This is a genomic window from Acinetobacter sp. Ac8 (assembly GCF_055392545.1).
This window is the reverse complement of sequence record NZ_AP043689.1, coordinates 2,014,354-2,129,696: the sequence shown is the minus strand read 5'-3', so window position 1 is coordinate 2,129,696 and position 115,343 is coordinate 2,014,354. Positions and strand designations below refer to the sequence as shown.

The 115,343-nt window shown below is 37.2% G+C and carries 101 protein-coding genes and 1 tRNA gene (2 of these 102 only partly in view); 47 read left to right on the top strand and 55 right to left on the bottom strand.

Going from position 1 to position 115,343, the window contains the following annotated elements:
- The 3 genes from ACZ5QH_RS09885 to ACZ5QH_RS09875 all read right to left on the bottom strand — a co-directional run.
- Positions 1-79, bottom strand: the 5' end (the start) of a protein-coding gene (locus ACZ5QH_RS09885) for a peptidyl-tRNA hydrolase (RefSeq protein ID WP_004821198.1). Its footprint begins 257 nt before the window's first position; 79 of the gene's 336 nt are visible here — the first part of the coding sequence; its start codon is at positions 77-79; the stop codon falls past the left edge of the window.
- 2 nt (positions 80-81) lie between these two features.
- A complete protein-coding gene (locus tag ACZ5QH_RS09880; protein ID WP_303576190.1) occupies positions 82-804 on the bottom strand; it encodes a pseudouridine synthase in 723 nt (240 codons plus the stop codon).
- Between the two features lie 107 nt (positions 805-911).
- Complete coding sequence (locus tag ACZ5QH_RS09875; protein WP_303576191.1) at positions 912-1,820, bottom strand: NAD(P)/FAD-dependent oxidoreductase; 909 nt, start codon at positions 1,818-1,820, stop codon at positions 912-914.
- A gap of 102 nt (positions 1,821-1,922) precedes the next feature.
- Between ACZ5QH_RS09875 and ACZ5QH_RS09870 the strand changes: the two genes are divergently transcribed.
- The 3 genes from ACZ5QH_RS09870 to ACZ5QH_RS09860 all read left to right on the top strand — a co-directional run bounded on the left by ACZ5QH_RS09870 (position 1,923) and on the right by ACZ5QH_RS09860 (position 4,462).
- Positions 1,923-2,381, top strand: coding sequence for an RrF2 family transcriptional regulator (locus tag ACZ5QH_RS09870; protein ID WP_004720880.1), 459 nt, complete (start codon positions 1,923-1,925; stop codon positions 2,379-2,381).
- Positions 2,382-2,489: 108 nt separating this feature from the next.
- Entirely contained in the window at positions 2,490-2,948 is a 459-nt protein-coding gene (locus tag ACZ5QH_RS09865; protein WP_034610182.1) for a DUF441 domain-containing protein, read from the top strand.
- A 602-nt stretch (positions 2,949-3,550) separates the two neighbouring features.
- A complete protein-coding gene (locus ACZ5QH_RS09860) occupies positions 3,551-4,462 on the top strand; it encodes an alpha/beta fold hydrolase (protein WP_303576192.1) in 912 nt (303 codons plus the stop codon).
- Positions 4,463-4,665: 203 nt separating this feature from the next.
- Here ACZ5QH_RS09860 and ACZ5QH_RS09855 read toward each other — a convergent pair whose 3' ends face one another.
- The 4 genes from ACZ5QH_RS09855 to ACZ5QH_RS09840 form a co-directional block, all read right to left on the bottom strand.
- The gene (locus ACZ5QH_RS09855; RefSeq protein ID WP_004720885.1) at positions 4,666-5,679 is read right to left on the bottom strand and encodes a sensor domain-containing diguanylate cyclase; all 1,014 of its coding nucleotides are present in this window, start codon (positions 5,677-5,679) and stop codon (positions 4,666-4,668) included.
- A 459-nt stretch (positions 5,680-6,138) separates the two neighbouring features.
- Positions 6,139-7,359 carry a sodium/glutamate symporter gene (gltS, locus tag ACZ5QH_RS09850; RefSeq protein WP_004720888.1) on the bottom strand — a complete coding sequence of 407 codons (1,221 nt, stop codon included), beginning with the start codon at positions 7,357-7,359 and terminating at the stop codon, positions 6,139-6,141.
- 302 nt (positions 7,360-7,661) lie between these two features.
- Complete coding sequence (locus ACZ5QH_RS09845) at positions 7,662-8,261, bottom strand: hypothetical protein (protein WP_303576193.1); 600 nt, start codon at positions 8,259-8,261, stop codon at positions 7,662-7,664.
- Positions 8,262-8,269: 8 nt separating this feature from the next.
- Positions 8,270-9,253 (bottom strand): ion transporter, encoded by a 984-nt coding sequence (locus ACZ5QH_RS09840; protein ID WP_004821177.1) that lies wholly within the window; start codon positions 9,251-9,253, stop codon positions 8,270-8,272.
- A 793-nt stretch (positions 9,254-10,046) separates the two neighbouring features.
- Between ACZ5QH_RS09840 and ACZ5QH_RS09835 the strand changes: the two genes are divergently transcribed.
- Both ACZ5QH_RS09835 and mqo read left to right on the top strand, forming a co-directional pair.
- A complete protein-coding gene (locus ACZ5QH_RS09835; protein ID WP_004720894.1) occupies positions 10,047-10,532 on the top strand; it encodes an Lrp/AsnC family transcriptional regulator in 486 nt (161 codons plus the stop codon).
- Positions 10,533-10,852: 320 nt separating this feature from the next.
- Positions 10,853-12,499: a malate dehydrogenase (quinone) gene (gene mqo, locus ACZ5QH_RS09830; protein WP_004720897.1), complete on the top strand. Its 1,647-nt coding sequence runs from the start codon at positions 10,853-10,855 to the stop codon at positions 12,497-12,499.
- 354 nt (positions 12,500-12,853) lie between these two features.
- On the opposite strand, the gene ACZ5QH_RS09825 is transcribed toward mqo, so the two are convergent.
- A complete protein-coding gene (locus ACZ5QH_RS09825; RefSeq protein ID WP_004821175.1) occupies positions 12,854-13,186 on the bottom strand; it encodes a helix-turn-helix domain-containing protein in 333 nt (110 codons plus the stop codon).
- Positions 13,187-13,314: 128 nt separating this feature from the next.
- On the opposite strand from ACZ5QH_RS09825, the gene ACZ5QH_RS09820 reads away from it, so the two are divergent.
- Positions 13,315-13,743, top strand: coding sequence for a hypothetical protein (locus tag ACZ5QH_RS09820; protein WP_303576194.1), 429 nt, complete (start codon positions 13,315-13,317; stop codon positions 13,741-13,743).
- Positions 13,744-14,393: 650 nt separating this feature from the next.
- Here ACZ5QH_RS09820 and ACZ5QH_RS09815 read toward each other — a convergent pair.
- From ACZ5QH_RS09815 to ACZ5QH_RS09795, 5 genes are all read right to left on the bottom strand, one after another.
- Positions 14,394-17,033, bottom strand: a complete 2,640-nt coding sequence (locus ACZ5QH_RS09815; RefSeq protein ID WP_004720906.1) for a bifunctional aconitate hydratase 2/2-methylisocitrate dehydratase — start codon at positions 17,031-17,033, stop codon at positions 14,394-14,396.
- A 383-nt stretch (positions 17,034-17,416) separates the two neighbouring features.
- Entirely contained in the window at positions 17,417-17,686 is a 270-nt protein-coding gene (locus ACZ5QH_RS09810; RefSeq protein WP_004720907.1) for a hypothetical protein, read from the bottom strand.
- Between the two features lie 176 nt (positions 17,687-17,862).
- The gene (locus ACZ5QH_RS09805; protein ID WP_270382230.1) at positions 17,863-18,540 is read right to left on the bottom strand and encodes a tetratricopeptide repeat protein; all 678 of its coding nucleotides are present in this window, start codon (positions 18,538-18,540) and stop codon (positions 17,863-17,865) included.
- 65 nt (positions 18,541-18,605) lie between these two features.
- Positions 18,606-18,980 (bottom strand): hypothetical protein, encoded by a 375-nt coding sequence (locus ACZ5QH_RS09800; RefSeq protein ID WP_004821171.1) that lies wholly within the window; start codon positions 18,978-18,980, stop codon positions 18,606-18,608.
- A gap of 71 nt (positions 18,981-19,051) precedes the next feature.
- On the bottom strand, positions 19,052-19,816 hold the full coding sequence (locus ACZ5QH_RS09795) for a glutathione S-transferase family protein (RefSeq protein WP_004821170.1): 765 nt from the start codon (positions 19,814-19,816) through the stop codon (positions 19,052-19,054).
- A gap of 397 nt (positions 19,817-20,213) precedes the next feature.
- On the opposite strand from ACZ5QH_RS09795, the gene ACZ5QH_RS09790 reads away from it, so the two are divergent.
- The 8 genes from ACZ5QH_RS09790 to ychF all read left to right on the top strand — a co-directional run bounded on the left by ACZ5QH_RS09790 (position 20,214) and on the right by ychF (position 29,069).
- Positions 20,214-21,419, top strand: coding sequence for an SfnB family sulfur acquisition oxidoreductase (locus tag ACZ5QH_RS09790; protein WP_303576195.1), 1,206 nt, complete (start codon positions 20,214-20,216; stop codon positions 21,417-21,419).
- Between the two features lie 36 nt (positions 21,420-21,455).
- Entirely contained in the window at positions 21,456-22,688 is a 1,233-nt protein-coding gene (locus ACZ5QH_RS09785) for an SfnB family sulfur acquisition oxidoreductase (protein WP_303576196.1), read from the top strand.
- Positions 22,688-24,121, top strand: coding sequence for an LLM class flavin-dependent oxidoreductase (locus ACZ5QH_RS09780; protein WP_244015850.1), 1,434 nt, complete (start codon positions 22,688-22,690; stop codon positions 24,119-24,121). Before ACZ5QH_RS09785 ends, ACZ5QH_RS09780 begins: the two co-directional genes overlap by 1 nt.
- Positions 24,122-24,176: 55 nt before the next feature.
- Positions 24,177-25,058 carry a MetQ/NlpA family ABC transporter substrate-binding protein gene (locus ACZ5QH_RS09775; RefSeq protein WP_303576197.1) on the top strand — a complete coding sequence of 294 codons (882 nt, stop codon included), beginning with the start codon at positions 24,177-24,179 and terminating at the stop codon, positions 25,056-25,058.
- Between the two features lie 10 nt (positions 25,059-25,068).
- Positions 25,069-25,905, top strand: coding sequence for a MetQ/NlpA family ABC transporter substrate-binding protein (locus ACZ5QH_RS09770; protein ID WP_303576198.1), 837 nt, complete (start codon positions 25,069-25,071; stop codon positions 25,903-25,905).
- 11 nt (positions 25,906-25,916) lie between these two features.
- Complete coding sequence (locus ACZ5QH_RS09765) at positions 25,917-26,987, top strand: methionine ABC transporter ATP-binding protein (protein ID WP_303576199.1); 1,071 nt, start codon at positions 25,917-25,919, stop codon at positions 26,985-26,987.
- Positions 26,968-27,627 (top strand): methionine ABC transporter permease, encoded by a 660-nt coding sequence (locus ACZ5QH_RS09760; RefSeq protein WP_034610152.1) that lies wholly within the window; start codon positions 26,968-26,970, stop codon positions 27,625-27,627. The genes ACZ5QH_RS09765 and ACZ5QH_RS09760 overlap by 20 nt, the downstream gene beginning before the upstream one ends.
- A 350-nt stretch (positions 27,628-27,977) precedes the next feature.
- Positions 27,978-29,069, top strand: a complete 1,092-nt coding sequence (ychF, locus tag ACZ5QH_RS09755; protein WP_004720929.1) for a redox-regulated ATPase YchF — start codon at positions 27,978-27,980, stop codon at positions 29,067-29,069.
- Between the two features lie 491 nt (positions 29,070-29,560).
- On the opposite strand, the gene ACZ5QH_RS09750 is transcribed toward ychF, so the two are convergent.
- The 4 genes from ACZ5QH_RS09750 to ACZ5QH_RS09735 are packed head-to-tail and all read right to left on the bottom strand — an operon-like array spanning position 29,561 to position 36,065.
- On the bottom strand, positions 29,561-30,022 hold the full coding sequence (locus tag ACZ5QH_RS09750) for a hypothetical protein (protein WP_303576200.1): 462 nt from the start codon (positions 30,020-30,022) through the stop codon (positions 29,561-29,563).
- Positions 30,009-32,159 (bottom strand): M23 family metallopeptidase, encoded by a 2,151-nt coding sequence (locus tag ACZ5QH_RS09745; RefSeq protein WP_303576201.1) that lies wholly within the window; start codon positions 32,157-32,159, stop codon positions 30,009-30,011. Before ACZ5QH_RS09745 ends, ACZ5QH_RS09750 begins: the two co-directional genes overlap by 14 nt.
- Before the next feature lie 10 nt (positions 32,160-32,169).
- Entirely contained in the window at positions 32,170-34,752 is a 2,583-nt protein-coding gene (locus tag ACZ5QH_RS09740) for a type VI secretion system Vgr family protein (protein WP_303576202.1), read from the bottom strand.
- A 53-nt stretch (positions 34,753-34,805) separates the two neighbouring features.
- Positions 34,806-36,065, bottom strand: coding sequence for a hypothetical protein (locus ACZ5QH_RS09735; protein ID WP_303576203.1), 1,260 nt, complete (start codon positions 36,063-36,065; stop codon positions 34,806-34,808).
- Positions 36,066-36,463: 398 nt separating this feature from the next.
- On the opposite strand from ACZ5QH_RS09735, the gene ACZ5QH_RS09730 reads away from it, so the two are divergent.
- Positions 36,464-37,075, top strand: a complete 612-nt coding sequence (locus ACZ5QH_RS09730) for a superoxide dismutase (RefSeq protein WP_275059535.1) — start codon at positions 36,464-36,466, stop codon at positions 37,073-37,075.
- A 222-nt stretch (positions 37,076-37,297) separates the two neighbouring features.
- On the opposite strand, the gene ACZ5QH_RS09725 is transcribed toward ACZ5QH_RS09730, so the two are convergent.
- Positions 37,298-37,840 (bottom strand): Mpo1 family 2-hydroxy fatty acid dioxygenase, encoded by a 543-nt coding sequence (locus ACZ5QH_RS09725; protein ID WP_303576204.1) that lies wholly within the window; start codon positions 37,838-37,840, stop codon positions 37,298-37,300.
- A gap of 333 nt (positions 37,841-38,173) precedes the next feature.
- Between ACZ5QH_RS09725 and ACZ5QH_RS09720 the strand changes: the two genes are divergently transcribed.
- Complete coding sequence (locus ACZ5QH_RS09720) at positions 38,174-38,875, top strand: Crp/Fnr family transcriptional regulator (protein WP_303576205.1); 702 nt, start codon at positions 38,174-38,176, stop codon at positions 38,873-38,875.
- Positions 38,876-39,043: 168 nt separating this feature from the next.
- Entirely contained in the window at positions 39,044-39,451 is a 408-nt protein-coding gene (locus ACZ5QH_RS09715; protein WP_303576206.1) for a hypothetical protein, read from the top strand.
- A 343-nt stretch (positions 39,452-39,794) separates the two neighbouring features.
- On the opposite strand, the gene ACZ5QH_RS09710 is transcribed toward ACZ5QH_RS09715, so the two are convergent.
- Entirely contained in the window at positions 39,795-40,277 is a 483-nt protein-coding gene (locus ACZ5QH_RS09710) for a hypothetical protein (protein ID WP_004720940.1), read from the bottom strand.
- 102 nt (positions 40,278-40,379) lie between these two features.
- Between ACZ5QH_RS09710 and ACZ5QH_RS09705 the strand changes: the two genes are divergently transcribed.
- The 6 genes from ACZ5QH_RS09705 (at position 40,380) to dapC (ending at position 47,410) form a co-directional block, all read left to right on the top strand.
- Positions 40,380-41,117 (top strand): AzlC family ABC transporter permease, encoded by a 738-nt coding sequence (locus ACZ5QH_RS09705; RefSeq protein ID WP_004720941.1) that lies wholly within the window; start codon positions 40,380-40,382, stop codon positions 41,115-41,117.
- Position 41,118: 1 nt separating this feature from the next.
- Complete coding sequence (gene ygaH, locus ACZ5QH_RS09700; RefSeq protein ID WP_004821146.1) at positions 41,119-41,454, top strand: L-valine transporter subunit YgaH; 336 nt, start codon at positions 41,119-41,121, stop codon at positions 41,452-41,454.
- Positions 41,455-41,622: 168 nt separating this feature from the next.
- Complete coding sequence (locus tag ACZ5QH_RS09695; RefSeq protein WP_303576207.1) at positions 41,623-42,120, top strand: metal-dependent hydrolase; 498 nt, start codon at positions 41,623-41,625, stop codon at positions 42,118-42,120.
- A 190-nt stretch (positions 42,121-42,310) separates the two neighbouring features.
- Complete coding sequence (purT, locus tag ACZ5QH_RS09690; protein ID WP_004720948.1) at positions 42,311-43,519, top strand: formate-dependent phosphoribosylglycinamide formyltransferase; 1,209 nt, start codon at positions 42,311-42,313, stop codon at positions 43,517-43,519.
- 26 nt (positions 43,520-43,545) lie between these two features.
- A complete protein-coding gene (glnD, locus tag ACZ5QH_RS09685) occupies positions 43,546-46,212 on the top strand; it encodes a [protein-PII] uridylyltransferase (protein WP_056510738.1) in 2,667 nt (888 codons plus the stop codon).
- A 28-nt stretch (positions 46,213-46,240) separates the two neighbouring features.
- The gene (gene dapC / locus ACZ5QH_RS09680) at positions 46,241-47,410 is read left to right on the top strand and encodes a succinyldiaminopimelate transaminase (RefSeq protein WP_303576208.1); all 1,170 of its coding nucleotides are present in this window, start codon (positions 46,241-46,243) and stop codon (positions 47,408-47,410) included.
- Positions 47,411-47,461: 51 nt separating this feature from the next.
- Here the strand turns inward: dapC and ACZ5QH_RS09675 are convergent, their stop codons facing one another.
- Positions 47,462-49,684 (bottom strand): TonB-dependent receptor, encoded by a 2,223-nt coding sequence (locus ACZ5QH_RS09675; protein WP_303576209.1) that lies wholly within the window; start codon positions 49,682-49,684, stop codon positions 47,462-47,464.
- Positions 49,685-50,097: 413 nt separating this feature from the next.
- On the opposite strand from ACZ5QH_RS09675, the gene ACZ5QH_RS09670 reads away from it, so the two are divergent.
- Together ACZ5QH_RS09670 and ACZ5QH_RS09665 are read left to right on the top strand one after the other, a co-directional pair.
- Positions 50,098-51,291, top strand: coding sequence for an efflux RND transporter periplasmic adaptor subunit (locus tag ACZ5QH_RS09670; protein WP_303576210.1), 1,194 nt, complete (start codon positions 50,098-50,100; stop codon positions 51,289-51,291).
- Between the two features lies 1 nt (position 51,292).
- Positions 51,293-54,463, top strand: coding sequence for an efflux RND transporter permease subunit (locus tag ACZ5QH_RS09665; RefSeq protein WP_303576211.1), 3,171 nt, complete (start codon positions 51,293-51,295; stop codon positions 54,461-54,463).
- A gap of 245 nt (positions 54,464-54,708) precedes the next feature.
- On the opposite strand, the gene ACZ5QH_RS09660 is transcribed toward ACZ5QH_RS09665, so the two are convergent.
- The 4 genes from ACZ5QH_RS09660 to msrB all read right to left on the bottom strand — a co-directional run bounded on the left by ACZ5QH_RS09660 (position 54,709) and on the right by msrB (position 57,182).
- Complete coding sequence (locus tag ACZ5QH_RS09660; protein WP_239045758.1) at positions 54,709-55,329, bottom strand: LysE family translocator; 621 nt, start codon at positions 55,327-55,329, stop codon at positions 54,709-54,711.
- A gap of 73 nt (positions 55,330-55,402) precedes the next feature.
- Positions 55,403-56,248, bottom strand: coding sequence for a helix-turn-helix transcriptional regulator (locus tag ACZ5QH_RS09655; RefSeq protein ID WP_004821129.1), 846 nt, complete (start codon positions 56,246-56,248; stop codon positions 55,403-55,405).
- 35 nt (positions 56,249-56,283) lie between these two features.
- A complete protein-coding gene (locus ACZ5QH_RS09650) occupies positions 56,284-56,766 on the bottom strand; it encodes a glutathione peroxidase (protein ID WP_303576212.1) in 483 nt (160 codons plus the stop codon).
- Positions 56,763-57,182 (bottom strand): peptide-methionine (R)-S-oxide reductase MsrB, encoded by a 420-nt coding sequence (gene msrB, locus ACZ5QH_RS09645; protein WP_004720961.1) that lies wholly within the window; start codon positions 57,180-57,182, stop codon positions 56,763-56,765. Before msrB ends, ACZ5QH_RS09650 begins: the two co-directional genes overlap by 4 nt.
- Before the next feature lie 151 nt (positions 57,183-57,333).
- Between msrB and ACZ5QH_RS09640 the strand changes: the two genes are divergently transcribed.
- Both ACZ5QH_RS09640 and ACZ5QH_RS09635 read left to right on the top strand, forming a co-directional pair.
- Positions 57,334-58,569, top strand: a complete 1,236-nt coding sequence (locus ACZ5QH_RS09640) for a pyridoxal phosphate-dependent aminotransferase (protein ID WP_004720962.1) — start codon at positions 57,334-57,336, stop codon at positions 58,567-58,569.
- Between the two features lie 308 nt (positions 58,570-58,877).
- Positions 58,878-59,936, top strand: a complete 1,059-nt coding sequence (locus ACZ5QH_RS09635; protein WP_004720964.1) for a type II asparaginase — start codon at positions 58,878-58,880, stop codon at positions 59,934-59,936.
- 127 nt (positions 59,937-60,063) lie between these two features.
- Here ACZ5QH_RS09635 and ACZ5QH_RS09630 read toward each other — a convergent pair whose 3' ends face one another.
- A complete protein-coding gene (locus ACZ5QH_RS09630; protein WP_303576213.1) occupies positions 60,064-61,410 on the bottom strand; it encodes an esterase-like activity of phytase family protein in 1,347 nt (448 codons plus the stop codon).
- 110 nt (positions 61,411-61,520) lie between these two features.
- Between ACZ5QH_RS09630 and ACZ5QH_RS09625 the strand changes: the two genes are divergently transcribed.
- Positions 61,521-62,060, top strand: a complete 540-nt coding sequence (locus ACZ5QH_RS09625; protein WP_270382198.1) for a hypothetical protein — start codon at positions 61,521-61,523, stop codon at positions 62,058-62,060.
- Positions 62,061-62,128: 68 nt separating this feature from the next.
- Here ACZ5QH_RS09625 and tsaD read toward each other — a convergent pair whose 3' ends face one another.
- Positions 62,129-63,145 carry a tRNA (adenosine(37)-N6)-threonylcarbamoyltransferase complex transferase subunit TsaD gene (gene tsaD, locus ACZ5QH_RS09620; RefSeq protein ID WP_239045761.1) on the bottom strand — a complete coding sequence of 339 codons (1,017 nt, stop codon included), beginning with the start codon at positions 63,143-63,145 and terminating at the stop codon, positions 62,129-62,131.
- Between the two features lie 145 nt (positions 63,146-63,290).
- Between tsaD and rpsU the strand changes: the two genes are divergently transcribed.
- Positions 63,291-63,506 (top strand): 30S ribosomal protein S21, encoded by a 216-nt coding sequence (gene rpsU / locus ACZ5QH_RS09615; RefSeq protein WP_001136722.1) that lies wholly within the window; start codon positions 63,291-63,293, stop codon positions 63,504-63,506.
- A 38-nt stretch (positions 63,507-63,544) separates the two neighbouring features.
- Entirely contained in the window at positions 63,545-63,991 is a 447-nt protein-coding gene (locus tag ACZ5QH_RS09610) for a GatB/YqeY domain-containing protein (protein ID WP_004720970.1), read from the top strand.
- A gap of 124 nt (positions 63,992-64,115) precedes the next feature.
- Here the strand turns inward: ACZ5QH_RS09610 and ACZ5QH_RS09605 are convergent, their stop codons facing one another.
- The 6 genes from ACZ5QH_RS09605 to ACZ5QH_RS09580 form a co-directional block, all read right to left on the bottom strand.
- The gene (locus ACZ5QH_RS09605; RefSeq protein ID WP_303576214.1) at positions 64,116-64,676 is read right to left on the bottom strand and encodes a GNAT family N-acetyltransferase; all 561 of its coding nucleotides are present in this window, start codon (positions 64,674-64,676) and stop codon (positions 64,116-64,118) included.
- Positions 64,677-64,714: 38 nt separating this feature from the next.
- Positions 64,715-65,074 carry a hypothetical protein gene (locus ACZ5QH_RS09600; RefSeq protein ID WP_004821117.1) on the bottom strand — a complete coding sequence of 120 codons (360 nt, stop codon included), beginning with the start codon at positions 65,072-65,074 and terminating at the stop codon, positions 64,715-64,717.
- Between the two features lie 150 nt (positions 65,075-65,224).
- The gene (locus tag ACZ5QH_RS09595) at positions 65,225-66,622 is read right to left on the bottom strand and encodes a M48 family metalloprotease (protein ID WP_303576235.1); all 1,398 of its coding nucleotides are present in this window, start codon (positions 66,620-66,622) and stop codon (positions 65,225-65,227) included.
- Positions 66,623-66,794: 172 nt separating this feature from the next.
- On the bottom strand, positions 66,795-67,760 hold the full coding sequence (locus ACZ5QH_RS09590) for a 2-hydroxyacid dehydrogenase (protein ID WP_303576215.1): 966 nt from the start codon (positions 67,758-67,760) through the stop codon (positions 66,795-66,797).
- A 34-nt stretch (positions 67,761-67,794) separates the two neighbouring features.
- Complete coding sequence (locus tag ACZ5QH_RS09585) at positions 67,795-68,502, bottom strand: hypothetical protein (RefSeq protein WP_303576216.1); 708 nt, start codon at positions 68,500-68,502, stop codon at positions 67,795-67,797.
- Positions 68,503-68,654: 152 nt separating this feature from the next.
- Positions 68,655-68,867, bottom strand: a complete 213-nt coding sequence (locus tag ACZ5QH_RS09580) for a hypothetical protein (RefSeq protein ID WP_004821110.1) — start codon at positions 68,865-68,867, stop codon at positions 68,655-68,657.
- Positions 68,868-69,579: 712 nt separating this feature from the next.
- On the opposite strand from ACZ5QH_RS09580, the gene ACZ5QH_RS09575 reads away from it, so the two are divergent.
- Positions 69,580-71,208: a long-chain-fatty-acid--CoA ligase gene (locus ACZ5QH_RS09575; protein WP_303576217.1), complete on the top strand. Its 1,629-nt coding sequence runs from the start codon at positions 69,580-69,582 to the stop codon at positions 71,206-71,208.
- A gap of 352 nt (positions 71,209-71,560) precedes the next feature.
- On the opposite strand, the gene ACZ5QH_RS09570 is transcribed toward ACZ5QH_RS09575, so the two are convergent.
- Both ACZ5QH_RS09570 and ACZ5QH_RS09565 read right to left on the bottom strand, forming a co-directional pair.
- Positions 71,561-76,102, bottom strand: a complete 4,542-nt coding sequence (locus ACZ5QH_RS09570) for a translocation/assembly module TamB domain-containing protein (protein WP_303576218.1) — start codon at positions 76,100-76,102, stop codon at positions 71,561-71,563.
- A 35-nt stretch (positions 76,103-76,137) separates the two neighbouring features.
- Positions 76,138-78,882, bottom strand: coding sequence for an autotransporter assembly complex protein TamA (locus ACZ5QH_RS09565; RefSeq protein WP_303576219.1), 2,745 nt, complete (start codon positions 78,880-78,882; stop codon positions 76,138-76,140).
- A gap of 175 nt (positions 78,883-79,057) precedes the next feature.
- Between ACZ5QH_RS09565 and ACZ5QH_RS09560 the strand changes: the two genes are divergently transcribed.
- Both ACZ5QH_RS09560 and coq7 read left to right on the top strand, forming a co-directional pair.
- Positions 79,058-80,377 carry an MFS transporter gene (locus tag ACZ5QH_RS09560; RefSeq protein ID WP_303576220.1) on the top strand — a complete coding sequence of 440 codons (1,320 nt, stop codon included), beginning with the start codon at positions 79,058-79,060 and terminating at the stop codon, positions 80,375-80,377.
- Between the two features lies 1 nt (position 80,378).
- Positions 80,379-81,014, top strand: a complete 636-nt coding sequence (gene coq7 / locus ACZ5QH_RS09555; protein ID WP_004720993.1) for a 2-polyprenyl-3-methyl-6-methoxy-1,4-benzoquinone monooxygenase — start codon at positions 80,379-80,381, stop codon at positions 81,012-81,014.
- Between the two features lie 122 nt (positions 81,015-81,136).
- Here the strand turns inward: coq7 and ACZ5QH_RS09550 are convergent, their stop codons facing one another.
- The 5 genes from ACZ5QH_RS09550 to ACZ5QH_RS09530 form a co-directional block, all read right to left on the bottom strand.
- A complete protein-coding gene (locus ACZ5QH_RS09550; protein ID WP_004720995.1) occupies positions 81,137-81,661 on the bottom strand; it encodes a hypothetical protein in 525 nt (174 codons plus the stop codon).
- A gap of 27 nt (positions 81,662-81,688) precedes the next feature.
- Positions 81,689-82,120 (bottom strand): 2-amino-4-hydroxy-6-hydroxymethyldihydropteridine diphosphokinase, encoded by a 432-nt coding sequence (locus tag ACZ5QH_RS09545; protein WP_016539512.1) that lies wholly within the window; start codon positions 82,118-82,120, stop codon positions 81,689-81,691.
- Positions 82,077-82,457 (bottom strand): dihydroneopterin aldolase, encoded by a 381-nt coding sequence (folB, locus tag ACZ5QH_RS09540; protein ID WP_004720998.1) that lies wholly within the window; start codon positions 82,455-82,457, stop codon positions 82,077-82,079. Before folB ends, ACZ5QH_RS09545 begins: the two co-directional genes overlap by 44 nt.
- 107 nt (positions 82,458-82,564) lie before the next feature.
- Positions 82,565-83,863 carry an ABC1 kinase family protein gene (locus ACZ5QH_RS09535; protein ID WP_004821095.1) on the bottom strand — a complete coding sequence of 433 codons (1,299 nt, stop codon included), beginning with the start codon at positions 83,861-83,863 and terminating at the stop codon, positions 82,565-82,567.
- A gap of 39 nt (positions 83,864-83,902) precedes the next feature.
- Complete coding sequence (locus ACZ5QH_RS09530; RefSeq protein WP_303576221.1) at positions 83,903-84,685, bottom strand: HesA/MoeB/ThiF family protein; 783 nt, start codon at positions 84,683-84,685, stop codon at positions 83,903-83,905.
- Between the two features lie 299 nt (positions 84,686-84,984).
- On the opposite strand from ACZ5QH_RS09530, the gene ACZ5QH_RS09525 reads away from it, so the two are divergent.
- Complete coding sequence (locus tag ACZ5QH_RS09525; protein ID WP_004721004.1) at positions 84,985-85,458, top strand: Lrp/AsnC family transcriptional regulator; 474 nt, start codon at positions 84,985-84,987, stop codon at positions 85,456-85,458.
- Between the two features lie 164 nt (positions 85,459-85,622).
- A complete protein-coding gene (locus ACZ5QH_RS09520; RefSeq protein WP_303576222.1) occupies positions 85,623-86,096 on the top strand; it encodes a GrpB family protein in 474 nt (157 codons plus the stop codon).
- A 246-nt stretch (positions 86,097-86,342) separates the two neighbouring features.
- On the opposite strand, the gene ACZ5QH_RS09515 is transcribed toward ACZ5QH_RS09520, so the two are convergent.
- The 4 genes from ACZ5QH_RS09515 to ACZ5QH_RS09500 form a co-directional block, all read right to left on the bottom strand.
- The gene (locus ACZ5QH_RS09515) at positions 86,343-87,797 is read right to left on the bottom strand and encodes a hypothetical protein (protein ID WP_034612843.1); all 1,455 of its coding nucleotides are present in this window, start codon (positions 87,795-87,797) and stop codon (positions 86,343-86,345) included.
- A gap of 569 nt (positions 87,798-88,366) precedes the next feature.
- Positions 88,367-88,576: a hypothetical protein gene (locus ACZ5QH_RS09510; RefSeq protein WP_303576223.1), complete on the bottom strand. Its 210-nt coding sequence runs from the start codon at positions 88,574-88,576 to the stop codon at positions 88,367-88,369.
- A 190-nt stretch (positions 88,577-88,766) separates the two neighbouring features.
- Entirely contained in the window at positions 88,767-89,516 is a 750-nt protein-coding gene (locus tag ACZ5QH_RS09505; protein ID WP_004821088.1) for a YebC/PmpR family DNA-binding transcriptional regulator, read from the bottom strand.
- Positions 89,517-89,622: 106 nt separating this feature from the next.
- Positions 89,623-90,186 carry a 1-acyl-sn-glycerol-3-phosphate acyltransferase gene (locus ACZ5QH_RS09500; protein ID WP_303576224.1) on the bottom strand — a complete coding sequence of 188 codons (564 nt, stop codon included), beginning with the start codon at positions 90,184-90,186 and terminating at the stop codon, positions 89,623-89,625.
- 694 nt (positions 90,187-90,880) lie between these two features.
- Here ACZ5QH_RS09500 and ACZ5QH_RS09495 point away from each other — a divergent pair.
- From ACZ5QH_RS09495 to ACZ5QH_RS09485, 3 genes are all read left to right on the top strand, one after another.
- Positions 90,881-91,309: an MAPEG family protein gene (locus ACZ5QH_RS09495; protein WP_303576225.1), complete on the top strand. Its 429-nt coding sequence runs from the start codon at positions 90,881-90,883 to the stop codon at positions 91,307-91,309.
- A 466-nt stretch (positions 91,310-91,775) separates the two neighbouring features.
- Positions 91,776-92,882, top strand: coding sequence for an OmpW/AlkL family protein (locus tag ACZ5QH_RS09490; RefSeq protein WP_004821080.1), 1,107 nt, complete (start codon positions 91,776-91,778; stop codon positions 92,880-92,882).
- A gap of 211 nt (positions 92,883-93,093) precedes the next feature.
- Positions 93,094-93,327: a DUF2171 domain-containing protein gene (locus ACZ5QH_RS09485; protein ID WP_004721027.1), complete on the top strand. Its 234-nt coding sequence runs from the start codon at positions 93,094-93,096 to the stop codon at positions 93,325-93,327.
- Positions 93,328-93,754: 427 nt separating this feature from the next.
- Here the strand turns inward: ACZ5QH_RS09485 and ACZ5QH_RS09480 are convergent, their stop codons facing one another.
- Complete coding sequence (locus tag ACZ5QH_RS09480; RefSeq protein ID WP_303576226.1) at positions 93,755-93,925, bottom strand: hypothetical protein; 171 nt, start codon at positions 93,923-93,925, stop codon at positions 93,755-93,757.
- Between the two features lie 311 nt (positions 93,926-94,236).
- On the opposite strand from ACZ5QH_RS09480, the gene ACZ5QH_RS09475 reads away from it, so the two are divergent.
- From ACZ5QH_RS09475 to ACZ5QH_RS09465, 3 genes are all read left to right on the top strand, one after another.
- Complete coding sequence (locus ACZ5QH_RS09475; protein ID WP_167468940.1) at positions 94,237-94,383, top strand: hypothetical protein; 147 nt, start codon at positions 94,237-94,239, stop codon at positions 94,381-94,383.
- Between the two features lie 590 nt (positions 94,384-94,973).
- A tRNA-Ile gene (locus ACZ5QH_RS09470) sits at positions 94,974-95,050 on the top strand.
- Positions 95,051-95,348: 298 nt separating this feature from the next.
- Positions 95,349-95,621 carry a putative quinol monooxygenase gene (locus tag ACZ5QH_RS09465; protein WP_239045773.1) on the top strand — a complete coding sequence of 91 codons (273 nt, stop codon included), beginning with the start codon at positions 95,349-95,351 and terminating at the stop codon, positions 95,619-95,621.
- 46 nt (positions 95,622-95,667) lie between these two features.
- On the opposite strand, the gene ACZ5QH_RS09460 is transcribed toward ACZ5QH_RS09465, so the two are convergent.
- On the bottom strand, positions 95,668-96,207 hold the full coding sequence (locus ACZ5QH_RS09460; protein WP_151802038.1) for a type 1 glutamine amidotransferase domain-containing protein: 540 nt from the start codon (positions 96,205-96,207) through the stop codon (positions 95,668-95,670).
- A gap of 278 nt (positions 96,208-96,485) precedes the next feature.
- Between ACZ5QH_RS09460 and dctA the strand changes: the two genes are divergently transcribed.
- On the top strand, positions 96,486-97,769 hold the full coding sequence (gene dctA / locus ACZ5QH_RS09455) for a C4-dicarboxylate transporter DctA (protein WP_303578117.1): 1,284 nt from the start codon (positions 96,486-96,488) through the stop codon (positions 97,767-97,769).
- A 261-nt stretch (positions 97,770-98,030) separates the two neighbouring features.
- Here dctA and ACZ5QH_RS09450 read toward each other — a convergent pair whose 3' ends face one another.
- Positions 98,031-99,275: an MFS transporter gene (locus tag ACZ5QH_RS09450; protein WP_303578116.1), complete on the bottom strand. Its 1,245-nt coding sequence runs from the start codon at positions 99,273-99,275 to the stop codon at positions 98,031-98,033.
- A gap of 101 nt (positions 99,276-99,376) precedes the next feature.
- Here ACZ5QH_RS09450 and ACZ5QH_RS09445 point away from each other — a divergent pair, with 101 nt between their 5' ends.
- From ACZ5QH_RS09445 to ACZ5QH_RS09435, 3 genes are all read left to right on the top strand, one after another.
- On the top strand, positions 99,377-99,970 hold the full coding sequence (locus ACZ5QH_RS09445; protein WP_270387341.1) for a TetR/AcrR family transcriptional regulator: 594 nt from the start codon (positions 99,377-99,379) through the stop codon (positions 99,968-99,970).
- A 200-nt stretch (positions 99,971-100,170) separates the two neighbouring features.
- Positions 100,171-100,686 (top strand): GNAT family N-acetyltransferase, encoded by a 516-nt coding sequence (locus tag ACZ5QH_RS09440; protein ID WP_303578115.1) that lies wholly within the window; start codon positions 100,171-100,173, stop codon positions 100,684-100,686.
- A gap of 152 nt (positions 100,687-100,838) precedes the next feature.
- Positions 100,839-101,648, top strand: coding sequence for a siderophore-interacting protein (locus ACZ5QH_RS09435; RefSeq protein WP_244015763.1), 810 nt, complete (start codon positions 100,839-100,841; stop codon positions 101,646-101,648).
- A 127-nt stretch (positions 101,649-101,775) separates the two neighbouring features.
- Here the strand turns inward: ACZ5QH_RS09435 and ACZ5QH_RS09430 are convergent, their stop codons facing one another.
- The 5 genes from ACZ5QH_RS09430 to ACZ5QH_RS09410 form a co-directional block, all read right to left on the bottom strand.
- Complete coding sequence (locus ACZ5QH_RS09430) at positions 101,776-102,963, bottom strand: glycosyltransferase (RefSeq protein WP_303578114.1); 1,188 nt, start codon at positions 102,961-102,963, stop codon at positions 101,776-101,778.
- 101 nt (positions 102,964-103,064) lie between these two features.
- The gene (locus tag ACZ5QH_RS09425) at positions 103,065-107,024 is read right to left on the bottom strand and encodes an autotransporter outer membrane beta-barrel domain-containing protein (protein WP_464016797.1); all 3,960 of its coding nucleotides are present in this window, start codon (positions 107,022-107,024) and stop codon (positions 103,065-103,067) included.
- Between the two features lie 490 nt (positions 107,025-107,514).
- Complete coding sequence (locus tag ACZ5QH_RS09420; RefSeq protein ID WP_270385629.1) at positions 107,515-108,294, bottom strand: TIGR03915 family putative DNA repair protein; 780 nt, start codon at positions 108,292-108,294, stop codon at positions 107,515-107,517.
- A complete protein-coding gene (locus ACZ5QH_RS09415) occupies positions 108,295-109,554 on the bottom strand; it encodes a putative DNA modification/repair radical SAM protein (protein WP_151957965.1) in 1,260 nt (419 codons plus the stop codon).
- A gap of 201 nt (positions 109,555-109,755) precedes the next feature.
- Positions 109,756-110,178, bottom strand: a complete 423-nt coding sequence (locus ACZ5QH_RS09410) for a PACE efflux transporter (RefSeq protein ID WP_303577069.1) — start codon at positions 110,176-110,178, stop codon at positions 109,756-109,758.
- 93 nt (positions 110,179-110,271) lie between these two features.
- Between ACZ5QH_RS09410 and ACZ5QH_RS09405 the strand changes: the two genes are divergently transcribed.
- Positions 110,272-111,195 (top strand): LysR family transcriptional regulator, encoded by a 924-nt coding sequence (locus ACZ5QH_RS09405; protein ID WP_303577068.1) that lies wholly within the window; start codon positions 110,272-110,274, stop codon positions 111,193-111,195.
- Positions 111,196-111,334: 139 nt separating this feature from the next.
- The gene (gene trmB, locus ACZ5QH_RS09400) at positions 111,335-112,051 is read left to right on the top strand and encodes a tRNA (guanosine(46)-N7)-methyltransferase TrmB (RefSeq protein WP_004821023.1); all 717 of its coding nucleotides are present in this window, start codon (positions 111,335-111,337) and stop codon (positions 112,049-112,051) included.
- Between the two features lie 126 nt (positions 112,052-112,177).
- On the opposite strand, the gene ACZ5QH_RS09395 is transcribed toward trmB, so the two are convergent.
- The 4 genes from ACZ5QH_RS09395 to ACZ5QH_RS09380 form a co-directional block, all read right to left on the bottom strand.
- The gene (locus ACZ5QH_RS09395) at positions 112,178-113,440 is read right to left on the bottom strand and encodes a carbohydrate porin (protein WP_303577067.1); all 1,263 of its coding nucleotides are present in this window, start codon (positions 113,438-113,440) and stop codon (positions 112,178-112,180) included.
- Between the two features lie 267 nt (positions 113,441-113,707).
- Positions 113,708-114,415 (bottom strand): YoaK family protein, encoded by a 708-nt coding sequence (locus tag ACZ5QH_RS09390; protein ID WP_275059538.1) that lies wholly within the window; start codon positions 114,413-114,415, stop codon positions 113,708-113,710.
- 48 nt (positions 114,416-114,463) lie between these two features.
- Complete coding sequence (locus ACZ5QH_RS09385) at positions 114,464-115,141, bottom strand: YoaK family protein (protein ID WP_034612880.1); 678 nt, start codon at positions 115,139-115,141, stop codon at positions 114,464-114,466.
- Between the two features lie 38 nt (positions 115,142-115,179).
- Positions 115,180-115,343: the 3' portion of a DUF1427 family protein gene (locus ACZ5QH_RS09380; RefSeq protein WP_081407371.1), read on the bottom strand. It continues 1 nt past the right edge of the window; only the last 164 of its 165 coding nucleotides appear in the window; the start codon is cut by the window's right edge — 2 of its three bases fall inside, at positions 115,342-115,343; it ends in the stop codon at positions 115,180-115,182.

The window sequence follows — 115,343 nt, the reverse complement described above, 5'->3', positions numbered from 1 at the left end:
AGACTGCATGCGCAACAAGGGTTGGAACCATAAAGTCTGGCATTTCATCTAAAACAGCAATATAGAGCTTTAAAGCCATGATCAAATCACTATTTGTTCATTTTGACTATTTCTAGCAGCATTCACCTGATCTTCTGTCAAATAGACCCACACACCTTCAACTAAGTCTTTGAGTGCTAATTGCCCGACTTGTGCACGATGCAAGCTTTCAACCTTATTCCCCACAGCAGCCAACATCCGTTTGACTTGATGATAAACACCTTGGTGTACAGTCATTTGTAATGCATATTCAGCCAAGCGCTGTACATCTGTTGCTGCAAAGATACCCTTTTCATTGCGTAATTCTACGCCCTGTTCAAGTTGTTGAATCTGATCATCTGTAATCGGATCTGCTGTTTGTATTTGATAAACTTTAGCCACATGCTTTTTAGGATGAGTCAATGCTTGTAAAAACTGCCCATCATCCGTCAGTAGCAATAAACCTGTCGTGTCCTGATCTAAACGACCAACAGTTTGTAAACCTCGGTTCATAAGGACATCATCGAATAAATCAAAAACACTAAAATGGTGTGTTGATTGATGGGAACATTCGTAGTCCTGCGGTTTATTTAAGGCAATATAGACTTTTTCACGGTATTGAAATGTTTCGGTATACACTGAAAATACTAGATTTTGGGTATCAAGTTTAAATTTGGGGTCGGTAACAACCTCGTTTTGGATTTGAATTGCACCATTTTTAACAAGTTGTTGGCAATGCTTACGTGAACCAAAGCCTTGTGATTGCAACATTTTTTCCAAGAACATAAATCAATACCTTAAAAATTCACGATACATTTTAAAGTATCGTAACTTGAAACCCAAACAACATTCAGGCTTTTTTAGCCTTAATGATTAATCAATAGATGCTTTTATCAGGTATTAAAGATAAATGACTTATGTACAGCAACACCCGCCAGTGCTCCATCTGCGACTGAGAAAGCAACTGAACCACCTGAACGGGTAATATCACCACAAGCATATATCCCTTTAAGATTGGTTTCTTTCATGGCTGTGGTTTGAATGGCTTCGCTATATTCATTTATATCAAGCACTATCCCCAGTTTTTTAATCCAAGGGGCGTTGATGCACATAAAAGTAGAGACGAATAATCCATCTAATTGAACCTGCTCACCATCTTCAAAAACTAAATCACAATGATTGTGTATTTTGACAATTTTGCGTGTATCCAATTTCACATTTCGTTGTTTAAGCTGCCCAAGTGTGATGGGATCTAATTCAGCTTGTGAAATTACATCATTTAAAAATAAAGTGGTATTGCCCCAGTCGGGTAACATCAATGCCATATGGATCGAATGTAGACCTGAACATAACATTCCAAGTGTTCCAAGATTTAACTCATAGCCATCACAGTATGGACAATGAAAAATGCTTTTCCCCCACCGTTCTGCTAAACCATCGATTTCAGGTAAATCATCTTGAACACCTGTAGCAATAATTATTTTTTTGCCTTGAATGGTTGCAAACTTGTCATCGGTTTGGTCTATTTGAATCTCATATTGCTGCCCTACAGCGCTCACATCGGTGACGGATGCGTTAATACATGACAAAGTTTGGTATTTATCTAACTGTAATTTTGCATCACGAATAATTGCTGCTGGCGTATTGCCATCTTGGGTTAAGAAATTATGCGAATGTTCAGCAAAACGATTACGACGCATGCCTGCATCAATCATTAACACTTTTTTTCTAGCACGAAGCAATGGTAATGCTGCTGATAAACCTGCATAACTCCCACCAATAATTACGACGTCATAGTTCATTTTCAATACCAATAAGTAACTTTTAAAGTTACTATATTGAGTTATTTTTCTAATTGCAACTTTTAATGTTACAATTAACAAAAGAGTGTTGACTAAAAAACTATGCGTAAAGACAGTAAGCTTTCTCGGATGTTGCATGTGCTATTACATATGGCCCGTGAAAAAAAACCGTTCACCTCTGAACAAATTTCAATCATGTTAGACACCAATCCTGTCGTAGTACGTCGTACCATGTCTGGTTTAAAAAAAGCAGGCTTTGTGCATGCAGACAAAGGCCCCGGTGGGGGCTGGACCTTAGTACAAGCTTTAGAGGAAATATCTTTATTTGATATTTATCAGGCTGTTGGAGAACCTACTATTTTTGCCATTGGCAATGAACAAGAAACACCCAACTGTCTGGTTGAATTGGTGGTGAATAAAGCTTTAAACCAAGCCATGCAAGAGGCACAAAACATTTTAATACAACAGCTTAAATCAACAAATCTGTCTAAACTTGCGCAAGACTTTGAGTATGAATGGAATTTATTGGGTGCTGAAACTGAAAAATTTATTGTCCACTAAATCCACACTCGACTGAATTTAAATGTGAATCATTGCCAGACAAGGCAAATTCACATACCGCTTTTTAGTATAATGAATGGATATATTAATTTTTAATGCTGAATATTGATGAGTCTTTCTAGTCTAGACCTAAATTTAATTGTGCTCCTTGTTTTATTGGCCTGCGGCATTTTTAGTCACAATACTGCGGTCACCATTGCAGCTGGCGTTTTGATCATCTTTAGAATCACACCTTTAAGTGAATTTTTCCCATTACTACAAACCCACGGTTTAGAAGTCGGCATTATTATTTTAACTATTGGCGTGCTTACTCCAATTGCCAGTGGCAAAATCCCCGGTGATGTCATCTTAAAATCATTTATGCACTGGAAATCATTAACAGCCATTGCGATCGGTTTATTGGTTGCATGGTTAGGTGGTCGTGGCGTTTCCTTAATGAGCAGCCAACCCAATGTTGTTGCAGGCTTATTGATTGGAACAGTCGCTGGAGTTGCACTGCTCAGAGGTGTTCCTGTGGGTCCCTTGATTGCTGCAGGAATCCTATCTTTACTGATTGGAAAAACTTAAGGTATTTTAAAATCACCAATTATGTATCTAAAAATCATGTACTCGCTGTATTTTATCAATGGACTTACTTTCGCCAGTAATTCTATTGATAAAGGGTAAATTTAGAATTTTTCACACTTCATTGATCATCCTTCCACTGCTTTAATAAGATTAATTTTTTAAAATCTACTCATTATATTAGGACTCTTGCATAAGTCTTTTTTAAAACCAAAGCTCAGCGTAAAATCCCCCTCATTCTAGCCTTCTCTCAAAGGGAAAAAGAACGTTCAATCCCCATACAACTCACTTTTCATGATCTTTTTTGACTTTTAAAAGATCTTTATTCATCAGATAAATAACAATTTGTTATCATAAAATAAGTGAACAAATCATCGTATTTAAAATAGAAACTCAAGATATTTTAATCAAACAATTACAAGTCATCGCTACACTTGTTTTTTCTTAGACCATTCATCAGGTTTATCATCTGGTATAGATAAGCTAATATATAAGCTTGTATAAAAATACTTTTTAAAAATCAGAATCAATACAGAAACATTTTTAGATTCGTTCACCTTACCATTTTTTGATTTGCTCAAATAAAATGAGGAACCATATTGGACATGAAGAATAATGCAAATTCGATAGAAATACAGTCTTCTACGCTGCAATCAGCAAATTATCAGACGCAAATGCAAAGCAACATTGTCGATCATAATGGAAATACTTTATTTAGTATCGTTTATCCAAATCCAGACAAAGAGACACTAATTTTATTGCATGGAGGACCCGGTTTTCCAAGTGATCTCTCTGCCGTTGCCGATCTTTTAAAAGATCATTTCCAAGTGGTCACATTTCATCAAAGAGGAACCCAAAAATCTCCTTGTCTTGATAAAGACTATTCTATGCAGGCTTATTTAAGCGATATAGAAACTGTTCGAGAGTTCTATAAAATCAATAAGTTTCATTTATGGGGCCACTCTTGGGGTGGACTTTATGCACAAATCTATGCTGAAAAACATCCCGAAAACTTACTCAGTCTTTTTTTATGTAGCCCAGGTTCAGGTACCAATACGCAATGGAAACAAACTGAGAAAGAAGTCATGCAACTCAACAAGTCCAAAACAAGTGCTTGGGCATGGACAAAAATGGGATTAAATAGCCTTTTAGGCGCACTTGGAAGCGATGAAGCTTATAAACGTCTCTTTAAACAAGTCATGAAAAACTATAATGAAGGATTTATTGCAACAGATCATCCAGATCTCACTGATGATTTTGATTTACTGAAAGCAGAGCCGATCAATAAAACCAGACCTGAAATCATCAAGTATCCGCTGTTAACTGGATTAGAAAAACCAGATTTTAAAATTACCATTGTCTATGGAGATCAGGACATTTATACAACAAGTAAAAACTTTGTGATCAATCGATACCCTACAGCACATTTATTTACACTTTCAAACTCAGGGCATATTCCTTGGTTACATCATCCAGAGGCTTATAACAATATAGTGATGAGTCATTATCAGCGCTAATATGTATAGCTCAAACCTGATCTAACAGTTACCGATATTTGATTGAGACTGTCAGGTTAAATTTGAGCTATATTCAATTCATAAAATTAATAAATGCGCGTACATAATGATTGCAGATACTTTCAATACATATGCGCCATATCAATGATATTAAAGAAATCTAAACTTCACTAAAATTTATTTCTTATTAAAGATCTTAAATCTCAAGTATTTAGATTAATCATTTTTCTAGAACGTTTATGTTCATACATTTTAAGGTCTGCAAATTCAATCAACTTATTGAGTTCAATACCATCTTCAGGAAATAAAGCCAGACCTACACTTGCACCCATGGTTAATTTGACATTTTCAAATACAAACGGTAATCCACACGCCTCAACAATACGATTCATGACTTTTTTTGCCAGCTCTTGATCGCCAAGACTACTTAATATCACTGCAAACTCATCACCACCTAAACGCGCAACCAAATCATCGTGTCGGGTAATATTGACGATACGTTTACCTATTTCTTTTAATGCCTCATCACCTAAACGATGTCCATATTGATCATTGATTGGTTTCAAACCATCCATATCAATGATCAAGATTCCAAGTAACTTTTGTGTTCGTTTAGCTTGTTCAACACCTTGTCTTAAACAATCGAGGAACAAGGCACGGTTGGCAAGTCCTGTTAACTGATCCTGTGTCGCAAGCTTATAGAGTTCTTGAGCACCAAACTTACTGGCATGATACATTGCTGCAGCAATCAGCTCAGACATGAGTGTAAGTAAATTGATATCACTTTCTTTAAAAGCATTTACCCGTTCTGAATAAATTTTTAATACACCAATCGGTTCATCACAATGAATTAGCGGTACAACAGCCATAGAACGCAGTCCAACCCGTCTACATGCTTCACGATCTACACGCTCATCAGTTTCACTGTCTTTACAATATAAAGTCGTATTCTGCGCGATACAAAGCCCTGAAAGGCTAGAACCCATCTTTAAGCGTAGACCTAGAAATTGATTTGCACCATTTGAAACGGCACGATAGACCATATCACCTTCTTCAGCGAGCTCTACAATTGCACCTTTTGCATGGGTAATCAATTGAACTTGCTCTGCCACTAAGGTCATGACAGCATTGATATCTAAGCCTAATTTTGCAATTGCTGTCTGTGTTTGAATCACAGACAGTAATTGTTTTGAGGTTGGTTGTTTCGTTTTAGACATACATCATCCTAGACGAGTGTGATCCAATTTAAGTATATACGCTCAAACTCTACACTGATGAAATAAATGCAAGTGTCTAGCGCTGACTTAATTTCAAAGCTTGAACACGTAAAATATATCAAGCACAGAGTTTGTGGCTTACATATTATGATGATTCATATTTAAAGTATATTACTGTGTTCATTAAATTTTTGAGTAAAACTTCAATCCGTTACATCCTTTAAGCGTTGATCTCGCTCAAATATTCAATTCCTCATCTAAGTGTTTTTGAAAGTTTAAAGTCACTAACAGAAAACCTTAGTCTAAATCACGATTTATTGCAGCCATATGAATTGTATAAAACAGTGTGAGATTCAAAAGAATAATGATCAAACTGATTTAAATACAAAAAAAACAGCCACTTTTTGTGGCTGTTTCCCAAATGCCTAAGTCATCACATCGCTTTTTCTAACAGAACATTTAAAAGAACTTTGTAATGGTTTGAATGACCACAGCATTCACAATATCAACAAAAAATGCGCCAGTTAGAGGAATAATTAAAAATGCTTTATGCGAAGGCCCATAAGTATTGGTTACAGCTTGAATATTGGCAATCGCAGTTGGTGTTGCACCTAAATTTACCCCACACTGACCTGCACACAATACTGCTGCATCATAATTTTTACCCATAACTCGGAAAGTGACAAAAAATAGATATAAAGCTAGAAAAACCGTCTGAACGATCAGAATGATCACCAATGGACCAGCTAAATCAGCAAGTAACCACAATTGCAAAGACATCAAGGCGATAGCTAAAAATAAAGCCAAAGAGGCATTACCAAATACATCGATACAACGGTCAAACAGTTCAATTTTAAATACATATTCCAGTGTATTCCGTAAAAACACCCCACAACCCAATGCCCATACAAAGGTCGGTAACTCAAACCATTGTCCTTTAGCAACACCTGTCATGAAATTAGCAAAGACGATACACAGTGCAAACATTCCTATGGTTTTAACCGCATCATCAGCGGTAATCAAACGGGTCTTTTCTGGATATTCAAATGGTGCTGTTTCAGCAGATGGAGGAGCTTGCATACGCGCTGCAGATGGTGCTATTTCTTCAGCCAATTGATAACGACGAATCAGAAATTTTGCAACTGGACCACCCATCATTCCACCAATGACCAGACCAAATGTTGCACTCGCCATTCCTAAGACAATCGCACCTTTGATACCATAATTTTCTTCAAAAATACTGCCCCATGCTCCAGCTGTACCATGCCCACCAGTTAAAGTAACAGATCCTGCAATCAAGCCAATCAAAGGATTTAAATCGAGTGCGGTTGCCAAACTTATCCCAACAGCATTTTGCAGTAGCACATAAATCACTACGCAGACCATAAAAAGAAGCAGCGACTTGCCACCTTCTTTTAACTTAAGCAGACTTGCACTCAGTCCAACAGAAGTAAAAAACATCAACATAAAACTTTGTTGAATATTGGCATTAAAATTTACGGTTAAATTAAATTGCTTAAAAAGCACAAAAGTTACAGCAGCAGCAATTAACCCACCTACTACAGGTTCAGGAATATTATATTGCTTCAATATACTGATCTTATTTACAAGAAAATAACCAATAAAAAGAACGGCCACAGCAATTGCAATCGTGCCAAAAATATCAACATTAATGTTCATTGTTAACCATTCAAAACTTTTATGGCGTTATTAATACTTAAATTTACTCAATAATTCATTAAAAAATATGTAAAAAATAAATTTAAAACTCTTATTCGGCTATTCGTTGGTCAAAATATTTAGAAGAATTTTCATCATTATATAGATTGAATTTATCGTTGTTATTGTGAAGCACTCAGCGCAAATAAAGCGAGCATTGATTCGTCTCAGCCAATTTAAGAATGGATAGTGCTATGCAGATGATGACTACGGATCCAAGATAATTCACTACTTATATTTTTATAAATGACGGTCACTCATCTTCATTTTAGGGTCAATTCATTATTAAAAAAATTTTCACGCTGAATCAATTGACTCCATTCACGATAGCTGTACAACTTCAAATTTTCGACTTTATTACCTGTTAACAAATAACGCCCATCCCATGACAATACTTCGCGACAATCATCAGGTCGAATTTCCGAAAATTTCGGTAATTGAAATAAATGCTGTTCTAAAATCATTCCTAATTCTAATAGCTCTTTGAGAGTTTTCACATTTTTGGGAATCATTGAAAACAAAGGACACAAAGTTAAAATCTCTGCTACGATTTCGATTGGTTCTTCATACAAATCATCTAGACACCAGTTTCCATCCAAAGTTCTCCAGATATAGATATTCCAATGTCCTATACCAATACTTAATGTTTCAGGATCGGCATCAGGTTCTTGATAATACACTTGATATTTTAAAGATGCTGTAGACACGATATTCATTTGAGGAAGTTTTAAATATGAATAATTTTGAAAAACTTCCTCAAAAAATGATTGCAATCGGTTTTGTAAAATATCTAGACCTAAACTTTCAGAAAAAATACTCACGAATTTAGCTTTCTGCTGTTCTGAAAGATTAAGTTGATTCATCTAAATACTCACTCAGGTAACTTATATCCGCAATTTGGACAGAAACAATACTTGTTTTTTTCTCTTTCCAATTCCTGTTCTTTACGTTCACGAATCAGTTGTAAAACAATATCTCGCGTCTGTTCAGCAGATAAGCCAACATCTCTACGAATATCATCAATCTTGTCTTCATCATGAATGATGTCAATTTCACAGCTTTCTAACAGATCTCGAAACTTTAACTCCAGTTGTTGCTTTCTTAATTCCAATTCATTGGCTAAACCATTTGCCAAGATACCAGCGGGTAAAGCGGCCAATCCAACACCGAGTATGGTAATCAAAGCACCAAGGAAGCGTCCAAGTGGGGTAATTGGCGTTACATCACCATAACCCACAGTAGTGAGCGTCACCACCGCCCACCACATAGATGCAGGGATTGAGCTAAAGACATCGGGTTGCGCACGACCTTCGACAACATAAATGCCTGCTGCCGCCATCACGATCATAATCACCAAAATAAAAATCACGGCTTGAAATGAACCCTTTTCACGTTCTATAACGCGCAGTAGAATCTGTAATGAAATAAAATATCGGGTAAGTTTTAATAAACGCAGTAAGCGCAGAATCCGCAAAAATCTCAAATCAATATGTACAAAGAAGTTGATATATGCTGGTAAAATCGCCAGTAAATCGATAATCGCAGCACCACTGGTCACATATTTCCAGCGTACTCTCCACTCAGAATCAAACGGTTCTTTTTCTGCAACACTCCAAAAACGTAAAATATATTCAACTGTAAAGACAATGATTGAAAAATCCTCAAATGCATCGAAGTAAAGCTGATAGGCTTTATAAACATCATTGATTGACTCTAAAAGTACCGCGACAACATTACCAATGATTAGAAAAATCAAAGAGAAATTGATCGCACGACTAAACCACGTTTCATAATCTTCATTATGCAAATTGTCATATACAAATTTTCGGAGTGTGTACCAAGCTGTGAATCGCATGCATTATTCTTTATTTTAAAGATAAATCATCTTAATACTTCTCGATTTAATTGCACATCTTCAGCTGCTTGAGTTTACAATTTTGTTGATTATTTTGACTGTTAAAGCATCGAACTCAAAGTATAAATATATCTTATTCATTGCATAATTTTTTGTTATACAATGGGGTCTGTTGATAATTCGTCTATGTTTGCGACTACGTGTGTTTTTTAGGCGATACTAGGCACGAAATACGAAATTTAGTCATTCTAAATGAGTAGTTCGTAACGACGTAGCGGCAAAAAACACGCTAGTCCCCCGCTGCGCCTTGCGCTGCAAACAAAGCAGTGCTTTGTTCTTGCTCAGGGTTGTGGCTAAAATTATCTCAGCCTACGTTATGAAACTCGAAAATAGTCTCGCTATTCTCTTCGTTTCATGCCTTGTCTGCTCAATTTTAACCTACAACGCAAGCCATTTATGAAATGTCTACAGACCCTAAATAAGATTACAATGTCTTATTGAATCATATGCAATTTGTGAAGGCGCGCTTGAATTTTATCGTTTTAAAGCTATTTTTATAATTTTTTTAAAGCGTAGAATAAGGTCGCGGACAGTATCGTTAAAGGCACCCTTTCCTCTAAAGATACTATCCGCTAAATCAAAGCCAGTCTCCCAAATGTCTTTGATTTGATAAGTTTATTCTAGCGTTCTACTGAATAGAATGTTTCCCGTATTTAATATAAATCTCCAGTATTTTCGGAATGATTTTTCATATATTCCATTATTCTCGAAAATATTTTCTGTGGTAAAGCTCATGAATGAAAGTCAGTACACTTTAGATAGGATTGATCGCAAAATTTTATCGGCACTTCGAAAAGATGGTCGTTTAACGGTCGCTCAGCTCTCTGAACTGGTTGGACTCTCCTCTTCGCCATGTTGGACACGTGTTAAACGTCTAGAATCTTTAAATGTCATTGAAGGCTATACTGCCACCATTAATGCCAAAGCCATCGGGATTAATGAACTATTTTTTATTGAGATCACCTTAGAACGTCATGATGACGAAATTTTAGAGCAATTTAGTGATGCACTCAGTCAAATGCCTGAAGTTGTAGAAGCGCACTTGGTAACAGGCGATTATGATTATTTGGTCAAAGTTGCGGTGAAAAATGCTGAACATTATGAGCGCTTTTTACGTAAAAATTTATATTCAATGAAAGGTATTCGTCATACCCGCTCTATTTTTGCTTTACGTCCTTTAAAGCTTGAAAATAAATCAGACCTCATGATGATTGAATAAGCAAAAAAAACTTGAGAAGAGTTTTCATATTTAGGCTGGAAAACTCTTCTATTTAGTATATTTTTTAGCCACTTCAAAGTTACAAAAAGCTTAACACCTACAAAAAATAGTACTTTAGTCTAAGACTTTTTTGAATATTTATTACACAAATATACTAATCAAATTTTAATCTGGTTGTTTTTTGTACACATCTTTACAAATTTAAAAACAAATTATTTCATATATTTAAATCATTTACGAAAAAAATCATTACACAAACTAACATTTATGTAACTTTTCTACATTACAATATTATTAAAACTTGATGAAACAGGAAATATATGAAGAGATTTTTTAAATACCTACTGATTGTCATCGGGGTTATTTTTGTTATTGGATTGATCTTTTTATTCAGACCAATTGCTTCTAAAAAAGTCAACACAACAGCAGATGAACCAGTTGTAGATGTGGTACTTGTTGGTGGCGGTATTATGAGTGCAACCTTGGGGACTTACCTCAATGAAGTTGAACCAGACTGGACCATCAATATGTATGAACGTTTGGATCAGGTAGGTCAAGAAAGTTCTGCGGGATTCAACAACGCAGGAACGGGACACTCTGGCTTTATGGAAATGAACTATACCCCTGAGAAAGACGGTAAAGTTGATATTAAAAAAGCCATTGATACTGCTTCACAATTTGAAGTAAGTAAACAATTCTGGGCTTATCAGGTCAAAAATGGCGTGCTGGGTCAACCAAACAGCTTTATTAATCCTGTACCACATATTGCCTTTGTTTGGGGCGATAGCGTGAACTACATGAAAAAACGTTATGAAGCGATGAGCCAAAGCCCAATGTTCGAAGGATTAAAATATACTGAAAATCCTGCTGAAATTAAGCAATGGGCGCCTCTAGTTATGCAAGGCCGTGATGCAAATCAAAAAGTTGCTGCAACACGTATGGACGTAGGTTCTGATGTAAATTATGGTTCAATTACGACTCAATTAATTGATCATTTGAAAAAACAGCCTAAATTCAAACTTGAAACTTCATCTGAAGTAACAGGCATTAGTCAAAATGCAGACAAAACTTGGACTGTATCGTTTAAAAATCTAAAAACCAACACAACCAGCCATGTTAAAACTCGTCATGTGTTTATTGGTGCAGGTGGTGCTGCGATTAGATTATTGCAAATGACAGGTCTGGAAGAGACTAAGCAATATGCTGGCTTCCCGATCGGTGGTATTTTCTTGATGACAGACAATCCAGCTGTTACATCACAACATACTGCAAAAGTCTATGGTAAGCCTGAATTAGGTGCACCTCCAATGTCAGTACCACACATTGATACTCGTTACGTTGATGGTAAAAAGTATGTATTGTTTGGTCCATTCGCAACCTATTCAAACAAGTTCCTAAAAAATGGTTCTCAGTTTGATTTGATTGATGCGACCAACAAAAACAATGTGATTCCAATGGCAACCATTGGTATGGAAAATCTGGACTTGGTGAAATATTTAGTCAGCCAAGTGGCAATGTCTAAGCAAGATCAGTTCAATGAATTGAAAAAGTATTATCCAGATGCAAAAATCGAAGACTGGACTTTAAGCCAAGCTGGCCAACGTGTTCAAATCATCAAAAAAGCACCGGGTAAACCTGCAACACTTCAATTCGGTACAGAGATCTTCACCTCTAAAGATGGTTCAATCACTGGCCTTCTTGGTGCTTCACCAGGTGCATCAACCTCTCCATACATTATGTTGAGCTTGATGGAAAAAGCATTCCCTGAGCAAGTGAAAGGTAAATGGAATCCAAAATTGCATGAGATTGTGAAGTCTTATCAACAGGATTTAAATACCAACCCTGCTCTGCTTGATCAAGTGCGTACATATACCAGCTCGACTTTAGGTTTAAACTATACACCTACTCGTAAAGCTGCAAATGATGCGACAGCCGCTGCTGCACCTGCTGTAGCAAATGCACATTAATTTTCTTGTGTAAAAAAGATGAGCTACGGCTCATCTTTTTTATGGCTGAATATCTCATTTTGTGTTTTAATACAACCAGTATGAGATGAGCCTTATATAAGTATAGAGTGATCTATACGACTAGCCCCTGAATAAGGGGCTTTTTATTGTCTGATCATTTGATCAATAAGTTAAATGAGTATTATTATTTTAAAACGCAGTTAGTATATAAAAGTGATAAATTTCAAAGACACATACCGGGTTGATTTCAATTATATCAAGTTAGATTAAATTGCTTAAAATCATTATGCATAATGAAATAACTATAGAAGCTGAAGATCAATCGTATAATATTAATAAATATGAGATATAGAATTAGGACTTATTTTTAATCAAGCTATATATAAGCTGTTTTAAATTATCTTGAATATCTTTAGGCAGTTGTATAAATAGTGCATCTATGGGCATCTGATCCCAGTTCTCAGCAATGTTTTCATCATCATCTAAGCTTTCTGCCAATAAAAACAATTGCGCTACAGTGCAATTAAAAGCCTCAGCAAGGTACTGGAGTATTGCAGGACTGTACCCTTGATTGCCATTCTCAAGATTGGAAATATTACTTTTTGAAGTATTGGAAAAATCGGCTAATTGCTGCTGAGTCCAGCCTTTCCGTTTTCTCAAATAACGTATTGCATGACCTATATTCATTCTTTGATATTAGCTTAACAAAGTATCTTAGACGTATTGCAATGCAATATATTCTGCACCATAAGTATTGTTTTACAAAACAATAGTTTTGCAATACAATACCCATTGATTCACTAAAACTTAAAAAAATGATGCCTTATTCTAATATTATTCAAAATTTATCTGCAGATTTAGCAAGTTCATTTGCCTTGATTCAAAGTATGCTTAAAAACTATTTTATCGATTTAAATATTTTAGTGGTTGATAAAGATGAGTTTGACTACTTCTGTATGGCATTATTATTTACCATGTGTTCAAAAAATATAAGCAATGATGATCAAGAACTCATTCTATCTGGTTTTAAATACTCAGAATATGCAAAAATAAAAGTTAATTATTATATTGAGTATTTTAATTTAGACTCATCTTGTCTTATCGATGATTTAAATATCACTCCATTAACAAATACATTATTTGATTCTGTAAACACTGATTTTGATCCATCGAGCATCAATCATTATGTCGTTATTTTAGATTTTAAGAATATGATGACTGATGTTATAAAAATGTATAGTTAACAATTTTTTATTTTTATCAAAAAATATCTGTACTAAATTCCTAAATGAGCAATATACAATTGCCCATTTGAATCAATGACTTGTTTAATGCATCCTTTCAGTTGGTCAAACTGGTCGTCGACCACATTATATTTCTGAAATATTAATTTTTCTTGCCCTTCATCAAATTTATAAGTATATCCTTTACTAAATTTTAGAAATTTCGGAGATAGTTTTATAACATTTACAATACTGCTGATTATGTTATATGCGACTAAGGCCCCTTCAGAATCAATAATCGTTATACCATAGTAATTTAAACCAGTATGTCTAATCTTTTTAGATGGATTATAAGTTGGTATCTGTTGTAAAAAAACATAATTAGATCATCATGTATAGATACATCATAAGGTACTTGATTAACCAGTTGCATATGATCTTCATATGCATATGTTTCTTTATTTAAGACAACAAAATCATGTACTTGAGCCGTTTCTCACCAGTTTATATAAAATTGATGCAATTCCTTTACCCTATTATATAAACCATTCGAATATCATTTTAGCCATTATATTTAAGTAAATAGCACATATAAGCTTTTTTATACATAAAACTAAGGGCTGAATAATCAGCCCTTAGTTTTAACTCAATTTAATCTATTTTTCAATAAATTAGCTTAATTGAGCAGCAGCAATTTTCTTAGTATCGATGTCTTTAGCAGCATCTGTATACTCGCCCATCTTGTCGAAGTTCAAGTATTGATAGATGTCAGCAGACATGCTGTCGATTTGAGCAGCATATTGTTGATACTCTTCTGGAGAAGGTAATTTACCAAGTACCGCAGCAACAGATGCAAGCTCAGCAGAAGCTAAGTAAACATTTGCGCCTTGACCTAAACGGTTCGGGAAGTTACGTGTAGAAGTCGATACACAAGTTGTGTTCGGAGCTACACGTGCTTGGTTACCCATACATAATGAACAACCTGGCATTTCAGTACGCGCGCCAGCTTTACCATAAATGTTATAGAAACCTTCTTCCATCAATTGATGCTCGTCCATACGTGTTGGTGGAGCCAACCATAAACGAGTAGACAATGAACCACCTGGTACTTTATCAAGTAATTTACCAGCTGCACGGAAGTGACCAATGTTCGTCATACAAGAACCAACGAACACTTCATCGATTTTAACGCCTTGAACGTCAGAAAGAAGTTTAGCGTCATCTGGATCATTCGGGCAGCAAAGAACTGGTTCTTTAATGTCAGCAAGATCAATTTCATACACTTTAGTGTATTCAGCATCAGCATCAGCTTGAAGAAGTGATGGATTCGCTAACCATTTTTCCATGTTCTCAACACGGCGAGCCATAGTACGTGCATCGCCATAACCTTGAGAAATCATCCACTTCAACATTGTGATGTTAGAGTTCAAGTATTCAGCAACTTTCGTTTCAGAAAGTGTGATTGAACAACCAGCAGCAGAACGTTCAGCAGAAGCATCAGAAAGTTCGAATGCTTGCTCTACAGTTAAGTCAGTTTCCATTTCTGTTAAGTCGATTTCTAAGATACGACCAGAGAAAATGTTTTTCTTACCTTTTTTCTCTACAGTTAAGTCACCCGCTTGAATCGCGTAGTAAGGAATTGCATGTACAAGGTCACGTAGCGTGATACCAGGCTGCATTTTACCTTTGAACTTAACAAGTACAGACTCAGGCATATCCAACGGCATAACACCAGTTGCAGCAGCAAACGCGACAAGACCAGAACCCGCTGGGAATGAAATACCGATTGGGAAACGTGTATGTGAATCACCACCAGTACCAACTGTATCTGGAAGAAGCATACGGTTTAACCAAGAGTGAATAATACCGTCACCTGGACGTAATGAAACACCACCACGGTTCATGATGAAATCAGGAAGCGTATGTTGCATTTGAACGTCAACTGGTTTTGGATATGCAGCTGTGTGACAGAAAGATTGCATCACAAGATCAGCAGAGAAACCTAAGCAAGCTAAGTCTTTCAATTCATCACGAGTCATCGGACCAGTCGTATCTTGCGAACCAACAGTCGTCATTTTCGGTTCACAGTAAGTACCTGGACGAACGCCTTGACCTTCTGGAAGACCACAAGCACGACCAACCATTTTCTGAGCTTGAGTAAAGCCTTTACCAGTGTTTTCAGGTTGAACTGGAACACGGAATAAAGTAGATGCTGGAAGACCTAAAGCTTCACGCGCTTTAGTTGTCAAACCACGACCAACGATTAAGTTGATACGACCACCCGCACGAACTTCGTCAAGAAGAACAGGCGTTTTCAACTCAGATTCAGCGATTTGCTCGCCTGCTTTAAAAGCAGTGACTTTTGCTGCAGCATGATCAATTTTAAGAACGATTTCATCGCCCATGTTCATGTTAGCAACATCAATCTCTACAGGTAATGCACCAGCATCTTCCATTGTGTTGAAGAAAATTGGAGCGATTTTAGAACCTAAGCAGTAACCACCGTCTTTTTTGTTCGGGATGTGAGCAATGTCATCACCAAAGAACCAAAGCACTGAGTTAGTCGCAGATTTACGAGAAGAACCCGTACCAACAACGTCACCAACATAAGCAACTTGGTTGCCTTTTGCGATGAGTTCTTTGATTTGGTTTAATGGACCAACTTCACCAGGAACTTCTGGGTTGATACCATCACGTACGTTTTTAAGCATTGCATTTGCATGCAATGGGATATCTGGGCGGCTCCAAGCATCTTGTGCAGGAGACAAATCATCAGTATTTGTTTCGCCAGTTACTTTGAAAACAGTAAGTTTGATTTCTTCTGGAACATCTTTACGGCTAGTAAACCATTCAGCATCAGCCCAAGATTGCATAACGGCTTGTGCATTTGCATTACCCGCTTTGGCTTTTTCAGCAACGTCATGGAACGCATCAAATACAAGAAGCGTTTTTTTCAATGCTTCAGCAGCTAAGCTTGAAAGTGCAGCATCATCAAGTAATTCAACCAAAGGTGCTACGTTATAACCACCAAGCATAGTACCTAGTAAGTAAACCGCACGCTCTTTAGAAACCAATGGAGAAGTCGCTTCACCTTTAGCTACAGCAGTCAAGAAAGCAGCTTTTACATATGCAGCTTGGTCAACACCTGCTGGAACACGGTTTTCAAGCAAATCTACTAAAAATGCTTCTTCACCCGCTGGTGGATTTTTTAGTAATTCAACCAAGTCAGCAGTTTGAGCATCGTCAAGTGGCTTCGGTGGGACTCCGAGTGCGGCACGTTCTGCAACGTGTTGGCGGTAAGCTTCTAGCACGGTGTAATTCCTCTTTTTAAAAATTTACCTGTGAATTCCTGCTTATTAAAGCTTCACAGGCAATATGGACTGTCAAATTTTACTAAAAATCAAGCCAAAAGTTAATGCAATGAGCGTATTAATTCGTGATGACCATTATTTTATAAATAAATACTCATCACTTTTCGCTTCATTTAACTACAGATCTACACAGTACGCTTTCATCAGACGTTTATGTAAATTATTTCTCAAATTAATTTGAAAAAGCTCTAAAAATATTATCTTTGTAAACATGAACTTCACTTTAATAAGATTGAAGTTATGTTTACCTTGCCTTTAGACTGTTTCAGCCATAAAAAAAGCAACATATGTTGCCTTTTTTTTAGAACAAAGTACATTCCACCTTAGTGGACTGTCGTACTGTCTACATACTTTTGGAATTCTGTACGACAACCTTCAAATTTCATTTGCACTTCATCTTCATGAAACATTGAATGTTCAGTACACGCAAATGAAATTTTCACTTGATATAACTTTGCTCGTTCATCAATGACTTCTTGAAAAAAAACTTGATCACCTAAACTCAACACATAGTGACTTCCGCTAATCACAGCGACACCATTGTCATCTTCTAAGAGCAAATCTGCATTATGTAAATAAGCAACTACTTCCATTGTCTCACTCCTATGCTACTTTTTATTTTCTATTTCTATAATGTATATATGCTTTTCAATTTTTATGCTAATCATTTTTTGTGACGAGGTTTGACGATTACTTATATTTTTTCGATAACTCAACATAAAAAAGACCATGTTAGGGTGATCTTTATGCAAAAATACACCTAAACGATTTAAAGGGATGGACACTCAAAAGTGTGCATGTCTTGACCATTCACGATTCGGATTTCTAATTTACACAAATCGTATTCTTTCATTGTCTGCTGATCAGGTATATAGCCTGCTTGTTGTGCTTTAAGCATGACCTCGAGTGCTTTATTTTGATCTTGTGCTACACCTTTTCCTCGATAGTAAGCATTAGCCAAAAATAAATTTGCACTCAAATATCCACCTGCTTCTGCTTTTAAAAAATAATCAAACGCTTTTTGGGGATCTTTCTTTACATTGTCACCTTTGGAATAGATCAAACCAAGAAGCATTGCTGCATGTACATTACCGTATTCATTGGATGTTTCAAGTAAGCGGATTCCCTTAAAAACATCTTTTTTTATACCGTCGCCGTGATAATACATCGATCCTTTCGTATATATAGCTAAAGGATAATTTTGCTTAAAGGCTTGCTTAAGATACTGCATTGCTTTTGCTTTATCTTCATCTTGGTAAAGCATAAACAGCTGATATTGCGCCTTAGCTTCTCCATTTTCTGCTTGAGCAGTCAGTAATTCAATATTTAGCTTTAATTGTTGTTGAGTTTGATTACTTAAAACTCTAGTTGCTTTAGCATTGCTCAATACTGAAACAGCCAAAAATAATAATAAATAAGTTTTTGAAAAAAATTGTATTTTAGACATGATCAAACTCCATGTTCATTTACTATAATTATTACAAGGAATTTTTTTGTTAAAAAAACCGCCCCTTAGAACGGTTTATAATCTGGCATTTTTTTCGGATCATGCGGTGTATTTAGGCATTGTTCAAATGCTTCGTTCTTAAACTTTGCTTGAACTGCATCTTTATCCGCTTTTAGCTCTGCATCTGATAATGCATAGACTTTCTCTAAATACTCAAGTACAAAGCCCTTAGTCGTTGGATCAGTGACTTTATTCGCATACTCAATTGCTTCTTTCTTGGTAATCCCATTTTGACGATCTAAAGTAATAGAACGTGCAGCATTACCAATACTGGTACAGTAACCTTTCCAAATTTCTTCAGGAGTTGCAGGCTTTTTCTCAGTACAACCCGCCATCAATAAAACAGTGCTTATCGCACCTAAAATTACGAACTTCTGCATTAAAAAATCTCCAATTCCACACTATGATACTTAATTTTTCAGTAAATTGGAGAGTTTCTTGCTTTGAAATCTTACATTCCTCGCCAATCTACACGTGCATTGCGCTCAGTGGCGTAAATTCTTTTCACGTATTGCCCTAAAGGCAGTTCTAACAAATGTTGGCTAAATTCGGTAAATTCTTGAGAAATATTCTCTGCATATTCCTTTTCCCACGGTGTCGCAGGTAATTCTAATAACGGTGCAAGGATTGAACATACCGAGATATCTGCCAAACCAAGGCGATCACCAACAAAATAACGGCAACCGTTATCAATCAAAATCTTATTTAAACTGTCGATAGTCAGCTCTAAATTGTATTTAGATTCTTCGACTTTTTCTTTGTCCAATTGATAACTTTTTGAAACCATAGTTTTTAGAATAGGCTTTGAAATTTTTTCAAATTGACGTAAATAGCCTTTTTCACCAATCATAATTTCTAGCGGTTCATCGCCTTCTGCTAAAGCATGTGCCAATCCCCAACGACGTACATGAATACCTAACTCATTGGCAATCAAATCAATTTCTAAGGTTTTTTCGCGAAGCGTGTGATCTGTACGAAGCAGTCGATGTTCAGGATAAACGTCATCTAGATATAATGCGATTTGAGTCGATCCCGCAATAAAGCGTTCTCCATCTTTTAAAATAGGCAACTTGTTTTGCCCTGTTTTAAGTTGTGCAAATGCACGATGGACACCTGGGATTAAATTCTGCGCAACAAAATCCAATTCTTTATGATCAAGCAACCAACGGGCTTTTTCACAGTAATGCGAGAGTGGGAATTGGTACAACGTACGCATGTAATCTCCAAATTATTTTTTTTAATTAAAAGCTTAGACAAATCTAAAAGTTAAGATTAATCCTGAGTAATCTTGTGTACTTTAGACATTCATCGCTTGAATTACAATGTACTTTTTACTTCAATCGCTCGTCATATGACCCAATGCTTATTCTATGGTTATATCAGTTTCTTTATTCTTTATTCGTGATAGGAATAACAAAGCTGCTTCAGACTAAGAGCTCGACCAGAGGAATTCATAACAAGTTATAAATTTCAATTATTTAACATATATTCAATATTAAAAAACTTTGCGATTTTTATCCTAACAATATTTTTAGATAAGTTAAGCACAATAGTTCGTTTAATTTTTACCGCAATATTGCTTAGCGTTTTGGTATCTATTGAAAGGTGCCAATATGTCTAGTTTGAATTCTTCTACCTCAGCCTTTGTGATCCAAAACGATCAACAAGCAATAAATGCAGCTTACCAAGTTGCTGATTTTGCTTTGGTAGAACGAAATATACGTGATCAACAACGAATTTTACCAGTTGATGTCATACAAGAATTAAGTCTCAAAGGATTAGGCGGAATTCGTATTGCCAAAAAATATGGTGGCGCTCAAGTTTCAAATAAAACCCTTGCGCATGTTTTCTGTATTTTATCCAAAGCAGATGCCAGTGTTGGACAGATTCCACAAAATCAATTTGGCCTGTTAAATGCCATTGAGCATATCGCCAATGAACAGCAAAAACAGTTTATTTATACTGAAATTTTAAAGGGTAAACGGCTTTCTAATGGTGGCCCAGAACGCAATACCAAAGATACACGAACCATTGAAACACGTTTAGAACAGATCAATGGTCAATACCTTTTAAATGGTGAGAAGTTTTATTCAACGGGTTCATATTTTGCCGATTGGTTGGCGATACGTGCAATTCACCCAAATGGTCATATTGTTTTAACAATTATTGATGCAAAAGCTGACGGTGTTGAAATTGTTGATGATTGGGATGGCTTTGGACAACGTACAACGGCAAGTGGCACAGTGCGTTTAAAGAATGTTGTGGTTCACCCAGATCTTATTATGGATGAAAAACCACTTGCCGATGCGTCAAAATATCGTGGTGCGTACTCACAACTGATTCAGGTTGCGATTGATGTGGGTATTGCAGAAGCAGCCTTTGCAGATACTTTATCTGCAATCCATAAAGCGCGCCCAATCATTGATGCCAATGTGGATAAAGCCAGTTTTGAAGCGTATACCCTACAAGAAGTCGGTAAGCTCAATATCTTACTCGATGCATCGATTTTATTGCTGGATGAAGCCGCAGAATATTTAGATCAGTTAGATTCACAAGACATCGTCAGTCCTGAACAAGCCAGTAAAGCCTCCATTATCGTTGCTGAGGCAAAAGTGTATGCCAATGATGCAGCACTACTTATTTCTGAAAAATTACTTGAATTGGGTGGTAGTCGTTCAAGCCTAGAAACTCATAATCTCGATCAACACTGGCGTAATGCTCGTGTGCATACCTTACATGACCCTGTGCGTTGGAAACTTCATGCCATTGGAAACTATTACTTAAATGGTACGCAAAATCAGCGCCATGCGTGGATTTAAAGTTAAACGACTTTGTTACTCATCAGGGAAATATATATGACAACTTATCAAGATATCAATAAAACATTGGATGTACACAATCATCCCTTTGCACAAGCACATATTATTCAAAATGATCAAGAAGCTTTAGAAATCGCGCAACAGTTGAGTCAGCAATTTAAAGAGAATGCGATACTCCGTGATGCTGAAAGAATTTTACCTTTTGATGAGGTTGAAGCTTTTAGTCAATCTGGGTTATGGGCGATCACAGTACCGCGGCAATATGGTGGTGCAGAAGTATCTACCCATACTGTTGCTAAAATAATTGCATTATTCAGTGGCGTAGATGGCTCTATTGGTCAAATCCCACAAAACCATTTTTATGCACTGGAAGTATTACGTAATACAGGCACCGAGCAGCAAAAGAAAAAACTCTATAGTGAAGTACTTCAAGGCGCTCGTTTTGGTAATGCGCTCGCTGAATTTAAGACCAAGACTGCTGCACAAAAGCATACCCAAATTAGTCAAACTGAACATGGTTATGTGGTCAATGGGGAAAAGTTCTATTGCACGGGCAGTCTATTTGCCCATCGTATTCCGACATTAGTCCGTGATGCTGAAGAACGTGAATATTTAGCTTTTATTTCTGCCGATGCACAAGGCTTACAACGTATCAATGATTGGTCAGGCTTTGGACAAAAAACCACAGGCAGTGGCACCGTTAAATTCAATCAAGTTTTTGTTGAATCTGAATACGTCATTCGTTTTGACACCGCATTTTCTGAACCCACCCTCGTTGGGCCATTTGCACAAATTATGCATGCTGCGATTGAAACAGGTATTGCACGTGCAGCTTTTGAAGAAACAATAGAACGGGTTAAAAAAGCACGCGCATGGATTGATGCCAATGTAGAACGTGCAGACCAAGATCCGCTGACCATTTATGAATTAGGCCGTGTTGCTGCGGATGTAAGAGCAAGTGAGGTTTTATTAAAACAAGCTGCTCAATCTATTGATGCAGCAAAACCACAACCTACAGTTGAAAATATTGCCAAAGCCTCCCTAGATGTAGCTAAAGTCCGTGCACACAGCACAGAAACAGCATTAAAAGCATCTTCAAAATTGATTGAGTTGGCTGGAAGTCGTGGTAGTCAACGTGCCGATGGTTTAGATCGACATTGGCGCAATGTACGGGTACATACACTGCATGATGCATCACGCTGGAAATATTATTTTATTGGAAACTATGTATTAAACAACATCCTTCCACCACGCAGAGGGACATTGTAATGACAAATACATCTCAACATACAGCACCTAAGAAGCAAATCTTACTCAATGCTTTTGATATGAACAGTGTCGGCCATATCAATCACGGCTTATGGACCCATCCACGTGATGAATCTCATCGTTTTAATGAGCTCAATTACTGGACTGATCTCGCTAAGACCTTGGAGCAAGGTCTATTTGATGGGTTGTTTATCGCAGACATTACCGGTGTTTATGATGTTTATCAGAATGGTATAGATTTAACCTTAAAAGAGTCCATTCAACTGCCGAGTCATGACCCATCTACCTTGATTTCAGCAATGGCAGCGGTAACCCAAAATCTAGGTTTTGGCGTGACCGTAAACTTAAGTTATGAAACACCGTACCAATTCGCACGGCGCTTCGCGAGTTTAGATCATCTGACACAAGGTCGGATTGGCTGGAATATTGTGACGGGTTATTTGGACAGTGCTGAACGCTTGATTGGGCAAAAAGGTCTAAAAGATCATGACTTACGTTATGAACAAGCTGAAGAATTTTTAGAGCTTTGCTATAAATTTTGGGAAGGTTCTTGGGAAAATGATGCAGTACAAAAAGATAAGCAAAAGCGTATTTTTACTGACCCGAAAAAAGTTCATCAAATTAACCATCAAGGGCGCTTTTATCAAAGCCAAGGTGTTTTCCAAGTCTCACCTTCACCACAGCGTACCCCTGTGCTCTTTCAAGCTGGCGCTTCACCACGCGGTTTAGCATTCTCCACACGTCATGCAGAATGTGTCTTTATTGGGGGGGACCAACCTGCAAAGATCAAACAACAAGTGGATAAGATTCGAGAATTGGCTGTACAGCAAGGCCGTAATCCAGAAGATATTAAAATCTTTGTGGGAATCACAGTGGTTACAGCTGAAACAGATGAGTTAGCTCAAGAGAAATTAGCTGAATATGCTCGCTATGCAAGTCCAGAAGCAGGTTTAGCACATTTCTCAAGTTCAGTCGGTATCGACTTATCCAAATATGCTGATGATGAAGCAATTCCATATCAACAAACCAACAGTATTGCTTCTGTCAATAATAAATTTAAAGAGAACCAGATCACACCTAACGATCTTAAAGCACAGCATCAACTCGGTGGTCGTTATCCACTGATTGTTGGAAGTGGTGAAACAATTGCTGAAAAATTAATTCAGTTGATTGATGAAACAGGTATTGATGGTTTCAACCTAACTCGTACTGTTGCGCCTGAATCACATCATGACTTTATTCGTTTTGTGATTCCTGAGCTGCAACAACGTGGCAGATTTAAAACCAAATATGAAAATGGTTCTTTACGCAACAAAATCTTTAAACAGGGCGATCATTTAACCCAACAACACCCTGCTGCTGATTTTCGATGTCAAAACTCAAATCATAACAACAGCATCGAAACGGCAGATCAGCAAAAGCAAACTGCCTAAATAACCTAATCAGCAAACATGATGAATTGAATAATTTCACTTTAAGGGGTGTCACATGACTCAAATAAACTCACCTGCAAATGGTAAGCCATCCAAAAAATCAGGCTCCAAGAATAAATTTATTTTGCTTGGCGTGATCATTATTGCCGTGATTGCAGGACTTTTTTATTGGAACCAACATAAAAAAGCCGGTTCAGAAGAAATCACCATTGGTATTAGCCCACCCTTTGCCAAGCCTTTACAAGTTGCAGCAGAGGAAGCCAAGAAACAAGGGATTCATATTAAACTGGTGGAATTTTCAGATTGGAACACACCGAATATCACACTGAATCATGGTGATATTGATGCAAACTATTTCCAACACCAACCATTTTTAAGCAATGCGTTAAAAGAAACTGATTTTAAACTGAAACCGATTGCCACAGGTGTTGCAACTCATGTGGGTTTGTATTCTAAAAAATATGATTCTTTAGCAGCTGTACCTGAAAATGCACGTGTGGTGATTCCAAATGACCCAGTCAACCAAGGTCGCGCACTGTTGCTTTTACAACAGGCAAAACTCATCACCTTGAAAGATCCAAATAACCACTTATCAAACTTACAAGACATTAGCTCAAATCCTAAAAACTTTAAATTTATTGAAGTTGAAGGACCTCAAACTGCGCGTGCTGTAGATGATGCTGATTTAGTATTTAGCTACCCGCTTTATTTACGTCTTGCAAAAACCATTGATCCAAACAAAGCATTATTACTCGATGATAATACCAATACACGTTATGCGATCTTGTTTGTTGTAAAAGATGACTATGAGCAAAAGCACCCAGAAAAAGCCAAACAGTTAAAAGAGTTTGTAAAAATTTACCAAACTTCAGACAAGGTCAAACAGGCTTTAAATGATGATATTGGTGAAAATTTATGGTTCCCAGGTTGGAAATAAGGAATAACTCATGTCCCAAGTTTCCAAGCTCAAAAAAAAGAACCTGCTGATTGGTCTTGCTGTTGTCATCGTATTATTAGGACTTTTTGCCTATCGTTATGTACAAAATCAACAAAAGGATAATGTACTCACGATTGGCATTAGCCCACCTTATGCCGAATTACTACAAACGGTTGCCAAAGAAGTAGAGAAAGATGGTATCCATGTCAAACTGGTCGAATTTTCAGATTGGCAAGCTCCCAATGTTGCGGTACAAAACCGTGACATTGACGCTAACTTTTTCCAACAAAGTGTATTTTTAAGGAATGCTATTAAGCAAACCAATTACGATTTGCATGCTTTTGGTACAGGTAGCGGCAGCCATGTCGGTTTATATTCAAAACAATATAAATCCTTAGCCGCCTTACCTCAAAATGCTCGTGTTGTCATCCCGAGTGACCCCGTTAACTCTGCGCGTGCTTTGATCCTGCTACACCGTGCAGGGCTAATTCAAATCAAAGACATCAACAATGAACTTTCCACACTTCAAGATATTGTTTCAAACCCAAAACAGTTGAAGTTTATAGAAGTTGAAGGTCCACAAACAGCTTTAGCTTATGATGATGCAGATCTGATTTTTGGTTTTCCGCATTACTTAAATATGGCAAAAAAAGCCGATCCGCATAGTGCCCTGTTTTTAGATCCCGTTGATAAAAAGTACGCCATTCTTTTTGTGACACGTACTGATTATCAAGACAAAAATCAAAAGTTAGAGAAATTTATTCAAGCTTTCCAAAACTCACAGCAAGTTCGAGATATTTTAGATAAAGATTTCGGCAAAGATATGTGGTTTGCAGGCTGGAAATAAGGAGAATAGAAATGGTGAGTTTCGGTTCGCATGTTGATTTTTCAGTCCCTCATATCAAAATTCGTGATTTGAATAAATACTATGATGGGCAAGATCAACAGATCCATGCATTAAAAAATATCAACTTAGATATCCCTCAAGGCAAGATTTTCGGCATCATCGGTAAAAGTGGCGCAGGTAAATCTTCCTTGATCCGAACCTTAAATGGTTTAGAAGGTATTTCTGAGGGTAGTATTCATATTCATCAACAGAATTTGGCTGAACTCAGTCATGCTGAGTTGATTCAAACACGTCAAAGAATCGGGATGATTTTTCAGCATTTTAATTTAATGTCTGCCAAAACAGTTTGGGACAATGTGGCTTTGCCCTTAAAAATTGCCCATGTCGATAAAGCTGAAATTGAAACACGTGTCAACGATGTTTTAGAACTGGTCGGATTGGGAAATAAAGCGCATAACTACCCTTCACAGCTGTCTGGTGGTCAAAAGCAACGTGTTGGTATTGCTCGTGCGCTGGTGCATCATCCAGAAATATTATTGTGTGATGAAGCAACGTCTGCACTTGATCCTGAAAGTACCTCAGTGGTTTTATCCTTGCTGAAAAAAATCAATCGAGAATTGGGGATTACCATTGTTTTAATTACCCATGAGATGCAAGTGATTCGCGAAATTTGCGATCAAGTGGTGGTGATTGAACATGGTGAAATCGTAGAGTCAGGACAAGTCTGGTCCGTGTTTTCACAGCCTCAGCAGAAAATCACACAAGAATTGTTAAACCTAGAGCAACTCGATTTGCCCTTTCCAGTGCATACAGAGTTGCAACAAGATTCAACCCATAGCATTTTAAAACTACGTTATGAAACCGATCCGAAAAACTCACCTGATTTAGTGGAACTTTTTCAGGTTTTTGATAAATCGGTACATTTATATCAAAGTCATATCGACAATATCCAAAACCATTTGATTGGAACGCTGATTGTCGGTACTGAACAAACCCATTTAGACCTGCATAATTTACAAGAAAGGTTAAAACATCAAATTGCGCAAATAGAGGTACTTGGCTATGCAAGACCAACTCATTGATTTATTGCTGACAGGAACCATAGATACCTTACTGATGGTTGGCGTATCTGCCTTTGTTGCTTTTTTGATTGGCTTACCTTTGGCGGTAATTTTGGTCAATACATCTGAACAAGGCATTTATCCATCTAAAAAGATCAATCATGCATTGGGGACGGTGATTAATATTACTCGATCTGTTCCCTTTTTGATTTTAATGGTGGCGCTGATTCCTTTAACCCGATGGATTGTCGGAACCAGTTACGGAGTCTGGGCAGCTGTTGTTCCCTTAACTTTAGCCGCGACCCCTTTCTTTGCCCGTATTGCAGAAGTTAGCTTACGTGAAGTTGATCAAGGTCTAATTGAAGCAGCACAAGCGATGGGCTGTAACCGTAAGCAAATCGTTTGGCATGTACTTTTACCTGAAGCCCTTCCCGGTATTGTGGCTGGTTTTACAGTCACAATTGTCACCATGATTAACTCCTCTGCAATTGCGGGTGCAATTGGTGCTGGTGGCTTAGGTGATATTGCTTACCGTTATGGTTATCAACGTTTTGATATGCAAATGATGTTTGCTGTGATTGTGGTCTTGGTGGCTTTGGTCATGATCGTTCAGGCATTTGGTGACAGTTTGGCAAGCCAATTGGATAAACGGAAAATTTAAGTTTTTCCAATTAACGTCATTTGCATCAATATAAATAAAATAAATTCCACTTTTGCCTTGTTGAATTATACAAGGCTCATCCATCTGTAGGGCGACATGGATGTCGTCGTTAGACGAAGGATAGTAACTTTACTTAATTTGATCCACTTATAAAAATCATATTAAAACTATTGTCACTCCCCTAGAATGCTCATTTTGTTCAATAAAAGTGCTGATCTCAGGTAAATATGTAGCACTTGATATATTCGAGATGATCTGATTTTAAAACTTATAGGTCGCAGACCTGACTTTGTCATGGCTTTCATGTAAAATCATCCGCAATTTTTATATAACACTTTGTGAGTTATTTCATGGGTTTTAATTGCGGTATTGTCGGCTTGCCGAACGTTGGTAAATCTACACTTTTCAATGCATTGACTAAAGCTGCTATTGCTGCGGAAAACTTCCCATTCTGTACCATTGAACCAAATACAGGCATCGTACCTGTACCTGATCCACGTTTAGACAAATTAACAGCCATTGTTAAACCACAACGTGTTATTCCAACTACGATGGAATTTGTAGATATTGCAGGTTTAGTTGCGGGTGCATCTAAAGGCGAAGGTTTGGGTAACCAATTCCTTGCAAACATCCGTGAAACTGATGCAATTGCACACGTTGTACGTTGTTTTGAAGATGAAAACGTAATTCATGTAAATGGTAAAATTGATCCATTAGATGATATTGCAACGATTAATACTGAACTTGCACTTGCTGACTTGGAAACTGTAACTAAAGCAGTTACCCGTTTGGCAAAATCAGCTAAAAGCGGTGATAAAGAAGCGCTTGCAACAAAAGCAGTTTTAGAAAAAATTCTACCTTTACTTGATGAAGGCAAGCCAGCTCGTGCAGCTGATTTAGATGATGATGAACGTAAACTTGTGCGTGGTTTTGGTTTAATGACATTAAAACCGACCATGTATATTGCAAACGTTGCAGAAGATGGTTTTGAAAACAACCCACATCTTGAAGCTGTGAAAAAGTTAGCTGCTGAGGAAAATGCAATCGTTGTTCCGCTTTGTAACCAAATCGAAGCTGAAATTTCATTGTTGGATGATGAAGATCGTGCTGAATTCCTTGAAGCATTAGGCATGGAAGAACCAGGTCTAAATGTGGTAATTCGTGCAGGTTATAGCTTACTAGGCTTACAAACTTACTTTACAGCAGGTGTTCAAGAAGTTCGTGCTTGGACTGTAAAAGTGGGAGCAACTGCACCTCAAGCTGCTGGTGTAATCCACACTGACTTTGAAAAAGGCTTTATTCGTGCAGAATGTATTGCATATGATGATTTCATCCAATACAACGGTGAAAACGGCGCTAAAGAAGCAGGAAAATGGCGTTTAGAAGGTAAAACTTACATCGTTCAAGATGGTGATGTCTTGCACTTCCGTTTTAACGTATAAGCAGATCTCATGCTTTGATGAGACAGGTTGAAGACTTCTTCAACCTGTTTTTTTATTTATCCATCTTTTAATCACACCATATAATTATCACTTCAAAAAGTTCATTAGCCCATTTAATTTTTCTTTGTAACTATCAATATTAAAGTAGTCAGCGATTTTTAGGCTAAATATTATTAGCTTTCATAATGAATAAACATGTTTTGTTGTTTTGAAGATAAAGGCATTCTCCCTTTTTGCACAATGACATCAATATCGCCTTCACCAAATTTAATATTGACTCCCATGTATTCTGCAAAGATTACAATTTTATCTAAAGCCTAGGCAGTTCAGCCCTTTTCAGAAAAAATTGCAAATTTCTGTGATTCTAAGTCAGGCTGAACCATTAACCAATTGGTTATTTTATAGCGCATTATTGCTGATGATGTCATTAGGGATTAAATGTATTTATGCAACAAAGCCCTGTATAAACATAACATTGTGAATAAAAGCCATTAATTATAGATATCATCACATTTAATTTCTTTTATTTTTTTACTATTAAATTCTGCTTTACATTTTACCAGCTTATAGTATCCATTCGCACTCAATTTATACTCTAGTATTTTTTTTGGATTTCCCAGAGATTTAGTAATTATTATATTTGGTAATTTTGCATTTTTTTCATTAAAATTTATAGTGAAAGACATAGGTGCATCTAATATTTCACAATACAGACCGTTTTTTCTTTCTATAATAAAATGTTCAGGTGAATTGTTTGCTGTTTTGTCTTTAATAAATATTAAATTTGAATTTTTAGTATTTTTTACTAAAATGTTTTCATCTTCTTTAAAGCTCTCTCCAAATCTTTGCATTAAATATGCATCAATATTTTTAAAGCATTTATTATCAATACCACCTGCATTTGTATAAGTATTAAATACTATAAAAAATAATAAAAATCTAAATAAAGTCATAATTTACTTTCCCAATTTTGATCAATTTTACTGAAATATTTAAAGGCCAACGCTGAAGTTCTGCTCCCATAGCCGGATATTTATAATTTTCTTCCCCAGTTTTTAGCTCATCATCTAATAATATATTTTGTAAATATTTAGCATATTCTTGCCTTTCTTTATATCCATTACCACCACCATTCAATAACCAACAATTAAATCCAATAGAAATCTCATCATAATGACAATCTGCAACCCGATTCATATTAGAAGTACCTCGAAATGATTTTGAAACCCAAAAATATCCACTAGCTTCAGATGCATGGTTAAAGTCAGTTTCTATAATATTAGGGTCAAATCTAGGAAACCATTTTTCGCTTTCTCCAGTATCAGCATTCTTATGTACCGAAGTTTGGGTTATTCTGCTATCACGATAACTTCCAGTATGTTGTGGAAGGGCTTTGAATTTACCATATCCACTATAATTTGGAAAAGCCCAAGTTAATTGATGGAAACCCCGACCATAGAATGCTCCATAAACGTTAGTACGTCCTTTACCATATTCAGTTAAGGTTTGAAATAAATCAATTTCAATAAAAGTTTGAGTTAAATTGTGTGCGTATCTTTTAAATGAGCCACATGAATATTTATTAATAAAATGATTATAAAAAATATAATAATTTTTTACCCTATTAATTGCTTCGTTAAATGAAACACTACCTTTTGACTGTGTCTTTCGGGGAATACATCTTGCAAACTCTTCATTAGATAAAAAAGTACATTTTCTAAAATGTCTGATAAATTCTCTTGGATGAAAATGCCAAACTTTATCTTTTACTGGTAGTTCAGATACTTTATCCCAAAAACTTAGATCCATAATATACTTTTTAAACTTAGTGAAATCGGCTGTAGTCATTGGATTTGGATTTTCATCACTTTTTTGGGTTACCCAATTGTATTGAGTTTCAACCAATGACTCGCTCCATTCGGTAGGAAATTGACAAATTGTTCGACTTAATCGAAATTTAACTTCAGCATCTCCGAGCATATTTTTTAAATCAGCATTTGTAGACTTACCATCTTTGTTTCCATCTAACCAAGCCTTCAGCAAGGGAGAGTTACACTGACTATCAGGTGTTGGATCATCATTAAATAAACGCCACCCAACCCAATGAGGAAAATCTCCATCACTAAATTTCTTTATGGCATCTGTATTAAGATTTACAAAACCTTCTTTGTTATCAGGTAAAGGAATTTTATGCCAATGAGATATAGTCGATACATTACTTGGTTCAACCGCTACATTCAATATACGACCAAACCTAAATAGTTCAAAAATTGCGCTGTGCGATACTGTAGCTGTCGCAAATTTTTTAGAATATTTATATAAATCATATTCGTATTCTTCTCGTTCATTTTTGTCTTTATCATTCAGTTTATATTTAACTAATAATGGTTTTGTTCTTTGTTTTTGAAAAATCCCCTGTCCAAGCTCCTTATAAGTTTGTGTATAAGCCTTTCCATTTTTAAAACTTAAACACATGTATAAAGCCATATTTGAAGTATAAATTTCATTTGTTGCACTAGCTTCTTTGTAAAATTTAGTACCAGATGGTAAATAAAAATGAATATCTCCATAGACTACATCTTTACGCCCGTTTGTACCTAGATTTAATTCAGCTGTGCTACGACCAATTATTTTTGTTAAATTTGCTTGGTCGCAAACAATTTCAAAATGTATTTTATTCTCATTTTGGTGTTGTCCTACTAAACCAATTTTTTGCTTCCGATATATTTTTCTTCCTTTATCTAAGCCAATTTCTATCTGCCTTAGATGCATATAAATAGAAAAATATTTAACTTTAACATTGTCACCAATTTCCGTTTCATGTTCGATTACAACACAAGCTTTGTGAGATTTAGAACCTTCATAATCAATGAGCTCGAAATCTTTTCTTGCATAAATCACTTTTCCATCAGCAATAGCTCTAACTACGTTATCATTACCATTGGCAACTTGGTTATAACCCCCATGCCAGGCTAATGTATCCAAAACAGGATATTCGTCCGCTATTGTACCCACAGGCATCAAAGTATTTATCCAATCATCATCAGATTGATTTGTATTAGGTTTTAAAATAAGAGGACTTATAATCATTGTTATATACTCACGAAAAATTCTTTTTTGTTTTTACTTTTGGTTCTGGAGGTAAATTTGGAGTATTGGCCTCAACTTTTGCCCCACTTGTAAAAATTTGTTGTCCAGATTTTACTTCAAACTTTCCTCCTGTTTTTGAGAAAATACCTGAATTATTTATCTGAACCAATGAACTCCCACCAATCAGTTTTATTTCTTTAGAAGCAATAAGATAAATCGTATCTTCCGTCGAAATAATTTGAATGTCATTTCTTGCAATAAGATCCATTACATTATTTTGTGCCTGAACTTCAAATTTACCTTTACCTGTAATTAGCTTCATATCATCGGTAGCTGCAAATAAGCTGACTTTATTTTTAGCATGTGCAATCAAGTTATTTTGAGTGCTGAAATGAATACTATCTTGTGCAACATTATTGACCTGACCATCAGCAGATAAATGAATATCACGAATTGTTGATAGAGCAATTCCAGCAGGAGAAGTCAACAACATTAAATTTTGATTGAATTTAGCGATATCAGTTTGTATTTGTTCAGCAAACAGTTTTAAATTTTTTAACAATTCAACTTCATCAGTTTTTTGATTTTTAGCTGCTTCATTAAGTGAATTTGCCGAATATTCACTATTATTTAGCTGTTTTTTTGCTTCTTCTGCATTTAAGTGATTTCCTGATGCTTGAGACTGTTGATAGGTTGAAAGAAGTAAGCCATCACCTGCTCTAAGCGCTCCCCATTGATCCGTCCTTAATTCAAACCCCTCACCACGACCATCACTTTCTGCGGTTTCTTTGGGATGACTTAGATTGCCTAAATTTAGCTGTGTTGCACCGTGGCTAGATTGTAGCTGTGTACTTAGTTGCCCAGTGCTATCGTCAAATCTGAGTTGCCCAAAGCCTTCCCCCGAAATCTCTTTTGATCGAATACCACTCAGCTTTTTGGTTTCTGGCAATTTGCCTTTGATATCAAATTGGGTTGGACTTCGATGCCCTTCATGGATTCGTCCTGTAACAAAGGGTCTGTCAATATTACCATCAAAAAAATCAATCACTACCGTCTCACCAGCACGAGGTAGAAATCTTGCACCATAACCTACACCTGCCCAAGGCGTTAGTACATCTACCCAAGCTGAATCTGTGTCATTGTCATTAGAACCTGCACCTCCATCATGGACATGATCTTCAATTCGAGTAAACAGGAAACGAACTTTTATCCGACCCCATTCATCCACATAGATTTCTTCACCATCACTGACCACTTTGGCACGTTGTACGTGAGCCGTCGGTCGATGTTTTAAAGGGTCATATTCAGGAACGATATCAATGTTACGACGAACTAAGGTAAGCTCATTGGCTTGACGTTCTTGCTCACTATCTTTATTGCTTTGCCAATGACTCAATGTGAGTAACTTTTCAACGTGATCTTGTATATCTTTAGGAAGATTATTTTGATTGTAAAAGTGCTTACTCAATGTAAGCAGTTCCTTATCGGCCCCACTGTGATTTTTTTCCAGCTCGGGATGATCAGTCAATTGAAACCAATAGCCAACCTGTGTATCACGGACACTGCTATGTGCTGTAAAATATTTTGCTTGTAAAGCTTGGTATTGATTGAGTTGTTTATTCAGTTTATCGAGTTGACTATTCCCAGATGCGGTAGCCTGGTCTTCACCTTTAAGATCACGGATCCATGCAGGAGAGATATTCCAAGCTTGTTCTAAACTTAAGCTTTCATTATCACGTTGTGCGCTGTGTTTGTGTGAACTGAGGACGGAACCACTGGCATCTTCTTGAGTTAAGCTGTCTGCTTGCCAACGCTGGACGTGGATCGCTGTAGATTGTAATTGTCTCTTTGCGATAAAACTGGTGATACTGTCATACTGTTCCGTCGCATTTGAACGATGATAACGAATGGTTCTACGTTCAAGGGCCTTAAATTGGGCATTGTCATCAATTAATCTTAGTTTCTGTGGTTCAATACTTTGACTAGTACTAGGAACCAAGTAATTCGACTCATCAATCAGCCAGTTAATTGATTCTTCACGTAAAATCCGAGTGAGGTATTCATAATCAGATTCGTTTGATTGCATGGAGAATGGACGGATATCATAGTCTTTGATTAAGCCACTGGTATCCAGTATTAAACTTGCTGCAAACAAGGCACTTTTGGACTGCCATTCTTTTACGATAATTTCGCAAATTTCAACAACGCTCTTATCCATGAACACACGGCTATTACGTCTTTTATGCCAAAGAGAAGTTGGATCTTGCATGATCAAGCGATAAAGACTAAACGCACCATCGGATTGTCCTTGACTTGCACCTGTGATAATCCCTGTCGTTCTAAACAACCTGCCTGAATCTGTAACTTGGTCCACACTCACCTGACAACCAATAAATTGTTTTAATTCTATGAATGGGTTTGATGATAGGCAGATAAGCTCTGCCGATAATCCCTCGTTGATAGCATGATAGCCATCAATCCGCTGCAACATTACTTGCGAACTGAGTTCCAAATTTGAAAATTGAACATTAATTACTCTCTTTTGAGTTCCAAAGCCGAACTTATCTAAAATAGTAAAAATATTATTTAACATTATTATGACCTTATTTTTAATGTAGAAAACGTTAACAGAATGATTAGATATACTCAAAAATTATTCGTTTCATTTTGTTTCAATGTTACTAAAATTTTTTGATATTTTTGGATAGTGTATCGCTCAATTTTGTATTTTTCTTCAATATTTTCAATACTTAATCGTTCTAAATCATATTGATGTTTAAGTACCCAAGCTTCTATTTGATCTTGTTTAGTAATACCCAGAAAATTTCTCAAAATCATTCTATTTTTAACAATATATTTTTCTTTACGATTGAGTATTTTTGCAATTTCAGAAATTCTTAAATGTAAAGAAAGCAATATTTCTTGATTCTGTATACGCCAGGCTTGAACTTGATCATTGTAGTGTGGGATGTTAAGTAGTTTTTTAAGCTGCGCCTTTTTACTATTTACCTGACTTGGTTTGATATTGAGCCTTTTTGCCAGATCTTCTTTACTTAGATTGGTATCTAGTAAAATTTTTTGATTTGCGATTAGCCATGCTCGATTTTGGTCTTTCACTTTTGGTGTTTTTAAAGTTTCTCTTAACTTTACTCTTGCTCTTAAAATTTGCCCTGTGGTCTTTTGGAATCGTTCAGCCAGCTCTGCAACTGTTTTACCCTGATTTAACAATTCATCTTTATTACCAATAATCCATTGATATTTATCTAGTTTATTCTTTTTAAACTGTTCCGAAAAACTTAACTCTCCAAGTTCTTTACGAATACGGTTATAAATTTTTTGCGCACGAAAGTGACTAATATTGTGAGTTATTGAAATTTCTTGAATACTCATTCCAACCATTTGGTCTTTATGCTCTTGGAACCATAGTTCTTGTAAATCATCAGATTTCTTTTTTCGAATTCTTTTTCTTGTTGGAATACTGATCAAATCAGCTAACCATTTTTTATGCTGATACACCTGATTCCGATTTAAACCATATTTTATTTTTAGTGTTTCAAGACTGTCGTATAAAAGTTCTTCTTGATGCTCTAAAAGCCAATGATCATTGCGATAGATAAATTTATTTTGTATCCCTAAAGTTCGTCTGAATTTGGCAATAATACTATTGCTTAAACCAAGTTCCTGCTCAGCCTCACGAATTGAATGCACTTTAAGAAATTCTGCAACTTCGGGCGTTAAAATATTAGAAAACTGACCACCAATACCATCTCTAGGTGTCAATGAATATGGCCAGCCTTTATAAGCCATGATGCCTGAAAAAGACTTTCGCTCTTCATAAACATCCCAATCATTACCTTCCCAGTCTTTAATCGTTCTTATTGGATAAAGTTTATACTTTTTAGACATAACCACTAAAATTCATTATGTTAATTAACCACATTATTATCAATATTAACTTAACAATAAAAGGGTTTATTAATAAATTTTTTAATTTACATCTATTTTTGAATATTAAACCGCCTCCGAAAGTATACTTTTAGATGAATTCTAGATTAAGTGAAGCTGTATAAATCATGAAATTCAAATGATTAATTTCTAATCACAAAAATATCTAATATATTCGAGCTTTACAAAGATTAAAAAATTCTCCTTTCTTCTTTTCTACAATCTCAGCTTATTACATTATTCATATTTTGAAATCAGCTACACAATAATAAAGTTAAGTAGGTTGCACTTTTGATGTTCATATATAATAATGATAATTATTAACATTATCACTACACTTAACATTACAGGATTGCTTCATGGCTTACTCTCTACCACAACTGCCTTATGCATACGATGCACTTGAACCTAATATTGATACAAAAACAATGGAAATACACCATACCAAACACCATCAAACCTATATCAATAATATCAATGCCACAGTTGAAGGCACAGCATGGGAAAAGTTGTCGATTGAAGAACTGGTTTCAAAAGTGAATGAAGTTCCTGCTGATCTTAAAAATAGCGTGATTAATAATGGTGGTGGACATGCTAACCACTCTTTATTCTGGACAGTAATGAGCCCTCAAGGTGGTGGTGAGCCAATTAAACAAATCGCTGAAGCAATTGACAGAGATATTGGCGGTTTTGAAAAATTTAAAGAAGCCTTTACCAAAGCAGCACTGACACGATTTGGTAGTGGCTGGGCATGGTTAAGCGTAACCCCTGAAAAGAAAGTCATCGTAGAAAGCAGTGCCAATCAAGATTCACCACTGATGAATGGCAATATCCCAGTGCTGGCTTTAGATGTCTGGGAACATGCTTATTATTTAAAATACCAAAACCGTCGTCCCGAATATATTGCGGCATTTTATAATGTTGTGAATTGGGAAGAAGTGAATCGCCGTTATTTAGAAGCAATCCAATGAAATACTATACAGACCATATGACGATGCCAATGTTCAATTCTTCACTGATTAAAAAAATAAAATTTTATATTGGTTGCGCCATTTTTTTCTTTGGTTTAGTGATATTTATCAAAGAATTCTTATTCTAAAACAAACAAAAATATAGAAGTCGATACCCTTTAAGTCAGTTTAAATTACTGCCTTAAAGGGTTTTATCATAATTTAGATTGGTTATCTTTCAAATTATTTCGCGTGTAAAACCTGTAATGATTTTTCATCCATTGCAGTACGTTGCTTTCTGGCTTCTGCTAGCATTTTTTCTTGTAGATCTTTACGAAAACCCAGCAAGAATACAAATTCAGCCAAGACAAATAATGGACCAATCGCTAAACCAACTAAATCGTCAACAAATGCAGGTTTTTTCTTTTCATAAAAATGCCCTACAAATTGGAATACCCATCCTACAACAAAAGTACCAATGCTGATACTTAGCCAAGTACCCATGCCTAATTGGGCAATTTTATAGGCAAATGGATAGGCCACTGCATAAATAAGCAACATTAAAAAGCCGAATGATTTATCCAGACTTAAATAATAAATCACACTTAAAACCAGTAGAATCAATGCCAAAGTGATTTCAAAACCTGAAAGCATCACCCCTGCTCTAGCCGTTAAACACATGATTGAAAATACGATCATCGGGATACCAATAAAATGCGTAAATACATTTTTATGGTCTAAATGATAAGCTGCGTACTGGCTAAGAAGTTGTTCTAATCTGTTCATTTTCAGCGTCCTTGTTAATCTCTTCATTTCACTATATAAAAACGCTAAGATAAAAGTTGTCGTCTAGCTGACAAGTTGAATTGATTTTTCATTTAAATTTGCAAAGAATTAGATAACAACAGCTTTCACAATAAATTTATTGATACATTATGGCCTGTGACTCTGTCATATTCACGCTAAATCGTTGCTCTTAAAGGAGGATTGTAAATGGTTCTACTCAGCGCTTATTGCCACTGATTTTATCTAATGTAATTTCTACCCTACTAAGTATGCAGTTAGATATATTTAGAAAATCAAAGCAAAGATTAACAATGATACATAAAAGGACATATTGTGCTGAATTCAACGGACTTTGAATTATTATCAAAGAATTTATGGTATTCACAACTGCCTATTCCTTTTCAACAATTGATTCAACAACAAGCCCATTATCAAAAATTTGAGCGTGATCAAGCGATTTTCAGATCAGGCGATCTATTTAATGGTATCTATGCGGTCTTAGATGGGCGGGTACGCTTAGGCTATATTGATATTGAAGGAAATGAATCTGTTGCTGCTATTGCCGAACCGATTATGTGGTTTGGAGAAATTTCTTTGGTGGATCAGCAACCACGTTCTCATGATGCCATTGCTGTTGGAAAATGTTTAATTTTACATTTACCCAGCCAAGCGATTCAGAAAATTTTAAATGACTATCCGCAATATTGGTTCCATATCGCCCAATTGACCAGTCAAAAACTTCGCTTTGCTTTTTTAGAGCTCATCTCAATTCAAACCCAGCATATACAACAACGATTGGCTCAACGTTTGATGTTTATCTTAAACGGCTACGGCAATCATATCCGTATTGAAAATAACATCATTCATTTATCTCAAGAACAATTGGCATTGCTGCTCAAGTGCTCACGTCAAACTATTAACCAAGAATTACATTTACTCGAACAACAGGGCGTTTTAAAAATTGCCTTTAAAAAAATAGAAATATTAGATATCAATCAATTACATTCTATTGCCCACTCACTCGGCCAACTCTAATTTAACACATTACTTTTCTACTTTTAGACAAATATTAAATTCACCTTAAACAGCTGGAATATATAATCATTTTATAAATAAAATATACAAATTATTTATTCTACTTTGTGAAAAATACAATTATATTTTAGCTAGGCGCTAATGCCATCTCAATAAAAGTTGAAATAAATGAAAAAAATCACAACATTGCTCACAGCGGGATTATTCACTGTACTTAGCGCTTCTGCATTTGCATGCCCTAAAGGTACAACATTGGTTGGTGGTACAGGCCCAAACCATAAAGGCGGCAAATGTGTTGCGGCAAATCCTGCAGCTCAAGCGACTCAAAAAGCGACGGCTGCAAGTACAAAAGGCAAAGCTGATGCAACTCAAGCAAAAGACAAAAGTGTAGCTGCAACCAAAGCTGTTGAAGCAAAACCGAAAGAAGCTGCGACAAAGCTAAAAACTGAAACTGCTGCAAGCAAAGCAAAAGCTGAAGCAACAACCAAAGCAGTAAAAAATGACGCTGCTGCAAAATCAACTGCTGCCAAAGACAAAGCAGTTAAAACTGCATCAACCAATCCATTAAAACCTTAAGTAACACCGAACGTACTTAACCTAGATCTGTATCAATAAAAAATGGCGCATATTTGCGCCATTTACTAGGGTCTGTTGACAATTCGTCTATGTTTGCGACTACGTGTGTTTTTTAGGCGATACAAGGCACGAAATATGAAATTTAGTCATTCTAAATGAATAGTTCGTAACGACGTAGCGGCAAAAAACACGCTAGTCCCGAAGGGTTGTGGCTAAAATTATCTCAGTCTACGTTATGAAACTCGAAAATAGTCTCGCTATTCTCTTCGTTTCATGCCTTGCCTGCTCAATTTTAACCTACAACGCAAGCCATTTATGAAATGTCAACAGACCCTAAGATCCTTTAAAAAATATTATTATTTGCTTTGGTATTACCTAAACTTGGATTTTCAATTGCATCTTTGCACTGGGCTTTATCACGCTCATATTGCGCTTGATTTTTTTGCATTTCACCATCTTTTTCCAATGTCGATCTTGCCCAAGTATCTAAACTGGTCATGGCCTTACGACACAACGCGTATTTACCTTCTGTCACTGAATCGGTCATTTTGACATTGATACGCCAGTCTGTACTGAGTTTCCGTAAAGGTTTACGTACATTGTCTTCAATCAAATTCAATTGCTTACGGTAGACAAAGGGTTCCACCTGATTAATCAGTTTCCATGCTTCGTTGGCATAGGTTGTCGCATCATTGGTTAGTTTTGGCGCAGCTTTAATTTCAACTTTTTCTTTAGGTTCAGAAGATGAATTACCACATGCTTGTAAACCTAAAACACCTAACACCAAGGTCATACTCAATAATAATTTCGACTGATTTGCGAACATAAAGTTACGCCTAAATAAACATTTCGCTACTATGCTAGTAAATTCGGGTAGAATACACAATCTTGATTTTACCTTTTGTTTTACTCTCGTTTTAGGTGTCCTGTGTCAGAGCACAATCCCTCAGTCCAAACTGCTGGCTTTTGGCAAGGCGCTAAAGACAGTCAAGCCATCATCTTTACTTATCTGCCTGTATCTTTTGCCTTTGGTGTATCCGCGACCCAATTTGGTTTTAGTGCATGGGAAGCCTTATTTCTATCTTGCTCTATGTACGCTGGTGCTAGCCAATTTCTTGTGGTTGCATTATTGGGCAGTGGCACATCTATTTGGATGACAGCACTTACAGTCATTGCACTGGATATTCGCCATGTACTTTATGGGCCAGCCTTACAAAACTTGATTCAAGACCGTTTAAACCTAAAAAAGACCGCAGTATGGGCATGGGGTTTAACCGACGAAGTTTTTGCGGCTGGAATGATTAAACTTTCCCAACGTCGTCAAGAATGGTCAGAGTCTTGGATGCTAGGACTCAGCTTGTTTAGCTGGATGTCATGGGCCTTGGGTTCATTTTTAGGTGGTTTATTTGCAGATCAAGTCAGCGACTTGCCGCAATTTTTACAAGCCGCTTTAGACTTTTTGTTACCTGCATTGTTCCTAAGCTTCTTACTGGCAGCCTTTGAGAAAAAACATACTTTTGTGGTTGCTGTATCTTTAGTGGTTTCCGCATTGGCCTGTTATTTTATCAATATGTCGGCAGCAATTTTTATTGGGATTGCATCTGGAATTTTAGCGGGATTATTTAAACATTATGTTTTAAAGCAAACTGATGAAGTGAGTATTTAAAGTGGATTTACAGATTATCTTGGTGGGGATATTGGTCGGTATTGCAAACTTTGCTTCACGCTTTGGTCCATTCTATCTGCTGCAAAAAAGTCAACAACACACGCAATCCCGTGGCGCAACATGGTTAAAAATTGCATTAGGCAGTATCGGAATTGCAGCAATCAGTTCAATGTTAATTGTTGCAACTCTCCCACCATTGATCGAAACGCCAAATAAAAGTTTTGCAATGTTGGTGGGCTTTATTGTACTCACAGGATTATATTTTAAATTTAAAAGAATTGTTTTAGCAACACTCACAGCAGCATTGGCCTATGGTTTGGTCTATACCTATCTGTAGTTTTGTTGTTTGAAATATATTTTAATGCATTAGCAAATCAGCGTTTAAATTTAAAGTCTCTAGGATTTAAAATACTTTCATTTAATCAATTTACAATAAAAAACCATGTGAATTAATTAGTTGTGTATGATTGCTTTCAAATATAATATTTAAAATACTCAACTCGATATGTTTATCGCACACTTACCTTCTGGCTATATCTTGGCTAAACTTTTACTCAAGAAATTTAAACAGACAAAAATCACCAATAAAGCTTTTTTTACGCTGATTATGCTTGGTGCAGTTTTTCCTGATATTGATCTATTCTATTTCTATTTATTCGATCATAGGTCGGTACATCACCATAAATATTTTTTACATTGGTTTTCATTTTGGATTCCAATCTTTCTAATCGCTTTATGTTATTTCATCCATTCAAAATACACGGCTAAACCTGCCCTGATGATCAGTCTTTTTTTGGGTGCTGCCCTACTACATATTGGCTTGGATACTTTTGTAGGTGATGTTTGGCTTTTTGCACCGTTTATTGATCAACCCTATGAGTTTTTTGAAGTCAGCTCACGTTATCAGCCGTGGTGGCTAAACTTTATTCTGCATTGGTCGTTTTTTGTAGAATTACTGATCTGCCTCATTGCGTTGATTCTGTTGGTTCGTAAAAAGAATTGATCAAAAATTATTGATCAGTTTTCTTGCGCAAATTCAAAGCCACTTCATTTGTAGTGGCAAACTGCCTATAAGCTAAAAACTTTATAAAAAAATCTGTTAGACAATATCATTATTTTATGTCAATCAGCCCTTAACACACGCCTGAGTTCTGCTATGCTAACAGTCCATAAGACAAGCATGGAAGAATAGCATGAGCGTTACTATTGGTACCCCACTTCAATCATCTGCATTTAAAGTTTTACTGTTAGGTTCAGGAGAGCTTGGTAAAGAAGTGGTGATTTCATTACAACGACTTGGTGTTGAAGTTCACGCGGCAGACCGCTACGAAAACGCACCTGCCATGCAAGTTGCTCATTTCTCTTATGCCTTAAACATGGCAGATGCAACAGAATTAAAAGCTTTAATTGAAAAAGTAAAACCCAATCTTATTGTTCCAGAAATTGAAGCGATTGCTACTCAAGTATTAGTCGAAATCGAACAACAAAATATTGCAACCGTGATCCCTTCTGCAAAAGCAGTGAATTTAACCATGAACCGTGAAGGGATTCGTCGCTTAGCGGCGGAAGAACTTGGTTTACCCACTTCCGCTTACCGTTTTGCCAATACCTTAGAAAGCTTCCGTTCTGCATGTGATGACATTGGTTATCCGAACTTTGTTAAACCTGTAATGTCTTCCTCTGGTAAGGGGCAATCTCGTGTCAAAGAATATGCAGAAGTAGATGCGGCTTGGGAATATGCTCAAACTGGTGGTCGGGTAAATCAAGGTACAGTCATCGTTGAGTCACAAATTGACTTTGATTTTGAAATCACCTTACTCACTGTACGTTCGAAAAATCCAGAAACAGGTGAAATTGAAACCGCTTATTGTGATCCAATTGGGCATCGTCAAGATTCAGGTGACTATGTAGAAAGTTGGCAGCCCCAAGCAATGACAGAAGCAGCTTTAAATGAAGCCAAACGCATTGCCAATAAAGTCACTGTAGCACTTGGTGGCTGTGGGATTTTTGGGGTAGAACTGTTTGTAAAAGGTGATAAAGTATGGTTTAGTGAAGTATCACCGCGTCCACACGATACAGGCTTAGTCACACTTGCATCACAATTCCAAAGCGAATTTGAATTACATGCACGTGCAATTTTGGGTTTACCTGTCAATACTGAACGACATAGTATTGCTGCAAGTGCTGTAATCTATGCAGGTGTAGATGCAAAGAATCTTTCATACGCTGGCTTAAATCTTGCTTTGCAAAATCCTGCGACAGACTTACGCCTGTTCGGTAAACCTGAAGGATTTAAACGTCGTCGTATGGGCGTGGCAACAGCACGTGCTGAAACAACAGACCAAGCACGTGAACTTGCACAAGAAACGGCTGCAAAAGTCACTGTTCATTTAAACAACTAGCCAATATATTTGCGGACAAGACATCCATGATCAACACCTCTCCTCTGTTGGAATATGTAACTGATATACATGACATTAAAGCGATTAATCAATGGCGTAGCGATGTTGAGCAACAGTTAAATGAGGCCTATGATCATGGTACAACAATACGCGAAATTGTCCGTACCCGTTCAAATGTGGTAGATGAAGCCCTTATGTTTCTCTGGAAGCATTCAGGGCTAGATCAAACAGATCTCGGTTTATTTGCTGTTGGTGGCTATGGGCGACGCGAAATGTTGCCCTATTCCGATGTCGACATCATGATTCTTTCAGAAGAAGATCTTTCCCCTGAACAAGAACAAACGGTGACGCAATTTATTTCTACACTTTGGGATGTGGGGAATTTTAAACCGGGTGTCAGTGTACGTACCATCCGAAGTTGTTTTGAACAAGCCACCAATGATCTCACTGTGGCAACCTCGCTGATTGAAGCGCGATTAATTATTGGCAATCAACATCTGGCAAGATGGCCTCGTCGTGTCGTTTCCCAAACTTGGACAGATAAGACTTTCTTTGATGCCAAGATGGATGAACAAGCGCAACGCTATGCACAACATAACAATACTGAAAGCAATTTAGAACCCGATATTAAAAATGCACCCGGTGGTATTCGAGACATTAACCAAATTGGCTGGATTGCCAAACGGCATTTTCGGGTCAATCGTATTTACGACCTAGTTCATTTGGGTTTTATTTCTGAATTTGAATTGGGCGTCCTAGAAGAAGCTGAAAACTTTCTTTGGGAAATCCGCCATCATTTACACCGTTTAACCAAACGTGATGAAAATCGCCTATTGTTTGATTATCAACGTGATATTGCAGCTAAATTTGGCTATACACGAGAAGATGATCATCATCCAAATTATCCAATTGAACAGTTCATGAAGCGTTATTATCGTACCGCGCAACAGGTTTCGACCTTAAATGAAATGTTATTGGCTTATTTTAATGAATCGGTGATTACCCCACGCTTACCCGACTATGAACGTAAAATCGAAAATATTAACGAACATTTTAAATTGGTTGATGGCAAGCTTGCCGTTCAACAACATAAAACCTTTTCCGAAAATCCAAGCGCTATTTTAGAGATTTTTTATATCTTGGCGAATCGCCCTGAAATCGAGGGTATTCGTGCACGTACACTGCGTCTTTTGACTTTAGCAGCAAAACGCATCGATCAAGCTTTTCGTGATAATCCGACCCATCAAGCATTATTCATGGCGATCATTCGCTCTCCATATCGTTTATATGAAACCATGGTGGCAATGAAACGTTATGGTGTATTAGGAAATTATATTCCTGCATTTGGGCAAATCATGGGACTGATGCAATATGACTTGTTCCATATTTATACCGTCGATGCACATACCTTACTGTTAATTCGAAATTTAAATCGTTTTAAAGAACCTGGCTTTGCCAAAGATTATCCTGTTGTCAGTTCTGTATTTCAACGCTTAGTCCGCCGTGACATCGTATTCCTTGCTGCATTATTCCATGATATTGCCAAAGGCCGTGGTGGAGATCACAGTGAACTTGGCGCTGAAGATGCAATTGAATTCTGTCTTGCCCATGGGTTTACTGAGCGCGAATGTAATCTGGTTGCTTGGCTCATCCAAAACCATTTACTGATGTCGATGACCGCACAGAAAAAAGATATTTCAGATCCAGATGTGGTGAAAGAGTTTGCTGAAAAGCTTGGTGATATGGAGCATTTAGATTATCTCTATACGCTGACAGTTGCCGATATCAATGCCACCAATCCAAAACTTTGGAATACATGGCGCTCTTCTTTGATGCGTCAACTCTATACCCATGCGCGTGATGTAATTCGTTCTGGTTTGGGTCGACCTGTTGATTATCAAATGCTGATTGAAGATACCAAATTCTCTGCAAGCGAAGTCTTGGTGGATGAGTTTCCACTCGATCAAGTTGAAAAGGTTTGGCAAGAGCTTGGGGACGAATACTTCCTTAAAGAATCCGCAGATGAAATTGCATGGCATACCCGCGCCATTTTGCAACACGGCGACAATCCTGCACCATTGGTGCTCATGCGTGCGCACCGTAAAGCAGCACAAGATGCTGTACAGATCTTTATTTATACCCAAGACCAACCCAATCTGTTTGCCACTACAGTGGCAATTTTGGATCGTATGAATCTGGATGTTCAAGATGCACGGATTATCACCGCAACCAAAGCATTTAGTTTAGATACTTATGTGGTCTTGGATCGTTTCGGTACCTTATTAACCGATCCTGAACGTGAAGAAACAGTCAAACAGGCGTTAATTAAAGCCTTAAGCGAATCAGATAAATATCCGGGTTTGATGCAACGTCGTATTCCACGTCAACTTCGTCACTTCGATATTGAAAATACTGTGGATGTAACACTTAACGAAGCCTTACAGCAAAATATGGTAGAAATCTCTACCCTCGACCAACCGGGCTTACTTGCACGCGTTGGGGGTTTATTTATGATGCAAGGTTTAGACATACATTCTGCTAGAATCGCCACGCTGGGTGAAAAAGCAGAAGATATTTTCTTTGTCACCAAAAAAGATGGCACCCCCCTCACTGAAGCTGAGGCTGAAGTCTTTACCGCAAAATTAAAAGCGGCATTAGACGAAGCATCCAATCAAATCTGTGGGCAACATTAATCTTACTTTCTATCGTGGTAATTGTTTCATGAACTCTAGTTTGTCTTTATTACATCCTTATCCATTTGAAAAGTTAAGCCAGCTTTTTCAGGATGTAAAACCTGCAGATTTACCTTTGATCCCACTTTCAATTGGAGAACCAAAGCATCCTGCTCCTGAGTTTGTGAAGCAAGCGATCATTGATAATTTTCAGCACCTTTCAACTTATCCAAACAGCAAAGGTTTACCTGAACTTCGTGAAAGTATTGCTCAGTGGCTAACCCGTCGTTTTAAACTGAATGCAATCAGTGCCGAAGATCATGTCCTTCCAGTAACAGGTACACGTGAAGGGATTTTCTCTTTTGTACAGGCCTTGATTAATCGTGATGATACACCTTATGTAGTAATGCCTAATCCGTTCTATCAGATTTATGAAGGTGCGACACTTTTAGCTGGTGCCAAGCCATACTTTGTCAACTGTACCGAAGACAACAATTACCTCGGTGATTTTGATGCTGTACCTGCTGAAGTTTGGGAAAAAACTGCACTTTTGTTTGTTTGTACGCCGGGAAATCCTACTGGTGCGGTACTTTCAAAAGCACAATTTAAAAAGCTAATTGCACTTTCTGACCAATATGACTTTGTGATTGCTTCTGATGAATGTTACTCAGAATTGTGGTTTGATGAAGCACCGATCGGTTTATTAGAAGTCTGTGCTGAATTAGGTCGTGACGACTATAAAAATTGTATCGTATTCCATTCTCTGTCTAAGCGTTCAAACCTACCGGGTATGCGCTCAGGTTTTGTTGCTGGGGATGCAAACTTACTTAAACCTTATTTAAAATTCCGCACTTATCACGGTGCTGCAATGCCAGTCCAACATCAATTGGCTTCAATTGTTGCTTGGAACGATGAAACACATGTTGAAGAAAATCGCAGACTGTATCGTGCCAAATTTGATTTGTTCCAAAATGAACTCGGTCATCTTTTTCCATTACAAAAGCCTGATGCAGGCTTCTATTATTGGTTAAAAGTCGATCATGATGAAAACTTTGCCAAAATGTTAATGGAAAAAGCCAACATTAAAGTTTTACCGGGGCGTTATTTGTCTCGTGATACTGAACAAGGCAATCCTGGTGAAGGTCATGTTCGTATGGCATTGGTCGCAGATATTGCTCAATGTGAGCAAGCGATTCAACGTCTAAAAACCATTTTATAAAAATATACTGTTATAAAAAATGCCCCAAATTTGGGGCATTTTTTATGGTATTTAAAAATCAAATGCAGCACTTAACATGAATGTACGAGGTTGCCCAGCAACCAAGTAACCGTTATTGGTGTTAGAAGTACTGTTGATGTTGTCGAATAGACCAACTGATGACCAATAATTTTTATCGAAGACATTATTTACACGGAAATTAAAAGTTGTCGGTGTTTGCCCCAACTGAGTTTTATATGTCGCACCAAGATCTAAAGTTGTCCAATCACCTACTTTCAATTTGTTGTCTAAACTCGCATAAGTCGAACCTGTATAGGTGACTTGAGCATTTAAAGACACATCGTGAACTGTTGGCAATTTCCAATCAGCACCAACATTTGCTTGAAATTCTGCAACACCCACTTCCTTTTTATTATCGTAGTTAACATTTCCTGTATTTTTTTGCTTTGCATCAATCCAAGTTGCGCCACCTAACACTTTTAAAGAATCAGTCAATTGACCAAAAGTATTGAGTTCAACACCACGATGTACATATTTACCCGCATCACTAAAAACACTGTTTTCAAGTACTGCGCGCTGCTTATCGATATCAAACAAACTTAGGCTTGCACCAAACTGATCATTTTCATATTTGGCACCAATTTCTTTTTGTTTAGCAACGAATGGTTTGAGTGTTGTGGTTTCTTTCGTCGTTGAATTGGTATTACTCAAACCTTTAGCTAAAGATTCAATATAATTTGCATAAACTGAAACTTCAGGCAGAATTTTATAACTTAGACCTAAAGCAGGGGTAAACTTACTCTCATCATATTCGCCAGATTTAATTAAAGTTCCATAATTATAGTTTTCTTGCATGATGGTTTGATAACGTCCACCGAGCATAACTGTTAATTTATCATCTAAAGCTTTGAGGTTATCGCCAATGGCAATACTTCTTAAACGCGTCCGAGTCGTTAATTTAGGCGTATCTAAGTTATTCCCAAACAATGCATTTTGTGAATAAGCAGGTTGATCATACTGAATTGGATTATAGATATTGTTGGCTAATGTATTTTTATAGTCCATCACATAAGCATTGTGGGTGTTCTGTTGAAATGCCGATGCAGATAGCACTAAATTATGTTCAATTGAACCTGTGTTTACTTTACTACGCACACCAACTTCGCCAGTATTGACCATATCTACACGCGCATTGTCAAATCGATAAATGGTTCCCGCGCCTGTTGTCTGATTGGTCAATGTCATATTTGCTAAACTGTTTTGCTCTTCGCCATGTCGAAAACCATAAGCAGCATAAGCTGTTAAATTATCTGCTAAATCATATTCAGCACGATAACTTCCGAAGATATCCTCTTCATTTGAATACGTCCATTTTTGTGCAAAGTTATCTGAGCCATCAATTGCTTTCGGAATCTCGGTAATACCCGCGCCTAAAGTCACGTTTGGACGAGTCGCTTTTAAACGATTATTCACATAACCCATATCGCCAGAAAGACGTAAACGATCACCACGGTAATCCAAACCTATAGAAGCTAAGCCTAAAGATGCTTCTTCATTATCAACAGCAGTATCACCGCCATGATATGCTGTGTTTACTCGTACGCCGAATTGTTGATCTTCACCAAAACGGCGAGAAATATCATTGGCAATATAACCGCCATTAAAGTCCGTACCTACTGTGACACGATTAAGTGGTTCGTTACTTGCACGTTTCGGCAATAAGTTAATTGCACCACCAATCCCACCATTACTTGGCATTGCTCCATTTAAAAATGAGGATGCCCCTTTTAATACTTCAACACGTTCAAACAGCTCTGCAGGAATATACTGACGTGGTAAAATTGAATATAAGCCATTATAGGCTGTGTCGTCTGAGCCCAAGTTAAAGCCACGAATATAATAATTTTCTTGGAAATTACCAAAACCGCGTCCGACACGAACACTTGGATCCGCTTTTAAAACATCCCCAACACTTTTTGCTTGTCGCTCTTGAATATATTGATTGGTATAGCTGGTTAGATTAAACGGTGTATCTATATTTTTCTGATTGCCAAATATCCCAACTTTACCACCAGAAGCCACCTGCCCTCCAGCAAATGCTGGCATTAAACCCTCTGCTGATGCATCTGCACTTGCGACTACTGTAATCGTACTCAGTTGTTTTGCATTACCATTGCTCGACTGAGACAATGAAGCATCTTGTTGTTCAGCATGCGCAATTGCAGCACTTGTCGCCACTGCCATCATCACAATTAAGGGTTTAATTTTTCGCATAGGAGGCTCTAAAACAGTCATCTAAATTAAGCCGCCATATTAAATGATAATCACTCTTACTTAAACTTACTTTCTCATTTTGTAAGCGTGATTTTTTAAATAAAAAAGCAATATCTCATGGTATTTATTTATTAAAAAATATTATAAATCTCAATTAGTCATGTAGTTTTTATACAAAATAATGCTTGTTTTTATCATTTTTATATTAAAAACATATAAATAATTTTAACCGCTCAAGCCATCTAATAATCAAGGCCTTAAAACAACAAATATCACTAACTTCAACGACCTCTCGATAGCAAAATTTATCCGCTTAACTTTCAAAAAATCACATTAAGCGCTGTATTGCAACTTGACCAAACATAGAGCCTTTAGAGATACTCAACTTATCTCTACTCATTTAAAAAACTAAAATGAAATCGCATGACCCAATGAAAAAAAAGCGCATAAACTCAAAACTCGGGATCATTATTGCAATTATTTTTATTGTGCTAATCGTAGCTTTTATTGGATGGAAATCTTCAAATAAAAAGCAGCCTTCTCCAGAAAATGCAGCAACATCCGCTTCTAGCGCAAAACCAGCACTGACTGTAACGGTGATACAACCCGAGCTACAAAACTGGAAGCAAAACTTTACAGCCAATGGCAATATTGCTGCATGGCAAGAAGTGGTGATTGGCAGTGAACTTTCGGGGCAACGAATTACCAAAGTCAATGTCAACGTTGGAGATAGCGTACAACGTGGGCAAGTTTTGGCTGAAATTAACAGTGAAAGTATTCGTGCTGAATTGGCGACAGCAAAGGCCAATTATGCAGAAGCGAAAGCTGTGCTAGCTGATGCCAGTATCAATAATCAACGTATTCAACAACTCAAAAATACTGGTGCAATTTCACAACAAGAAGCGACAAAATACCTGACTTCTCAAACTACAGCACAAGCCCGTTTAGATGCTGCTAAAGCCCAAATTGACAGTAATCAGCTTCGTTTAACACAAACCCAAGTGATTGCACCCGATCATGGTGTTATTTCAGCACGTACAGCAACAGTTGGCTCATTGGCACAAACGGGACAAGAACTGTTCCGCTTGATCCGTGATAACCGTTTGGAATGGCGTGCCGAAGTAACCTCGACAGACTTATATAAACTTAAAAAAGGCATGACAGCGCATATCATCTCACCTGATCCTAGCCGTTCAGCCGTTTCAGGTAGCGTTCGGATGATTGCACCTGTCATTGACCCGCAAACACGTTATGGCTTGGTCTATGTGGATATACCTACCACTGATGCTGTTCGTATGGGTATGTTTGTCAAAGGTGAGTTTGATCTAGGCGAAAAGCCAGCACTAACAGTGCCTCAAACCGCAGTACTTTTACGTGATGGTTTCTCTTATGTGTTTATTGTCAATAAAGATAATCGAGTAACTCAACAGAAAGTCACACTTGGTCGACGTTTAAATGATCGTGTTGAAATTGTTGATTTAGCAGCAAACACTCAACTGGTTGCATCTGGAACAGGATTCTTGTCAGATGGTGATTTAATCAAACGTGGGCAAGCGATTCCAGATACACCATTGACCAAACAACTCGTTAGCACGCAGGAGAAATAACATGAATTTCTCCGCTTGGTCGATTAAAAATCCGATTCCCGGTATCTTGCTTTTTATCATGCTTGGTTTAGCGGGTTTGATGTGTTTTCATTGGATGAAAATACAACAATTTCCCGATATTGAATTACCAATGGTCACGGTCACAGCGGCTTTACCCGGTGCAGCACCACCGCAACTGGAAACAGAAGTTGCACGTAAAATTGAGAACTCGATTGCAACTTTACAGGGACTTAAAAATCAATATACCAATATCCAAGATGGTGTAGTCACCGTAACCGCAGAGTTTCAACTGGAAAAACCACTGCAAGAAGCTGTTGATGATGTCCGTAACGCGGTTTCACAAGTACGTTCAGATTTACCTGCGGATCTTCGTGATCCAATTGTCAGTAAAATCAATCTTTCAGGTTCACCGATTCTCACCTACACCATCCAATCCCCTCGTATGGATGAGGAAGCACTGTCTTGGTTTGTGGATTATGACGTTGCACGTGCAATGTTAAAAGTCAAAGGCGTTGGTGCGGTTTCTCGTGTAGGCGGTGTCACGCGTCAAGTTGAAGTTGAATTAGATCCTGAAAAACTCTTAGCATTAAATGCCACAGCAACAGACATCACCCGACAATTACGCCTTGTTCAACAAGATGCATCTGGCGGACAAACCAAAATAGGCGGCAGTGAACAGTCTATTCGTACCATTGCCACAGTTAAAACTGCTGCTGAAATTGCAGCAATGGATATTGCCTTGAGTGATGGTCGCCATATTCGGCTGGATCAAGTTGCCAACATTCGCGACGGCATTGCTGAACGACGTTCTGCTGCACTGTTAAATGGCTACCCTGTGATTGGCTTTGAAATTACCCGCAGTAAAGGTGCAAGTGAAGTTGATGTTGAAATCGGAGTAAAAGAGGCACTTGAAACATTAAAAGCAGCGCATCCCGATATTAAAATCACTGAAGCATTTAACTTTGTAAATCCTGTGGTTGATAACTATAAAGGCTCAATGTCCTTGCTGTATGAAGGCGCACTGCTTGCAATCTTGGTGGTTTGGTTGTTTTTACGAGATTGGCGTGCCACCATCATTGCGGCTACTGCCCTGCCTTTATCCATTCTACCTGCCCTAATTGGCATGTATTACTTAGGTTTTACTTTAAATATTGTCACACTGTTAGCCATGTCGTTGGTTGTTGGGATACTGGTCGATGATGCCATTGTAGAAATTGAAAATATCATCCGGCATCTTCGAATGGGGAAAACGCCTTATGAAGCGGCCATGGAGGCAGCCGATGAAATTGGTTTAGCCGTGATTGCCACCACTTTCACCTTGATTGCAGTGTTCTTACCCACTGCCTTTATGAGTGGTATTGCAGGTAAATTCTTTGTGCAATTTGGCTGGACAGCGGCTTTGGCTATTTTTGCCTCACTCTTGGTGGCACGCTTACTGACACCTATGATGTCAGCCTATATTCTTAAACCTTGGGTTGGTAAAGTTGAAAGTCATCACGACAATCAAGTATTAGATGATCAAAGCCAAGCAATCAAAGATCATGGTGATCTTGAACTTCAACATGATCGTGCCAAAGATGGTCGGGTGATGCGCGCATATATGCGAATGGTCACGTGGTGTTTAAATCATCGTTGGATCACCTTAAGCAGTGCCATCATATTTTTTATCGCTTCACTGATGCTCATTCCATTACTCCCTACAGGCTTTGTTCCACCACCTGACACTGGGCAGACCCAAGTGCGTGTTGAGCTTCCACCAGGTTCACAATTTCCAGATACCTTAAAAGCAGCAGAATACGCGCGTAGTTTAATTAAGGATCATCCTGAAATTAAAAGTGTCTATACCACGATTGGTGGTGGTTCAGCAGGTACAGATCCTTTTGCGGGTGGTGCATCAAGTGAACCAAGAAAAGCAACCTTAACCATTCAAGTCACAGCACGTTCAGACCGTGCTGCAAGTTTGCAAAAAATTGAAAATGACTTGCGCCAACGTTTAGCTCCACTGCCTGGTGCACGGATTCAAGTCGGTATTGCAGGCAATAACAGCCAATATCAAATTGCGCTGTCAGGTGATGACCCAGATGTATTAATCAGTACAGCACGTCAAGTAGAACGAGAAATCCGGACTATTCCAAATATTGGTAGTATTACCTCAAGCGCAGCATTGATTCGCCCTGAATTGGTGATTCGCCCTGACTTTGCAAAAGCTGCGGATTTAGGCATTACCACACAAAATATCGCTGAAACTGTGCGTATTGCCACGGCGGGAGATTTTGATCAAAATTTGGCAAAATTAAACCTTTCGCAACGGCAAATTCCGATCGTCATCAAACTGCCCCTGTCTGCACGTCAAGACCAAGACCTGATTAAACGCTTGATGATTACAGGCAGTAAAGGTCCAGTGATGTTAGGCACCATTGCACAAGTTAATATTGAAAGTGGTCCTTCACAAATTGATCGCTTTAACCGTTTACGTAACATCAACTTTAATATTGAACTCAATGATCAGCCTTTAGGCGATGTTGCGGCTGCTGTAGATAAACTTCCAACCATCAAAAACTTACCTCCGACGGTAAAACGTACCAATCTGGGTGATGCCGATGTGATGGAACAGCTCTTTGCAAGCTTTGGTTTAGCTATGCTCACAGGCGTATTGTGTATCTATGTGGTCTTGGTGCTCTTGTTTAAAGACTTCTTACAACCAATCACCATTTTAGTAGCATTGCCTTTGGCACTGGGTGGTGCGTTTGTGCTACTGCTTTTAGCAAAAAGTAGTTTTTCGATGCCAAGTTTGATTGGCTTAATCATGTTGATGGGAATTGCCAGTAAAAACTCGATTCTTTTGGTCGATTATGCAATTATCGCCCGTAATGAACGGCAGTATTCACGTATGAATGCGCTCTTAGATGCCTGTCATAAGCGTGCACGACCCATTATTATGACCACTTTAGCGATGGGTGCAGGTATGTTTCCAATTGCCTTAGGAATAGGTACAGATCCAAGTTTTAGAGCACCGATGGCAATCTCTGTAATTGGTGGACTGATTACCAGTACCTTCTTGTCGTTATTGGTTATTCCTGTTGTGTATACCTTTATTGATGATATTCACAACATGTTATTTAAGCGCAATAAAGCCAATAAATCGAAAGAAGCAAGCGTATCTCATTCTTGATTTTTAAAATTGAATGAGATGACAACATAATGTAAAAGAGAAAGCCTATCTAGATCTTTATTAGACTTCTTTCATAAGTCCTTTTTAAAACCATAAATCAACATAAAAGCACCCTCATCCTAGCCTTCTCCCAAAGGGAGAAGGAACTTTCAATACCGATATGATTCACTCCACATGATCATTTTTTGATTTATCAAAGATCTTTATCAGATAGGCATGTTTTTATTTGGGCTAATTTTATTTGATTAATTCAGCAACAAAGCTGCGGCAAATAAGCCAAAGCATAAGGATGAAAGATAATAAATATATTTGATTTTGGTTTTAAACCAATGCATAGCTTTATTTTGGGTCATCAATCGCACCAGAAGCAAGTTCCAGATCAAAACTACACTCACCATCCACAAACAGGTTAAAGTCAGTTGAACAACATTATAGTGCTGATAAATTGCCATAATAATACTGCTATAAAACAGAATATTTTTAGGATTTAATAAACTCGACTGTATCCCCAGCAAGACATATTTTATCCATGCAAAGGTGGGTTTATTTTGGTGTTCTATATGGTAATCCACTGTTAGTTTAGCTTGTTGTGCAAATATGAAACACCGATAAGACAAATAACTTAAATAAGCAATACAGCCCCATTTTACCAGCTTTAAAATATCATCATCGAGTTTGCCAAGAAAAAACAATGAACTCAAAATAAGGCCTATCACGGCAACATTTCCCAAGACGATCCCTAAACAAACAGCTCTCGCCGCATGTGGCCCATTTCGAAACAATGAGGTTAAAATAAGAAAAAAATCAGGGCCGGGTGAAAGTAAAGCAATAAAATGGGTGACAATCACAATAAAGAACAGTTGCATTACTCGATCCAAAAAAATATTTAGTTAAGCTTAAATATTTTTAGAACCTATTATCTTGTAGATAATTGCGCAGTTAGAGCATGACAAACTGAGCTTGAAACTGCTTCGGTGTGATTCCAGTATGCGATTTAAACACATGATGAAAATGACTTTGGTCTGTAAACCCCAAATCATGAGCAACTTGAATAATTGCTTCTCCAGACTTCAAACTCTTTCTGGCTATATTTATTTTTTGATTTAATTGATACGCATGTGGTGTTAAGCCAAAATTATTTTTAAACAAGCGAATAATGGCATAACGACTAATCCCTAGACTTTGACTGAGATCTTCTAAAGAAAGCATCTGTTTACTATGCTTCATATCATCAATCATTGCACCCAAATGCTTTTGAAAATAATCAGACTGCTTTAATAAGGTAAATTCAAAATTGGGCAATAATATTTCACTCAGGACTTCAATTAATTGTTGTTGTTTGAATAAAATCGATATAGTTGGATCAAATAACAGCTGATTTAACTGCGTAAATGCTTGGTATATATGTGGGTTTGTTAAAATTTGTGGTTTTAGCAACGGAAGATGATGGGGATAAAGCTGCTCAATATCTTTGACTAATTCTGAAAAAAGTTGAGCAACCCAATGTGCATCTAAATGCATCATTTGATAACTCCATTCTTGATTTTCCAGTGGATTACATGCGTGTTCCACCTCAGCAGGAATGATTACTACGCTTCCTGTTTGAATTTGCTCTTCGCTGGCAAAATAGCTACTAAAGCGACTTATTCCACAATCCACAGCACCAATCGAAAAGGTCGGATGGCTATGTGATTTATAGCAAATACGGCTTTGACATGCCCTACGTGTTTCGACATAGGGCATTTGCGGATCAGTCCAAAATTCAACTGCAGTGTCTAATTGCATCATATCCTCAGTCTTATTTTGATCTGTACAACAGGTTATTCTGCTAAAGCTTTTTCAATATCCTGTTCTATATCCTCAGGCTTCGTGGTTGGTGCATAGCGGTTAATCACTTCACCTTTCTTATTTATTAAGAATTTGGTGAAATTCCACTTAATGCCACTGCCGAGTATGCCCTTACTGTTATTGGTTAAATAACGGAATATCACATGCGCTTCAGGTCCTTTTACATTCACTTTAGCGAACATTGGAAAAGAAACACCATAATTGCGTTGGCAATAAGTGCCGATTTGCTCATTTGTACCGGGGTCTTGTCCACCGAACTGGTTACAAGAAAATCCTAAAACTTCAAGACCTTGGTCTTTATATTTCTCGTAAACCTTTTCTAATCCTGCAAATTGTGGAGTAAAGCCACATTTACTTGCAGTATTTACAATCAATAAAACTTTTCCTTCATAATCAGAAAAAGATTTATTTTCACCCTCTAACAGCTCAGCCTCAAACTGATAAATGTTGGTCATGGATACGTTTCCTCGTCGCCTTTTTCTTGTGATTTTAATTCTAAAGAAGCGGAATTTACGCAGTAGCGTAAGCCCGTTGGTTGTGGTCCATCTTCAAATACATGCCCCAAATGAGCGTCGCAATGATGGCATATAATTTCTACACGTTCCATACCATGTGAATGATCATCTTGTTCTTCTATAACAGTATTATTGATCGGTTTAAAAAAGCTCGGCCAACCACAACCACTGTCATATTTGGTTTCAGAAGAGAATAATTCTTCCCCACAACATCGACATACATAGGTTCCATGCTGCTTGGAATTCCAATACTTTCCAGTAAAGGCAGGTTCAGTGCCCTTTTGTCGAGTGATTTTAAATTCCTCTGGTGATAACTCTCTTTGCCATTCTCGGTCTGTTTTATTGAGTTTTCCCATCATTAAACTCCTTTAAATCTTTGACATTCAATGTCATGCTTCAGTACTTCCATATTTACGCTAGAGCTTGGAAAATTTCTAGCTAAATTTCAACATAGATTGTGATATTTCAGTAATCTATTTTTTTAACTCAAAATAATTGGATAAAATTATGTCCGTTTTAGGTAACACAACCCCACGTGAAATCAAGAAATCGTCAAAGCTAGAGCATGTTTGCTACGACATTCGTGGACCAGTGTTACGAGCGGCCAATGAGATGGAAGAAGCCGGTCATAAAATTATTAAATTAAATATCGGTAACCCCGCCCCGTTCGGCTTTGAAGCCCCGCAAGAAATTATCAATGATGTGGCTTTAAACTTGCCTAATGCTGTCGGTTATACAGATTCAAAAGGGATCTTCCCTGCGCGTAAAGCCATTTGTCAGTATTATCAGCAAAAAGGTATCTTGGATTTACATGTCAAAGATGTGTATATCGGGAATGGTGTATCTGAACTGATCGTTATGGCGATGCAAGGTTTATTGGATGATGGCGATGAAATGCTGGTTCCAATGCCGGATTACCCATTATGGACGGCAGCCGTAAATCTATCAGGTGGTACAGCGATTCACTATAAATGTGATGACCAAAACTACTGGTATCCTGATATGGCGGATATGGAAAGTAAAATCACCCCGAATACTCGTGGTATTGTGGTGATTAACCCAAACAATCCAACGGGTTCAGTTTATCCACGCCATGTTTTAGAACAGATTGTCGCATTGGCAAAAAAACATGATCTGATTTTATTTGCAGATGAAATTTACGACAAAATTGTGTATGACGGTATCGAACATGTCTCTGTTGCAGCATTAGCAGGAAACCATTTATGTGTTTCTTTTAATGGTTTATCTAAAGCCTATCGTATTGCCGGCTACCGTTCTGGTTGGATGGCGATTACGGGTGATAAATCACGTGCAATGGATTACATCGAAGGCTTGGACATGCTTGCCTCAATGCGTTTATGTGCCAACCATCAAGCCCAATATGCGATTCAAACTGCTTTAGGCGGCTATCAATCGATTAATGATTTGATCCGCCCAGGTGGTCGTTTGTATGAACAACGCAATATTGCTTGGGAAATGCTTAACGATATTCCTGGTGTGTCGTGCGTAAAGCCAGAAGGTGCAATGTATTGTTTCCCTAGACTAGATCCTGAAATCTATCCAATTGAAGATGATGAAAAATTCATGTTAGATTTCCTCAAAGCTGAAAAAGTTTTACTGGTTCAAGGAACAGGTTTTAACTGGCCTACACCTGATCATTTCCGTGTGGTATTCCTCCCCGCAGAAAATGAATTACGTGAAGCAATGAACCGCTTAAGTCGTTTCTTGGCAAAAATGCGTTAATCTTTATAAAGTAAAGATTAGCTCAAAAATGCATTCAAAATTGAATGCCTTTTTTAATTGCTCAATTCATCTGTACAACTAAAAACTTAGTCATTGACGTTATATTGCACAACATCTTCATTGAATGCTGAAAAAACGCACTGGCAAGCACTTTATCCAGTTTTAATAGTATGTAACTATAAATTTGAGTGATTATTTGAAAAATTACATTTTTAAATAAGTATGGGCAACAGCTCAGTATTTATATAGATTTAAAAACTGGTACAAAAAATGCTTATGACCAGAACAATGATTGAAAAGGATAGTTTATGAAAAAGACGGTTACTGCACTTACACTTGCAATTGGCATGCTTTTACCCTTTACGAGTTATGCAAAAAATAATGTCGTTGTCGTCGCAACTGGCGGTACGATCGCGGGTGCTGGAGCAAGTTCTACAAATAGCGCAACATATACTGCTGCGAAAGTTCCTGTAGATGATTTGTTGAATGCAGTTCCGCAAATTCAAAATCTTGCCAATGTTACAGGTGTACAGGCTTTACAGGTTGCTTCAGAAAGCATCACTGACAAAGAGCTTTTAACCATTGCACGTAAAGTAAATGAATTGGTTAAAAAGCCTGATGTGAATGGCGTGGTGATTACCCATGGTACAGATACTTTAGAAGAAACTGCTTATTTTCTAAGTCTTACGGTTCATACAGATAAACCAATTGTCGTTGTTGGTTCTATGCGTCCACCTTCAGCGCTTTCAGCTGACGGCCCTTTGAACCTGTATAGTGCTGTTGCGCTTGCTGCCGCAGACAGTGCCAAAGGCAAAGGCGTTTTTGTGTTAATGAATGATGATATTTTTGCAGCACGCGATGTGTCAAAGACCATCAATATTCATACCGATGCTTTTGTCAGCCAATGGGGTGCTTTAGGTACACTGGTTGAAGGTAAACCTTATTGGTTTAGAAACGTTGCAAAACGTTTTAACAATAGCTCTGAGTTTAATATTGAGAACATTCAAGGTGATGCGTTACCAATCGTTCAAATCGTTTATGGTTCAGGCAATATGCTTCCAGATGCCTATGTGGCCTATGCGAAAGCGGGTGCTAAAGCCATTATTCATGCGGGTACAGGTAATGGTTCCGTTGCGAATTATATTGTTCCGACATTAAACCAACTCCAGCAACAAGGCGTACAAATCATTCGTTCTTCACGCGTTCCACAAGGTTTTGTGTTACGTAATGCTGAGCAGCCTGATGATAAATATGGTTGGGTGGTTGCTCACGATTTAAATCCGCAAAAAGCAAAACTTTTAGCCGCTTTGGCACTCACCAAAACCAAAGATGCAAAAGAAATTCAACGGATGTTCTGGGAATACTAAGTTTAATCTTTGAATCAAGCTTAATACTTAAATCAACTTTAAAACCAGCACAAAGTTAAGCGTGAAACTATGCATTAAACCGTCAAATAAATTTGGCGGTTTAATTTTATCTTGAATGGATAATGATTTAATCCACTGTTAAATCCAATTGATCAAGGATATAAAGTGTATTGCCATCGATGATAGTTTTATCTTGATCCAAATACTTTTGTTCCAGTACCCCATCTGTTTCAGAAAAAGCATAATCATCATCATTGAGCACTGCTAAATGCTGTTCATCAATCACCCATAGACCTTCAATTTTATCGTGCGGATACTGTAAACGCGCAACCAAATCCACCACTAAGGTTTTTTCTACCGGATAGATACCCTGTTGAGCCAGACCACTCCAGCCTGCTGTTAACACATATTGTTCTAAGGTTTGTTCCGCTATCAACAGGCCGAATTGTTCATCTTGCCGAATCGTCGAAGTTGGCTTTAGCTTTTCCAAATCAGTGGCATGTTGCAAATTGATTTTATAAATCCGTTTAAATGCTTGAGAATTATCTTTATAGAAATCATCATCACGTTCTGCGACTAGAAATTGAGTGGAACTCAAGGCTGTAATTGCTGTATTTGAATAGGTCTTTGCACCCCCTTCTTGTTGATACAAATACTGAGAAACGACTTTGCTTTCTAAATCAATCATCACAATACGCACAAGATCTGATTTGCTTACTGAAGCATCGGGATTACTCATGGTGGATTGCATGATGCCCACCAGCTTTTTTTGATCAGGTGTAATGGTTAAACCTTCCATCCCTCGATTTTGGCGTCGATTGGCATATTCTTGGGGCAATAAATACCCCGATGTTCTGCGCTCATCTAAGACATAGGCATTGATACGGTCGATTTCTAGCCCGTCTGCATTAAAATGCACAATATGAGGACCATATTCATCACTGACCCAGAAAGTACCATCTTTGAGTGCAACCAAACCTTCAGCATCCAATCCAAATTCATCTGTGCCTATGGCTAATTTCTTGCCATCTTGGTCATAGGCGATTTCTTTACTTGCGCCAAAATGCTGATTAGGCAAACCTGTAATATTTCTGCCTGTTGGATCTTTTAATAGAATTTCTTTTATTTTCTGAATAGTTCCATCATTTTTTAACTCAAATAATCCAATCTTAGGGGTATAGTCAGGCTCTAAAAAGATTTTGCCATGATCTTGATTAACGTTATACGTGGTATTCGGCCCACGATCTGTAAGTGCATAGAATTGATACTTTTCTGTAGGGTGTGCTGAAATTTCTGAACCAAACCCACCACAACGAATCTCGATAAAATGGCCAGGTTTTGCACCATCAGGAATATTGTGAATGTTTAAAACTTCATAAGGTAAACGCACGCCTTGGCTAAATTTTTTATAAAGCTGAGGATCTGTATCAATATTGTTTGGGTGGATATGCTGTTCAGAAGACAATAAGTCCATGTTCCAATCTCATTTTTTAATATTCTGATTATTTTTTATCATGAAATCAGATAAACCACAGTAAAAGAAATGCGATAAACTGTGTAGATACACTTTCAAAGTCAATATAAATGAAAAGATTTTTTACCCTATCACTGATTGTTTGTTCTGCATCGCTACAATTGGCATATGCTGGGACGACGTTTAAAAAAGTTTCTGAGTGTCAGAGTGATTATTTTAATGGCGATTATTGTTCTAAAGCCAACCTTGCCAAATATAAAAATGCGCTTAAAACAATGCAGCCCAATTTTGATAAAAAATATATTTTACTCAATACGGGAACTTCAGATTCTTTAGAAATGATTGCTTTAGATACCCAAACAGGGATTGCCTATCCACTCAATTATCAGTTTACGGGTTGGGAAGATAATGAAGGCAATGTCAAAAAGAAGCCCACTTATACATTTGCATTGAATGACTCAAAATTATGCTTAATGGGTTCACAATTCGATGGTGATCACCCTGGCACACATGAAACCTATAGCAATATTAAAAATTGTTTTAGTATCAATCATCAATATGGCCATACAAACTTTGAATCAAATTACGATGATCAAGTTCAATATCACTATGATAACAAAAGCAAAACATGGAAGCCTTATTCGCGTTAAATTTTAAATCCATAAAAAAAGAGGCTTTCGCCTCTTTTTTAAATTTAACAATCCGTTCAATATCGGACTTAAACTAATTCAGGTTTAGTCAATTCAGTCATTGGCCAACGTGGTGTTGTCGTCACCGATAAACCATCTTTTTGTCCAGCTTTTAAACGCTGATAACCTGCAAACGCAATCATTGCACCATTATCTGTACATAAAGCAGGTTCTGCATAATAAACTGTTGCTTTAATTTTAGCTAAGTCTGCTTCTAAGCGCTCTCTTAAACGTTTATTGGCACTGACACCGCCCGCAATCACCAAACGTCTTAAACCCGATTGTTTTAAGGCTTTAATCGACTTTTTAACCAAAGTATCCACTAAAGCTTCTTGGAATGAAGCTGCAATATCTGCATCACGTTGTTCTTCACCTAATTTTTTTAACTGCACTGAAACAGCAGTTTTTAGACCACTAAATGAAAAATCTAGCCCTTGATGCAACATTGGACGTGGAAATTCAAACGCGTTTTTGTCACCTTGTTCCGCCAATTTTGAAATATTTGGACCACCGGGATAAGGTAATTTCAACATTTTTGCGACTTTATCAAAAGCTTCACCAGCAGCATCGTCAATCGACTCACCTAGAATTTCGTACTCACCTATTGCATGTGCTGCCATCAATTGAGTGTGTCCACCTGACACTAATAATGCGACAAACGGAAATTCAGGTGGATTTTCGGATAATAATGGAGCAAGCATATGACCTTCCATATGATGCACGCCAATTGCGGGTTTATTCAGCGCAAAAGCCAAGGTACGACCAAATAATGCCCCTGTCATCAGTGCACCCATTAAGCCAGGGCCGCGCGTATACGCCACTGCATCGATCTCTGATTTTCTCACACCGCTTTGCTCAAGCAACTGATTAATCAGAGGAATTAACTTCCGAACATGATCACGAGAGGCCAATTCAGGGACCACACCACCATACTCTGCATGCAATTTAATTTGACTATATAACACCTGTCCTCTTAAGCCGACTTCATTGTCATAGAGCGCTAATCCTGTTTCATCACATGAAGTTTCTAAGCCCAGAACGATCATTAAATTGCCTTTTACCCATTTCAAAATATTGCTAAAGCTATTATAGACTTGTGGTATGAGATGTAAATGAGTAAAATACTGACCTTCACTTGTGATCTAGGGTAATTCGACCCTGATCTTATCCATAACTTAATGAGGATTCTTCATGCCACAAGTTAAATTGAAAGAAGGCGAACCAGTAGACGTAGCTATCCGTCGTTTCAAACGTTCATGCGAAAAAGCTGGTGTTTTAGCTGATGTTCGTAAACGTGAATTCTACGAGAAACCTACTCAAGAACGTAAACGTAAAAAAGCTGCTGCTGTTAAACGCTACCAAAAGAAATTGGCGCGTGAATCAGTACGTACTACTCGCCTTTACTAAGATTAATTTGTGATTGATTGACTCACCTGGACAGATAAATGACTACTTTAAAAAACCAAATAACTGATGTTTTAAAAGCAACAATGCGTGCTAAAGAAATGGGTAAGTTAACGGTAATTCGTGGTCTACAGGCAGCAATCAAGCAAATCGAAGTCGATGAGCGCATAGAGCTTGACGATACTCAGGTTCTTGCGGTCATTGAAAAGCAAATCAAACAACGTAAAGAATCGGTCAAAGCCTTTGAAGGTGCAGGCCGTGAAGATTTAGCTAGTAAAGAACAAGCCGAAATTGAGGTGTTATCTCAGTTTCTACCTGAAGCTATGTCAGAGGACGAGCTTGATTCTCTCATTGCGCAAACTATTACTGCGCAAGGTGCAACTAGCATGAAAGATATGGGTAAGGTGATGAATTCTCTACGTCCGATCATAGCCGGACGTGCCGATCCAGCACAAGTTTCTGCAAAAATTAAAGCAAAACTTGGCTAAACCCAACGTTCTTAAATCTGAATTTCTGTTTGATTTGGTCTATTTAACAACTTAAATAAAAATTATTTTGCAATGAAATAGTTTCTTGTTAAATAGCCCAAAATCGTCAATCTACAATATCACTTCATTTATTTTCTATCTGATAATGGCAAATATCTCTAAAGCCACCATCGACTGGATTCTGTACAGATTGATATTGAATATCTTTAAGCAAAAACCCTGCTTTTTCACATAATTTTCGTGCCAATATATTTTCTACATCGACATAGGCATTTAAACCAAAAAAATTCCATTTCGAGAATAAACTACCTACAAATAGTGTTAGCGCTTGTGCCATATAACCTTTTTGTTTAAATTTTGAGTTTCCCCAAAACCCAATAGATGCAGTATTTTGCAACCAATCAATTGCATGGATATCGACAACCCCTAAAAAATCATCAGTTTCTTTTAAACGGATAATAAATACAAAGTTCTCTTTATTTAATAACGCCACCAAACGAGATTGGCAGAATGCCATTGAAGCTGGCAAATTAGGTTCTTCCAATGCCCATACTAAACTTGCAGGAAACTTTCTAAGCTCGGTTAAAGTATTTTTTATTGCACTATATAAATCTTCAGCATCAGATACTTGAATGATGTTGAGAGCAATCTGCTCATTCTCAATTTGAAATTGGCTAAAATCCATAAATGATGGGGCCCAGATGTAAGATGTTAAAGATAAACCTATTTCAAATCACACTGAATATTATATTTTTTTAGTAACTGCATTTCAGGTGACAACATCACTTTATCAATCACATTTTGTTTGGTCATAGATTGCGCTGATGGTGGGAGGTATTGACGATTTTCATCTGTCGTTTTATACATATCATCGACATATTTTTTAACAATGCCACAGAATTGTGACTCTTGTTGCGGGTTAAACTGACTCAATTTAGGATCTAGACTACGCAAAAAAAATTTCATGTCGGCACTGTATTGCGTCGAAATACGCTCAACTTCTCGAACATAGCTTTCTGGTACTGCTGCAAATGTTGAGTGAGCATAGAAAAAAATGCTGCATGCGATTAAAATTTTCTTCATGTGAATCAAATACTTTATTATAACTTTAAGTGATTTTAGCTTAACCTGTTCACGCAAGAATAGAAAGTAAATTTTCTTTAATGGTACATTTAAAATCACCCATTATTTTTAGTTTTTTAACTCAAGCTTTAAGTTCTTTAAATCTTATTTTTAAATTTTTAACTTCCGCTCATCTTGCATCACTTTTAAGCGTGTATCGATACGGGCACTCATCGCATTGTTCTCTTTAGCCAAGCGCTTGGCATGTAAAAGTGATTTAATTGCATTTTCTTCATCACCAGACCAATATTGAACTTCCGCCCGATTTCTCAGCACATTGACTGTACGCATTGGATTCTTTTTATCTAAATTTGCCGCTTGTTGTAACAGTTGCCAGCCAATAATATCTTTATTATTTTTATTCACAAAACGATTAACCAATTGCTCAGCTTCTTTGGGCTTCTGCTGTCGAATATAAACTTCGGCTAATTTATAACTTAATGCACGATTTTCTGGGGTTATGATTTGCTTACTGATGATGGTTTGATAGGCATCATCTAATTTATTTCGCCCTAAATAAATATCAGTTTGAATCAAAGTAACCAAAGTATGTTCTGCGTTGACCATCTTGGCTAAATTTAGCTGCGTCTGTGCATTGTCATAATCACCTTGCAGCAAATAAAATTCACTTAAAGCCAATAAACCCGCTAAATTATTCGATTGTGCTAAAGCCAGCAATTGACGGTCAGTGGCTTGTCCTGAAATCACTGCGGTATACCATTTAATAATATCAAAATCAGATTGCTGGGCGCGAAAAGGAACTTTTGGAAATTGATTTGCCCTTAATCTGGCTTCACTCATACGCTCAGTTGTTAAGGGATGGGTTAACCAAAAATCAGGTAAAAAACTTAAACGACTGGTAGAACGATGCATGGTTTCAAAGAAATCAGCCATACTTTCTGGGTCATATCCAGCCCCGTACATAAACTGCATACCGATCCGATCAGCTTCACGTTCTTGATTTCGGCTATAACTGAGTTGCTTGTCCATCAATGCAGCTTGTGTACCCATCATCACCGCACCACCAATATCACCATCCGCTTTGGACGCCAATGCAGCACCGACGATAATTCCAGCAAGCGCCAACAAACCTTGACCTTTAAATGCTTCCTGTGAACGGCTGTAATGACGTTGTGTGACATGGGCAATTTCATGTCCCATTACACTGGCAACTTCATCCATGTTACTTGAAGCTGTAATCATCCCACTATTTAGAGCAAACATGCCTCCAGGTACTGCAAATGCATTGATCTGAGCATCTTTAATTACCACCAAGCCTACTGGCTGTGAAAGCTGGGTCTGACTAAGAATTTTTGAAAAAACCAGCATAAACTGATCTTCCAGCCAAGGATCTTGCAGAACTGGCATTTGCTGTTGCACTTGGCGATAAACTTTTTCACCAATGGTTTTTTCTTTTTGTTGATCAATAAACCCCACCCCACTGCCAATCTCAGGTACTTCAAATTGAGTACTATTCTGAGTTTGCAGAAAATCATCAGCTGAGCTAATTGAAGTGCTTAAGCAGAGACAAAGGCTGAGGAAGGTCTTGTTCAATTGATCGTCCCAATTATTTTAATATTCTAAATATAACATTGAATTTAGTACAAATTCGCAATGAAGTGTTAGGGGGCTGTAAACACTTCATATGTAATTTGCATTGTCAGCAAACATTCAACATCAACTAGAAGTTTTCATTGACTAAATATCTTGGTGTGCGTTGTTCCAAAGCATCGACTAAATTTTGCAAAGCCAGTTCCGCCATTTTCTTGCGCGTCTCGGCGGTTGCTGAACCGATATGCGGTAAAGTCACGACATTATCCAACTCAAACAATGGCGATTGTTGCAACGGTTCTTTTTGATATACATCTAGACCCGCAGCAAAAATTTGGCGGTTCTGTAAAGCCTCTGTTAATGCCTGTTCATCCACCACCGAACCACGTGCAATATTGACAAAAACAACATGCTTTTGTATCAAAGCAAATTCTTGAGCACCGATTAAGGCTTTAGATTGGCTATTTAAATCTACCGCAACCACAACAAAATCAGCTTGTTTTAACAGTGCTTCAAGACTTTTATATTGTGCATTAAACTGTTGTGCAACTTCGATTTTTTCACGGCGATTATGATACAAAATATTCATATTAAAGCCATAAAATCCACGTCGTGCAATTGCCGCACCGATATGACCTAAACCGATTATTCCTAAAGTTTTACCAAAAATTTCTTGACCAAATTGTGTCGCATTGACTGTACGTTGCCACTCACCTTGTTTGGTCCAGCGATCTAAACTCGGTACTTTACGTGCAGCACTCATCAACAAAGTAAAGGCTAAATCCGCTGTCGTTTCGGTTAATACGTGTGGTGTATTCGACAACCAGATTTTCTTTTGATTTAAATAATCAACATCGTAATTATCATAGCCCACACTGACAGAGGAGATAATTTTTAATTTTTCTGCAGTGGCTATATTACTTTCATTAAGCAAACGACCCGCACCAATCATTGCATCTGCATCAACAACCGCTTGACGAATTTGTGCATTGATATCGCCTTGCTTAGGATTCAATACAACCAACTGATATTTTTCTGCTAATTTTGCTTGAACTTCTGAGTCGATTTGACTAAATACAACCACTTTTTTATTCATATCCCAGAAAACCTCTCAGTACAGATCTTGAAAACTAATTCAGTTTATTTTGCATAAATTGCCATAGACGGCGTTTTAATAAAGGTTGCTCAATCATCTCTTGTAAACTTGCCAATTCAAACATTTCAGTATTGTTTAAATAAGGCAATTGACCAAGACTGATGACTTTACGCTCTTGCCTTAAAGCATCAACAAATCCTTGGATATACATCGCAGCCCCTCTTCCATCTTGAAGTTGCAACATTGGAAAAGGCCATTTTAAATCATAAAACTGCCCTACAAGCGCCTGCTGTATATTGCCCCATAGCGTGAATTGGTCAGCGCTTATTTGAGTACAATCGACAAAAATGACACAGCTTTCAATGCAATAGGCTTGGATTTCAAATGGCGCAATTTGTAATGCAGGCTCAACAGTAAAGTTTGTCTGTTGCTGAATTTGCTCAGGTGCCGAAACTTCTTCAGTTAGCTGTGTTTCTGGATTGCGTTTTAATAAAGAAACTTCAGGCTGATGAGCTTTTTCAATCTGTGGCGGCTGTACTTTTTGATTTTCTAGTTTTGCATCTGATTGAGTTAAATGCGTGTTCAACTCAGGCACAACAGCAATATCCTGTTCAACTTGAGCAATATCACGGTATAGCGCATTTTCATAATGACGTGTTTGAACATCAACCTTGGGGATCCAAAGCTCTATTCCCATCGTAGCCAAAATGCTACGCTGATGTTCTGATACATTCATATTCATTATGGATTCAATACACACTATTCAAGCTATATTTTAGCTGTGTTTTGACTTTTTTGTCGCACTAATCAAAGTAAAAAAACACGATAAATTAAATTTAAGCGCAAGAATATGTTACATGCTGATTTTAGCGACAATCATTGAGCACCAATTCACTATAAGGATGTGATTAAAATTCCGTACTTTGCCGTAAGATACATCCCCTGACGAATGATATCTGTACCATTGGCATGATGAACTTTGAGTTCTTGAGTCAACACATCAAATTGAAAAGCATCATAACAATCTTGATGTTGGCATAACCAATTTAAAGTATCAGCAAGATGTTCATCGACAATATAATTTTCAGCTAAAAAATTTTTAGACATTATGATTCAAAGACAATAAAACAAGAATAGGGTTATTCTAACGTAAATTTAACCATACTGAAAAAACCAAGACAGCCTTAAGCAATCAAACAATGACATCTATCAGCATAAGATTGAATGAATCAGCTTGCAAAACTAGATTTTTATTATTTTCATTTAGAGATATAACGCTTTCTAAATATCACCATATTTTATCGAATGATCATAATATAGTGATATTTTGCGATCGCTTCTAGAAAATTAATGATGAGCACCACACTTACGGCACTCTTTAACCACAATATTATGTCCAATTTCATATTCAAAACTGTGGATACACAATAATTTTCTGATTTTTTGAAACATTCTAAAACTCCTTTTAATATCTCACGTCAATATAGTTTCATCCTAAAACATCAATGCCTTAACAAGACATAGAATATGTTTAGCACATATACATATATCTAAGTAATACTTTTCCCTAGTTCTTTAGTCTGATACCCCACATTTCTTGATCAAATTTTCAAATCGTGATAATCCAACTAAGCTATTGTTTTTTATTGGTTAAAATAATAAAAATGTTGCAAAAATATATTGTTTTTAAGCTTGATTTAATCTGACTTTTATATAGGATGAAATGATAGCTTTTTCTATTTAACAATTTTTTTCACTTAGAAAGCTTCTGAGAAAAATACAATTTAAGCCTATCAACAAGATTATAAAGGAATTTTATATGCAAGGACGTATGATGCAGCAACCATTATTAATTAGTAGCCTCATTGAGCATGCTACGCGTTATCATGGTGATACTGCGATTATTTCAAAAAATACCGATGGCACGATTACAAAGACAGATTGGACACATGTAAGTGAAAACGCGAAACGCTTTGCCAATGCACTCGCTGGACTGGGTTTAGGCTTAGGCGACCGAGTTGCAACGATTGCATGGAATAATCATCGTCATCTTGAATCTTGGTATGCAATTTCCGGAAGTGGCTTGGTCTGTCACACCATCAACCCTAGACTTTTTCCTGAACAATTGATCTTTATTATCAATGATGCTCAAGACAAAGTGGTGTTATTTGATAAAACCTTTTTACCGCTAATCAAAGCAGTGAAAGCCCTTACCCCTCATGTAGAACATTTCGTTTATCTAGGTGCTTTTGACCAAGATATTGCCGATGCCCTTCCAGATGTTAAATTCTATGATGTACTAATTGCAGAACATTCTGTACAGTACGAGTGGCCAAATTTTGAGGAAAATACCGCAAGCTCTCTTTGCTATACCTCAGGAACAACGGGCAATCCAAAAGGCGCTTTGTATAGTCATCGCTCAACCATTTTACACACCTATGCGATCGCACTGCCCGACTCACTAAATTTATCTGCAAAAGATATTATGTTACCTGTGGTTCCCATGTTCCATGTCAATGCCTGGGGTACACCTTATGCCGCAGCAATGGTCGGTTGTACATTGATATTCCCGGGGCCGGGTCTAGATGGTGCCAGCTTAGTACAAATGATTGATGAATATAAAGTCAGTATTGCGCTCGGTGTACCAACGATTTGGCAAGGCTTGCTTGCCGCAGCAAAACAATCTGGTAGCGCTCTTGAAAGCCTTAAACGCAATGTCGTTGGCGGTTCAGCTTGCCCACCTGCGATGATGAAAGCATTTAGAGACATCTATCATTGCGAAACTATTCATGCATGGGGCATGACTGAAATGAGCCCATTGGGCACAGGCAACCAACTCAAAGCCAAACACCTAAATTTAAGTGAAGAAGAACAATTTAAAGTTCGCTTGTCTCAAGGTCGCCCACCTTTTGGCGTAGATTTACGTATTACCGATGAAGAAAATGGCACACATGAAGTTGCTCGTGATGGACATAGTACGGGGAATCTGCAAGTCAAAGGCCATTGGATTATTGAATCTTATTATGGCAAATCTGAAAAAGCGTTAAGTGCTGATGGTTGGTTTGATACCGGTGATATCGCCACGATTAATGAGGACGGCTATCTGCTGTTAAGTGATCGTGCCAAAGATTTAATTAAATCAGGTGGTGAGTGGATTTCTTCTGTTGAGCTTGAAAACATTGCCATGAATCATCCTGAAATTGCGATGGCTGCTGTGATTGCAGCAAACCACCCGAAATGGGATGAACGCCCAGTGGTAATTGCGATTAAACAGCAAGGTAGTCACATTACTGAGCAAGAACTATTGGATTACTATGCAGATAAGATTGCGAAATGGCAAATCCCGGACAAAGTTATTTTTGTTGAATCCATTCCTTTAACAGGTACCGGTAAAATGTTAAAGCGTGATTTACGTGAACAATATGGAGATGTGTTATTAACTGAATAACGCCATTGTAGCGTGTAACACCTTCCTCAAATCAGTTTTAAAAGCCCAATATTTCATTGGGCTTTTCTACTTCTAAAAAATTAAATATTCCATACATGATCAGTCTTAAACAATCAGCATAAATCAGCAAGACAAGTACAATATAAAGATCTTTAATATACTCGCCTATTGGCTTTTAATAGCTATGTACAAGATCTTTGCGCTGCTCACATTCCAAGCATTTTACGATGCGCTTTGTTTAGCTCAATGATTCATCTCATTTGATTTAAGCATAAAAAACTCGGATCGTAATCCGAGTTTTTCAATATTGATCAACTACATTTCAATACCGATTGCATTTAAAATGTTTTGGCTAGAATCTCCAATGATAGAACACGTCAATGGCTTTTTCTAAAGACTGGCTGGCTTCCAGATATAAACGTTTATTCATTTGATAACGTAAAGTCAGTTTATTCACTGGTGTAAATACCCCCACACCATAGCGAATATACAAGTCTGGGGTAATATAACCCGTCAAACTGACCTGCGTATCATCGCCAGTCCCTTGTGCGTCAAAAGACAAACCACTTAAACCAAATGTACGTCCAATTTGGTTGGTAAATGCACGTGTTCCCCCTAGCCCCAAACTGATCCCTGCTGCTGCAATCGTATTGTTTACATCCGATTTAAATCCTTCAGCATTACTTAAACCACTGGACCCTTCATTAATACGTCCTGTAATTAAAGCATTCATCGCTTCCTGATCAGACAAACCAGCATCATTATAAACTTGAATGTTTGGACTAGAAGCTGTGCCTGTAATACGTAGACCTACGGTACTTCCAGAAATACTCTTATTGGTATCGACATCCAATGTAGGATTAGACAATGGGCCATTAAAACGAGCAATGGCACGATTTAAGTCTAAGCGCTGACCATAAGCCTCAACGGTTACTTTTTGACTGACACCAATCGCACCATTGGCACGCATTGCAGTTTCCAAACCACGTTGAGAAAGATAAAGACGCCCCACCAATGGAATACGACTATTAAAGCCTTGGAAAATAACTTTATCGCCCAAGTTTACTGAAACATCTGCACGTATAGACCACGGCTGTGCTGCTTTAAGCACTGCTAGCTGATTTTGACCTTCTTTTACAATACGGACATCAGGTGACACATTGACTACGGTTGCACTGGATTCAGGCATTGAAATTAATGCACTAGGTACATCAACTTTACCTTTAACGGTCAGTTTCTTACTTAAAGGTAAAGCATCCAATTCAATATCAGTATCGACAACTGCAGTGATCAACGGTGCTTGACGAATCAGCAATTTATCGCCATTGAGACGTAATTGTATATGTGGATCATTTTTCCAATCGATACTGCCATTAATTTTACCGACACCACGACCACTGTTAAATGCACCATTAATTGTTGCAACGTCTTGACGAATTGAAGTGTAAATCTGAACATTATTCAAATTCACAGGCAGTGAAATCATACTAATTTCACCATTTTTCAAGCGCATTTCACCATCAAACAATGGTTGTGTCAGCGTACCGTTAATTTTTCCTGCAAGTGATAAAGTCCCATCAAGCTTACGTACATCAGCAATAAATGGTTTTAAGATTTTCAGCTGAACTTCATTAAATGCCACCTCACCACGCATCGGCTTAGACTCGACATATGGATTGACAATGACACTGGCATAGCCTGTTCCAACATTCGGCGCTTTTAAATCAACACGCAATAACAAACCATCTTTTATGCTTTTCGCAATTACACTAGCTTCGTCATAGTTCATTGAAGTTGAAGGATCATTCGGATCTTCTGCTGCAATACCAATTTGCCCATTACGAGTAACCAGCTTGGCATCTAATTTAGGCTGTGCACCTTTCGCCCATGATGCTTTTGCATAACCATTTAATTTCCCCGTCAGTGCCAAACCTTCTGGCATAAACGCAGCAAAATCATTCAGATCTAGGTTTTTAGTAACAAAAGAAACATTACCATTTTGCTGACTTGCGCGGATCGGTTGATCAAAACACAATTGGCTTTGCTGACTTGACCAACAATGCTGCCCAACATATAACTCCGATTTTGACGCGTTAAAAATAACCGGTGCATTTTGTTGTTGTAATAAGTGTGCTCTTACTGAGTCAAACTCACCTTTTTGAATCTGACCCAACCAATCATTCTGCGCATTAAATCCACCTGCAAGCTGTACATAGAACTTAGAATAATAGTTCCATGCCTGAAGCTGTAATAAATGTGCTTTACGTGTTCCAGAAAGTGTAATCCCTGCATGCTGAATCTCACGGTTTCCACTGCGCAAAGTATCCATTTGCGCCACCATTTTCGACGCTACAGTTTCAGAGGTTGGCAATTCACCCTTTAAGCTTAATTTTTTAATGCTTAGACTATCATTAAAACTAAAATTATCGACTGTGAGGTTTGCAGTTGCACTCAGACGTGGCTGTGCTTGTAGATTCAAATAACCATATGCTGTGCCACGTAATCCCGGATAAAGCTCATATAATGCAGGTGCATTGACTTTTAATCGTAGATTCTGTGCATTTCCTGTCGCCTGAACTTGGTTATTGGCATAAGACAAAAATAAGTTGTTGGCTTCAAATTGCTGTGGCATCAAGCCTTTTAAATCAGAATTTAAAACAACTGCAAGGTTACCTCGTCCTCTTAAGGGTTTGTTATTGATCATGCCTGCAATATTCAATTGTTGAATATTAATTCTCTTCAGACGATCTGACCAATTCCCCTGAGCCTTCACATTCCCAGAAACTTCACCACGGACAGAAGAAACAAAATATTGTGGTTTAAAACGCACCAAAGATGCGTTGATATCCCAACCGATGCCATTGCTGATATGCACCAAGCCATTGGCTAAGATTTTTCCTGCAACACCATCATGCTGTAGCTCAGATATTTTAATTAACTCCGGTGTACCCGCAACTCTGATCTTTAACAAGCCACTGCCTTGTTTCAGCTGTGACGCATTTAATGCGCCATCATAATTCACAGCAAAGCCTTTAAACGCTCCACCAGCATTGGCATCATTGAAAATAACTGCGGCTGTACTTTTACCTGTCAATTGGATTGTTTCAGGGTTGGCTTGATTTGCAAGTCGCCCAGTTAAATTAATCGCATCAAAATTAATCAATTGTTGATTTGGTTTCGCATAACCATTGGCTTTTATTTGCCCATTGATTAAATCTACTGGTGCAGTTGCGACAATACTTTGTGGATTAAAATCTTTTGCATTGAGTAAGGCATTCCATTTTAACTGGCGTTTTTCAGTAGGTAATTCAACAACTGCGTTTCCAGATAAACTGCCTTTCGTTGCCACATATTCAAATGCTGGTACATGTAAATCATTGCCTTTTAGGTCTAACTGAGCTGTGTATTTGCCCTCAGGTAAACTGCCTTTTTCATGTTGACGTACAACGGTTGCCACATGAATATTTTGCTGATCGTCAACCAGTGCAACTTCAACCTGACCTTGTTCACTGCTTAACCAACCCACATAAGGCACGGCTCGGTCGATATTTTTCCAGTTAACCCCCAATAACATCGGTTCAGGCTTTTTACCCTTTTGCTCAGCTTGATCTAATTTAACCTTCCAAGCTTCATATTTATCAAAATCAACATTGGCGGTTAAATGCATACCTTGTTTTAATTCGCCCACTGAACCAATTTTGGCATCAAGGGAAACAGGTAAAAAGTCTTGAATCACTTGTGGGATAATTTTATCTTTTGGATTGATTCGATCTAAACGGCCTTGCACATCCCAATGCACATGATCTTGCCAACTGACCAAACCTGCAAGATTTAAAGCACCACCCATCAATTGACCATTCAAATTATTAATATTTAACTGATTGGTTAAATCGGTATGTGCTAAAGCAGTATATTGACCTTGTGGGATATTTTTACCACTAATGTCTGTGTTGATGTCTAAGTTTAAGCCTTTAACATCGCCTTGAAATTTCGCCAAGCCATTTTTAGACAGTAATTCTTGTTCCTGCAACAACGGCCAATGATAATCTTTAAAAACCAAAGCACCATTCATTGGAACATCATGACGCATCGGATGGATCACCGCCCAGCCCGTTAAAAGATCGGGCGTTTTCGTTGCAACACCCGCTTTAATCGTGTCGAGTGAGCCACGCGCATGTACGTAAATATCTTCAACATTCAAACTTTTTAAACTCGGGATCCGCAAAATTGCTTTGGCATTCAGTGGATAATCGCCTTGCTTAAAGTTCATATTACCTGTCGCGTCTTTTACAGATAAATAGCCCATGTCCATTTTAGAGTTTTCAAACTTCAGCTCTGTACCCGACCACAATGCATTTTCTAAATGAATATCGTTAAAATCAATTTTTGTAGAGGCAGTTTGCAACTGCATATGATCTACATTTGCTTCATCTAAACGTAAAACAAAGGGTAACTTGATTTCGCTAAACTTAAAGGGTTCATCGCTTGGTGGTGTTTTGCTGATAATTCTTAAATTGTTAACATCAGCATGGCTCAAATGAATTTCTTTATCTAATATTGCGCGCCAACCCAAGGAAACATCCGCACGATCAATTTTGACATCAACCGCAGCGAGAGTGACCAAAACATTTTTAAGTATGATCCCTTGAAGCAAGTTACCGCTTTCATATTGGTAATCAATAATTTTCTGGCTTGAAGCAACCCGATCCAATAAAAACTTACTGCCTTTATCGGTACTAAACATCACAGCCAATGCAGCAATCAATAGAATAATGACCAAAAGCAATGACATCAGAATATTACGCAATATATTGCGCTTCTTCGGTGTCTGCGCTTGCTTTAGTTGATCATTTTGCTGTTCATTTTGAACATCTTGATGTTCTTCATCAGCCATAATATTTCCAGTAATTCTCTTATATTTTTAGTTAATTAAAGTTGTGAACCAATAAAGAAGTGCAGTCGAATTGGGCGAGCAGGATCTGAAACACCTGATGCAACATCAATTCGAATCGGACCAATTGGTGACTTCCAACGGATTCCTAAGCCTAAGCTATATTGGGTATCGTTACTAAATGATTTATCGTAAGCATTACCAAAGTCACTGAATATTGCGCCACGCCAACCCTCTTTAAATTGGTAATTGTATTCCAATGAACCGACAGCCAAACCTTGACCACCGACTTTATAACCATATTCCGTTGGGGATAGGCTCTTATAATCGAAGCCTCGTAAACTCTGATCCCCACCAGCGAAATATCTTAAATTATAAGGAACTTGTTCAAAATCTTTGGCAAAAATATAGCCGACATTCAAACCACCAACTATCTGATGATTATCATTTTGACCAAAAGAATATAAACCTTTCCAATCTGCACTGGTAATCGCCATATCTGTATCTGAAAGTAAAGATTTACTGCCAAGCTGAATTTTATAACTTTGCTTATATCCGCGTGTTGGATTGATCCGATTATCACTGGTTGTTTTGGTTGCTTCATAACCCAACAACAATGACTGCTGTTCTTGATTTGAACCAGGAATTAAAAAAGCATCAGGAATATTGGCAATATCTACAGGACCATTTTGAGTAACACGGTCTAAACGGTAACGCACGCCAAGAATATGCTGCCACTCTTTTCTGGAACCTTTAATAATACGGTCTACCCCAGCTACCGCAGATTCAATGACCAAATCCATGTCATTACCAATACCATCACGGGTTTCTCTCTCATAACCCGCAACCAAGCTGAAGTAATCATTTAATGGATGTTTATAAGGAATGTTATAGCGAGCATCAATGGCTTGACGAATTTGTGACAACTCCATATTGGCATCAAAAGAATGCCCTAAATGGTTGACGATCGCACGTCTATATTGGCTACGTAAACGTACCCCTGTATCAGTCCCATAACCAATACCTGTTTCTAAACTGTTTAAGCGATCCGCATTTAAAGTCACAATCACAGGAATCTTTTTATTCTCACGTGCCTGATCTTTTAATAGATCATCATCGGATTCTTTTTCTTTCTGTTGTGCTTGAAGCTGCTTTAAGTTCGGATTGACTTCTTCACCTTGCGTTCCCGCAAACTGATTTTCATTGACCACATTTTGGGTCACTTCTTTATCTGACAAATGCGCTTTATCGGCATTGGTTTGCGCAGACAATGTCGTTTCAGTGATTTTTTGCTGATCTACTAAAGCTTGCAGATCTGCGGGAAGCTCAAGTGGTTTTACAATTGCATCCGGTTTAATCGCATCAACCAAGGTATAGTTAAAATAACGTGAGTTGGTTAAGTTATTGGCCAAACCATTGACACGCCATGCGGTATAATCCGCACCATCTTCCCACGGCGCTAAGGTTTTTAAGATTTTTAAATCGATCGGAAGTGGCTTAGAAGGATCACTCATTCTAAATTCAACATCTTGCAATTTATAACGATCGCCCGTTTCGTACTTTAAATCAATTTTGGCTTTGTTTTGCGGTTGTTCAACTTTGACATCATGTAAACGCCAATAACCATCAAAAAACCCGTTATTCGATGCTGCATCTACTATTCGGCTTTTGGTAGATTCATAAGCACCATGATTGAGAATATCACCTTCTTCTAAATCAGGAAGTACGCCAATAACTTGGAACTGTGCCAGTTTAGCGCCAGCCCCTGTAAACTCAATATTTTGTTCAGTCACTTTGACTGGGTCATGTGGGGTGACTTTAACCCCTAAATGGGTATCATCGATTTTAGTAAACTTGAATTCTGCATTGTAATAACCTACTGCTTGGGCAGCTTGTACCGCCAGTGTTCTTAACTGTGGCACCGAGCCATTAAAGTCAGAATATGCTTCTTGGGTAAAGGTTCCTAATTTTGCTTTTAAGTTAGTTGCAAGAACCGTAGGTGCCCCCGTCACGGAAACACTGATTTTTGGAATTGGTACGCCGTTGTCTTGCGGCCCACGGATTTTATTGACTAAACTTTTAAAGAAACCAGGTTTAGCCTTTTCTTCATCACTATTACTCTGTGTATTATCAACCAAGGTTTTACCCGATTGATTTTCCTCTACAGAAATTTTATTGTCCGCACGAATCGTTTGTATAAGCTGATCAACATTGACTGGCGCTTGCGTAATTTCATTCAATTCTTGCTGGGTCGCATTAGTCACTTCAACTTGAGGTGCTTTGGTCACCCCATTACGAAAATTCTGTGCATCCGTTTTTGCATCTTCTGCAACTTTATAAATTTCATTTGCTAAAGACTGATCCACAGCAACAGCAGGTAACTCTTCAAGATCTTCAAATTGGATCGGCTTAAAATCATCTTGCACCCCCATATTTTTTTCTTGTTGTTCAAGCATTTTAACGCTATCGACTTGATCAGTTTGTTGAGCTTGTTGAATTTTCTGATCTAACTGGTCGATCTTTTCGTTGGATACACCTTGTTGAATGGCTGCTGATTCTAATTGTTCTTGAGTATTGCTGATTTTTTCAGAACTTGTACCGATGGTTTCAGAGCTTGATGACAAGTTCTGATTGCTTTGTATTTGATCGGCATAACTGACAGGGATCGCAAAAACACTTAAAAAAACACTTGAACATATCAGTTTATTGATATGATAACGGTCAAAGTGTAAATGTACACTATGTGAAAGCACAGATTTTTTAAAATTAATTTTTGCTGGCATACCAAGCTCGAATGACCTAAATTTATTTGTAGAAAGATCAATTATTAAAAATCTTTCAAATACCCAAACCAATTGGTTTTACACATGATTTAAGTTAAAAACATGATACATGATTTTGAGAGATAGTTACCATTTCAACACATTTCTTATATATAACTAAATGAAGTCGTCTACAATGGAAAAAAATGAGCATATTTTAGGGACCCGACGTTTTTTACCGATGTTCCTTACCCAGTTTTTTGGCGCCCTGAATGATAATGTTTATAAACAATCATTATTACTCGTCATTACCTATGGTTGGATTCATCATCAGTCTGCCAATATCAGCACACTCAACAATCTCGCTGCGTTATTGTTTATTCTACCCTATTTCATCTTCTCTGCGACCGCGGGTCAAATTGCAGATAAATACGAACGCTCATTTTTAGTCCGAAATATTAAAATTTTAGAAATCATCATCATGCTGATCGCCTCAGCGGGTTTTTTATTGGGCAATCTTTGGATTTTACTCTTCGCCTTATTTTTAATGGGTACGCACAGTACTTTTTTTGGGCCAATCAAATATGCGATTTTGCCTGAAATCTTAAAACCCAATGAATTGATGTCTGGTAATGCCCTATTTCAGTCAGGTACATCGATTGCAATTCTAATTGGGATGATTTTAGGCGGTGCAGTCATTTCGCTATCACAAGGCAATATGATCTGGATTTGCTTAACCATCGTCTCTATTGCAGTGGTGGGTTATTTATCCAGTCGTTTTGTCCTTAAACAGTCTACTTCAAATGAAGATTTAGAAATCGATTGGAATTTCTTCCGGACCAGTTTCCAAACCATTCGTTATGCTAAAAGTTTACCGTTAATTTTTATCGTACTTTTAGGCAATTCTTGGTATTGGTTTTATGGTGCAACATACCTCACACAAATTCCACAATTAACCCAGCAAAACCTGCATGCCAATGAAAATGTTGTTAGTTTATTGCTTACCTTTTTTTCTGTCGGCATTGGCGTAGGTTCGTTACTGTGCCGTAAAATTGGCGGTGCTGAGGTGAATATCAAAATGGTACCGCTTGGTGCGATTGGTTTAACGGTATTTGCGCTCTATTTAGCAGGCAGTTTGGCCTTTGTTCCAGAGCGAACAGGTGATCTGATTGCAATTCCTGATATGTTTAACTCAGGGGCAATTTATTATCATGTCATGCTTGCGGTGACCTTATTGGGTATAAGTGGGGGTTTTTACATCGTTCCACTTTATGCCATGATGCAAGCCTATGCCCCAAAATCACACCGTGCGCGTGTGGTTGCGGCAAACAATATTTTTAATGCAATATTCATGGTTTCATCGGCAATTTTTTCTATTCTCATCTTAAGTATTTTGAAAATAGATATTAAAATCTTATTCTGTATCACAGCTGTGCTGAGTGCTATTTTTAGTACTTGGTTATTAATTCGTTTAAAACCATTAATAGCGACAACTCAGGTTTCTTTGGAGGACTAATATGCGTCAATATACTGGCATCGATAAATTGATCAATTCATTTGACCAAGCTTTAAGAAGTTTAGTACCTGGTGCAACTTCGGCACAAAGAAGCAATCCATCCAATGCAGTCGAAACCAAACTGGCTGTCAGTGAAGCACGCCATGTTGCAGGCTTAATGCGCGTCAACCATAGTGGTGAAGTCTGTGCTCAAGCGCTTTATCATGGGCAAGCCTTAACGGCCAAACTTCCAAATGTACGTCGTGAAATGGAATTTGCAGCAATTGAAGAACAAGATCATTTGGCTTGGTGTGAAGATCGTTTAAAGGAACTCGACAGTCATACCAGTTTGCTGAATCCTGTATGGTATGGTCTTTCTTTTGGTATGGGTGCGCTTGCTGGCATTGCAGGCGATAAATACAGTTTAGGTTTTGTGGCTGAAACTGAACGCCAAGTCAGCTTACATTTACAACACCATATCAGTCAGCTTCCAGCTCAAGACGAACGCTCACGTAAAATATTGGTGCAGATGAATGAAGATGAACTGCATCATCGTGATACAGCATTAACTGCTGGTGGTGTAGAGCTGCCTATTCCAGTGAAGATCACCATGACTGCTATTTCTAAACTGATGACCAAGACCAGTTATTTTATCTAATTTATCTAACAGTCTGATTTAACTGATTTACAAGCCCACTTGCTGGGCTTGTTTTTTTAGTATTTTAATAAGGTCTGCTTAACCCACATTTTGATGTAGAGATGTAGGTTAAAAATAAAAAATTACTCAGCAACGCCCAAAAGTAATTTAGCTGTATTCGGTGCCAATTTTGCAGTTGCGACAGGCAATAAAGATGGATTGAGCGGATATTGAGTTCCATCAAATTTCAACATCACTTGCCCATGCTTTCGGCTATAAACCAGCACTTGCTTCCAACCATTATGCATATATGTTGTAGAGTAAACTGGCGTATCCACCAAGGTTGTTTTACTTAAAAAGTCAAACTGGTGATTAGATTTTCCTTGAAAGATCAGCATTGTACAACCACCAGACCCACACCAATCTTGCCCTTTTAAAAGCACGATGGCTTCATCTTGCCCATCTTGATTGAGATCATCAAATGCCACATCAAATAAAGCTTGATCTTGTGTATAAGCATTCACTTTTTGCTTAAGATTGTTATCCCGCTGTTGTAAGCTTTGCACTTCACTTACAGCTTGTACTGGTGTAACAGATTGTTCAGGTAAATGGCGACATGCACTAAATAAAAGCACACAACTGAATAATGCCAAGGGCTTAAAATACATTGTTTTTTAACCTATTTATTTTAAAGACTATAAAATGATAACTGGAAATTGATCTGCGGAATGTTTGAATAATGCATCTTCCCAAAGATCAGACATCGGCACTTTAACATCCAACGCCAATGGTAGTTTCTTTGGATTAAATTGCATTGCAGTTAAATGAGATCCCCATGCAATGAGATCAATATCCAAGGAAATTTGATGTGATGGGCGTACACGACCTGAGTCTGCTTCCATCTTTTTTAATAAAGACAGCATTTCATCTACAGACAGCTGACTTTGAACCAAACATGCAGCATTCCAATAATCTGCACCAATTCCATCACGGCATGGAATTAAATAGATTGGAGAAAATGACACCATTCCCAAATGGGCAATCTGAGCAAATGCTTTTTGAAAATTTTGTTGTGGATCGCGATTACTCGCTAGAGCTAGGGCGAATATCATTTCGGTGTCGTTCAAGACGAATTCCTACAGAATTTGCTTGCGGGATAATGGCAGGCTTACGGATCGTAATCATAATCGATTCAATAGGCGGAAAGGTAGAGAAAAGCGTATTCAACACCAATTTGGCCGCATGTTCGATCAATTTTGGCGCAGCATCCTGAATCACTTTGGCAGAAATTTCACAAATTTCTGCATAGTTCAACGTATCGACCAATTCATCTGAGTTAGACGCTTGTTCTAAACTGGTTTGAATGTGGAGATCCAACATTAAAGGTTGGATAATTTGCCTTTCCCAATTGAAGCAGCCAATCACCGTCTCAACTTTCAACCCTTCAATGATAATTGCATCCATGACGTTTATAAATTCTCAATTTAAATAAAAAATACCCTTTTAAAAAGGGCCAAGTAAGATTTTACAATCAAACTCAGCCAGCTTTTCACAAAGGAAAAACATCTATATCAATGTTTTAACAGCGACACAGGATCAATATTTTGCACCATCTGTAAACGTTGGTCAGCATAAATATCGGTATATGGCGCAAGAACACGCATAAAACGATCAAAATAGAGCATTTGCTTAAATAATAAGGCAAAGTCACGCGGGAAACGAATACCATGACGCTCGCCCACACCCACCATATCCATCATGATGTCATTTAAATCAGATGGGTTAGACGTCATAATTTTTTGTGGATCCGCAAGCAGTACCCCACTAAATAAACGTTCTAAATCTTCTGCCAAAACCTGAGTGTCGACTTGAGTGCTGGTCATGCCCATACCCAACATATTTTCAGCCATCAACTTGTAATCTGTCTTTTGCAAAGCATCCATAAATGCCATACATGCTTGCCAAACTTCAGGTTTTAACTGTCCAACGATACCAAAATCAATAAAACCAATACGGCCATCTTCAAGCAACATCAGATTACCTGCATGCAAATCAGCATGGAAAGACTGGCATAACATCAAACTACCAAACCAAGTATTCATGGCGGTAATCAGCACTTGAGATGGATCTTTTGCGACCTTTCTCACCACATCAAAATCAGTCAGTGGCACACCATACAAGCGTTGCATGGTAAGTACGCGACGTGTTGAAAATTGATGATAGACCTTTGGTGCGGTTGCTGCGGTGTTTTGCGACACATTGAGATAATTCACAAAATCATCTAAATTTTGTGCTTCTTCAATAAAATCAACTTCACGTACCATACGTGTTTTAATTTCATCAACAATATCTGCCAATGAAGCGAATTTTACTTTTGGAATCGCTTTTTCTAACACCTTTGTTGCCCAGTGCAATACATTTAAATCGGTATAAAGAATAGTTTCTACACCGGGTTTTTGCACTTTAATTACAACATCTTCACCAGTCACCAATTTGGCCGCATGAACCTGAGCAATAGACGCTGAAGCAAGAGGCTTTTCATCAATAGATGCAAAGATTTCACTTAAATTACGTCCAGCAAATTCTTGTTCCAACACCTCCTGAACATAGCTAAAAGGTAAATAAGGCGTTTGATCTAAACAGCCTTGAAACTCTTCAACATATTCACGAGGAAATAAAGATGGTGTACTGGCAATAAATTGACCCAATTTAATATAAGTTGAGCCTAATGATTCAAAGGTTTCACGCATCAGTTTGGCATTACTTGGTTTTTCAGTGGCGTATTTAATGCCAGCTTTGGCAGCGATGACAGCAGTTTCCCCAACTCGGGCAACTGAACGCAGACCATCTAAAAAGATATTATTTTTCATAATGTCAACATTAAATTGAATTTGTATAAGTGTAGCAAATTAATCAGCATTTGCAGTATGGCTTGCCTGACAGTTTGTACAATCTCTATCTTTTTCAAAGGCTAAAATTCGTTGTTTCATTGTTAATCCATCCCAAAGCATCAGTTTTTGTTTCAGTGGGGTTTTCGCTAAACCTAAATATAGAAGTGCATGATGTGCCTGTAAACTTGCCATGACATTGGGTGTGGTGGCCAATACACCAGAGTCAGCACAACGTAGACTTTCATTATGTTGTTGCGCTTTGGGAAATAAACATTCATAACAAGCTGAGTCACCGTCAACCATAAAAAGCTGACCTTGGAAACCAATCGCGGACGCACTAATCAACGGGATATGCATTTGGGTACAGATATGATTCACCAGATAACGGGTGGTAAAGTTATCGCAACCATCCAAGACTAAATCTTGCTGAGCAATCAATGCTTGCGCATTATTTTCATCCAATTTACTGCTATAGCTTTCCACTTGGATAAAAGGATTAATTGTTTGTAATCTCTTGGCCAAGATCTCCGATTTATAAAACCCGACATCTTGCGCAACATAGGCAATTTGTCTTTGTAAATTACTGATTTCAACCGTATCAGCATCAATCAGACTAATTTTTCCAACACCTGCACGCGCCAACAATTCGGCAGTGGTACACCCTATTCCACCGCAACCAACAATCAGTACATTGGCAAGTTTTAATTTTTCCTGTGCCTCAATATCCCAACCATCCAGCAGAATTTGACGGGAATAGAGATGCATTTCAGATTCGGTAAGTTCTAGATCGTGTTCAAGCATGGGTGGATAAACTTTTCAATTTTAATCAGTATAAAGTAAAAATTTTATAGAGGAGCAATAACTAAAAATAATCTTTAATCCTTTGGCTTAAGTTTTAGCAATTCGCTCAATGTTTTCAACAGGTCCTTTGCAAAATCATCATGATATGGTTCAACACAGTATACAATCAGATTTAAACTGCTTTATTTTCCATAACCTAGCGTTTTATGATATTTATTCTCAAAAATGATTCAAATATTGAAAAACTATAAAAATCAATCTACATTAATACAGAAAATTTTTTCAAGCTGGATAAAAATATGGAACTGGATCGTTACGATAAACAAATTTTAGAAATTTTAACCCATGAAGACATCAATCTAAATGAATTGTCAGAACGTATTAACCTGTCGGTAAGTTCTGTCCATCGTCGTATCAAACACTTGATCGAAACTGATATCATGACCAATCTAAAGCGTGATATTAATTTTGAAAAATTAGGCTTTAAATTACATGTCATTTTACAAATTTCCCTAAGCAAACATGACACCGATACCTTTGCTAAATTTTTAGAAGAACTCGAAAACATCCCTGAAGTGATTAACGCCTTTTTAGTGACTGGGCAAACCGCTGATTTCCTTGTCGAAGTTATCGCAAAAGATATGGAGAATTACAGTGAAATTTTACTCAAACGGATTGGTAAAATTGAGCACGTGGTTGCACTACATTCAAGCTTTGTGATTAAAGAATATAAACGCGTGTTTAATTGTACTGGCCTACTCAATCGAATTTAAATTATGTATTGAGCCAGTTTAGTTTCTGCACGATGAATAGAATGCACTTAAAAGTCTACGAAGCAAAGCTATTCTCATTGGTCTTAAACATTGGTTTTATGATGTTTTAAATAAGTAGAATTTAAAAATCAAAGATATCAGATTGTATTTGAATGGGTCTTTTTATGAGATTTTATTTAGCCGAAGAATATCATCCACAATGCAATGCACGGTTTGCGTATTATCAAACTCAAATCAAAGTACTTTTAACCAATGCAGAGATTAAGCACATTGGCGCCTCTTCAATTCCAAATGCAATCTCTAAAGGAGATTTAGACATTTATATTGCAGTGGATCAATATGAATTTAATGATTCAATTCAAAAGCTTTGCCACTTAAACTTTCAAGAAAAATTAGCAACACTGAGAACGGATCAACTGTGTATGTTGGAATCGCTCAATGGTGATGATGTCGCCTTTCAATTGGTTGTCAAAGGTTCTGAATTTGAGTCATTTATTCAGTTTAGAGATAAACTCCGGCAATCGCCTGAACTGGTACAAACGTACAATGATCTAAAAAAGCGTTGTGAAAATTTAGATATGATCGATTATCGGATTGAAAAAAATAAATTTATTTCTGCTGTTTTAAATCAGCAATAAATTCTCTCAATAAAAAACGCACCCAAAGGTGCGATTAACATTCAATTAAATCAATATGTTGCATTTTTATTGCACTCAATATTTTCATTTTATTAAATTTAAAAAATAATCATGTTTTATTAAAAATTTATCATTATTGCACTGCCTGAATCACTCTTAACCAGATATGATTTATTACTGATGCTCAGATTGTCAGTATCCGTAATGTTCTCTTTTAAATTCTATACGAATTCCAGTAAATTAAGATTAACAAAATTTAAGACTACCATAACAATTTGGGGCAAAATTTTGCCCATTAAGCTGAAGGTTAGATAGATTCATTTGTAGGGGAGCAACATTTGATAAATTTACATTTCCAATATTTGCATCAAGTCCATTTCCACTAATAATTCCACCAAGATCATTCGTTCTAGCAGGATATTGCTGTAAATAATCTCCAGCTTTCGTAGCAAATTGACCAAGCAATGGCTCAATACTTAATTTTTGGGTTGGTTCTACTCGACCTATACTGATAGGATCTGCAAGTGCTAACCACCAACCTGGCTGTGCAATATTTAAGGATTCAGAACCTGGCCACAATAAACTCTGATTTTGTAAGCTTAAAGATGCAGCCGAATTCACCTGTAAGCTATGAATAAAGCCAAGAGCTTCTTGAAAATTTACAGTCGCTTTCGCACCACTTACTGAACCACTCATTTTGATATTAGTAAATTGACGCCCTGTTGGTGCTGCTAAACAAGCAGGAATTAAAAAAACCGTGTTTTGACATCCTGTTATCTTAGCGTCTACGGGATTACCAGCTGTGTATACTGCTGTTGTGGTTCCATTTGCATCAAAGGTTGTTCTACCTATTGCTGGATAATCATTTCCTGTCCCTAAATTGATAGTTGGAATATCAACAGATGCAGATAAACCAACTGATGTCTTACGATTTCCTACAACAACAATTTGGGAGGTTTCAAAAGGAAGGTTATTCATTTCTGGAATACTAAATCCCCCTCCAGTTGTGATAAAACTTGCATTTGCTAATCCAATTGCAACTAAATTGCCTTTAATTGGATATGTAGCTAGATTCATAAACTGTGCAGCAGTATCGGCATATCCTTTAATTTTACTTTGTTCTGCAACAGTAGTACCAATACCTGACTGTACTTTCATGTATCCAGAGAAACTATTTAGTCCATTCGCAACAGATGAATTTTCTGTTCCCAAAGTCATCAGACCTAGTATTTTCTCGGCACTCAGTCTCAATCCTACCATTTCTCTTGTTGATGACTGACCAGGATTTTTAATTGCAAACTCAATGAAAGGGTTGGTTAATTTTGCACTGGAACTTGCTCTGCCAGAATTAGTATCAGAAATACCACTTAAACTTAAATTATCAATATCAATGTCACATCCACCTGCCCCGTTCAATCCCCCACAACCTAGCTGTAATTTTTTAATATTAGCATTCAACTCTAGTTCTGCTTCCAAACCTAAGCGATAAAAACCGATATTCTGGCTACCGCCAGTACGCTGTCTTTCCAAGTTATCTGAATCATTAGGTGCAATAAAAGACATACTCATTAAAGCCTGACCAGTTGTCGCTGACATTTCACTTTCTGACATAGGTTGAAAAGTTTCAGAACTTGCATAAACTAAATGGTTGCTAAAACAGATTAACCCCAAAAAAGCATTTGATAAAAATACCTTTTTCATTATAAAAATCCTTTTTTCATTGTAAGAATACTTATTAGTTTAAAAATTCAAACAATTACTTTTATTAATAATTGCAATGTAATTTTGATGTAATTGTATACTTTTTTTTATTCTTCTCAAACTCTTTTTAATTTACCTAAACATTCTAATGTATAAAAATTTTGGCTATTGAAGACTGTGGTCCATAACTAAAAAGAGAACTCCAGCATTGCCCACCGTGTGATCTGACCCCAAAAAGTTGGACGGTTGATTAAGTGGGTTTTTATCTCAAAATCCGATCTTAAATTCACCATACGCAAGCTTTATAATTGTTTTGGCAAAATTTTCATTATAGTTTTTGCATTTTTAATAGTTTTTCCAGCATTATTCCTGAGGATAAAACTCTATCCAAAGAACCTTAGTCTTTGCATCACTCAAACCACTACACTCGTTGTATTTAGCAACGGTATAACGATCCTTAGCGTAATTTCTTTACCCTGCCCTAATTCCAATTTAAGGAGTTTAGGGCAAAGTGTCATTTAGAGATCTGCAGTTTCAAATATGCTGTATTAAAGTAATTTTAGAAAATATTAACTTTTAGAAAAAATTAATTTCATTAAGTATTCGTCTTCACTCTCAAGAAATTCTTTCTCTTCTAAATTACATGAAAATGCTTCAAGAATATGATTAATTACTTGAATTACACGCTCTTTGTTAAAATTTTCAGTGTTAACTAAAATCGACAGTGCATCAGAAATTTCATTCAGGCTAAAAGAGTATTCAAATCGTCCAATTTCCATTAGATCTTTGATTGATTGATCAACAGAAGCAATATTGATCTCATCTTGTTGAAGGATTTTATTTAAGTAATTTAAATTTAGTCAAATGAAAAACAACTTATAAACTATTGTTTTTATTTAATAAATTAAATTTAAACACGTAATAATAAAAAACGCACCCAAAGGTGCGTTTTATCAACTCAAATCAGACTTAACTGTCTAATTCAGCCAATACTTCATCTGTGAATTCAACGTTGGTATATACGTTTTGAACATCATCAAGATCTTCAAACATATCAATCATTTTCACAATGAGTTTTGCTTGATCCACATCAGCAATCAATGCTTTTGTTGATGGGCTCATAACCACTTCTGCATTATCAGATTTTAAACCAGCAGCAGTCAAAGCATCTTGTACATCACCAAAGCTTTCTGGTGTAGTGATCACTAAGATTTCATCTTCGTTCACTTCGATATCTTCAGCGCCAGCTTCCAAAGCCACATCCATGATTTTGTCTTCTAAAGAAACATCTTCAAAAGTAATCTCACCACGTTTGGTAAACAAGTATGCCACTGAACCCGCCGTACCTAAGTTACCATTGGTTTTAGAAAAACAATGACGTACATCAGGCACAGTACGATTAAGGTTATCTGTCATGGTTTCTACGATAACCGCAACACCACCCACACCATAACCTTCATAAGTGACTTCTTTTAAATCATCGTTGTCTTCACCACCAGCACCACGTTGGATAGCACGGTTGATCGTGTCACGTGTCATATTCACTGAAAGTGCTTTTTCGACAACAGCACGTAGACGAGGGTTACTTCCCACATCAGGACCGCCAAGTCTTGCTGCTGTGGTTAATTCACGAATATATTTGGTAAAAACTTTACCACGACTTGCATCTTGTTTTGCTTTGCGATGCTTAATATTGGCCCACTTGGAATGACCCGCCATGCGAAATATGCTCCTGTAGATTGGCTTTATGCCATATCAAATTGCAGCAATTCTACCATAAGCACTTTTTTATGAGAAAGTGCTTATTTTTTAGATTTAATGCAAATTAAGAATTTTTTGCTTCAGGAATCACAATATCGAGCCCTGTATGTTGTTTATATAGACGTTTAATTTCTGCTAAGTCTTGATCTAGATCTGTTGGGTAAATTTTACCAAAGATTCCACCCTGTTTTGTTTTTGAGTTTGCATACATCAAAACAATAGGAACATCGGCTGCTTTTGCGATATGCCAAAAACCAGTACGGATCGGTTTACGCGCTTGTCCACGTTCTGCGCGAGTTGCTTCTGGTGCAATCACTAAATTAAACTCTTCATTACTCTGAAACAGATCAACCATTTGAGAAACGATGTCTTTGTTTGACTTTCGATCTACAGGAATACCACCAATCTTTTCTAAAATCGGTTTCAAAGGCCCTTTAAATAATTCTTTTTTAATTAAAGTATGGATTTTAATGTCATGAATTTGAAAAATAGCCAATGACAATACAGCATCCATCATGGATGTATGTTCAAAACCGATAATGACTTGTTTTTTTTCTAATACACTTTGATCAACTTCGTATGACCAACCTGAGAGCTTAAAAGTAAGTTCTCCCAACATCTTTTTCATAAATACCTAACATCATAAAATCATAATTTGCGAATTGTCCGAGTAAAAGCTTAAAAAGACAATCTCTATTGTGCTTATTTTTTACATTTGTATATTTATTTTTGTCATTTTAAAGACTTGTTTTGCTATACCGAAATGGGTGATTAAAATGTAAAATCGTTAAATCCACCAATGTCATCTAACTCACTTTATAACAAAAATATAAATTCTTCATAAAAAACATTCATATAAATCATAGTCTCAATAATAAAACTCAAATCAATATTCTTTATCCTGTTAAAATCATTTAGACTTTAGTCTTAATTGAGCCATAAGCTCAAAAATTTTACCTGCAAAAGGATTGCAATATGTTGATGCCTCTCTTTGGCGTAAGTGCCATAGTCTTTGTTTTGATTTGTACATGGAGCGTATTTGAAATTTATATAGAAAAACGAAAAAAATAATACTGCATATTATTACCGCTCAATAGCCACAAACTTCGCTAGATCATCGTTAAAAGCACTCGATTAATTTTCAATTGTGGTTAAGTTTCTAATCATTCGACTCTATTTCAGTCATTCTCACCAAAAAATAAATCAGAGTCATCAAGCATTAAAACTGCTTCTAAAAATTTCGCTCGACAAAGTTAAAAAATCACTTTAAATAGATACACTTAATTAAGTACGTCTAAAGCATATAAAATAAATGGGGATCTATGAATAATTTACTACATATCTATGCATTTTGTGTGGTTTTGCTTTTTTTTAAAATGCTTGCAATCTCCTGTTATCAAGGATTTTATCGTATAAAGAATAAAGCGTTTAAAAATACCGAAGATGCTAATTTTGTCAGTGTTCAAGCCAGACCCGAAGAACTACCACAAGTGACCAGAGCCAGCCAAGCTTGGGCAAATGATCTAGAAAATATTCCCGTGTTTTGGGTGCTTGGAGGGCTTTGTATTGTATTAAACCTAAGCAGTGATTTCATTGTCTGGGTCTTTTGTATTTTTACGATTGCAAGAATCACACATACAGTCACCTATCTCAGTGCAATTCAACCATGGCGCAGTATTTCTTATGCTGTTGGAATAATCTGTCTTATTATTTTGGCGATTCAAATCATAATCACATGTATTGGATTTTAAATAAATGCAAATTAATAGGCATTAACTGATCATTTTATGCTTTATTAGCTGTTTTATAACCGTTTATTTCTTTATAAGTTGTATTTTATAGCTAGGAAAATAATACAACTTATATCGATAATTCATCCAAAATATCCTATGAATAATAATTAAATTTAGATTTACTAATTTATCTTATAATTTTTTCAATATAATAAAAAGTAAAGTAAATTTATCAAAAAGTAAAACTATGTCACTATTTTGTAATACTTTATTTATATGAAAAATATAATTAAAAATACATTATTTTCAAACAACTCTATGATTTTATGTTTTTTATATTACTTTTCAATCATTATTAATTAACTTTTAAGTCTTAATACCATTTTTAAATTAGAGTTTTTACTCTACTTATTGGTTGTTTTATGTAATTTTAATAATCTCATTGTCAAGAAGACAGTGATTGTATTTAAAAGGATGAATCAAAGTGAAAATAAAAAAGATCTTTCAAAAAGCCATCGTTACTACCTCACTCTTGTGTATTGCGGGAATAAGCCAAGCTGAAGATTTTAAACGCTTCTCGGTTTCTTCGGGTTGGTTGCATATGTCATCAATGGGGAAAGCACAACCTTTTAGGATTAATACCTCTGTGGGTAATGGTACTAAAGCTGCTGTGGGGGTAATTACAGGCCAAACCATTTTAAATAATGTCGATCAATCTCGTATTGATGCGATGGATCCCAACCTAATTAGCTTGCTCAATGCACCAAGTAATGAAGAAGGACGATATTTATTTGATGACCTGCTGGATGTAATCATGGCAGACGACCCAACCTTAATCGACCAATTAACAGGAATTGCTGAAATCAATGGGATTGCCAATTGGTCAGCGGATGCTGGTTTAGAAGTTGAGGATGTAGACACGCTAGGTATGATGTTTACTTATAATGTCACTGACAATGTTGCCGTTCAATTGATTGCAGGGATTCCACCAAAAGTTGATCTAAAAGGGAAAGGTACTGTCTATGCACCCTTTTCAGCAACATCTCAGCCACTTCAAGGCTTAGTAGGCGATTTGTATTTAAAAAACAATCTTTTGATTACAGATTTGGATAGTTATAACACTGCTGCATCTGCTAGAGCTTGGACGCCTGCCATACAAGCGCAGTACTATTTTGGTAAATCTGGTGTCAATAAGTTCAGACCATTTGTAGGTGCTGGTTTAATGTATGCCTACTTCAACGAGATCGAAATCAATTCAGGGATTGAAAATGATTTGATACGTGCTGGGCATATGATTCAAAACATTCATGATGGTAAAGCAGGTGCTTCTCTAGAAGGAAAGCAATCAAGCGGCAACATGAAAGTTAAGGTAGATGCTACTGATGCCATTGCACCGATTGTTACTGCTGGTTTTACCTATGACTTTAAACAAAACTGGTTTGCGACTGCCTCTATTTCGTATGCGAAGTTAGACAATACTGCAACCATTACAGTCCTCAACACCAACAACAATGCAAAGCTTATTCAGGCTAAAACTAAAATTGAGATCGACCCACTAATCACTTACCTTGGTGTAGGTTATCGTTTCTAAGTCTATCTGTTAAAACCTGAAGCCATTACAGCAACTTAAATACTGTAATGGCTTCATTTATAATTAATTTCAAAAAATTACCATGTATAAAATTTAATTCATTAAGTAATTATTTTGGCTGTCTTGTAGCCTTTTCATTTCAGACCAAGACTCACCTACCTATTTCATATAAGGTAAATATTCAAATCACATTTCAATAGGAAAGTATCAAATGACTTCTATCAATGTTGAAAGTATTAAGAATCATGCCGATGTTATTGCGTCTTGTGGAACCAAAGTTGGTGAGGTAGATCACCTTGTTGGAGCAGACCAAATCAAGCTGACTAAACATGGCGATGGACATCACCATCTCATCCCAACATCTTGGGTTGGTGAGATAAAAGGCGAAAAAGTTATCTTAACTAAAGATTCTCAAGAGGTTAAAGACACTTGGCTAGAAGTATAGATTTGGCCTATTACAACTGACATTATATTCAATTTTATAGGTGTCTCGTTCTGAAGTAGATTGACACTTATTTCATATAAAACGCTCGATGAATTTCATTGAGCGTTTTATATTTGATTAAATCTTATTTTTAAGACTTTCGTATCTTCATCTAACCTTAATTGGCGTTGTCTTTCGCCTTCATTGATAAGATCAAGGCGTTTGCCCCAGTATTGAATTGCATATTGATATTCACTCTTTTTGCTTGTTGATATATTTTCTATTCTAGAATTTATAAGTAGTAATATGGATAATGACTAACGGTGTAATATTTCAAATAACCCTATAAGTAAACTTTAAAAATCATCTTTAGGATGCTCTCATTTAGTTTTTGGAAATTAATAGTTTATTTAGCAAATAAAAAATCCACCGAGGTGGATTTAATCAGTTAAGAATGCTGTGTTTTTCTTTTCCCACCACCATCCTGCTTATTTACAGTCGCCCAAGCAATACGTGCTGCATCTTCATCTGAGCGACCTTGTTTTTTCTCACTTTCATAAATATGTTGAGCTTGTCTTTTCTGCTTTGCTGTATATGCTGATTTATCACCTACAGACATAATCACTTCTCCATATAACGTTAAATAAAAGCATTGTTTTTATAGCATGGATTATTTTATTCGCTGTTTAGTGTTGTAAGTACTTGTGAATTTAAACCCTGCTTGTTTATTTTAACTCAATATATAATACCAATTAACACTATGTTTTTATTTTAAAAATAACTAGCCATTATTTTAAAGCATCATTTCATTTAATACTTAATCTTTCATTTAATCTACATTGATCACTTTTGAACAACATTTATTCACACAGTATTGATGAGATTAGTCCACCATATAAATTAATCACTTGATAAATCTTAGAGGTTAATATGCAACATGATAACAACCCATCAACCGCTCAAGAAAGATCTGAAAAAGCACAAGAAAAGCGTAGAATCCCTAAATATATTTTACTCTTAGTGGGTCTATTTTTAATTGCGATTGTGATCTATATGCTTGCGAGCTGGCAAGGCTAAGTTAGAGTAATGTGCAGCTATTTTTAAACGACCTATTTTTGATTGTATAGTCCATAATTGATCTTGCTTGAAGAGACTTTAAATTGAGGTAATCCATAAAAGCTTGGTTTGCTATAGCTGCTGTAGACTTCTTTTTCTCGATATTTAATTGTTGTTGCTGCTCTAATATTTTTTGCTTTTTATGGTTGGGATTTATTCCTTATGCCATTTGTAGCAATTTCCCCTGTGCTAAGTCATGCGCTTTCCCTAGACTGATATTTCCATATAATCCAAAGTCGTGTGCACAGATTTACCAAGAACTTTCTTTCAGCGATAGTAAGTTTTATCGCTGTTATGTACACGTACAACAAAGCCAATCAACTCCTTGTCTCGATAAATCGCAGATCTAAGCTCCAATTGATCAATAAATGTCTTTGTCAGCTTTACTCTTGGTGTTGACCTATATAGAATCTCTAGCTGTCGCAATGCTAAACACTATATCAAGCTATTCTCTACAGTCTACTTGTAAAAAAAACTTGATAAACTCTAAAATCTTAGATAGTATTGCACACGTTCCAAGTAGTTGATAATTAATCAATTCACTTGATGAAGGGCCTGTAGCTCAGTTGGTTAGAGCAGCGGACTCATAATCCGTTGGTCCCCAGTTCAAGTCTGGGCGGGCCCACCAAATAAGATAACCACTTAGGTGCATTAATCCTAAGTGGTTTTTTAATATCTGCTTCTTTATTAAGTTATCTATAAGCAATTCAATAGGCTTCTTTCATAAGTCATTTCTAAACCATTGATCAACACACTCCTTGATCCTAACCATCAATACCAATATAAATCACTCAACATGATCATTTTTGATTTATGAAAGATCGAATAAAATGCGCATTAAATTTTTACGCAAAAAATAATAATTTATGCAAGACTAGTACTACGCCTACATAAAACAACAGCTCTATTTTATCAATGAGAATGCGATGGTTAAGCTATGTGGTCAGTTAATCTGTGTGTCTGAACAAGAATTAAATATCGTAATCAAGTATCTTCCAGAACATATCAAGTTAACCAGACAAGAACGAGGTTGTGTTTCTTTTGAAGTTAAACAAAGTCAAAATCCCTTAATTTGGGATGTGCATGAAGTTTTTGAGAGTCGACAAAGCTTTGAAAATCATCAACGTAGAATATCAGGTTCTGTGTGGGGAATTAAAACCCAACATATTCAAAGATTGTATGAAATAACCCTCGATTAAAGGGCTATCTCAAAAATTTAAACTTTGCCTAGCCTGCTCTATCCACTTATTCTAATTCTTTTAATATCGCCTCATTAAAGGCAGGAATATCATCTGGACTGCGCGAGGTAATGAGTACCCATCCACCCGTATTACAACGATGAACTTCTTCATCTACCCAGTTTGCACCTGCATTCTCTAAATCTATGCGAATACTTTTATATGAAGTCAAATTTTTATCTTTAATTCGTTCTGCATTGATTAAAGCCCATGGTCCATGACAGATGGCAGCAATCGGTTTCTTATGGTCTGTAAAGGATTGAATGATTTTCTTAGCATTCTCATCAATTCTCAATTGATCAGCATTGACCGTTCCCCCAGGAATAACCAGCAAATCATAATCACTTGGATCTACTTTTTCCAAAATCGCATGCGGACTATATGACACCGATTTTTCATCATCATGAACAACGGTTCGTACATCATTTAATTCAATCGCAGCGTGTATGCTTTCTATGCCCTTGCTCGTCAAGAAGTCTAAAGGTTTTTTAAGCTCATCATGCTCAACGCCAGAATTGGAAGTGATGAATAGTACTTTTTTAGTCATTTTCTTACTCCAACAATACGGTATATTTCAAGCTAACAAAAAATATGATTGTAGATGTACAAGTTTTAGCTTCTTATTGTTAAATGTTTTAGGATATTGTTTTAAGGCTTGTTAGATATCCTTTTTGTTATTCTATCTATACTGCTATTAAGCAACCTATGTATCAAACGATCAAATAACACTACAACAAAAACTACAGAAAAGACCAAAAATTATTCATTCAAAAAATGGCATAACTATTGCTTTTTCAAGTGACCTTTTAGTTATGAATCTCCTCAATGAAGCTCATTAAACGCTCTTTATTTTTACAAGTAATGATTGCATTGGTGATTGGCTGTTTATTCGGTTACTTTTTGCCTCATATTGCGATCAATTTTCAAGTGTTTGGTAATGGCTTTGTCAAACTTGTCAAAATGTTGATTGCTCCACTTATATTCTGCGTCATTGTGTTAGGAATCTATGGTGCAGGAGACTTAAAAAAAGCTGGGAAAGTAGGAATAAAAACGCTGATTTATTTTGAAATCATGACCACTATCGCTCTAATTTTAGGATTAGCCGCAGCCTACATATTTAAACCTGGGCATGGTATGCACGTGGATATTTCAAGTTTAGATGCGTCCCAAATGACCAAGTACAATGAAAATATCCATGCAGTTACAGGCGTATCTGATTTCTTTTTAAATATGATTCCTCAAACTGCTGTGGGTGCATTTACGGGGAATGATATTCTGCAAGTGGTTGTCTTTTCAATTTTATTTGGCGTTGCATTATCTATGCTGTCTAAAGATGTCAGTGAACCTGTCGCCTCTTTTATTGACAAAATATCTCAAGTTATTTTTAAAATCATGTCCATCATCATCAAACTGGCTCCTATCGGCGTTTTTGGTGCAATTTCTTTTACCGTAGCAAAGTTTGGAATAGAAACTTTACTTAATCTGGGCTATTTGGTTTTAATTTATTATGCAACTGTGATTTTCTTTGTGATCGTCATACTTGGTCTGGTATTAAAACTCTTAGGCTTCAATATTTTTAAGCTCATTCGCTATTTTAGAGAAGAAATCACCATTGTATGTGGAACATCATCTTCTGATTCGGTATTACCGCAAGTGATGTATAAACTAAAAAAATTAGGGATAAAAGACTCTATAGTAAGTCTGGTCATTCCTTCGGGTTACTCTTTTAACTTAGATGGCTTTTCAATTTATCTCACCCTTGCTGTTGTATTTATTGCGCAAGCGACAGGCGTTCATCTAACAATTTCAGACCTCATCATGATTCTTTTAATCACCTTGTTTACCTCAAAAGGAGCACATGGTATTCCTGCATCAGCAATCGTTGTACTCGCTGCGACTTTATCTAGCTTTCCTGTTATCCCGGCGATTGGCTTGGTATTGATCCTTTCAGTGGATTGGCTGATTGGTATTTTAAGAGCAGTAAGCAACTTGATTGGGAATTGTGTCGCAACTTTAGTGATTGGTGTATGGGAAAATGATGTTGATAAGAAACGTGTACATCAAATGTTAGATGATCCGAACTGGGCAAAAAATGAATTGGGCAGTTAAAACGCAATTAACACATAGTGGGGAAAAATTAGAGTTTTATCTTACAGCAAAACCAACGCGCTATTACCAACTATACTATAACCAACAGAATACGCTTTAGATAAAATCCTTTAACGCTATCTTAAGCACACATATTTCATAAAAACCATTTCCGCATTGAGTCGCTGAAATGGTTTTTTATAAATCATGGCATTTACTTAAACTAAAGTCCTCAATTGAAGACCACTCCAGAAAGCACAGCAAAAAGAATCGTACTGATCATCATGACGGATCATTTGATATGGCTATGCTGTCATTAGCCATACGGTAATGTCCCCATAATACAATCACCAACACCATATCCCCTGCGCATAATGCAACGAGAAAACCCGATCTTAGCCCATAGCCATCAACCATTTGTCCAGAGATTGCTGCGCCTAGTGCCACGCCAACATTTAACCCAGCCAGTAACCATGTCATACCTTCCGTCAGGCGATGTTTTGGCACAATGCGCTCAACCAGTGCCATTGCGACGATCATTGTCGGTGCAAAAAATATCCCTGCCAGTAAAACACTACTTGCCAGCATCGTAATACTATTCACCCATAATAAGGGTAATGTACTCGCTGCAGTTGCCACGCCTCCGAGTAATAAGAGATGCTGTAAAGACATTTTCAATTTAACTGCACCAAATAATAAGCCAGCTAAACATGAACTTAACGCATATGCAGAAAGTACCAAACTGGCAGCTGCAGGCTGACCAAGATGTTCAGCAAAGGCGACACTAACGATATCAATCGTGCCTACAATGATCCCCATTCCAACCATTAACAATGTCAGCAAGCGTATCTGAACAAGCATAATGATTGAGCCGGAACGCTTATGAGTTAAATCTTGTGTGTCGATTTGGGGTTCTGTACCTCGTTGTAACACCAGTAAAAAAACACCGATAATCAACAACAATGTTGCAACCAGTAAACTTGCTTGTGCTAACACTGCTATCGATAAGCCAACAGACAATGGCGGGCCAATAATAAAGGTGACTTCATCTAGTACTGTTTCTAGTGAGTAAGCGGTTTGTAATTGAGCTTGTCCAGCATATATTGCCGTCCAACGCGCCCTTACCATGGCAGATATACTGGGCATAAAACCCGCCAATAATGCCCCCACAAACAACGTCCAATCAGCTGCCCGCCACCATGAAGCAAATACCAATATCAGTAAACCGATACTGCTGATCGTTGTTACGATAGGCAGTATGCGGCTTTGTCCATATTGATCAACTAACTTTGATACTTGTGGCGACACTAATGCGTATGTCAATACGAATACCGCAGACACTGCACCAGCCAGCGCATAGCTCCCCCTCAGTTGAGATAACATAACAATGATACCGATGCCGGTCATCGGTAAGGCAATCCGAGCCAATAGACCAGCCAAAGCAAAACCTTGGGTACCCGTGATAAAAAATAGTTCTCTATATGGACCAATCCTCAGACTCTCCTGAATACAATCTCTTGCAAACATATAAGGATTCAGTAAAAATACATACACTGCGTATGAATAAAGCATACATTCATACGCAGCGTATGTAAATAATCATACGAAGCGTATGTAAGGAGAAGTTGATGGTTCGTCGTACTCGTATTGAAATGGAAGAAACCCGTGCTGCACTGATTACGATGGCTCGAAAAGTCTTTAGTGAACGCGGTTATGCCGATACCTCAATGGATGATCTCACCGCACAGGCAGGTTTCACTCGTGGTGCGTTGTATCACCATTTTGGTGATAAAAAAGGATTACTGGCTGCAGTCGTTGCACAAATCGATCATGAAATGGATCAACGTTTAGATGTGATCTCCGAACAAGCTAAAGATATTTGGTCAGGATTTAGTCAGCGTTGTCATACTTATCTAGACATGGCAATAGAATCAGAATATCAACGCATCGTACTGCGCGATGCACGAGCGGTATTGGGTAGTGCATCTATAGATTCGCAACAACACTGTATTGATTCGATGCAAAGACAGATAGCGCAACTTATCCAGCAAGGAATCATTGAGCAAGCTGATCCGCAAGCACTTGCCTGCTTAATTTATGGTAGTTTAGCTGAAGCCGCGTTTTGGATAGCTGATGGTGAAGACCATAATCAAAGACTCAAGTCTGGAAGAACAGCACTAAACCTTTTACTCCGCGGGTTATTGATTAAAGTAGATCAATAAAAATTCTGATTGCTATGAATACAGGATTTAAATTGAAACTTGATATTCAGAATAATAAAGTCAGAGAGTTAGAATCGACATCCCTATTGTTGGCTTCAATTTAGGATTGGTTTTTAGCTTAAACCGATCCTGATTTTAACCATATACCTTTTGTCTGCTATACGATAAATTAACTGTAATTCTGAATTTTCGAGGTTTTTTTGAACTGGAATAATATAGAGATCCATTTTTCTCAAGTTGTTTTAAAACCATTTACATCTTTAGATGCTGATGAGGTATTTCAGCATATTACTCCCACCTTAACTCGATATATGGCTTGGGATCCTCCGCAAAACCGTCAAGAGTTTAATGAGATCTGGCATAAATGGCTAGAGAATATTAACGATGGGAATGAGTTAATTTTCGTCGTCAGAAACGTTGCTAATCATGAGTTTCTTGGCCTTGCAGGATTGCATCAAATACAAACGGAAACACCTGAATTAGGCATTTGGATTCGAGAAGATCGACATAAGTCAGGATTTGGTAAAGATGCGGTAACAAGCATGGTTCATTGGGCTTCAGTCAATTTGAGTTTTAAAAATTTTATTTATCCTGTAGCTGTTGAAAATTATGCCAGTCGTCATATCGCAGAATCTTTAGGTGGGGTTATTTCTGAATATAAAAAGAAACCTAAATATGATTCAGTGACTTATGTTATTCCTCCTCATACTGAATAATACAAATAGATAGATTAAATTGTTTATGATTTATTGATGCAGGATATAGAGTATCTTTGCAGTTTTATCATCAACTCTCGCGGTAATAGTGGCATTTTCATGTAAAAGCCGATACGATAATGAGAATTATTGTTATTTATATGGAATAAATCATGGCGCTGAATGCACATCGCACTTTTATTCAAGTAAAAGAGAAAATATATCTAGGTCCAAACTATGTTCGTATTATTTTTGACTGTGCAGATGTAGAGAAATTCAAATACACCAGTATTGGTGATAACAATAAAATTTTTATTCCAAGGCATGATCAAACTGCGATAGAAATTCCTGATTTTGATTTTAATCAGCGTAAATGGATTGTCAGTAATCCTGAGATGATGCCAGAAATTCGGACTTATACCCATCGAGATATTGATTTAGTCAACAAAACCCTAACCATCGAGTTTGCAATGCATGGTACAGATACGGTGGCTTGTCACTGGGCAGATCGTGCTCAACCTGGAGATCAAATTGGCGTAACCATGTCTACTGCCGCTAAAAATTCAATCCCTACAGGGCTGAATCATTATCTCATTATCACTGATGGGACTGGACTTGCAGTTACTCAAGCGATCTTAGAAAAATTAACAGCTGATGCCAAAGTATATGTCATTGCAGAAGTGGCAACTGTAGAAGATCAAATCGAACTACATACACAAGCTGATTTAGAGCAAACATGGCTGTTCAATCCAAACCCGCTTCAGCAAAGTTTATTGGCTGACGAATTGTTACGCCATCCTGAATTCATTAATCTACCAGCAAGCCGTTTTGCACATATTACCGCTGAACTACAAGCCGTACGCGCATGTCGTAATATCTTAAGAAAACAAAGTGATTGGGGCAAAGAGGATTGTTATGCCTGTTCTTACTGGCAGATTGGGAAAGCAGATAATGAACGGCAGTCTAAAGTGCTAGATGATTAAGCCCAAAGTGAATAAATGATCAATCCCGAAATCTGATTTATATTATTCTGAGTAGATGCGTTAAAACCTTATAAACTAGGGTTTATAAGGTTTTTCATTTAACTTACTCAACAATGAATATCGGTTTTTAATTCCCGTTTAAAATTTTTTCTAATAATGCTTTTTTTCCAACTCGATGTAAATTCAGTGCCAACAACTGCCCCTCATAAAAAGAGTCTTGCATAATAAAACAACGATATTCATTGATTTGATCTGTTAAACGATTGACAAGGTCTTCTGGACAATGTTCAACTAATTTTTTAAAGGCTTGATAGGACTCTTCAATTTTTCCAAGTTTGTATGCATTTAAGCACCATTCATATAGTGACCAAAATTTATAAATATCTTTCTTTAAAAATAAACGATTACCTTCCGGCATTTTTATTTCACTGGCTTGTTTGGCAAAACAGTAAGCCAATTCAGGATGATGATCCCAACTATGCCGTCTAGCCGAATGATACCAACACTCAGCTCTGTGTGGATCATGGGCTATTCCCATCTGCCAATACGATAGTGCATCTTTGTAATTTTTTTCACTTTCATAAAGTAAACCCAATTGCTCAAAACTACAGTATTTTTCATCATACCAACCTATATCTAATTCAGCCCGCTTTAGATACCATTCTATTGCTTTATCTATCTGTCCTGCATCTTTATATGATTGTGCACAATAGAATGCATAACGTGGTAATAAATCTGGATCATCACCAGAGATATAAGCCATTTCAAGGATTTTGGCATCTTTTAAGTATTTGTCTTTATCTAAACTCCGATTACCCTTTCGACCTGAAATAACGACATAAGCGCCTTGAACTTCCCCTACCTCTTGCTCATTTTTATTTTCTAAATATTCATGTAAAACACCGCGCCAATGATACTGAGCATTATTTTTAATAATGAGTTTTCTTAAATATTTTACCGAGAGATCTTCATTGGAAAGTTGAAAATAATAAGCATCTTTCTGTAAAGTCGGTAGACTTAACTCACCTGTTACTGAATCATCTGCATCAAAAATAAGAATGTAATCACTTTTTCCAAGACAAGCTTTTAAAGCAATATTACGGTTATAACTAAAATTTTGCCAAGCTTCATAAATTATCTCACCTTGAATATTTTTCGCTTTAAAAAAGTTTTCGATAATCTCTGGTGTACGATCACTAGATCCAGTATCTGAAATCACCCAGTAATCCAACTTAAAATGTTGACATATATTTTCTAATGTTTGTTCAATGATATGACTTTCATCTTTTACAATCATATTTAAGCAAAGTGACATATTTTTTCTCTTTGATTCTATTTACATACTTCTATATGAAAGAAACCTTGCATTGCAAGGCTTCTTGATGGATTTCTTTTAAGAACACTTAAATACTAGAATTAGAAATTCACTTTCCAACCAATATTTCCAATGAAATCGCTATAGTTATTACTACCCATCTGATATGAAAGATTAAACCATGCATAACTGTTTTTGCTTGTTTGCCCTTCAACACCAAATTTAACTTCACCCAAATTTGAGTTGCCAGAAATGCCATAGTAACTATTATCTAACTTCACAAGTTTGTCTTCAGAATTATAAATCCAATTTAATGCGACGTATGGGCGATAGTTTGAGCTAGCTGCAATATCTGTAGGGACCACAAGAAAGGCTTTTGCTCCAAGACGAGTTTGAATATTGCCCTTGCCTTCATCAATTAACGTACCTGTAGATTTTTCTTTAAATGAATCTAATCGAACATCTTGGTAAATAAATTGACCTTGTGGTTGAATCCAATAACTAACGCCTTCACTTTGTCCAAGTTTATAGCTAGAACCTGCTTCTATTGAGGCCGTAATTCCTGAAGAATCATATTTTTCTGTTCCAAAATCTTGTCCAGATACTTCATTTTTAAACTTACTCCACATTGCCCATGTATCGACATATGCACCAGTTTTTTCAGTCGGATTTTCAAACCAAGTTCCATACAGACCAAAGCCATAACCATCGAGTTTTGAAGATGATTTGTAATTTGTAATTGATGATTTGGAATCACTGCCTGCATTACCATAAGCAGCCATTAAGCCGACATTATATTCATCTTTTTCGCCAAAGTTTGCCAAACCTAAACCTGCATGTAAAACATAATGATGACCATCGGTATCAATCTGTCCAGATTTATCTTCAAATTCATTATAGCCCCCTACAGCTCTTAACCAGAGTTGACCGACATCATCTTTATTCATATTGGTGTATTCACTTGCACCAATACGATCTTCTAAACGATGGACAAATAAGTTATTGGCAATATTGGCATTAAAAGTATAACTACCAACCTCTGGGCGAATGACTGGTTGATGTGGACCTGTACTGCCTGTTGGACCAGTTGCTCCTGTATCCCCAGTTGCACCTGTAGAACCTGTGGCTCCAGTTGCACCTGTAGAACCAGTTGCGCCCGTAGAACCTGTGGCTCCAGTATCACCCGTTGCACCGGTAGAACCAGTTGCGCCCGTAGAACCTGTTGCACCCGTAGAACCCGTTGCACCTGTAGAACCAGTCGCTCCAGTATCACCCGTTGCACCTGTAGAACCAGTTGCGCCCGTAGAACCTGTGGCTCCAGTATCACCCGTTGCACCGGTAGAACCTGTGGCTCCAGTATCACCTGTTGCTCCAGTAGAACCAGTCGCTCCAGTATCACCCGTTGCACCTGTAGAACCAGTTGCACCTGTAGAACCAGTCGCTCCAGTATCACCCGTTGCACCTGTAGAACCAGTTGCACCTGTAGAACCCGTTGCGCCCGTAGAACCTGTGGCTCCAGTATCACCCGTTGCGCCTGTAGAACCAGTTGCACCGGTAGAACCCGTTGCACCTGTAGAACCTGTGGCTCCAGTATCACCCGTTGCACCGGTAGAACCTGTTGCGCCTGTAGAACCTGTGGCTCCAGTAGAACCTGTGGCTCCAGTATCACCCGTTGCGCCCGTAGAACCCGTTGCACCTGTAGAACCTGTTGCGCCTGTAGAACCTGTGGCTCCAGTAGAACCTGTGGCTCCAGTATCACCCGTTGCGCCCGTAGAACCCGTTGCACCTGTAGAACCTGTGGCTCCAGTATCGCCCGTTGCGCCCGTAGAACCTGTGGCTCCAGTTGCACCTGTGGCTCCAGTATCACCCGTTGCGCCCGTAGAACCTGTTGCGCCTGTAGAACCTGTGGCTCCAGTATCACCCGTTGCGCCCGTAGAACCTGTGGCTCCAGTATCACCCGTTGCACCTGTAGAACCTGTTGCTCCAGTAGAACCAGTCGCTCCGGTAGAACCCGTCGCTCCAGTATCACCTGTGGCTCCAGTAGAACCCGTCGCTCCGGTATCACCCGTTTCACCTTTCATATTGAAACTTTCAAGATACCAATCACCATTCGCATGCTTATTTAACAGATATTCATAGCCGCCTTTTACAACACGGCGTTGTAAAAGAAATTCACCATTAGATGCACCATCGATGTCATACATCAAAATGGATTCTTTTCCAGTTGGATCAACCAGATTTAAGTTATTGACCCAAACCCAATCAATACCTTTATCAATCACATTACCCGTAATTTTGACGTTATCTGTATATGATTTACCATCTACACCTAAATCACCACTCTGTCCAAGACCCGTTAAATAAGAGTCCATTAGCCAAGTATTATTTCCAGTTGTATAGTCGCCAGTAATGGTTAATTTGTCTCCAGCCACACCATTAGCCAGATCAATTTGAGAGTTGGATGCAACAACGTTTCCTTTTAAGTTAAAAGCAGATTGTGTATTTGTAAGTAGATTACTGCGATTCACATCATGAGCAACAAGTTGTGAATTTATTAAATTTAATGTTGTAAAGTTCGCTTGAGTACTATTTCCATTCGCTTCCAATTGCCAAGTCGCGTTATTTTTTAAATTGAGATTTAAAGTAGAGCTGTCTGTTTTATTTACAAGTCCCTGCATATATCCGTTTTCAAAATGATAATTGACTTGGCTTGGCGTTGTACTTGCTCCTTGAACATCAATCAAATACGCATTATTTCCCGTATTAGAAATCAGTGATGTGTTATCACCTCTAGCAGAGAAAATATAGTTTTTTTGGTTTGTTCCTACAGTAATTAAACTTGCCGTACTTGTAGCTGTTTTATTAATGATTAAATTATTAAATGTTGTAATTGTTTGATCTGTAGCTTGACTTGAATTACCACTAATATTAATAGCTTCCCTGCCTGCTTTAATCTCAGTACTAGAGGTAGCGGCATTGGCATCCAGTAAAGCGCCCTGCCAAATAATATCAATTGCAGAATCATTAAGCGCTTTAGTCGTATCTATGATCATTTTTCCTTTGGAGTATAAACGACCTTCGCCTGTACCAATTGCTGCTGTTTTCCCTAAACGAATAGCGTTTGCGCGAGTAGATGTACTCTCAATACTGATATTGCTATTATTTAAATGAACTTCTGGTACCACGCCACCTTGTTCAGAACCAGAAATATAAATTCCTATTGCATCATTTTTTTGATTTTTAATATCAATGTTTAAATCTTTATTCACCTCTACATAGCCAGCAGCACCATTACCAGAAGATTGTGGTGCTCCTTGAATTGCACGAATACCGACAACTAACGGATAATTTGATAAAAAGGATGGGTTATTATTTGCACTCATTTTAATATTTAAATTATCAAATATAGCTTTGGACCTCATCCCATTAAAAGCAGCTGTTTCTGCTGAATTAACACTTGACCCCACAACTACACCATAGTGCTCAAATCGTTCATTAAATGTTGGCCCTTTGGGTAAATCTAGCATGGTAAGATTCAATGTACCAATAGTTGAAGTACCCCCATGCGATACTCCCAGTCCTATTTTTGCAATATTATCCCCATTTGGATTGCTACTATTACTATCTAAATTTGTAATCGTGAGATCGAGTTTTTTTCCAGCGGCATTAAAAGAAGATGTAAAATTAGGTGCAGTTCCATAGACTGAAATCCCCCCCGATCCCTTGAGTGTTGTGGTTAAATCATTGGTCAGCGTTATGCTTCTGTTGGCATTTTGGCTATAAACTAAAAACCCAGTATTCCAAATACTTGTATTTCCTATTTCAGGTAAAATAGTAGATACCTCACAGTTAATATTTGCTCCAGTATTATTTGTATTATTAACCGTAACAGAGCCATTTGTTCCTTGCGTACACTCTACAGCTAAACTCGCTGAGGAAATCAGAACACCACCAATCAATAAAGTCACTTTCGATGATGATTTCCCTTTTCTCCCAAGCTCTGAACATACTACCCAAGCATTTAGGCTTACATTCCATATTAGTTTATAAATTCTATTCATGTGGTATTTCCTTGTATATTATTCTGTGATGTATTTTGCATTTTATAATTAACATATCAACAAAATAAAAACAACACAAATCACATACCACTATAAAATCAACATAAATTACAATTACTTATAAATGAATAAATTATACCATTTGATAGTATTTTCAAATAAAATAGAAAGCTGAAAAAATAAAAAAAACTGTATAAGATTTATTCAAAAAATAAACATAAAACCTTTGCCTGTGTAAAGAGTGAAGACCTTAAATCATAAGCATTACAGTGTTTAAAATAGACAGCACACATGTTTTTTGTATTCATGTAATCGCTCCCTCTTTTGAGACGTATAAAGATTAAATAAAAAATTCGGGAAGAAATAACTGTTGTGGCGCCGCTCATATAATCCATAGCAATACCATAGACAAAGCCAGACAAACATCAAAACCAAAACTATATTATTCAAGATCCAGCTATAGATACAGGCGATATCATTAATTTAATCTTTAAACCGTTTTTTCGTTCATATAGCGCCAATATCGCTTTGGTACATATTGAATATGTAGTTTAATGTTTTTCCGCGCTGAAATATTTACACTGTTAAAATAATCTTTCCAAAGCTGATCATATAGAACCTCTTGATGATCTAATTCAACACTAAAATCTTGACTAGAACCTTGATGAATCTTTTGATCAATCTCTAAGACATTCATATTGACTTGATGAACCTGTCTTAAATCATAATAGATACCAAAATCTCGTTTTTCATCATAAATAAGCCAGCGCTGGTCTTGATATCTGGCTTTAAAATGCTTTTCGATCAAAGGCAAAACATTGAAATCTGGCTTAACCAAGCTTAAAAATAATTCATCTTTACATTTTTTAAAGCGAACAAAAGCTTCCATACGGTGCTTTTCTCTTCCCACTTGTTTGGCCCATTTTGACAGTGCCAAAACATCTGGATGACCAAAATCTCGATCAATCGCTTTTTGAGCGAAGAATGCATAAACACTAAAATTAAACAGATGTTGAAAAGCATCTTCCTGTTCAGATAAAAAAGTATAGTAAAAGTTACGTAACCCACTTGCTGAAACTTTTAACTTTAGGCCTTGCCAAACTCTGTTGGCTTGAGCGTCATTGGATTCAACAAAAATCGTTTCATCAAATAAAGCGGCTTGAGTGTTGTTTTCACTTGAGACAATGACATCAAACTCTTTAAATTGAAATGCACGAAATACACAGCACAAAACCCCTGTCATGGTCCCATCAAAAATATATTTCGCCATTTAGAATAACAAGTCCAACTGGGGTGAAAGTTGTTGAGTATATTTTGAATGCCCTGTCTGTAATATTTTCTGGCGAATTTGACTGGGTAATTGATCTTTTAAAAATGGTGGAGTATCTGCACAACGAATAAAATGCATTGCCCTATTATAAGCAATCCCCAATTTTTTGATTTGATCAATATGAATTTTACCAAAGCGACGTGCTTGAACAATCTTTTTAGCCGAACGTACCCCAATTCCAGGGACTCTTAAGATCATTCGATATTCAGCTTGATTGATATCGATAGGAAATTGTTCAGGATGACGTAGCGCCCAGCTCAGTTTGGGGTCGATATCTAAGTCTAAATTTGGATGCTTTGCATTGACAATTTCAGTTGCTTCAAAACCATAAAATCGCATTAACCAATCAGATTGATACAATCTATTTTCACGCAGTAATGGCGGTGCTGAACCCACTGAAGGCAATGCTTTTTCTTCATCATTAATCGGAATATAGCCCGAAAAATATACCCGTTTTAGTTTAAATTCTTTGTAGTGATGATCAGCCATTAAGATAATATCCTGATCCGTTTCATTATGTGCGCCCACCACCATTTGAGTTGTTTGTCCTGCTGGAACAAACTTCGGCACAGTTTTTATAATTTTTCTTTCATCTTTAAATTGAATCAAACGATCTCGAACAATGCCCAAATCTTTTTGCACTTCATCATGGGTTTTTTCAGGAGCAAACTTTTTAAGGCCTTCCGCGGTAGGCATTTCTAAATTGATACTCATCCGATCTACATAAAGCCCTGCCTCATGGATAATCTCCTGTGAAGCACCTGGAATCGTTTTAAGATGAATATAGCCATTAAAGTTTTCTTCTAATCGTAGCTTTTTAACGACTTGTAGCATGCGCTCCATGGTATAGTCTGCTGACTTAAAAATTCCTGAACTGAGAAACAGCCCTTCGATATAATTTCTTCTATAAAAATTAATGGTTAAATCAACAACTTCTTGTACCGTAAAAGCAGCTCGTTTGACATCATTAGAACGGCGAGAAACACAATATGAGCAATCAAAAATACACACATTGGAAAATAAGATTTTAAGCAGCGATACACATCGACCATCTTCGGTATAACTATGGCAAATTCCAGCCCCAGTGTTACCTAGCCCACTGTCTTTATTTTTGCGGTTACTACCACTGGATGAACATGACACATCATACTTCGCAGCATCTGCTAAAATTTGCAGCTTTTCTCTAATACGCTCTGTCATCACTCACACCTAATTTTCCGAATGAACTTTAGTGATTATATAAATTATGAGCGGTCAACAACGGCGATTTCTTTATTGTTGCGACATCAGCTGTCGTATAAATTTAAAGCGTTAAATAGAAATTATTGTGCTAGAAAAACCTACATTATTTGCCCATTCAATTGAATGGGCAAATAACTTAAGCAGAAACAACTACATTTTTTAAGCTTGAGCGGAAAGTGGGACACCAAATAATCGATCAAAAGACCAATTAAAAATAAAGGTATAAATTGGAATGATAACAATTAAAGCTGCATCTAATAAAAATGCCTCTAGAAAACTAATATTCATCCACCATGCAATCAATGGAATAAGAAAAACCACCAAGGTTAATTGAAATCCAATCGCATGAGCTATACGGCGTTTTACTGTACGTTGACGTAAAGTTTGGCGTTTTTCCCATGCTTCAAAAATTAAGTTATAAATAAAGTTCCAGCTCACAGCAATCGTGGTAATCAGGAAAGCCAAAGGCCCCGTATGGGTTAATTGTGTACCCGAAAGTAGTGCCAGCCCTAAAGAAGAAATACCTAATCCAATGATTTCATAGGTACTTACATAAATTACTCTACGTTTAAGACCTTGCATAAACTTACCCAAACAGATTTTCAAAAAAGCTATTTTAATTTCAGTTATAATAATAGATAAAGACAATAGCTTTCAGTTTGACTGATACCAATTATGAATTTCACCAGCGAAAATATAGAATTATTTGTAAAAGTACTGGATACAGGCTCTTTTTCTGCTGCGGCTCGTGCCTTAAATCGAGTACCATCAGCCGTCAGTATGGGCATCGCAAATATCGAAGCAGAATTAGGCTTACTACTGTTTGAAAGAACACCCCGCAAAGTGATTCCGACAGCTTCAGCACTTGCCCTAGCCCCACAGGCAAGAATCATCTCAGAACAATTAAAACAATTGAGTAAGCATGCTTATGAACTGTCCTTAGGTTTGGAGAGTACTTTAAAAATAGGTGTTGTATCGGATGTAAACAATCAGAAACTTTTACAATCTATTGATAAACTTGCATTAAAATATCCGCTGCTCAATATCGAAATTATTACTGCACCACAAGATGATATTTTGCATTTACTGTATTCAGAACAAATCACAATTTGTTTAGCGGGTTCAGGGCAACATATCAAAATGCAAGAACATTTGCAGTTGGTCAGCATGGAGGTTGTTGTTGCAACTATATCTGCAAATCATGCCTTGATGGATCAAGCAGTTCATCCTATTTATATCGAGGATTTGGTTAATGTTCGACAAATTGTTGTCGCGAGTAGTGCGCTTGATATTGCAGATTTGAGATCGGTAATTGCTGCATCTTACTGGCGAACCAATGATCTACAAACAGCGATTGATATGGTTGAGATCGGCTTAGGATGGGGAAATTTTCCATATTCATTGGTTAAGTCACATATTGATGATGGGCGTTTAATCCAAATTGATTTTAAAAATACCTACAATCAACTTTCCGTTCCGATTTATCTGATTTGGTTAAAAGATAAAGCACTCCCTAAAGCATCGCGGGAATTAATCGAGTTAATTAGACAAAGTCTAAATGAACATAACGACGCATTGAGTAACAGGAACAGTCTTTGACTCAGCGCGCGTTAATGATTTTATTTTATCCAGTTTTCATTGTAAATTTATTAGAATTGAATGAAATTCTATAAAAAATTTGACTTGCGAAGCTCAGCACTTACAATACGCCTTTTAGATTTCTAGTATTACCTAAATCATGTCAAACGATCAAATTGAAGCACAAATTGTAGAATTAGACAATTTGCAAGAACACCGTGAAATTGTGACATTTATGCGTAGATCGTCACCGCTCAATACTTCACAACGTACTGCGCTTGAACAACATCGTGATTTAATTTTGGAATACCCTGTCGGCGATTTACGTCAACACTTTGAACATCCTGAACGCCCACTTACGGTAGAAATTGGTTTTGGTATGGGCCGCTCTTTGGTCCTGATGGCAAAAGCCAATCCTGAACGTAATTTTGTTGGAATCGAAGTGCATGTGCCTGGTATTGCGCAATGTGTTTATGAAGCAGGTATGGCAGAAGTTAAAAACCTACGTGTTTTAGATGCAGATGCAATCCAAGTTCTGCGTGAAATGCCTGACAATAGTATCAATACAGTTCAGCTTTATTTCCCTGATCCTTGGCAGAAAAAACGTCATTTTAAACGCCGTTTTGTTTCTCATGATCGTATGCCATTGGTTGAAGAAAAACTCGAAATCGGTGGTACATTCCATGCTGCAACAGACTGGGAACCGTATGCTGAATGGATGCTCGATGTTTTAGACAATCGTCCTCGTTTAGAAAATTTAGCAGGCAAAGGCAATAGCTATCCTCGTCCTGAATGGCGTCCACAAACCAAGTTTGAACGTCGTGGTATTGAGGCAGGCCATAAGATTAATGACTTTATTTTTAAGAAAATAAATTAATCCAAATCACTCTCCTTCTAAATTTATCTGTAGCATTAAATATCAAATATTTAATGCTATTTTTTTGTCTAATGTTGTCTATTTAAATTGGACTCATCCTAAAAGATTTTAGCTAGATTTTTTATGCTAAAAGTTAAGCTTTGTTCCCAATGCCAAGACCCAAGCATTGTTGACATCATGTGTTGCACCAGGGTGAACGATATATTGCAGGCTTGGGCGTAACATCAACCATTTTGTTGGATAATAACTATAATTTAATTCAATATTATATTCGGCATCAGCATTAAATTGTTTCTTGTCTTCTGCAAAACGATCATTGATATGAATACGATTCAGTGCAAAACCCAAATTATCCTCAGCTCGGCTGCTTATCACCCCATAATACTTTAAACCGATCTGTTGAGACTGATCCACCTTGTTGGTGGTACGGCTATGGAATGTAAAATTGGCAAAACTGTGTAAGCCCTGCTTTCCTACACCAACAGAAGTAAGTTGCTGGTCAAAGTTAAACCAAGCGCCATAAGTATGATTTTGTTGTTGCCTCGTCCGTATATCCTTTTGATTTTTAGCTTCATCTGCGCTGTTATACATTGCCCCTACACGATAAGTCCCTGCTAATCCATTGATTAATGATTTCGGTTGCCAGATCATCTCTATGGGAATGGTGATACCATCAGCGTGATGGGTACTCAGATTCCAGCCATGACGTTCTAAAGCATTTTGAGGGTTATATTCATAAACGCCGATTTGTACGGCCAGATCTGGGTGAAATTGATATTTTAAACGGCCACCCCATTGAGAAATTGGAGAGTTATACCAAATTCCGCTTTGCCATTTCCCCATTTGCGCAGCACAAAATGAATTATTTTGAAATTCACAAGACATCACATTGAAATCTGTACCCATTCCCAAACGCCCTAATTTAATACTGAGCCCCTGTTGTTTAAAATTTTTCTCCAAAGAAAACTCGGTCAGTCGACTTTTACTGTTACCACGACCATAATTTGCTTGAACATTGGCAATCTGTGGTGCAGATGGATCAGAAATATCTTCCGAAGATAAACTTTCTCCTTGTCTTGCTGTGATTGTTGCTCTTAATGTCATCCCCTCCCAATTTGCCAGCTTTTCTAAATCTAAAGTTGAACCAATTAAAAATTGACTGGCATATTTAGGATCATTCCCCGAATTGTAGCCACCATCGGCTAAATAAGCGCTGTCTACAATCAAGTTTGCATCTAATTTAATCCCTTGCTTTAAAAGTTCAGTCCGCATCCCCTGCCAATCACTAAACAAATAAGGACTATTTTTGTCTAAGCCGTGTTGAGCAGCATGCAACTGCATACTGAGCATTGAAACAAAAGGAATCATACATTTAATTAAATTTGACATAGGTTTACCTTAATTTTGCAAAGTCCATTATTAAAATAAATGACAGATGCTGGCTTTGCTGTTTGACAAGACATGGCTTAATTTTTGGATTTTTCAAAAATGTGAATGATGAATACGAGTTAAATCAATCAAGGCTTGATTTAACTAAAAAATGATTATTCCAATAGATATTTGAAGGAATTTTTAAGCGCCTACGTGATCACCATAATCATGACAAAAACGCCATCAAGCATGATTACTCATTGAGGTTTATTCATCATTAAGCCACTAGCTTGGTTGGACAAATCTTTGCTGAGCTGCGAGATAAGACAGATACAACACGGGTGCGACAAAGAAAGCGACACTCCAGAAATCTAGATACACATATAAAAAAGCACCTAAAAATGCGCCAATCACAAACCCCACCACAATGCTGAAACTATGCTGTAGCTTTTGCATATTGCTATCGTTCCGATCTCTTAAATAATTAGAAATATCTATACCTAACTGTGTTGTATTTCCCGTCATCATGGTGCTCGGACTAATATGTTTAATTAAGGTTTTACTTGAAGTGTTACGAATAGCTAAAGCGATCAGCCCTAAACCACCGGTAATTGCGACGGTGACACTATTGGCATCTTTAAATGGTTCAAAATATAAACCCGCAAGCATAAACCCAAGCAAAAAAATTGCTTCCCCCAAAAATAAATAACTTAAAGTGGTATGTTTTTGTACGCTACGATCAATCCAATATTTGGTGATGGCAACAGTCAGAATAAATAAGGGAATTGCCCCAAGCTTAATCCAAATCCCTGGCCCACCTTTGACCCAAGCAGCACCGGCTAAGACTAAGTTTCCTGTGACATGTGCAGTAAAAAAACCAAACAGTGCGATAAAGCCAATGGTATCAATTGCGCCACCCACAATTGTCAATAACAAAGGATCTCGACATGTTTTCCAAAACCCACTCGGTGGCGTCGTTTGTATATTTTCCATGTTCTACTCGTCATTCAATAATTAATTAGAATTAGGATCTGTCAAAACCTAAGCTTTTTTATAGTTGTCCCGATTGATGTAAATCATCAGTAACAAAACTGGGGGAAGCAAAAATAACCATAGCAATGCAAATTTATATACGATTGCAGCAACTGCGCACCCCAGTGCAAAACTCAACATGGTTGGGAAAATTGCAACAATACTCTGTCGAATTTGCAGTCTTTTTTCCTGAGAAGGTTTAGAAAAAAGCTCAGCAATATTTAACATCAATTGTGTTGTAGCACCCGTCATCACAGTTGTTGGTGATTCTTTCGTCCAATGGATACGATGCATCGCATTTTGAATCGCCATAGCCGCCACCAATAACATACCGACAGAGAAACTCATGACGGTATCGTATTTAGGAAAGGGTAAATAAAAATAGGAGCATACGGCGACAATACTAAGAAGCAAAAACATCAGCTTGAGAAAAAACGCATATGAACTGTTTTGATGGCGGATAAACTTTTGATCCAACAATTTGACTGATAAGACTGTAATACAGAACATCGGTAATGCTGCCAATTTGGCCCAAGCACCTGTTTGGCTCTCGGAGACTAAAGCCGCGCCTAATGTTACAAAATTACCTGTCACATGGGCAGAAAATAAGCCATGCAATGCGAGAAAGCTTGCAGTATCGACATAGCCTGCATTGAAGCTCAATAACTTACTTAGTCTAAATTGCATCGTTTGCCCCTTTCTCCTGTTATTACTTCACCCTATCGTTAGGATAATAAGTTTTTAATCATTGGCATGAGTTGTTCGCCAATAATCATCCCCAATAAACCGCATAGGGCCACAAAAGGTGGTGCTGGAGATTTCACATTTAATAGGTAATACAACACGCCAACCAACAACCCAACAGCCAAAGAGATCAGATAGATTTTCA

Coding starts and splice junctions, on each gene's coding strand:
- ACZ5QH_RS09880 (WP_303576190.1), bottom strand. CDS start 804: ATGTTCTTGGAAAAAATGTTGCAATCACAAGGCTTTGGTTCACGTAAG.
- ACZ5QH_RS09875 (WP_303576191.1), bottom strand. CDS start 1,820: ATGAACTATGACGTCGTAATTATTGGTGGGAGTTATGCAGGTTTATCA.
- ACZ5QH_RS09870 (WP_004720880.1), top strand. CDS start 1,923: ATGCGTAAAGACAGTAAGCTTTCTCGGATGTTGCATGTGCTATTACAT.
- ACZ5QH_RS09865 (WP_034610182.1), top strand. CDS start 2,490: ATGAGTCTTTCTAGTCTAGACCTAAATTTAATTGTGCTCCTTGTTTTA.
- ACZ5QH_RS09860 (WP_303576192.1), top strand. CDS start 3,551: ATGAAGAATAATGCAAATTCGATAGAAATACAGTCTTCTACGCTGCAA.
- ACZ5QH_RS09855 (WP_004720885.1), bottom strand. CDS start 5,679: ATGTCTAAAACGAAACAACCAACCTCAAAACAATTACTGTCTGTGATT.
- gltS (WP_004720888.1), bottom strand. CDS start 7,359: ATGAACATTAATGTTGATATTTTTGGCACGATTGCAATTGCTGTGGCC.
- ACZ5QH_RS09845 (WP_303576193.1), bottom strand. CDS start 8,261: ATGAATCAACTTAATCTTTCAGAACAGCAGAAAGCTAAATTCGTGAGT.
- ACZ5QH_RS09840 (WP_004821177.1), bottom strand. CDS start 9,253: ATGCGATTCACAGCTTGGTACACACTCCGAAAATTTGTATATGACAAT.
- ACZ5QH_RS09835 (WP_004720894.1), top strand. CDS start 10,047: ATGAATGAAAGTCAGTACACTTTAGATAGGATTGATCGCAAAATTTTA.
- mqo (WP_004720897.1), top strand. CDS start 10,853: ATGAAGAGATTTTTTAAATACCTACTGATTGTCATCGGGGTTATTTTT.
- ACZ5QH_RS09825 (WP_004821175.1), bottom strand. CDS start 13,186: ATGAATATAGGTCATGCAATACGTTATTTGAGAAAACGGAAAGGCTGG.
- ACZ5QH_RS09820 (WP_303576194.1), top strand. CDS start 13,315: ATGATGCCTTATTCTAATATTATTCAAAATTTATCTGCAGATTTAGCA.
- ACZ5QH_RS09810 (WP_004720907.1), bottom strand. CDS start 17,686: ATGGAAGTAGTTGCTTATTTACATAATGCAGATTTGCTCTTAGAAGAT.
- ACZ5QH_RS09805 (WP_270382230.1), bottom strand. CDS start 18,540: ATGTCTAAAATACAATTTTTTTCAAAAACTTATTTATTATTATTTTTG.
- ACZ5QH_RS09800 (WP_004821171.1), bottom strand. CDS start 18,980: ATGCAGAAGTTCGTAATTTTAGGTGCGATAAGCACTGTTTTATTGATG.
- ACZ5QH_RS09795 (WP_004821170.1), bottom strand. CDS start 19,816: ATGCGTACGTTGTACCAATTCCCACTCTCGCATTACTGTGAAAAAGCC.
- ACZ5QH_RS09790 (WP_303576195.1), top strand. CDS start 20,214: ATGTCTAGTTTGAATTCTTCTACCTCAGCCTTTGTGATCCAAAACGAT.
- ACZ5QH_RS09785 (WP_303576196.1), top strand. CDS start 21,456: ATGACAACTTATCAAGATATCAATAAAACATTGGATGTACACAATCAT.
- ACZ5QH_RS09780 (WP_244015850.1), top strand. CDS start 22,688: ATGACAAATACATCTCAACATACAGCACCTAAGAAGCAAATCTTACTC.
- ACZ5QH_RS09775 (WP_303576197.1), top strand. CDS start 24,177: ATGACTCAAATAAACTCACCTGCAAATGGTAAGCCATCCAAAAAATCA.
- ACZ5QH_RS09770 (WP_303576198.1), top strand. CDS start 25,069: ATGTCCCAAGTTTCCAAGCTCAAAAAAAAGAACCTGCTGATTGGTCTT.
- ACZ5QH_RS09765 (WP_303576199.1), top strand. CDS start 25,917: ATGGTGAGTTTCGGTTCGCATGTTGATTTTTCAGTCCCTCATATCAAA.
- ACZ5QH_RS09760 (WP_034610152.1), top strand. CDS start 26,968: ATGCAAGACCAACTCATTGATTTATTGCTGACAGGAACCATAGATACC.
- ychF (WP_004720929.1), top strand. CDS start 27,978: ATGGGTTTTAATTGCGGTATTGTCGGCTTGCCGAACGTTGGTAAATCT.
- ACZ5QH_RS09750 (WP_303576200.1), bottom strand. CDS start 30,022: ATGACTTTATTTAGATTTTTATTATTTTTTATAGTATTTAATACTTAT.
- ACZ5QH_RS09745 (WP_303576201.1), bottom strand. CDS start 32,159: ATGATTATAAGTCCTCTTATTTTAAAACCTAATACAAATCAATCTGAT.
- ACZ5QH_RS09740 (WP_303576202.1), bottom strand. CDS start 34,752: ATGTTAAATAATATTTTTACTATTTTAGATAAGTTCGGCTTTGGAACT.
- ACZ5QH_RS09735 (WP_303576203.1), bottom strand. CDS start 36,065: ATGTCTAAAAAGTATAAACTTTATCCAATAAGAACGATTAAAGACTGG.
- ACZ5QH_RS09730 (WP_275059535.1), top strand. CDS start 36,464: ATGGCTTACTCTCTACCACAACTGCCTTATGCATACGATGCACTTGAA.
- ACZ5QH_RS09725 (WP_303576204.1), bottom strand. CDS start 37,840: ATGAACAGATTAGAACAACTTCTTAGCCAGTACGCAGCTTATCATTTA.
- ACZ5QH_RS09715 (WP_303576206.1), top strand. CDS start 39,044: ATGAAAAAAATCACAACATTGCTCACAGCGGGATTATTCACTGTACTT.
- ACZ5QH_RS09710 (WP_004720940.1), bottom strand. CDS start 40,277: ATGTTCGCAAATCAGTCGAAATTATTATTGAGTATGACCTTGGTGTTA.
- ACZ5QH_RS09695 (WP_303576207.1), top strand. CDS start 41,623: ATGTTTATCGCACACTTACCTTCTGGCTATATCTTGGCTAAACTTTTA.
- purT (WP_004720948.1), top strand. CDS start 42,311: ATGAGCGTTACTATTGGTACCCCACTTCAATCATCTGCATTTAAAGTT.
- glnD (WP_056510738.1), top strand. CDS start 43,546: ATGATCAACACCTCTCCTCTGTTGGAATATGTAACTGATATACATGAC.
- dapC (WP_303576208.1), top strand. CDS start 46,241: ATGAACTCTAGTTTGTCTTTATTACATCCTTATCCATTTGAAAAGTTA.
- ACZ5QH_RS09675 (WP_303576209.1), bottom strand. CDS start 49,684: ATGCGAAAAATTAAACCCTTAATTGTGATGATGGCAGTGGCGACAAGT.
- ACZ5QH_RS09670 (WP_303576210.1), top strand. CDS start 50,098: ATGAAATCGCATGACCCAATGAAAAAAAAGCGCATAAACTCAAAACTC.
- ACZ5QH_RS09665 (WP_303576211.1), top strand. CDS start 51,293: ATGAATTTCTCCGCTTGGTCGATTAAAAATCCGATTCCCGGTATCTTG.
- ACZ5QH_RS09660 (WP_239045758.1), bottom strand. CDS start 55,329: ATGCAACTGTTCTTTATTGTGATTGTCACCCATTTTATTGCTTTACTT.
- ACZ5QH_RS09655 (WP_004821129.1), bottom strand. CDS start 56,248: ATGCAATTAGACACTGCAGTTGAATTTTGGACTGATCCGCAAATGCCC.
- ACZ5QH_RS09650 (WP_303576212.1), bottom strand. CDS start 56,766: ATGACCAACATTTATCAGTTTGAGGCTGAGCTGTTAGAGGGTGAAAAT.
- msrB (WP_004720961.1), bottom strand. CDS start 57,182: ATGGGAAAACTCAATAAAACAGACCGAGAATGGCAAAGAGAGTTATCA.
- ACZ5QH_RS09640 (WP_004720962.1), top strand. CDS start 57,334: ATGTCCGTTTTAGGTAACACAACCCCACGTGAAATCAAGAAATCGTCA.
- ACZ5QH_RS09635 (WP_004720964.1), top strand. CDS start 58,878: ATGAAAAAGACGGTTACTGCACTTACACTTGCAATTGGCATGCTTTTA.
- ACZ5QH_RS09630 (WP_303576213.1), bottom strand. CDS start 61,410: ATGGACTTATTGTCTTCTGAACAGCATATCCACCCAAACAATATTGAT.
- ACZ5QH_RS09625 (WP_270382198.1), top strand. CDS start 61,521: ATGAAAAGATTTTTTACCCTATCACTGATTGTTTGTTCTGCATCGCTA.
- tsaD (WP_239045761.1), bottom strand. CDS start 63,145: ATGATCGTTCTGGGCTTAGAAACTTCATGTGATGAAACAGGATTAGCG.
- rpsU (WP_001136722.1), top strand. CDS start 63,291: ATGCCACAAGTTAAATTGAAAGAAGGCGAACCAGTAGACGTAGCTATC.
- ACZ5QH_RS09610 (WP_004720970.1), top strand. CDS start 63,545: ATGACTACTTTAAAAAACCAAATAACTGATGTTTTAAAAGCAACAATG.
- ACZ5QH_RS09605 (WP_303576214.1), bottom strand. CDS start 64,676: ATGGATTTTAGCCAATTTCAAATTGAGAATGAGCAGATTGCTCTCAAC.
- ACZ5QH_RS09600 (WP_004821117.1), bottom strand. CDS start 65,074: ATGAAGAAAATTTTAATCGCATGCAGCATTTTTTTCTATGCTCACTCA.
- ACZ5QH_RS09590 (WP_303576215.1), bottom strand. CDS start 67,760: ATGAATAAAAAAGTGGTTGTATTTAGTCAAATCGACTCAGAAGTTCAA.
- ACZ5QH_RS09585 (WP_303576216.1), bottom strand. CDS start 68,502: ATGAATATGAATGTATCAGAACATCAGCGTAGCATTTTGGCTACGATG.
- ACZ5QH_RS09580 (WP_004821110.1), bottom strand. CDS start 68,867: ATGTCTAAAAATTTTTTAGCTGAAAATTATATTGTCGATGAACATCTT.
- ACZ5QH_RS09575 (WP_303576217.1), top strand. CDS start 69,580: ATGCAAGGACGTATGATGCAGCAACCATTATTAATTAGTAGCCTCATT.
- ACZ5QH_RS09570 (WP_303576218.1), bottom strand. CDS start 76,102: ATGGCTGATGAAGAACATCAAGATGTTCAAAATGAACAGCAAAATGAT.
- ACZ5QH_RS09565 (WP_303576219.1), bottom strand. CDS start 78,882: ATGCCAGCAAAAATTAATTTTAAAAAATCTGTGCTTTCACATAGTGTA.
- ACZ5QH_RS09560 (WP_303576220.1), top strand. CDS start 79,058: ATGGAAAAAAATGAGCATATTTTAGGGACCCGACGTTTTTTACCGATG.
- coq7 (WP_004720993.1), top strand. CDS start 80,379: ATGCGTCAATATACTGGCATCGATAAATTGATCAATTCATTTGACCAA.
- ACZ5QH_RS09550 (WP_004720995.1), bottom strand. CDS start 81,661: ATGTATTTTAAGCCCTTGGCATTATTCAGTTGTGTGCTTTTATTTAGT.
- folB (WP_004720998.1), bottom strand. CDS start 82,457: ATGGATGCAATTATCATTGAAGGGTTGAAAGTTGAGACGGTGATTGGC.
- ACZ5QH_RS09535 (WP_004821095.1), bottom strand. CDS start 83,863: ATGAAAAATAATATCTTTTTAGATGGTCTGCGTTCAGTTGCCCGAGTT.
- ACZ5QH_RS09530 (WP_303576221.1), bottom strand. CDS start 84,685: ATGCTTGAACACGATCTAGAACTTACCGAATCTGAAATGCATCTCTAT.
- ACZ5QH_RS09525 (WP_004721004.1), top strand. CDS start 84,985: ATGGAACTGGATCGTTACGATAAACAAATTTTAGAAATTTTAACCCAT.
- ACZ5QH_RS09520 (WP_303576222.1), top strand. CDS start 85,623: ATGAGATTTTATTTAGCCGAAGAATATCATCCACAATGCAATGCACGG.
- ACZ5QH_RS09515 (WP_034612843.1), bottom strand. CDS start 87,797: ATGAAAAAGGTATTTTTATCAAATGCTTTTTTGGGGTTAATCTGTTTT.
- ACZ5QH_RS09510 (WP_303576223.1), bottom strand. CDS start 88,576: ATGGAAATTGGACGATTTGAATACTCTTTTAGCCTGAATGAAATTTCT.
- ACZ5QH_RS09505 (WP_004821088.1), bottom strand. CDS start 89,516: ATGGCGGGTCATTCCAAGTGGGCCAATATTAAGCATCGCAAAGCAAAA.
- ACZ5QH_RS09500 (WP_303576224.1), bottom strand. CDS start 90,186: ATGAAAAAGATGTTGGGAGAACTTACTTTTAAGCTCTCAGGTTGGTCA.
- ACZ5QH_RS09495 (WP_303576225.1), top strand. CDS start 90,881: ATGAATAATTTACTACATATCTATGCATTTTGTGTGGTTTTGCTTTTT.
- ACZ5QH_RS09485 (WP_004721027.1), top strand. CDS start 93,094: ATGACTTCTATCAATGTTGAAAGTATTAAGAATCATGCCGATGTTATT.
- ACZ5QH_RS09480 (WP_303576226.1), bottom strand. CDS start 93,925: ATGTCTGTAGGTGATAAATCAGCATATACAGCAAAGCAGAAAAGACAA.
- ACZ5QH_RS09475 (WP_167468940.1), top strand. CDS start 94,237: ATGCAACATGATAACAACCCATCAACCGCTCAAGAAAGATCTGAAAAA.
- ACZ5QH_RS09465 (WP_239045773.1), top strand. CDS start 95,349: ATGGTTAAGCTATGTGGTCAGTTAATCTGTGTGTCTGAACAAGAATTA.
- ACZ5QH_RS09460 (WP_151802038.1), bottom strand. CDS start 96,207: ATGACTAAAAAAGTACTATTCATCACTTCCAATTCTGGCGTTGAGCAT.
- dctA (WP_303578117.1), top strand. CDS start 96,486: ATGAAGCTCATTAAACGCTCTTTATTTTTACAAGTAATGATTGCATTG.
- ACZ5QH_RS09450 (WP_303578116.1), bottom strand. CDS start 99,275: ATGTTTGCAAGAGATTGTATTCAGGAGAGTCTGAGGATTGGTCCATAT.
- ACZ5QH_RS09445 (WP_270387341.1), top strand. CDS start 99,377: ATGGTTCGTCGTACTCGTATTGAAATGGAAGAAACCCGTGCTGCACTG.
- ACZ5QH_RS09435 (WP_244015763.1), top strand. CDS start 100,839: ATGGCGCTGAATGCACATCGCACTTTTATTCAAGTAAAAGAGAAAATA.
- ACZ5QH_RS09430 (WP_303578114.1), bottom strand. CDS start 102,963: ATGTCACTTTGCTTAAATATGATTGTAAAAGATGAAAGTCATATCATT.
- ACZ5QH_RS09425 (WP_464016797.1), bottom strand. CDS start 107,024: ATGAATAGAATTTATAAACTAATATGGAATGTAAGCCTAAATGCTTGG.
- ACZ5QH_RS09420 (WP_270385629.1), bottom strand. CDS start 108,294: ATGGCGAAATATATTTTTGATGGGACCATGACAGGGGTTTTGTGCTGT.
- ACZ5QH_RS09415 (WP_151957965.1), bottom strand. CDS start 109,554: ATGACAGAGCGTATTAGAGAAAAGCTGCAAATTTTAGCAGATGCTGCG.
- ACZ5QH_RS09410 (WP_303577069.1), bottom strand. CDS start 110,178: ATGCAAGGTCTTAAACGTAGAGTAATTTATGTAAGTACCTATGAAATC.
- ACZ5QH_RS09405 (WP_303577068.1), top strand. CDS start 110,272: ATGAATTTCACCAGCGAAAATATAGAATTATTTGTAAAAGTACTGGAT.
- trmB (WP_004821023.1), top strand. CDS start 111,335: ATGTCAAACGATCAAATTGAAGCACAAATTGTAGAATTAGACAATTTG.
- ACZ5QH_RS09395 (WP_303577067.1), bottom strand. CDS start 113,440: ATGTCAAATTTAATTAAATGTATGATTCCTTTTGTTTCAATGCTCAGT.
- ACZ5QH_RS09390 (WP_275059538.1), bottom strand. CDS start 114,415: ATGGAAAATATACAAACGACGCCACCGAGTGGGTTTTGGAAAACATGT.
- ACZ5QH_RS09385 (WP_034612880.1), bottom strand. CDS start 115,141: ATGCAATTTAGACTAAGTAAGTTATTGAGCTTCAATGCAGGCTATGTC.